Origin of the sequence: Streptomyces sp. Rer75, from assembly GCF_013414305.1 — a bacterium.
In the GTDB taxonomy this organism is placed as follows: Bacteria; Actinomycetota; Actinomycetes; order Streptomycetales; family Streptomycetaceae; genus Streptomyces; species Streptomyces himastatinicus.
The window spans coordinates 5,458,650-5,572,173 of the sequence record NZ_CP058693.1; the positions used below are offsets into that span (position 1 = coordinate 5,458,650).

Below are 113,524 nucleotides of genomic sequence, written 5' to 3' on the forward strand. Positions count from 1 at the left end.
GTTCACCACCGCCGTCCTCGGCGAGATCCCGCGCGGCGACTCCACCCTTCGCCTCATCAACCGCGGCCACCCGGCGCCGCTGCTGCTGCCCGGCGACGGCGCGGTGCGGCGCCTGGAGCCGGAGACGGTCGCGCTGCCGCTGGGGATGGGCGAACTGGGCGCGTGGCCCGACCGGGTGACGGAGCTGCGGTTCCCCGAGGACGCGACGCTGCTGCTGTTCACGGACGGGGTGACCGAGGCCCGCGACCGGCACGGCACGTTCTACGCCCCCGAGGAGCGGCTGCGCGGCCGCCGCTTCACCGGACCGGGCGGGCTGCTCGACGCGCTGGTGGAGGACGTCGCGCTGCACGCGGGCGGGGAGACCGCGGACGACATGGCGCTGCTCGCGGTCCGGCGCCCGCCCGGAACGAACGGAACCACACCCCCCGCTCCGGACACGGACCGTAGCCAACCGTGACGCGTACGCATAACGATTGACACACGATCAGCCCGCAGGAGGTTTTTACCATCCCTTTTCAAGCGGGGTGAAACGCCCCCATCTGTCCTTCCTTGGTTACTAAGTTCATGCCAAAGCTGCGCGGATTCTTCAGAAGAGCTTGGAATCATGTCGCGCTCTCTATTAACGTTCGATAACGCAGCGCGGTCGACACAGCCGTCGCAGAGGCGGCACCGTGCGCCGTCGCCGAATCCCGTACGTGCAGCGCCAGCACCACCATCAGCACCACGCACCACCACGCATCACGGCAGCAGCAGCCGCCGCGGCACCAGCGCAGCACGAGGGAACCGGGGAACCACCACCTTGGGGTGAATCGGGTCGAACCTGACCCGTAGGAGACCTTCCTGCTCCGAACCCGTCAGCTAACCCGGTAGGCGAGAGGGAAGGAAAGGAGTGCGCCCCGGTGGCGTCCAACAGGTCCGTACTGGACGAAGCTCCGTACCGCTCGTCGGGTACGGGACCCGGCACCGCGACCGCGTACGGAGTCGGCTTCGACGCCGGAGCCGGCGCCCGCCCCACGGTCGGCCTCGGCGCCGAACCGGATGAGCCGCCCGTAGGCAAGGAAGCCGTCTGGGACGAGTGGAACCCCACCGAGGAGTCCATCGCTCCGCTCCGCGGCCGGCACCGCGTCGGCAAGCAGCGCGGCGGGACCATGGCCCGCAGCAGCGCCGTCCTCGGCGTCGGCGTCATCGCGGCGGTCGGCGCGGGCGGCATGGCGAGCGCCAAGGACCGGCCGACCGTACCGATCTCCATGCCGGACCTCGCCCACGTCGCCGACGAGGTCAAGGCCCAGCTGCCCGCCGCCAAGGACCTGCCCGGAATCGGCTCCCTGATGGCCGACGGCCAGGACTCCGCCCAGCCCACCGCCGCCACCCTCACCACCGGCGGCACCGAGGCGGGCGAGGCGCTGCGCACCCGCATCCTGCGGCAGGCCGAGAGCCAGCAGACCGCGGCGGATGACGACAGACGCGAGAGCGAGGCGCGCGCCGCCGCCAAGGCCGCCGCCGACGACGCCGCCAAGGCCGCCGCCAAGGCCCGCGACCTGGCGGAGCAGAAGAAGGCCGAGGCCGCCGCCAAGAAGAAGGCCGCCGAGGCGGCCAAGGCGAAGGCGGAGGCCGAGAAGGAGGCCGCCGCCAAGGCCGCCGCCGACCGCCCCGCCAAGGCGTCGACCTCCACGGGGTTCACCCTCCCCGTCGCCTCGTACACCCTGACCGCGGGCTTCGGCCAGGCGGGCGACATCTGGTCCGCCGACCACACCGGCCAGGACTTCGCCGCCCCGACCGGCACCCCGGTCAAGGCGGTGGGCAGCGGCACCATCACCCAGGCGGGCTGGGCCGGATCGTACGGCTACCGCATCGTGCTCAAGCTCGATGACGGCACCGAGATCTGGTACTGCCACCTGTCGTCCATGGTCGTCACCTCGGGCAAGGTGTCCTCGGGCGAGACCATCGGCCGCGTCGGCGCCACCGGCAACGTCACCGGCCCCCACCTCCACCTGGAGGTGCGGCCGGGCGGCGGCTCCCCGATCGCCCCGCTGTCCTGGCTGCGCGACCACGGGCTGAACCCGTGACCCCCTGATCCGGCCGTCGTCGCTGCGACGGCCCCTCGTTCCGGCGGCTCTGGCGCTCTCTCCCCCCTTGACGCCAGGGCCGCCGGTTCTCTGTCCGCGGCCTCCGACGGAATACCCCCCTCGGTCGTCAGCGTTGTCATATCGCATGACTGAGACGCGCAATGACACCCGTAAGAACATCGGCAGCCTGTCCGTCTTCCCGCTCTCCCTGGGCGGCAATGTCTTCGGCTGGACGGCCGACGAGGCCGAATCCTTCGAGGTGCTCGACGCCTATGTGGCGGCGGGCGGCAACTTCATCGACACCGCCGACGTCTACTCCGCCTGGGCACCCGGCAACGAGGGCGGCGAGTCCGAGACCATCCTCGGCAAGTGGTTCGCCTCCCGCGGCAACCGCGACGACATCGTCCTCGCCACCAAGGTCGGCGCCGGCTCGCCGGAACCCCGCGGACTGTCCGCCTCCGCCATCAAGTCCGGCCTCGACGAGTCCCTCCAGCGCCTCGGCACGGACTACATCGACCTCTACTACACCCACTTCGACGACACCTCGGTGCCGGTCGAGGAGATCGTCTCCACCCTTGACGAGCTGGTGCAGGCGGGCAAGATCCGCGAGATCGCCGCCTCCAACATCTCCGCCAAGCGCCTCGACGCCTCCCTCACCTTCTCCGCCCAGGAGAACCTGGCCCGCTACGTCGCCCTCCAGCCCCACTACAACCTGGTCTCGCGCGACACCTTCGAGGGCGAACTGGCCGACGTCGCCGCCCGCCACGGCCTGGCGACGCTCCCGTACTACGCGCTCGCGTCCGGCTTCCTCACCGGCAAGTACCGCCCCGGCACCACGGTCGACAGCGCCCGCTCCACGGGCGCCGCCCAGCACCTGGAGACCGAGCGCGGCCAGAAGGTCCTCGCCGCCCTCGACGACGTGGCCGCCAACCACAACGCCGACCACGCCACCGTCGCCCTGGCCTGGCTCACCGCCCAGCCCACCGTGGTCGGCCCGGTAGCCAGCGCCCGCACCCCCGCCCAGCTCCCCGCCCTGCTCGCCTCGGTCGACCTCCAGCTCACCCAGCCGGAACTGAACCTCCTGACCTCGGCCTCGGCCTGACCCCGGGCCACGGCGCCGGGACGGCAATCCGCCGTCCCGGCCCCCTTACGCCCCTACACCCCCACGCCGATCCGCCAACACCCACGAAGCGGCGGCAACCGCACCGGCGACCCCGAAGACGGACGGCCACGCCCCCACCTTCTTCGCCAGCGGATGCGACCCGGCGAACGCGGCCACGTACAACCCGCTGAGCGCAGCCGCCGTCCCGTTCCCGGCCTTGTCCCGCCACCCCTTGGCGGCCACGGCCCCGGCCGCCGCCAGCGCAACCCCACCGAGCGGCCGCCGCTTGGTCCACCGGGCCACCCCGTACCCCCCGACCAACCCACCCGCAGCCACCAGCCCCGCCGGCACACCAGCCATGCCGCTACCTCCCACTCCTAGGGTCACCTTGCCCCGACCCTACGCAGCGAGCCCCCACCCCCGGGCCCGAACCGGCTACGGGTGACCAGCCCCTCAGCCCAGCTCATCCGCCCGCAGGGCCGCTACGAAGTCCCCCCACGCGCCCTGCGAGAACCCGAGCACGGGCCCATCCGGACGCTTCGAGTCGCGGACGGCGGTCTCGCGGTCCGGCAGCTTCGCCGTCTCCACGCACTCCAGCCCCTGACCACCGCTGTAGGTGGACTTCACCCACTGCGTCGCCGCAAGGTGGCTTGCCGCTCGTATTCGGTTCGTGGCCATCACACTTCCTTGCGTACGGTGTCGATCAACTTGGCGGAGGCATCCGGGGACAAGGCCCGACTGCTGAGGTAAGCGAACGCCTTTCGATACTGCTCCACCTCAGCCAGTTTCTCCAGGTAGAGGGAGACCGTGACGTTCTCCAAGTAGACAACGTCAAGCGACGGATCCGTACCAACGAGGATGAGGAATGAGCCCATCGCTGACGCGAGAGGGCCGATGCCAGAGGGGACGACTCGTAGATCGATGTGGGGAAGCGCTGCACGGTCAAGCAGGTGGGCAAGTTGCTCCCGGTGAGCCTCCGCGCTTCCGATCTTTCGACGGATGACCGATTCGTCAAGCACGACGGACAACTGCATCGGGTTGTCGCGGGTGAGGATTGCTTGCCGCTTCATCCGCACCTCGATGGCCTGCTGCAAACGCTCCTCCGGCGGTGGTTGAGGATCGCTCCGGTGGAGTTCCTCGGCGTAGCGCCGGGTCTGCAACAGCCCTGGGATGAAGGCGAGGGCAAAATGATCCTCGCGGACTGACTCGTCCTCCAGGGTGAGGAGAAGGTTCATGCGGCTGGGGATGGCCTCGGTGTATGACTGCCACCAGCCTTGCACTTTGGCGTTCTTGGCAAGATCAACGAGGGCGGCACGTTCTTCATCGCTGGCCCCGTACTCCTTGCAGAGGGCGTCGACCAGCGGCCACTTGACCGACCCGTCCTTGGTTTCGTAGCGGCTGACGGTCGCTTTGGAGAGCCCCACCCGATCACCGGCCTCCTGCAGGGACAGGCCCTTCTCCTCGCGCAACCTGCGCAGGCTGGCGCCCAACTGTCGGCGTCGCGTCGTCGGTCCAGCAGACATAGCAGTCGGCTCCTCCACCTGGGTTCTTGCGATCACTTGCCGGGTGCGAAGACAAGTAGATCGCGACCAAAGGTAGTTGACCGGCTACCCTCGCGAGGTTCATTCCAGCGTGAGAGTTACAAAACGAGAGTCTCGGTGCCATACTCTCGGCAGTGAGGCTACGCAGCGCAGTCGTACGGACACGGCTAGGCGCAGCGCTGTCGTGGCGCGCAAGGGAGTGTGGTCATGCACACGTACTCATTCACCGAACCTCAACCACGCCGATGCGTTCTCCCCTTCGCGGCCGAGGCCTCTCAAGTGGCCGGCCTGCGCCGAGCCGTGAGAGCGGAGCTCGTCACCTGGGGTATGTCGGCCCTCGCCGACGAAGCGCAGCTGATCGTCACGGAGCTGGCATCGAACGTGATCAAACACGTTGGCCAGGACTCCGTAGCCACCCTCGTCCTCGACGCCGGCCCGGATCAGCTCCGCATGGAGTTGCACGATAAGAGTGGCAAGGAGCCTCAGCACCTCCACCCCGCAAGCGACGAGGAATCCGGCAGGGGCCTGCAAATCCTTGGAGCCCTGTCGGCCACCTGGGGCACTGTCCTGACGACGGTCGGCAAAGCCGTCTGGTGCGAACTGCCACTCCCCCTCGACAAAACCCGCCGCCGCATCCAGCGCGCGACGACCGTGATGGAGACCTACAACCTCGCGGTCGCCACCCCGGCCGCGAGGCTCACCCGCCGCCCGGTTCTTGAAGAGTCGGCGACCAGCCTCATCTTGGACCTGCTGCATTGGCTGACGGCGCAGGGCCTCGACCCCGACGACATCCTTGACCGCGCCCAGACCCACTTCGAAGCAGAGGCCGCGTGACGTTCACCGTGCCGGCGGGTCAGCGCGCGGCAGCACGGAGCATCGCGCCGGCGTCGTCAGCCATACCGTACTCATGGAGTTCCAGAGCGGCCCGGATCACCTGTTTTTCGGGTCGGTCGCGCCCGTAGATCTGAATGAGGGTGTCGGCAAGCTGGTCCTGGTGCTCCTGTCGGAGCACGACGAGGGAAGCAGCGCTCTCAAGGGGGGTGAGCACCTCTGAGGATTCCCTCAGCATGGCGACAGCGGCCTCGGAACTCTCCTCTCCGTCGAACCTTGCCGCCATGGCGACGATCTGCGTCGCGGCGGCCACGTCGTATGCCCTCTGCTGCCGGTCCCCTTGCTGAGGGGGGACCGGCAGCGGTGCCGTTTCCTTGCGAGCGTCGGCCAACTCCGCTTCCAAGCCGGCCCTTGACTCAAGGAGACGCCGGTTAGCGCGCATCAACAGGCGGTGTCTGCTCCGCAGGCGGCGGATCCTGTGGCGCAGGTCCGGGCAGACCTGGCAAGGTCTCTGTTCGGCTGCGACATGCACCTCAAGGACGTCGTCCAACGAGAGGCCTACTGCATCTTTCCCAGCCCGTTCAACGGCGGTTTGATGCAGCGCGATGACGAACCCACGCTGCGGAACGCGTTGCCCACTTCGGTAGCGAGAGAGCTCGCTGACGTGCTTCTTGTATTCGCGCGGCGCAAGCGCCCCGGCTACTTCCTTCAGGGTCGCGCCCAGATGTTGATACAAGTCGTCCAACATCCGGGCTAGCGCCCGTCTTCCCGGCGGGACCTCTTCGCTGATCTTTGGTCCAGCCTGCCTTGCTCGCATCCGGAACCCATTCTTCCGTATGTGGGATCTGCTCTTCCTGCTGCTGCCGGTCGTGCCAATCAATTCTGCAACAGCGAGATTTGACGCGTTCGCGCGCAACACGAGTGGTCACTGGACCTTCGACTGTTCCCGGTGCTCAATGGAGTGGCCGCCGAAGGTTCGGGGGCGGAGAGTCATGGCTGGCGGCGGGTGTCACGGCATGACGTTTCCTAGGCGTGCCTATACGGGGAAGTGGAGACTTACATGGCAATGCTGCCGTCTTGGCAGGACAAAATGTTCGAGGGCCGGAAGCTCGGGGGCAAGGTCCGTGCGGCTCTGTGGCTTGAGGCCGAGGTGGGGGAAGGCAACATCTTCACTAAGGCGCAACTGCGTCAGGCGTTTCCCGATGACGCGCAGATCGACCGGCGGGTGCGCGACCTCCGCGATCACGGTTGGCGCATCGACACCAGCCGTGACGACCTTAGGCTGAACCAGGAAGAGCAGAGGTACGTCAGTAAGGGTGCCGAGGTCTGGATCCCGGGGCAGGCGAAGACCGCCAAGCACAAGAACAGCCTCACGGACGCACAGCGCCGCAAGGTCTGGCAGGACGACAACTTCTTGTGCCGCACCTGTGGCGTCGGCGTAGGCGAGCCCTACGACGACGGCGGCATCGAACTGTCGAAGCTGAATATCGCCCGCCGCGAGGTACTGATGCCGGACGGAAGTGTTGAGTTCCAGTTCGTCACCGAGTGCAAGCGGTGTCGTACCCGGGCTGGTGAGCGGCAGGCGGACTTCGGCGAAGTGCTCACCACGATCAAGGCACTGACCCCGCTGGAGCGGAAGGTCCTCGCGGGCTGGATCGACGCTGACCGTCGGACGCTCAGTCCGCTTGAGAAGCTGTGGGGGGTCTACCGGACGCTGCCGGCCGATTCGCGTGCGGCCGTCAAGCAGGCCGTGACCGACGAGGACAAGTGAGAGGGGGAGGAGGGAAGCCATGACTCTTGGGTTCACCCCGCCGGGTGCGGCGGAGTTCAGCGAGCTGATCAAGAAGAGGCTGGAGGAGGTCAAGAGCGCAGGAGGTACTCGGGAGACAGCTACCGTCGAGTGGAATGAACAGCTGCTTCACGTTGAGGTGATTGACCTCCCTGTCGCTGGGCTGTACTTCAATCCGAACACTCACCGGATCCGCGCACAGCGAAGCCATGACCCTGCACTCGAGAAAGTTCTCGAGAACGATCCGTACGGTGCTGAGGGGCAGGGATATCTTAAATTTCTGCTACAGGCAGAACCGACAGACCCTAATCGCCGGGACCCCGCCTTCGACAAGCTCAAGGATGACCTTAAACAGTTCGGTCAAAATGATCCTGGCCTGGTCACTCATGACGGGGTTCTGGTGAACGGCAACACCCGGGCTGCCGCGCTCCGGGAGATCGGCGCGCAGTCAATGCGAGTCGGCGTCCTGCCTTCCTCGTTTACCCAGGAAGACATCAATGCGGTCGAGCTGTCCTTGCAGCTGCGCGACGATCACCGTCGCGACTACTCATACATCAACCGTCTTCTCGCCATGGAGGAGCAGGCATCTCTGGGGCGTAGTCCGGAGGCCATCGCCAAGGTGTTCCGGATCAGGCCCCACAGGTACCACCAGGAGCGTTGGATCCTCAGCACCATCCGAGACATGATCGAACGCAGCCGGAGTGGTGGCGGTGTGGCGCTGCGTCTCGTGGACTTTGAGGACGACCAGGAGAAGCTGAAGGAGCTTCACCGGGCCTATGAGAAGCTTGACGCTGTCGACCATGACCAGGCGGAAGCGTTCAAAGAGATCCGGATGGCCGGCATCACCCTTGGCTTCGCTAAGACGGCCGTGCGCCACATCGATGAGGAGTTTCAAAGCAGGTACCTGGAACGCGCACTGCCGACGACTCTGAATGCTGCGACCGGAGAAGAAGAATCGGTGACTATTCCGGGGCTTGGGGTTTCGGTTCCGGGCGCGTCGTCCGTCGTTTCGGCAGCTCGGGCACTCAATGATCAGATTCTGCGGGCCAAGGCAGCAGCCATCAGCGTCGGCTCAGCTGTTCCGGACAGTCAAAAGCAGGATGCACAAGCCCTGTTCGACGATGCCCACAAGGCGTTCGAAGCAGCAATCGATGCCGCTGAACGGGATGCGCGTGTGCGCAAACGCAAGCAGATGGCCCCAGCGCGACTGGCTGAGGCTTGCGCTGATATCGACCAGTGCGTCGTGGACCTCGTACAGGCTCGTGCCTCGCGTTCCCTGGACGAGGAGGCCTTCGATGAGGCTGTGCTGAAGCTTCGGGACAGCCTCCGCAAGCTGGCCCAGCAGGCGGGACGCGGTATCCCGAACCCCGGCGACGGCGTCTCCTGGCTCATTGATGCCGCGGCCGCGGAGGGCTCCTGATGGCTGAGGCCGCAACCGAGACCTCACTGCACCTGGGGTTTGATGAGACCCGGACCAAGGTGGTCCTGAGGACCACAGAGCAGTACCGAGAGGATCTCGTCCAGCTGGCTGCCCGTTTTCGTACGGGCGGCCAGCTCGGCCCGCTGACCGCGTCAGTTGAGCTGGACGATCTTCTGGGCAAGCTGAACGCAATAAGCGCTTGGCCACATCCGGTTGGGGTGTCCTGGGCTCCAGAGCTGCAGGCACTGGTCGTCGGAGTCCTTCAGGACGCAGAAGCGGTCAAGAAGCGTCTCAATACTCCGGACCACACGGGGGAGGTCGTCCCCGAGGACGCCTCCAGCCTCCTCGGGGAGGAGTGGGACGCTGAGCTGAGCGAGTTCCAGCATCGGGACATCGCCAAGCTGCTCTCCCTCCAGCATGGGGCGAACTTCAGTGTCCCCGGTGCCGGCAAGACCCGCGTGGCCCTCGCCGTGTACGCGGCGCAGAAAGCACAGGGCAAGGTCAGCAGAGTCCTGGTCGTCTGCCCGAAGTCGGCTTACGAGTCCTGGCAGTACGAGACTGCTGTCTGCTTCCGCCATCCGCTCCGCACGCATGTCTTCGACCGCTCTCTCGATCAGTGGGCGGAGGTGTTGATCGTCAACTACGAGCGGCTGGACCGCTCGCTCTCGACTCTCGCGGGCTGGCTGAAGTCGGCCCCTGGGATGATCATCCTCGATGAAGCTCACCGGATGAAGCTCGGCTCACGAGGCACGTACGGCGCCGCCTGCATGGCGCTGGGCCCCCTCGCCCAGCGGCGGCTGATTCTTTCCGGCACCCCCGCCCCCAACGGCTCAAAGGACCTGGAGAGTCTGCTCGGTTTCGTCTGGCCGGGGCATGGCCAGCGCTCCGTATCCCGTGCCGTGGCCGGCGGAGACCTGGCGCACGCGAGCACGGTGCTCCGTCCGCTGTTCACGCGTACTACCAAGCACGAGCTCGGGTTGCCGCCGATGGAGCTGCGGCTGAGGTACGTGGACATGCCTGACTTGCACAGCGAGATCTACAGCTCGCTCGTAGGGGGCGTGGGTATAGGGGACGCCCGGGAGGATCTCAGCTCGCTCGGGAAGACCGCGCTGAGGCTGCTGATGGCGGCGACGAGCCCGGCTCTACTTCTTGAGGGTGCCAGCCGCTATGAGCCTCTGGCGTATCAGTTGCCGCCTCTGGAGGTTCCTGAGGGGAACTCTCTGTACACGCTCATGCAGAACCTCCCTGACTACGAGCTATCTCCCAAGTACAAGGAAGCTGTCGCGATCGTCGCTGAGAACGCCGAGCGCGGGCGTAAGACCCTGGTATGGACGACATTCGTCCGAAGCCTCACCACCTTGTCGCAGCTGCTTGAGGGGTACAGCCCCGCGGTTGTCTACGGTGGGACTCCTGACCGTGACGAGCAACTCCGCCGCTTCCGCGAGGACCCGGGATGCATGGTGCTGATCTCCAACCCGGCGACCTTGGGTGAGGGCATCAGTCTTCACCATGTGTGCCACGATGCCGTGTACGTGGACCGTGACTTCGTAGCGGGACGCTTCCTGCAGAGCCTCGACCGCATTCACCGCCTTGGCCTCGCTCCCGATACGGACACCAGGGTGACGGTGCTCGCCGCGCGGAACACGATCGATGAGGTGGTGGAGTCACGGTTGAATCAGAAGCTGGAGTTCATGGGGAAGATCCTTGACGATCCGTCCGTGCAGCAGCTGTCTGACCTGCAAGAGGAACCGTCCGTTGCAGCGGGTCTCGCGCCGAGCGACATGGAGGAACTGCTCCGGCATATCGGCAGGGGCTAGTCTGTTCCCCGTCGGTGGGCTCGCTCGGAGAACTGCCTGACCTGGAAGTTGACCTCGCTGAGAGACGCCTGCTCCGGTAGCGTCTACGCTGTCTCCTGCGTAACTTGGCAATTTTTATGTGTCATACCAGGAGGAACGGTTCATGGGCGCCAGCCCCTCACGCTGCCCGCAAGGCTCCTCGTCGCTTACCTCAGTCGAAATCTGTGCGGGAGCGGGTGGCCAGGCTGTCGGGCTGCACAAGGCTGGCTTCGAGCACCGGGCTCTCGTCGAGTGGGATGCGCACGCCGTTGAAACCCTCAGGGCCAATGTGAAGGACTGGCCAGGATGGGGGAAGAAGAGGCTGGCGAACCTTGACCCCCTGGATGTCAAGGATTTCCTTAAGTCTGAGCAATATAAAAACCTTGGGCTTGAGGGAAAGCGTCTCGACCTCCTGGCCGGTGGCGTTCCGTGCCCTCCCTTTTCTCTAGCCGGAAATCGACTGGGTGAGGATGATGAACGTGACCTTTTTCCGGCAATGCTTGAAATTGTCAAGGACCTTCGGCCGAAAGCAGTGATGATTGAGAATGTGCGGGGAATTTTGGAGCCGCCGCATGTTTTCATCGACTACCGTAGGAGAATTCTGGCCGAGCTGGGCGAAATGGGATACATCGTTCCCGAGGTTGACCCGGATTGGCCGGTAGAGCAGCAGGGAAAGGTCATGAGTCGCGTCTGGCGGCTGCTTGAGGCTCGCGACTTCGGAGTTCCCCAGCTGCGCCCACGGGCCATTCTGGTGGCTATTCATAAAGATGTCCCCGGTGCTGGCTCGTTTGTCTGGCCGAAGAGGCTCGAGGGCGATGCTGTCTCAGTTGCGAAAATACTTCACGACAGCATGCTCCAGCGCTGTGAAGCCTTTTGGGATAAGAACGAGCAGGGGAAGCGCGCGCGTGGTAAACAGCGCACGGGCCAGCAAGTTTTCGAGAGTTGGCTGGAACTCGCTGAGAAGGCCGAGGCGAACTCCACCGACGGCATCGCACCGACGCTTGTAGGCGGATCCCGGAAGCACGGTGGTGCGGATCTGGGGCCGACACGGGCCAAGCGGGCATGGGCGGCCATGGGCGTGGACGCCACGGGGGTCGCGAACGACCCTGTGGACTGTGATCCGGAGCGTGATCTGTTCCGTCCGGCGGGGCCGATGCTGACCGTGCAGCAAGCCGCCATGCTCCAAGGGTTTCCTGAGGACTGGAAGTTCCAGGGGCGCAAGACAGCGCGGTACAGGCAGGTGGGGAACGCTTTCCCGCCGCCCGTAGCGGAGGCTGTGGGGCGCGCAATCGCTGCCGTGCTGCAGCCAGAGCGGCGCGAAAAGCTGCTCAAGCGCTATGAGATGGAGAGCGAAGGGGGTTCCGAGGCGCGCGACAGGGGTGCCTACCAGGTGGCGGCATTCCCTGCTTCAGCCCTCACCGTTACCGCCCGCCGCGCGGCGGGCGATGACCATAGCAGCGATCTTGTCGGCGCACGCGCCTGATGGCTCGTGTTCCCAGAACCGTAGGACAAGCCATCCCGCCTCAGTGAGGTTCTTGTCAGTGTCGCGATCACGTGCCACGTTGCGCGTGACCTTGTCTGACCAATAGCCAGGATTGGTTTTCGGGGACACATAGTGCACGGGGCAGCCGTGCCAGTAGCAACCGTCGATGAAGACAGCTACTTTCGCCGGACGGAAGACGATGTCGGCCGTTCGGCGCAGGTCGGCTATCGGGCGTGTGGCCACCCGATACCTGAACCCTTGCGCATGCAGCAGCTGGCGGATCACACGCTCCGGCTTGGTATCCCGCGCCTTGATCGCCTGCATGTTCCGGCGTCGAGCCGCAGAGGAAGCCCACGAACCCGGCGGCGGAACCCATTGCTCGGAGTCCGACATATGGCCAGCTTCCCAGAAGCCTCATCGCTGACGCGAGCGTGGGTTACAAGTGGACCTGCGGACCTGCGGGGCCGTACGGGCCGGGGGCGGGCTGCGGTGCAGCAGAGGGCTGGGTCGCGTATGACGGTCGGAAGGCGTATGTCGGGTGCGGGGTCCGCTGGGCGTTGGGGGGCTGGGATCCGTACCCGGGGGAGCCGTAGCCGTACCCCGGGCCGGGGGAGTCGTAGCCGTACCCCGGGCCGGGGGAGTCGTAGCCGTATCCCGGGCCGGGGGCGCCGTAGCCGTAGCCCCCGTACGGCGGGGTCGGCCAGTACGGCGGGGGTATCGGGCCCTGGGGTGGGCCCGGGTAGGGGAGGGGGAGGGAGAGGGCCGCGTGGGCCAGGGCCGGTTGGGCGGTTTCGCGGCGTTCCCACAGGCGGTCGAGGAGTTCCCGCTCGCGGGTGGCGAAGTCCGGGCCCGCCGTGCCCCGGTACGCGCGGCGGCGGAGGAAGGCGAGGGAGGTCGCGGAGGCGATGTACTCGCCGACCGTGCGGGCCGCCGCCGCGCCCTGGCTGCGGCGGGCGAGGTCGCGGGCGATGCCGCGGGCGCGCATCGAGGACAGCGCGATCGGCTCGGGCGGGGTGAGCCACCCGGCCGCCTGGTAGGTGGTGAGCTGCTCGCGCACGGTGCGCAGCTCGTTGTTGCGGGACCAGATGGTGAGCCAGGTCAGCAGCCCGAAGACGGGGACCATGAACGCGGCGTAGACGATGATGAAGCCGTAGCCGCCGAGGGTGGACGAGCCGTTCCAGAGGCCGTGCAGGACCATCGCGGCCAGCAGCGCCGCGACCGGCAGCAGGATGCGGCGGACGCGCTGGTGCCGGGCGGCCGCGGCGGCCAGGCCGAAGCCGACGCCGGTCATGGCGGTGAACAGGGGGTGCGCGAAGGGGGACATCACCCCGCGGATGAAGAACGTCGCGGCGGTGGTGGACCGGATGCCCGAGTAGCCGAACTCCTGGTCGCTGACGAAGGCCGAGCCGAGGTAGAGGATGTTCTCGGTGAAGGCGAAGCCGGTGGCGGTGATTCCGGCGACGACGACGCCGTCCACGATCCCGTTGAAGTCGCGTCGTCGGAACACGAAGAGGAGGAGGACCGCGGCCGCCTTGGCGCTCTCCTCCACGAACGGCGCGATGAGGGTGGCCCCCCAGGTGTCGGCGTCGGCGCTTCCGCCCGGGGACGAGGAGTCCGCGATGGTCGTCATGAGCCATTCGGTCGCGAAGCCGTTCGCGATGAGCGCGACGAGCGTCGCGGCACACGCGCCCCAGGCGAAGGCGAAGATCAGGTTCCGCCAGGGTTTCGGGTCGACGCGGTCCAGCCAGCGGAAGACCGAGATGATCAGCGGTACGGGCAGCACGGCGAGGCCGAGCCCCACCAGGAAGCCCTTGGTGCCGGTCTGCTCGCGTACGAGGGCCAGGATGACCAGGCCGGAGAGCGACAGCAGTCCGATGAGCGCGGTGGCGCGCAGGGCCTTGTTGTCCCAGAGGCGGCTGAGACGGCTCGTTCTGCCCCACGGCCCCGGGTGCCCGGGGTGCCCGGGGTGCCCCGGGTGTGCTGGATGCCCCGGGTGTCCCGGGTGCGGCGCGTGTGCCCAGCCTCCCGGAACGGCCACGCCGTCGAACCACGGCTGCTGGTCGTACGGCGTGACCGGCGGATCTGGCGGCTGGTGGGGGGACGGGGACTGATGCACTCGACCGACCCTAACGAACGCGGGAGTGGCGGACTGCGGGATTATCCCCATCCGCGCAGGGGCGCTATGCGTCGTTGCGGCGGAAGATCAGGTCGTGGACGATATGCCCCTTGTCCAGCCCCTGGGACTCGAACTTGGTGAGCGGGCGGAAGTCCGGGCGCGGGCTGTAGCCGCCGTCGGGCTCGGTGTTGTCGAACGACGCGCTGGCGGTCAGGACCTCCAGCATCTGCTCCGCGTACGGCTCCCAGTCGGTCGCGCAGTGCAGCAGCGCGCCGGGGCGCAGCCGGGTGGCGGCCAGCTCGACGAACTCGGGCTGGAGCAGTCGGCGCTTGTGGTGCCGCTTCTTGGGCCAGGGGTCCGGGAAGTAGACGCGCAGCCCGGCGAGGGCGGCGGGCGTCAGCATCTCGCGCAGCAGGATGATCGCGTCGCCGTTGGCCACCCGGACGTTGGACAGTCCGTCGCGCTCCGCGAGCGCGAGCAGATTGCCCTGGCCGGGGGTGTGGACGTCGACGGCGAGGATGCCGGTGCCGGGGTCGGCGGCGGCCATCTGCGCGGTGGCCTCGCCCATGCCGAAGCCGATCTCCAGGACGACGGGGAGGTCCGGGTCGCCGAAGAGTTCGCCGAGGTCGAGGCGGTGCAGCCCGTCGATGTCCAGCCCCCACTGCGGCCACAGGCGGCGCAGCGCCTCGCCCTGGCCGACGGTCACCCGGCCACGGCGGGGACGGAAGGAACGGATGCGGCGCTCATGGTGCGACCCGGCCGGATCGGCGGCGGGCCCGCCGGGGAACCGCGGCTCACCGCGGTCGCGGGCGGGGGCGGTGCGGTCGCGCTCCGCTGGGGCATCGGGGGCGGTGGAGTTCTCGGACACAGTGCTTCCGATTCTACGGGCGGGCGCGCGGCCACCGCCGGGCCCACCGATGCCCCACCGGCGGGCCTGCGCCAGGGCCCACGGCGCGAGCGGGGCCGGGCGCCCCGTTGGGAGGGCCGCTCGGGGGCCTGCGGACGGGGCGCCGGGTCGGCGCCGTGCCCGGCGGGCACCCCGCCGCGGGGTGTGGGGGCGGGCGCGCCCCGCTATCGGGTGGCGGTGGGCGTGGGACCGCTCACAGCGCTTCCAGCACTCGCCGGGCCACCTCGCGGCCGATGGGGAGGGAGGCGGTGGCGGCGGGGGAGGGGGCGTTGAGGACGTGGACGACGCGGGGCGACTGCGAGATCAGGAAGTCGTCCACGAGCGTGCCGTCCGGCAGCACCGCCTGGGCGCGCACCCCGGCCGGGGCGGCTATCAGGTCGTCGGGCGTCACGTCCGGCAGCAGTCGGCGGACGGCGTCGGTGAAGGCGCGCTTGGAGAGGGAGCGGCGCAGCTCGCCCGCCCCGTACCGCCAGTGGCGGCGGGCTATCCGCCAGGCGCCGGGGTACGCCAGCGTCCCGGCCAGCTCGCGCGGGCGGATGGTGCGCCAGGCGTATCCCTCGCGGGCGAGGGCGGGCACCGCGTTGGGCCCGATGTGGACGCCGCCGTCGATGCCGCGGGTCAGATGGACGCCGAGGAACGGGAACGCGGGGTCGGGCACCGGGTAGACCAGGCCGTTGACCAGCGACGTACGCGACGGCGTCAGCTCGAAGTACTCACCGCGGAAGGGCACGATCCGCATGCCCGGGTCGTCGCCCGCCAGCCGCGCCACGCGGTCGCACTGGAGCCCCGCGCAGTTGACCAGGGCCCGCGCCCGCAGCACCGTGCCGTCCGCCGTGCGGACCGCGACCGCCGTGGGGCGCCGGCCGATGCGGGTCACCCCCGCCCCGTACCGCACGGACGCCCCCGCGTCCCGCGCCAGCCGGGCCAGCTGCGCCGCCACCGCCCCGAAGTCGCACACGCCCGTCGTCCCGACGTGGATCGCGGCGAGCCCGCGCACCCACGGCTCGTACTCCGCTATCTGGGCGGGGCCCAGCTCGCGCACCGGGATCCCGTTCTCCCGGCCGCGCTGGACCAGGGCGTGCAGCCGCGGCAGCTCGGAGCGCTCCGTGGCGACGATGAGCTTGCCCGTGACCTCATGGGGGATGCCGTACTCCGCGCAGAACTTCACCATCTCCGCCGCGCCGCGCACCGCGAACCGCGCCTTCAGCGAGCCCGGCCGGTAGTAGATCCCGCTGTGGATCACTCCGCTGTTCCGCCCGGTCTGGTGGCGGGCCGGGCCCGCCTCCTTCTCCAGCACGGTCACGCGGGTGCCGGGCGCGGCGCGCGTGATCGCATACGCCGTCGACATGCCGACGATCCCGCCCCCGATCACCAGCACGTCGCAGTCCACCGCCGCCACGCCATGCACCTCCCCACGCGCCACCACAACCGTCCGGTCGCCCGACCGTCGATCCCTATCATGACCTGCGCCACTGACAGCGGCCCGAAACCCATGCGGCGCCTGGGATCCGGACGGGTACGTGAAGATCACGCGGGCTTTGCCCGAAGCTCACGCCAGGGTCACCGATACCGGGCCGTCACCGATACCGGGCCGTCACCGCAGGGAGCCCCTCACGCCGGCGCCACCAGCAGCGGCCGGGCCCGCTCCCGCAGCTCGGCCACCCGCGGCTCGTCCCGGTACGCCTCGAGGCGGTGCATCAGATCACGTACGTACTCCGTGGTACGCGCGGACGAGATGCGGTTGGCGACCTCCACGGCCCGGGCGCCCGCCGCGCACGCCGCGTCCAGGTTGCCGGACTCCAGTTCGGCCACGGCGGAGACGACGAGCCGCAGCCCGTGGGACCGTACGAATTCCTCCGTCGGCCGGGCCAGCGCCTGCTCGGTGAAGCGCCGCACCTGGCGCGGCAGCCGCAGGTCGCGGTAGCACTCGGCGGCGTCGGCCGCGAACCGCTCGTGGCTGTAGAAGTCGAGCCAGGACGGGTCGGGGTCGCCCGCCCGGGACCGCTCCAGCCAGCCCTCGGCGGACTTCAGCGCCGCCCCGCAGGCCGGGCCGTCCCCGGACTTGGCCTGGGCGCGCGCCTCGACCAGCCGGAAGAAGCTCATGGTGCGGGCGGTGGCCAGACCGCGGTTGCGCTCCAGGGCGGCCTGGGCGAGGTCCACACCCTCGTCGGCGAAGCCGCGGTAGGTGGCCTGGAGGCTCATCGACGCCAGCACGTAGCCGCCGAGCGGGACGTCGGCGGCGGCGCGGGCGAGGCGCAGAGCCTGGATGTAGTAGCGCTGTGCGGCCTCCTGCTGGCCGGTGTCGAAGGCCATCCAGCCGGCGAGCCGGGTCAGTTCGGCGGTGGCGCCGAAGAGGGAGCGGCCGACCTCGTCGCTGTACGAGCCGAGCAGCAGCGGTGCCGCGTCGACCCGGAGGCATTCGGGGACCATGGAGGAACGCCAGTCGCCGCCGCCGTACTTGGAGTCCCAGCGGCGCGCGTCCTCGGCGGCCTCGCGCAGCTTGGTGACGTCGCTGTGGCCGACGCGCTGCGGTAAGGCGTCGGCACCGCTGCCGCCCGTACCGCTCGCGCCCGCACCGGCGGCCGCGTCCTCGGCGTCCTCCGGCCCGCGCGCGACCGAGGTGTCGGCCGGGGATATGAGCCAGCGGGAGGCGGGCGTGGCGTACGCGCTGACCGCGAAGGATCCGGCGAGGCTCTGCCAGATACCCACCCCGCCGCGCCGACCCGCGAGATCAAGCCGGTACAACTCGGTCGCGGAGCGCACGGCCTGGCCGATGTCGCGCGGGAACGCGAGCCCGACCTCGGGGGCGGGATCGGCGTCGGCGAGGCCGATCTCATGGAGTGGGACGGGGCGGCCGAGTTTGCTCCCGATAGCGGCAGCAATCAGATGGGGCGCAGCGCCTTGGGGCACCATGCCCTTGGACACCCAACGCGCTACGGACGTCTTGTCGTAGCGAAGGGTCAGGCCACGCTGGGCGCCGAGGTCGTTGACTCTGCGCGCGAGCCCGGCATTGCTGATCCCAGCGAGGGCGAGAACGGTGCCGAGCTTCTCGTTCGGCCCGCGTGGCTCCCTGGACATGCGCACCCCTCGACAGCACCGACGGCCGCCCCGGCATAGGCGCGGGGCATTCGTAAACCCAGCGTAGTTCGCCGCATCCCGACCGTTAAGAGGTGGTGTCCCGGATGGCGAGATTCTTGTACGAACGGGCGTGCGGGGCGTGACGCGTGCTCCCGGTGTGTGTGGCTGTGCGCCCGTGTGTGCGCTCTGTCTCGGTCCCGGCGAGAACGTTTCGATGGGACCTGCGTGGGTCGGCCCGCTGTACTGGATCCAGTGGGCTGGGGGACGCCGCCGCCTCATTCCCCGCGGGTGGCGGAACGGTCCGGGAGGCGGAAGCCGCCTCCCGGACTGTCGTGTTGGGAGGACGTGGAGGCGAGCGGCGGCGAACGGCGCGTGGCGGTCCGGGGGATGGCGGGGCATCCGCAAGACCGCCGAGCGCGCCACGGCGAAATTGGCCGGATATCGCCCGTCAGGACCGGGCTCCCGCGGCGGGCCGGGGAGGGGGAGGCCCGGCGCGGGAAGCCCCTTTCCCCGTAGCCGCGTTGACGTCTCTTCGTATACGGGGTGGTGGCTTCTCGTATGCGCGGTCATGGCTTCTCGTCGACGCGTCGGCGCGGTCTCGCATGCGCGTCGGCGTCTTCTCGTACACGCGTCGGCGTCCTTGCGCTGTTGTGCGCCCCAGTCGTGGCAGCATGGGCCACGGCGGAACGGTGCGTCGTGACCGGTGACGGTTCCCTCCTGGGCTTCCTATGAACGCCTGCCTGCGGGGGCCGCACGGTGTGATCAACTCCTGGGATTCCCGCGGTCATCTGCGGTCAAGGGACATCCAAGAGATCCACGTAGTTGTCCGGTTCGATGTCGAAACCGTCAACATGCTGTGCATGATGGCACCTACTTCTTGGATGCCCTGGATGCCCACAGCCTGTGGAGGCGGCGATGCGGTGGTTGGTGGGGTGGAGCAGTACCGCATCCGGCCCGGTCCCCCCGGAAGGCCGTGCGATCCAGCCGGTCGGTGCCCAACTCCTGTGGTCCGACCCCGATCCGCTGTGGGCGGTCGGCGACTGGCGGCCCGACGAGGTGCGCGTCGTCCAGGCCGACCCCTTCACCCGGCTCGCCGTCTTCGGCTGCTGCGGCGCCACCGACGAGGAGCTGCGGGTCGGCCTGTTCGCCGCCCGCGGCGGCGCCCTGCGCCACCTCACCGCCTGGCCCGGCAGCTACACCGCCGTCGCCCAGGTCGGCCGCCGCATCACCATCGCCGGTGACCTGGCCGGCGCCCGGCCCGTCTTCCACACCGACTGGTCCGGCGGCACCGCGTACGCCACCGCCGCGCTCCCGCTCGCCGACCTCATCGAGGCGCAGCTCGACGTCAGCCACCTCGGCGCGCTGCTCGCCTGCCCCGACTCCCCGGAGGCCGTCGGCGACGGCACGCCCTACATGGGCGTCAGACGGGTGCCGCCCGGACACGCGCTCGTCCTGCGCGACGGCGCCCGCGACATCACCGGCTACGAGCCCACCGCCTCGCTCGCCGTCGCCGCGCCCCCGCTCGAGCAGGACACCGCCGTGGAAGGCGTACGGGACGCCCTGCTGGAAGCCGTACGCGCCCGCCTCACCGCACCCCGCCACGCCCCCGCCACCGACGGCCTCGACCCCGGCCCCGTCCCCGGCATGGGCCCCGCCGAACGCCGCGCCGCCCGCGGCGCCCCGGCCCCCGGCATCGGCGCCGACCTGTCCGGAGGCAGCGCCTCCGCCACGCTCGCGCTGCTCGCCGCGGGTCTCCCCGGCATGCCCGGCACCCTCCTCGGACACGGCACCGAAGCCGGGGAACGCCTGCTCGCCGTCACCTTCAACGACCTCGCCACCACCGGCGGCGCCCGCAGCCGCGAAGCCGAACTGGAACGCGCGGGCGCCATCGCCGCCAACCCCCGGCTGCACCACGTGGTCGTCGCCGGGGGCGAGGAGGCCCTCCCGTACGCCGCCCTCGACATCGGCGCCCTCACCGACGAACCCGGCCCCTCCCTCGTCATCGCCGAACGCCACCGGCGCCGCCTCGCCGCGGGCAGCGCCGACCACTTCGTCGGCCACGGCGCCCGCCAGGTGCTCGACGCACACCCGGCCCGCCTCGCCGACCTGCTGCTCGACCGCCGCAGACGCCATCTGCTGCGCCCCGCCACCGCCCTCGCCAAGGCCGACGGGCCCAACGCCCACTCCTTCTTCGTCCCCTTCACCGTCTACCGCGCCGCCCGCCGACTGGCCCGCACCTCCTACCGGGACGGCGTGCAGGAAGCCGCCGCGCGCCTCCTGGAGCGCCGCTTCACCGACGACGGCGCGGGCGTTGCCGCCGGAGCCGTCTCCGCCTCCCTCGCCTCGCTGGCCTGGTGCCGCCCCGGCCCCGCCGCCCGCTGGCTCACGGGCGAAGCCCTCGCCGAGGTGTCCGTCCGCCTCGAAGAGGCGGCGCTGCGCCCCGTCCTCCTGCGCCGCCCCGGCGAACGCCGCGCCGACGCCGCCCTCGCCCGCTACGCCGCCGACCACCGCGTCTTCGAACAGGCCGCGGAGGTGCGCAGCCAGCGCCTGCACGCCCCCTTCCTCGACAACCAGGTCGTACGGGCCTGCCGCGCGCTCCCCGAAGCCCTGCGCGTCCAGCCCGGCGCGCGCGCCTCCGTCCTGCGGACCGTCCTCGCCGGAGCGGGCATCCGCGACCTCCCCACCGGCTGGGGCGCCACCTCCCACGCCGCGCACGCCGCCTCCGTACGGGCGGGCCTGCGCACCTGGCTCGGCGACCTCGTCACCCTCTTCGACGCCCCGCTGCTGGCCGACGCCGGACTCATCGAGGCCCGCGTCGTCCGCAAGGCGCTGCGCGCGGCGTCCGAGGGCGAACGGCTGCCCCTGGACGGCCTGGCCGAACTGGTCTCCACCGAAGTGTGGCTCCGCCGCCTCCTCGCCCGCCGCGGCACCTGCTGGACCGGCACGGCAGCCCCCCGCCAGCGCGCGGTGGCGGGCGGAGTGGTGCCCCGGCCCACGCTGTGACGGCCCACGCTGTGGCGGCCCGTGCTGTGGCGGCTCGTGCTGTGGCGGCTCGTGCTGTGACGGCCCGTGCCGTGATGGCCCGCGGGGCGGTGCCGGGACGCCGCGATCGGCTCCCTACGAGGCGGGGGTGCGCCGCGGCGGCGCGCCGCGCGGTCGTGCGGGTGTGCGACCCGCTCGCGGTGGAGCGTCCCCTTACCACGGCAAACCTAGGAGAATGGCCGCCGTGCGGTATCTCATCCTCGGCACCACCGAAGCGCGCGACGAACACGGCAACCCGCTGTCCCTCGGCGGCCCCCGGATCCGTGCGCTGCTCGCCGTGCTCGCCCTGCGTGCCGCACGTCCCGGGCCCATACCCGTCGACGTCCTCATCGACGAGGTGTGGGCCACCGACCCGCCGCACGACGCGCCCGCCGCGCTCCAGGCGCTGGTGGGCCGGTTGCGGCGGGCGATCGGACGGGAGGCCGTGGTCTCCTCGCCCGGCGGCTACCGGCTCGCGACCGCCGCGCCCCGGGACGACGTCGACCTGCTGCACTTCGAGCGGCTGGCCGACGACGGCATGCGCGCCCTCGACGCCGGTGACCCGCACACGGCCGCCACCACGCTCCGGCGGGCGCTCGCGCTGTGGCGCGGACCGGCGCTCGCCGATCTGCCGGAGCGGGACGCGGCCGCCGCCCGCGCCGAGGCGCTGCGGCTGGCGGCGCTGCACCGCCGGATCGACGCCGACCTCGCCTGCGACCGCCCGGCGGACGTCGTTCCGGAGCTGCGCGAGCTGGTCGCGGACCATCCGCTCGACGAAACGTTCCATGCGCAGCTGATCCGCGCGCTGCGGGCCGCCGGGCATTCGGCCGACGCCCTCGCCGCGTACGAGGAGGTCCGCGAACTCCTCGCCGACCGGCTCGGCACCGACCCGGGGGCGGAGCTGCGGGAGCTGCACCGGCAACTGCTGCTGGGCGGGCCGGTGCCGCCGACCGGCCCCACGCCACCGCCACCGCCGCGGCCGGGATCACCGGCCGCCGACCGCGCCCCGGACCGTGTTTCGGACCGCGACCGGGACCGTGACCGGGACCGCGATCGGGACCGCGACGCGGGTCGTAGCCCGGACGACCGTGCTGCGGATCGCGGTGCCTCGGACCGGGCCCCCGACCGGGCCCCCGACCGGGAGCCGCGCCCCGTCCCGCCCCCGGTGCCGCCCGGCAACCTCCGGGCCCGCCTCACCAGCTTCGTCGGCCGCCAGAGCGAGATCGGCGCCCTCCGCAGGGACCTCGACCGTGCCCGGCTGGTCACGCTCACCGGACCGGGCGGTTCCGGGAAGACCCGGCTGTCCGAGGAGACCGCCGCGACCGCGACGGCCGCCTATCCGGACGGCGTCTGGGTCGTCGAACTCGCCTCGCTGGACGACTCCTCCGCCGTACCCGGCGCCGTCCTGAGCGCCGTCGGCCGCCGCGAGACGACGCTGCTCGCCTCCGGGCTCGAAGGCCGGACCGGCGGGGCGGACCCCGTCGAACCGGCCACCCGCCTGGTCGAGTACTGCACCGACCGCCGTCTGCTGCTCCTGCTCGACAACTGCGAGCACGTCATCGACACCGTGGCCCGGCTCACCGAGACGCTGCTGGCGCGCTGCCCGGGCGTGACCGTGCTGGCCACCAGCCGGGAGCCGCTGGGCGTGCCCGGCGAGACCGTACGGCCCGTCGAACCGCTGCCGCCCGCCCCCGCCCACCAGCTGTTCGCCGAGCGCGCCGCGACCGTACGGCCCGGCTTCGACCCGGCCGGGGACCCGGACACGGCGGCGGCGGTCGCGGAGATCTGCCGCCGCCTCGACGGACTGCCATTGGCGATCGAGCTGGCCGCGGCCCGGCTGCGGCTGCTGACCCCGCGGCAGATCGCCGACCGTCTCGACGACCGGTTCCACCTGCTGACCAACGGCAGCAGGACCGCCCTGCCGCGCCAGCAGACCCTGCGGGCGGTGGTCGACTGGTCCTGGGACCTGCTGGACGAGCGGGAACGCACCGTGCTGCGCCGGGCGTCGGTCTTCGCGGGCGGATGGGGCCTGGCCGCGGCGGAGGCGGTCTGTGCGGACGCGCCGGGGCGTGAGGACATACGCGCCGGGGCATACGCCCCTGCGCACGCTCCCGCGCACTCCGGCGCCCCCATCGCGCCCCCGGAGGTGCTCGACCTGCTCGGGGCGCTGGCGGACAAGTCCCTGCTGGCCGTGGACCACCCGCCGGGTGCCCGGACCGCGGTGGAGTCGGCCGAGGGGGCGGACGAGACGGCGGGCGGTTCGGCGGGCGGGCCGATGGGCGGGCCGATGGGGGAGGCCCGCTACCGCATGCTGGAGACGATCCACGAGTACGTCAGCGAGCGCGCCGCCGAGGACGCCGCCGCCCGGGCCGACCACGCCGCCGCCTCGGCCCGGCACATCGCCCACTTCCGGGACTTCGCGCGCGCCGCCGAGCCGCGGCTGCGCTCCGCCGAACAGCTGCCCTGGCTGCGCCGCGTCGAGACCGACCTCGACAACATCCGGGCCGCCCTGCACCGCTCCCTGACCGCCCGCGACGAGGACACCGCGTTCGCGATCATCCTCGCGATGGGCTGGTTCTGGTGGCTGCGCAACTACCGCGACGAGGGCGCCGCCTGGGCCGACCGGGCCCTGTCCCTCGGCCGCGGCCCGCACGGCGCACAGGACGGCGAAGGGCACGACGGCCCGGCGGGGGACGTCCCGCCACCCGCCCCGGACGGCATCGACGGCGACGACCCCGTCGCCACCCGCTACTGGCACGCCATGGACCTGAGGCTGCTGCGGTTCTTCATGCTCGCCGACACCGGTCACAGCCCGGACGTGAAGGACCCCGGGACACGGCTGATCGCCCAGCGCATCCGGGACGCCTACGACAGCCATCCGGGCCCGCGCAGCGCCCGCTTCCCCGGTCTGCTGTGGCCGTTCGCCGGGTACATCCTCGACGGTCACACCGCGGTGCTCCCCCTGATGGGCGAGGCGGTGGTCAACTGCCGCGAGTACGGCGACGACTGGTCACACGGCGTCGCGCTGATGTTCCGTATGCACCTCTCCATCGACACGTCGAGCGGCATGGAGCGCGCCGAAGCGGACTACGCCAAGCTGCGCGAGCTGAGCACCCGCGTCGGCGACCGCTGGATGCTCGCCCAGGTGGAGAGCGCCGGGGGCGAGATGGCCACGCTGCGCGGGCGGCTCACCGAGGCGCGGGCCGCCTTCGAGGAGGCGCAGCGGCTGGCCCGGGAGATCGGCGCGCACACCGAGGTGCCGTTCCTCATCACCCGGCTGGCCGACCTCGCCCTCAACTCCGGTGACATCGAGGGCGCGGTGAAGCTGCTGGACCAGTCCGAGCAGGAGGCCGAGCGCTGGGGCGTCTTGGACGTCCAGGCCTTCAACGGTTCGTTGCGCAGCCACATCGAGCTGCTGCGCGGCGATCCGGCGGCGGCGCGGGCGTGCTGCGAGGACGCCCGGCGGCGGGCGGCGAAAGCGACCCCGCCCCCGCTGTTCTCGGTCGTGCTCCAGGGGCTGGAGGGCCGGATCAGCGCCGAGGAGGGCGATCCGTGGGGCGGACTGCGCATGCTGCGCGACACCCTGCGCAAGGGCGTCGAGGTGGGCTGTACGGAGGCGCTGCTCGCCCAGCAGGCGGAGTCGGCCGCGCACATCCTGGTGCGGCACGGACACGAACGGCTCGCCGTCCGGCTGCTGGGTGCGGCCGGCGGCTGGCGCGGGCGGCTGCCGCGCACCCCGCTGGCGCTCGCGGAGACCCGGGAGACCGAGGCGCGGGCGGCCGCGGTGCTGGGCCCCGCCGCGGCCGGGAAACTGCGCGACCAGGCCACGGCCCTGACCGCCGAGGCGGCCATAGCCCTGTTCGACGAGGTCCTGGCCCCATGCGACGCCGACGCCGAGGCCGCACGCTGACCCGAGCGCCCAGGACCTTCCGGAACGGCGGCGCATACGTTCACCCGCACGGGGAAAACGCGCACCACGAACCCGAAACGCAGGAGCGAACCCCGGACCGCGTCCCTCAAGAGCCGGCCGTCCGCCGGGCAGCACGCACCCGGCGAACGGATCGATCAGGAACCGATCAGAAGATCGACCAGAAGGTGGCTCCCCCCGGTCACCCCACCGGCCGCGACCGCAGCCCGTCCAGCAGGATGTCCAGCAGCCGGGCCGACGCCGCGGCCTGCTGCGCCGCGTCCGGCAGCGACGGCGCGGCCGTGGCGATCACCAGCAGCACATCGGCGACCGTCACGTCCGGGCGCAGCTCGCCCGCCGCCCGCGCCCGCTCCACCAGTTGCCCGACGACCTGGAGCAGCGCTGCCGCCCCCGCGTCGTCCGGCTCGTCCTGCGGCACGCCCGGCTCTTCGACCAGCCGCAGCTCCGGCTGCGCGGTACCGGCCGACGGCAGCGCACCACCGGACGGCAGCGCACCGCCCGACGGCACCACACCGGCCGGCTGCGCCGGGCCCGCTAACGCCACCTGCCGCTGCTGCGGAACCCGGATCTCCGGCTCCGTGTCGACCCCGACCCGCAGCACCTGCGGGGGCAGCAGCCGGCCCGCGCCGGACGCCACCGAGGTGCGCAGGAACCGGGCCAGCGCGGACCACGGCTCGTTCTCCTGCCCGAGCGCCGCCCGGGCCTGATCGGTCAGCCTCGCCGTCTCCTCCTCCGCTATGCGGCGGACGAGGACGTCCTTGCTGGGGAACCGCCGGTAGACGGTGCCCACCCCGACCCGCGCCCGCCGCGCGACGTCCTCCATCGGAGCCCCGTACCCCAGCTCACCGAAGACCTCGCGCGCCGCCCGCAGGACGTGTTCCAGATTGCGCTGCGCGTCCACGCGCAGCGGAGTGCTCCGGCCGCCGTTCCCGTCCGACGATGCGACGGCTGCGGACCATGCCGAACCCTGAAGGTGCATAAGTGATCCCCCGGTAATGACGTCTCCCCCCGGAGACTCCCCGCCCTGTCAGTCGAGGCAGTCACGACCCCGACGAAGTACGAACATAGTTGAGCCCAGGTCAAGAATGAAGAGGGTAGGTCGGGACAGACCGTCCCCCAACCGGACCACCAGGCCACCTCACCCCGCCTCCCAGGCCGTCCCGCCCCCCGTGACCATGGCCTGACCTGCGCATATTCCCCACTCGGCGCCATGGTCCGGCCTCGGGGCACCTTCGGACCTCCGGTCACACAATTCGTCGGGGCTGTGGACAAACCGCGGTCGCGGATGCCTCATGGGAGGGTGAAGGAACCAGCGCGCATTCTCGTTGTCGGCGGCGGCTACGTCGGGATGTACACCGCGCTGCGCCTCCAGCGGAAGCTCAAGCGGGAGCTGAGGCACGGCGCCGTACAGGTCATCGTGGTCGACCCCGAGCCGTATATGACCTACCAGCCGTTCCTGCCGGAGGCCGCGGCCGGGTCGATCTCGCCCCGCCACGTCGTGGTGCCGCTGCGTCGCGTCCTCGGCGACTGCCAGGTCATCATCGGCGAGGCGACCGCGATCCACCACGGCAAACGCACCGCGACCATCAGAACCCTCGCCACCGAGGAGGAGGGCACCGGCTCGATCGAGGTCCACTACGACGAGCTGGTGCTGGCGCCCGGATCCGTCTCCCGCACCCTCCCGGTCCCCGGCCTCGCCGAGACCGGCATCGGCTTCAAGACCGTCGAAGAGGCCATCGGGCTGCGCAACCACGTCCTCGAACAGCTCGACATCGCGTCCTCCACCCGCGACCCCGACGTCCGCGACGCCGCGCTGACCTTCGTGTTCGTCGGCGGCGGATACGCGGGCGTCGAGGCTCTCGGCGAACTGGAGGACATGGCCCGGTACGCGGTTCGCTACTACCACAACATCGCGCCCGAGGACCTGAAGTGGATCCTCGTCGAGGCCACCAACCGGATCCTCCCGGAGGTCGGCGAGGAGATGGGCACGTACGCGGTCCGCGAGCTGCGCAGCCGCAACATCGACGTACGGCTGGAAACCCGCCTCGACTCCTGCCAGGACCGGATCGCCGTACTGAGTGACGGCTCGCGCTTCCCCACCCGCACCCTCGTGTGGACCGCGGGCGTCAAACCGTCGCCCATCCTCGCCGCCACCGACCTCCCGCTGAATGACCGCGGCCGCCTCACCTGCACCGCGGCGCTCCAGGTGGACGGGGTGGAGCACGCCTGGGCCGCCGGGGACGCCGCGTCCGTGCCGGACCGTACGGCGGCCGAGCCCGGCGCCGTATGCGCCCCCAACGCCCAGCACGCCGTCCGCCAGGCCAAGGTCCTCGCCGAGAACCTGCTCGCCTCGCTCGACGGCCGCCCCCTCACGGACTACGAGCACAAATACGTCGGCTCCGTGGCCTCCCTCGGCCTCCACCGGGGCGTCGCGCACCTCTACGGCCGCAAGGCGAAGGGCTACCCGGCCTGGTTCATGCACCGCGTCTACCACCTCAGCCGGGTGCCGACCTTCAACCGCAAGGCGCGGGTGCTGGCCGAATGGATCCTGTCCGGGCTGTTCAAACGCGAGATCGTCTCGCTCGGATCGCTGGAGAACCCGCGCGCGGAGTTCAAGCTCGCCGCGGACACCGGACGCCATCCCGAAGCCAGTTGACCCCGCCGGGGCGGAGCCGGGAACTCCCCTCCCACGATCGGCGTCTCACGGATGTCAGTCCGGTCGGCCACACTGGACGTGTGACCATGGGTGGGCTCGTATCTGCAAAGAGTGACAATCGCGAGGATTCGGAAGTTTGCTGCATTCCCCCGGGGGCCGTCCCCCGCACCCGCATCCCTCTCCCCGATCCCGCGCCGGCGCGCTGCTCAGCCACCACCCCACGAGGTAATCCGCAGTGAACTTCACGCGCTGGAGCGCCCGGCTCCCCCGTACGCAGCGACGCACCGCCGCGCGGTCCGACCGTGCCGCGCGGCGTCCGCAGCCCGCAGCGGCCGGCGGCTCCGTCCCGGCCGCCCGCGGTGAGCGCACCGACCCCTCCGCCGCCGGCGAGCCGCCGCAGCCGGGAGCGCCCGACGCCGCCCCCGACATCCCGCCGCCCGCCGCCGTCCCGACCCTCGACGGGCTGTCCGTCCACGACGTCCTCGGCCAGGTCCCGGCCCTGGTCGCGGTGGTGTACGGCCCCGAGCACCGCATCGCCTACGTCAACGAGGCCTACGCCGACCTGTTCGGCCACCGCACCCGCGGCGTCCCCGCCGGTCAGGCCCTGCCCGAGCTGCGTGAGCTGGGCCTGCTGCCGCTCATGGACCAGGTCCTGCGCAGCGGCACGCCCCGTACGGTCAAGGCGCGGCGCGTCCCCGCGGCACCCGAGCCCGGGTCCGGGCCCGCGGCGGGCACCGACGCCGAGCCCGAGGCGGCCGCCACGGCCACCGGCCGGTCCCGGCACGGGTATTACACCTTCACCTGCTCGCCCATCGAGATGGCCGCCCCGGCCCCCGATCCGGCCCGCGCGCCCGACCCCGTGCCCGCGCCCGCCCACGACGGGGCCGTCCCCGAGCCGGCGGTCCCCGACGCGCCCGCCCTCGTCGCGGCCGCGGCCGCGCAGACCATCGCGACCGGCACCGAGGACGCCGCCGAACCGGTGCGCGGCGTCCTCGTCTTCGGCGCCGACGTCACCGACCAGGTCGAGTCCGCCGAGCGGCTGCGCGCCAGCGAGCGGCTCCAGCGCGAGGCCGCCGTCACTCTCCAGCGCAGCCTCCTCCCCCAGGAGCTCGAACAACCCGACGACCTGCGCGTCGCCGCCACCTACCAGCCCGGCGGCAAGGACGCGGCGGTCGGCGGCGACTGGTACGACGTCATCACCCTCGGCGGCGGCCGCACCGCCCTCGTCATCGGCGACGTCATGGGGCGCGGCGTCCGCGCCGCCGCCGTGATGGGCCAGCTGCGCACCGCCGTCCGCGCGTACGCCCGCCTCGACCTGCCGCCGCACGAGGTGCTCCAGCTCCTCGACGGACTGGCCGCCGAGATCGACGCCAACCAGATCGCCACCTGCGTCTACGCCGTCCACGACCCCAACGAGAGCCGCCTCGTCTACGCCTCCGCGGGCCATCTGCCGATCCTGGTCCGCGACCCGGACGGCACCGTGCGCCGCGCCGCCGAACCCACTGGCCCACCGCTGGGCACCGGAGGCTGGCTGCACACCTCCGGCTCCGTCCCGCTCGGCCCCGGCGCCAGCGCCGTCCTGTACACCGACGGCCTGGTGGAGCGGCGCGACAAGGACATCTACGACGGCGTCGCCGCCCTCGAACGGGTCTTCGCGGGCGCGACCGGCACGCCCCAGGTGATGTGCGACCGCCTCATCCGGGCGCTCGGCATCACCGCGGCGCACGACGACGACGTCGCTGTGCTGGTCCTCCAGCACCCCGCCCGCACCGGCCATGACGCCGAGCTGTTCCACAACGCCGCCCTCGAACTCCTCGGCGGCGTGGAAGCGGCCCCGCGCGCCCGGGCTTTCGCCTCCGGCGTCCTCGCCAGCTGGCGCTTCCCCATGGAGCTGCGCGACCTGGGCGTGCTCGCGGCCAGCGAGCTGGTCGCCAACTCCCTCCAGCACGGCACGCCCCCGATGCGGCTGCGGCTGCGCCGCACCGACCGGCGGCTGATCATCGAGGTGACCGACGGCGACGACCATCTGCCGCGCCGCCGCCGGGCCGAACCGGTCGACGAGGCCGGCCGCGGCATCTCGATCGTCGCGACCATCGCTTCCTCCTGGGGCTCACGCCGCACGCCCGGCGGCGGAAAGGCGGTGTGGTGCGAATTCGCCCTCCCCGCCGGAGACCCGTAAGACCTCCGGCGGAAAGGGCGGACCGGAGCCCGGAGCCCGGAGCCCGGCGGCCGGTCAGGCCGCCGTGGTCACCGCGGCGGACGACTCCGAACGCAGCGCGGGCACCGAGGGACCGGCGGCCCCGCGCAGCGGATTGTCCTGCCGCGCCGACAGCCGCCTGCCCAACCTCAGCGCGAGCACCGATATGCCCAGCGAGCAGACGATCAGGCCCGCGATGTACGCCCCGTAGAGACCGGCACCCGCCATCAGCCCGCCGACCGCCGGGCCGACCGCCAGCGCCAACTGCTTCACCAGGGAGAACGCCGCGTTGTACTGCCCCAGCAGGGACGACGGCGCCAGATCGGCCACCAGCGGTGCGACGGTCGGCGACAGCATCGCCTCACCGAGACCGAACAGCGCGTACGCCGAGACGATCGCGGCCGTGCCCATGACCTCGCTGCCCGGCACCAGACCGGCGGCCCCGGCCACCGCCCACGCGACCGTCCACACCAGCCCGACCAGCGCGATCACCCGGCTGCGCCGCCGCCGCTCGACCAGCTTGAGCACCACGAACTGCGCCAGCACGATCGCCGCCGTATTCGCCGCAAGGGCCACGCCCAGCATCGCGGGCGACACATGGGCGACGTCCACGGCGAACGCCGACAGCCCGGACTCGAACTGCCCGTAGCAGGCGAAGAACAGCACGAACCCCAGCACACACAGCTGCACCATGGCCCGGTGCTCCAGCAGGGCACGCCAGCCGCCCGACCCGCCTTCGGACGCCTCGGTCGGCACCGCACCGTCGAGCACCGGCCCCTTCGGCAGCCGTACGGTCGCCACCGCGGCACCCAGCACCAGGAACATCACCGCGTCGATCGCGAACAGCCGCACGAAGCCCGCCGGGGACGAGGTGTCCACCAGCAGCCCGCCGAGCAGCCCGCCGACGCCGAGCCCCAGATTGCTGAGGAAGAACTGCATCGCGAAGGCACGCGACCGGGTCGCGGGCGTCGAGCACCACACGATCAGCGTGGCCAGCGCGGGCTGGATCACCGCCATGCCCGCGCCGAGCACCCCCGCCGCGGCGAGGACCAGCGGCTCGCTCGCCGCCAGCCCGAGCCCCAGCGAACCCACGGCGGAGGCGATCGCACCCGCGACGGCAACAGACAGCGGCCCCCGCCGGTCGATCACCCGACCGGTGAAGGGCAGCACGACAAGCGCGGCCACCGCGAACATCGCGAGCACCAGGCCCGCCGTATGCGCACCGAGATCCCTCACCTGCGCCACATAGACGAACAGGAACGGGACCGTGAAGCCGTTGCCGAACGCGCTCAGCGCGTTGCCCAGTTGGATCCGGCGCAGCGCTGCGCCCATCGCGGTGGTCACACTCACCTACCTAGGTCGAGAAGGTCGTACGGAGTCGGACGAAGCCCGCATACTCGAAGCCTCAAGACTTCGAAGCTAAACTTCGACGCTTAAGAGTACACGGCGAAGAAGTTCAGTGCGAACGAGTTCCGTGTCATACTCCGCACATGGCTGACACCCCCGACCCGGACGACCTGCTGACCCTCGAGGAGCAGATCGCGGCCTACCAGCGCGAATTCCAGGACCTGGACCCGCAGGTGGAGCAGGTCGTGAACGCCCTGAGCCGACTCACCCGGCGGATGAACGTCGCCTACAGCAGGCAGTCCTCGACCCTCGGCATCAGCAGCGTCGAGTTCGAGGTCCTGAAGGCCCTCGTCCTGTCCGGCTCCCCGTACCAGCTGGGCCCCGGCGAACTGGCCAAGCGGCTCGGCCTCACCCCGGCCGCCATGACCCACCGCATCGACCGCCTGGTGAACGAGGGGCTCGTCACCCGGGAGCGTGATGAGAACAATCGCGTCCGCGTCATCGTCGAGCTGACGACCGGCGGCCGCGAGAAGTGGCTGGAGGCGATGCGCCGGGCCTCCGTCTTCGAGGAAGACCTGCTCCAGGACCTGTCCTCCGAGGAGCGCGGCGCCCTCGGCGAGATGCTCGCCCGCGTCCTGCGCCGGGTGGAGGAGGCCCAACCGGACGCCGACGGACGGCTGAACGACCTCGGTTGAGGCATTCGGCCGACACGGGTTGACACCGATCAGACCGATCCGTAATGTTCCCCCAGCTGCCACAGAGCCGTAACGGTTCATCGGTACGCACTCGAGCCGCACCGGCGGCAAACCACTCTGCACGACCCCCAATCGGGAACGACTTCGGCATGCCGAAATCCGGACCGAAAAGCTCGATTATGAGCATCCGGGGGAATCCGCTAAAGTGGTGGACACGCCGGAAGGCGCGAAACACCCCGCTCCAACAAGGGGCCGGAAACGGAATTCGGACCGGAAACGGAACGGAAAACGGATCTGGTAAGGTTGGAAACACGAAAGGCCGAAAGGCCGGAGGGAAGAGCCCGGAGAAACCGGTGATACGGTTTCAAAGGAAGCGTCCGTTCCTTGAGAACTCAACAGCGTGCCAAAAGTCAACGCCAGATATGTTGATACCCCGTCCGCATCATCGATGTGGTCGAGGTTCCTTTGAAGAAAAAACACAGCGAGGACGCTGTGAACCATCGGATTATTCCTCCGGTGGTTCCGCTCTCGTGGTGTTCACCAGGATTACCTGGAAGCATTCACGGAGAGTTTGATCCTGGCTCAGGACGAACGCTGGCGGCGTGCTTAACACATGCAAGTCGAACGATGAACCCGCTTCGGTGGGGGATTAGTGGCGAACGGGTGAGTAACACGTGGGCAATCTGCCCTGCACTCTGGGACAAGCCCTGGAAACGGGGTCTAATACCGGATACGACACACGACCGCATGGTCTGTGTGTGGAAAGCTCCGGCGGTGCAGGATGAGCCCGCGGCCTATCAGCTTGTTGGTGGGGTGATGGCCTACCAAGGCGACGACGGGTAGCCGGCCTGAGAGGGCGACCGGCCACACTGGGACTGAGACACGGCCCAGACTCCTACGGGAGGCAGCAGTGGGAATATTGCACAATGGGCGCAAGCCTGATGCAGCGACGCCGCGTGAGGATGACGGCCTTCGGGTTGTAAACCTCTTTCAGCAGGGAAGAAGCGAAAGTGACGGTACCTGCAGAAGAAGCGCTACTAACTACGTGCCAGCAGCCGCGGTAATACGTAGGGCGCAAGCGTTGTCCGGAATTATTGGGCGTAAAGAGCTCGTAGGCGGCTTGTCGCGTCGGATGTGAAAGCCCGGGGCTTAACCCCGGGTCTGCATTCGATACGGGCAGGCTAGAGTTCGGTAGGGGAGATCGGAATTCCTGGTGTAGCGGTGAAATGCGCAGATATCAGGAGGAACACCGGTGGCGAAGGCGGATCTCTGGGCCGATACTGACGCTGAGGAGCGAAAGCGTGGGGAGCGAACAGGATTAGATACCCTGGTAGTCCACGCCGTAAACGTTGGGAACTAGGTGTGGGCGACATTCCACGTTGTCCGTGCCGCAGCTAACGCATTAAGTTCCCCGCCTGGGGAGTACGGCCGCAAGGCTAAAACTCAAAGGAATTGACGGGGGCCCGCACAAGCGGCGGAGCATGTGGCTTAATTCGACGCAACGCGAAGAACCTTACCAAGGCTTGACATACACCGGAAACGTCTGGAGACAGGCGCCCCCTTGTGGTCGGTGTACAGGTGGTGCATGGCTGTCGTCAGCTCGTGTCGTGAGATGTTGGGTTAAGTCCCGCAACGAGCGCAACCCTTGTTCTGTGTTGCCAGCATGCCCTTCGGGGTGATGGGGACTCACAGGAGACTGCCGGGGTCAACTCGGAGGAAGGTGGGGACGACGTCAAGTCATCATGCCCCTTATGTCTTGGGCTGCACACGTGCTACAATGGCCGGTACAATGAGCTGCGAAGCCGTGAGGTGGAGCGAATCTCAAAAGCCGGTCTCAGTTCGGATTGGGGTCTGCAACTCGACCCCATGAAGTCGGAGTCGCTAGTAATCGCAGATCAGCATTGCTGCGGTGAATACGTTCCCGGGCCTTGTACACACCGCCCGTCACGTCACGAAAGTCGGTAACACCCGAAGCCGGTGGCCCAACCCCTTGTGGGAGGGAATCGTCGAAGGTGGGACTGGCGATTGGGACGAAGTCGTAACAAGGTAGCCGTACCGGAAGGTGCGGCTGGATCACCTCCTTTCTAAGGAGCACATAGCCGACTGCGAGCGAATGACTTGCACGGTTGCTCATGGGTGGAACGTTGACTATTCGGTGGATCGGCTGAGCTGCCGTCTTCAGTACTGCCCCTTCGGGGCGTGGAACGGGACCGTGGTGAGGAAGATCTGCCGGGCACGCTGTTGGGTGTCTGAGGGAATGACCCCTCGGAGGCCGGAGTCCATGAAGTCTGTGGGCGACTGGTCGTTGTTTGAGAACTGCACAGTGGACGCGAGCATCTGTGGCCAAGTTTTTAAGGGCGCACGGTGGATGCCTTGGCACCAGGAACCGATGAAGGACGTGGGAGGCCGCGATAGGCCCCGGGGAGCTGTCAACCGAGCTTTGATCCGGGGGTGTCCGAATGGGGAAACCCGGCAGTCGTCATGGGCTGTCACCCGCTGCTGAACACATAGGCAGTGTGGAGGGAACGCGGGGAAGTGAAACATCTCAGTACCCGCAGGAAGAGAAAACAACCGTGATTCCGGGAGTAGTGGCGAGCGAAACTGGATGAGGCTAAACCGTATGTGTGATACCCGGCAGGGGTTGCGCATGCGGGGTTGTGGGAGTGTGCTGGATCGGTCTGCTTACCGGTCGGAGAGTCAGAAACCGTATGGATAGGCGAAGGGCATGCGAAAGGCCCGGCGTAGAGGTAAGACCCCGTAGCTGAAATCTGTACGGCTCTCTTGCGTATTTCCCAAGTAGCACGGGGCCCGAGAAATCCCGTGTGAATCTGGCGGGACCACCCGCTAAGCCTAAATATTCCCTGGTGACCGATAGCGGATAGTACCGTGAGGGAATGGTGAAAAGTACCGCGGGAGCGGAGTGAAATAGTACCTGAAACCGTGTGCCTACAAGCCGTGGGAGCGTCGCGCAGAGACTTGTCTCTGCGTCGTGACTGCGTGCCTTTTGAAGAATGAGCCTGCGAGTTTGCGGTGTGTTGCGAGGTTAACCCGTGTGGGGAAGCCGTAGCGAAAGCGAGTCCGAATAGGGCGGTTTAGTAGCGCGCTCAAGACCCGAAGCGGAGTGATCTAGCCATGGGCAGGTTGAAGCGGAGGTAAGACTTCGTGGAGGACCGAACCCACCAGGGTTGAAAACCTGGGGGATGACCTGTGGTTAGGGGTGAAAGGCCAATCAAACTCCGTGATAGCTGGTTCTCCCCGAAATGCATTTAGGTGCAGCGTCGTGTGTTTCTTACTGGAGGTAGAGCACTGGATAGGCGATGGGCCCTACCGGGTTACTGACCTTAGCCAAACTCCGAATGCCGGTAAGTGAGAGCGCGGCAGTGAGACTGTGGGGGATAAGCTCCATGGTCGAGAGGGAAACAGCCCAGAGCATCGACTAAGGCCCCTAAGCGTATGCTAAGTGGGAAAGGATGTGGAGTCGCAGAGACAACCAGGAGGTTGGCTTAGAAGCAGCCATCCTTGAAAGAGTGCGTAATAGCTCACTGGTCAAGTGATTCCGCGCCGACAATGTAGCGGGGCTCAAGCGTACCGCCGAAGTCGTGTCACTACAGCAATACCTCTAACGAGGGCTGTGGTGGGTAGGGGAGCGTCGTGTGCCGGGTGAAGCAGCGCCGGAAGGTAGTTGTGGACGGTTCACGAGTGAGAATGCAGGCATGAGTAGCGATACACACGTGGGAAACGTGTGCGCCGATTGACTAAGGGTTCCTGGGTCAAGCTGATCTGCCCAGGGTAAGTCGGGACCTAAGGCGAGGCCGACAGGCGTAGTCGATGGACAACCGGTTGATATTCCGGTACCCGCTTTGAAGCGCCCAATATCGAATCCTCTGATGCTAAGGCCGTGAAGCCGCCCTGATCTCTTCGGAGTTGAGGGGAGTGGTGGAGCCGCTGATCCAAGGTGGTAGTAGGTAAGTGATGGGGTGACGCAGGAAGGTAGTCCAGCCCGGGCGGTGGTTGTCCCGGGGTAAGGGTGTAGCCGAGGAGTATGGTTGTGGTGAAGTGGATGATCCGCTTCCTCTAGCGAGTTTCATGGCGGCCCGTACCCTAAACCGACTCAGGTGGTCAGGTAGAGAATACCGAGGCGTTCGGGTGAACTATGGTTAAGGAACTCGGCAAAATGCCCCCGTAACTTCGGGAGAAGGGGGGCCATTGCTGGTGATCACTCTTGCAGTGTGAGCTGGTGGTGGCCGCAGAGACCAGCGAGAAGCGACTGTTTACTAAAAACACAGGTCCGTGCGAAGCCGTAAGGCGATGTATACGGACTGACGCCTGCCCGGTGCTGGAACGTTAAGGGGACCGGTTAGCTCCATTTCGGTGGGGCGAAGCTGAGAACTTAAGCGCCAGTAAACGGCGGTGGTAACTATAACCATCCTAAGGTAGCGAAATTCCTTGTCGGGTAAGTTCCGACCTGCACGAATGGCGTAACGACTTCTCGACTGTCTCAACCATAGGCCCGGTGAAATTGCATTACGAGTAAAGATGCTCGTTTCGCGCAGCAGGACGGAAAGACCCCGGGACCTTTACTACAGCTTGATATTGGTGTTCGGTTCGGCTTGTGTAGGATAGGTGGGAGACTGTGAAATCATGACGCCAGTCATGGTGGAGTCATTGTTGAAATACCACTCTGGTCGTGCTGGATGTCTAACCTGGGTCCGTGATCCGGATCAGGGACAGTGTCTGGTGGGTAGTTTAACTGGGGCGGTTGCCTCCTAAAGGGTAACGGAGGCGCCCAAAGGTTCCCTCAGCCTGGTTGGCAATCAGGTGTTGAGTGTAAGTGCACAAGGGAGCTTGACTGTGAGACCGACGGGTCGAGCAGGGACGAAAGTCGGGACTAGTGATCCGGCGGTGGCTTGTGGAAGCGCCGTCGCTCAACGGATAAAAGGTACCCCGGGGATAACAGGCTGATCTTCCCCAAGAGTCCATATCGACGGGATGGTTTGGCACCTCGATGTCGGCTCGTCGCATCCTGGGGCTGGAGTCGGTCCCAAGGGTTGGGCTGTTCGCCCATTAAAGCGGTACGCGAGCTGGGTTTAGAACGTCGTGAGACAGTTCGGTCCCTATCCGCTGTGCGCGTAGGAGTCTTGAGAAGGGCTGTCCCTAGTACGAGAGGACCGGGACGGACGAACCTCTGGTGTGCCAGTTGTCCTGCCAAGGGCATGGCTGGTTGGCTACGTTCGGGAGGGATAACCGCTGAAAGCATCTAAGCGGGAAGCCTGCTTCGAGATGAGGGCTCCCACCCACTTGATGGGGTAAGGCTCCCAGTAGACGACTGGGTTGATAGGCCAGATATGGAAGCCGGGTGACCGGTGGAGTTGACTGGTACTAATAGGCCGAGGGCTTGTCCTCAGTTGCTCGCGTCCACTGTGTTGGTTCTGAAATAACGAACTGTGTCGATATCCGGTTTGTTTGTTTCATAGTGTTTCGGTGGTCACAGCGTTAGGGAAACGCCCGGTTACATTCCGAACCCGGAAGCTAAGCCTTTCAGCGCCGATGGTACTGCAGGGGGGACCCTGTGGGAGAGTAGGACGCCGCCGAACAAATTTTAGAAAAGGCCCTGTTGGGAGCTTGAAGCTCCCAACAGGGCCTTTTTGCTGTTCTCCCTCAGCTCACTCAGCTCAGCGCTGTCTGGTGTCTGCTGTACCGGGGGCGTCCTACGTGGCCTTACCCGACCAGCGTGCGGTGCGGCCACCGGGCTCGTGCCTGCTCCTGCGAACGCATCAGCGCCAGCGTGGGCAGTCCCTGTGCGGCGCCCTGGGCCAGCAGGTCCGGCAGCGCCGGGAGCGGCGCCACGGCGGCCACGTCATCCAGCACCAGGGTGAGTGGTGGGTCGAGCCGACCGGAGGATGACCGTTCGGCCATGCGCCGGCCGTGCTCGACCACGTGCGAGGCGAGTGCGGTCAACAAGGGCATCGCACCCGGATGCGACCGGGGATCCTCGATGGATTCCCCCATCAGATAGAGCGTTCCCCCTTCACCGATGAATGACTCCAGGGCGAGCGCATCGGCCCGCGCCGGATTGCACGCGTCCCTGATGTGGATCGAGGAGAGTGCGCCCAGCACACGCGCCGTCAGTTCCTGTGCCATATCGCGGCGTTCGGGATGCGCGGTGAGGGTGGCTTCCAGCTCGCCCGCCGAGCCGCCCGCCGCCTTGGGGTGCGTACGGAGGATCCGTACCGGCTCATGCGCCGAACTGCCCTGTGCCCAGCGGTGTACGTGGCGGAAGGGTCGGCCGTCCACCGCGGCGGCGTGCAGCCAGCAGCGCAGCATCGTCTCCGCGGCCTCCGCCAGGGGCTGGTCCATCGCGTGTGCGGGGCGTACGGGGGCCAGCAGGGCGGCGGCGCGGGCGGCCGCGACCTCGCGGGAGCCGCACCCGTCCGCCGGGTTCCAGCGCAGCCGGGCGGGGGTGTCGAGGAGGTGGGACGGGTCGAAGACATGGGTCGGCCCGAACTTGGCGCGGGCGTCCTTGGTCGCGGCCCACAGATCGGGATCGCTGGTGAGGGCGAGAACGGGGCCGACCGCCTCCAGGATGGCCTGGGCGGCGGCTTCGCCGCGCTCGGCGCCGAAGAGGACGCGGGACCTTGCCGGTTCCCCACCGGGGCGGAACAGTCCGGCGGCGAGGTCGGCGTCTGGGGCGGACAGCGGCTGTGGCGCCGCTACGGGGCCCTGGGGGCTGTCCTCCGGGCCGTACGGGGCCAGGGAGTACGCCTCGGCCTCGGTGCGTTCCGGTCGCTCTGTGCGCTCCGTGGCGACGGGGCCGGTTGCCGTCTCGTACGCGGCGACTGGAGGGGCGATGGCCTCGAGCGGGTCTGCGGAGCGGTGCGTGCCGGTGCCGTGAGGCGTGACCGCGTCGGGGGCGCCGGGCGTGCTGTGTGCGACGGCGCGGCCTGGTGCGGTGGGCTCCGGCCGGGCGGCCGGGCCGTGTTCGTCGGCTGGTGGTCTGGTGGGGCCCGTACCCGTCCCATGGAGGGGCGGGGGGTCCTCGGCGGCCGCCGAGGGGCCTGCGGTGCCCCGCTCGGTGCCCTCGGGGGCGTACGCGGGGCCAGGGACCCGCTCCGTACCCGTGCCGTCCGCAGCGCTCTGCGCGGCCTCCGCCCGCGCGGCGCGGCGCTTGGCGCGGACCAGCCGGTAGCGGGTCACCGTGCCGACCGCGAAGACCGCGAGCACGATCAGCACCATCAGCTCGCTGATGAGGATGCCCCAGAACAGCCCGTACCCGGAGAGCTGGGCCTTCGGTGTGTCGGGCCACGCCGCCGCCAGGTCGTGCGGCTCCTCCACCAGGTGACGCAGTGCCAGGGGCGTGTGCAGGAAGGTCAGGCCGTCCGGCCAGGCGCCGTGCGCGAAGAGCGCGGACAGGCCGGTCGCCGACCAGATGAGCCCGATCAGCCCCAGCAGGAAGGCGAAGAGGCCGACCAGCAGCCCGTCCGGAACGCCGCCGTCCGGGGGCCGCTGTCTTCCGTGACCGTGCTCCGCGGGTCCGCCGCGGTACTGCCCGGCCGCCATGTCAGGCCACCGTGGAGCCGTACGACGGACCGCCGTAGGGGTCCGCCTCCGCCGCGGCCTCGACCGCCGCCGCCGCTCGCTCCTCGGCCTCCGCCTCGGCGGCGAGCTGGACGGCCATCGCGTCCTCGGTCATCGCCCGGTCGGTGTAGACGAGGGGGCGCTCGGCCTCGGTGATCAGGTGTTTGACGACCTGTACGTTGCCGTTGACGTCCCAGACCGCGATACCGGGGGAGAGCGTCGGAATGATCTCCACCGCCCAGCGGGGCAGGCCCAGCACCCGCCCGGTGGCCCGGGCCTCGTCCGCCTTCTGGGCGTAGATCGTCCGGGTCGAGGCCATCTTGAGGATCGCCGCGGCCTCGCGTGCCGCCGCGCCGTCGACCACGTCGGACAGATGGTGGACGACGGCGACGAAGGACAGGCCGAGCCGTCGGCCGAACTTCAGCAGCCGCTGGAAGAGCTGGGCGACGAAGGGCGAGTTGATGATGTGCCAGGCCTCTTCGACCAGGAAGATGCGCTTCTTGCGGTCGGGCCGGATCCAGGTGTGCTCCAGCCAGACGCCCACGATGGCCATGAGGATGGGCATCGCGATCGAGTTGCGGTCGATGTGGGACAGGTCGAAGACGATGAGCGGCGCGTCGAGATCGATTCCGGCCGTGGTCGGACCGTCGAACATGCCGCGCAGGTCACCGTCGACCAGCCGGTCCAGCACCAGGGCGACGTCCAGGCCCCAGGCCCGTACGTCGTCCAGGTCGACGTTCATCGCCTCCGCCGACTCCGGCTCGGGGTGGCGCAGCTGCTCGACGATGTCGGTCAGCACCGGTTGGCGGTCGGTGATGGTCTCGTTGACGTAGGCGTGCGCGACCTTGAGGGCGAAGCCGGAGCGCTCGTCGAGCCCGTGCCCCATCGCGACCTCGATGATCGTGCGGAGCAGGGCCAGCTGACCTGTCGTCGTGATCGACGGGTCCAGGGGGTTGAGCCGGATGCCGCCGTCGAGGGCCGCCATCGGGTCGAGCCGGATGGGGGTTATCCCCAGCTCCTGGGCGATCAGGTTCCACTCGCCGACCCCGTCCTCGCCCTGTGCGTCCAGCACCACCACCTGGCGGTCGCGGAACCGGAGCTGACGCAGGACGTACGTCTTCTCCAGGGCCGACTTGCCGTTGCCGGACTCCCCGAGCACCAGCCAGTGCGGGGCGGGCAGCTGCTGGCCGTACAGCTGGAACGGGTCGTAGATGTAGCCCTTCCCGGAGTACACCTCGCGCCCGATGATGACGCCCGAGTCGCCGAGGCCCGGAGCCGCGGTCGGGAGGTAGACGGCCTGCGCCTGCCCCGTGGACGTACGGACCGGCAGCCGAGTCGTCTCCACCTTCCCGAACAGAAAGCTGGTGAACGCGTCGGTGACGGCGGTCATCGGATCGGCCACGGCGGAGCCCCTATCGTCCCAGTCCCAGTCGTCAGTCGTCTTCTCACGGCTATCGATCAGATGCGGTCGGCTAACGGCGGATACCGGTCGCGAACGGCAACGTGTTCACAAACGCCCGGTGGTGCTCACGGTCGCACCACTCCAGCTTGAGATAGCTCTTCCCCGCCGAGGCCCGGATGGTCCGCTTGTCGCGGGCCAGGCCCTCCGGCGAGCGGGAGGAGACGGTGATGTAGCCGACCAGGTTGACGCCCGCGGCGCCGCTGGCCAGGTCCTCGCCGCGCTGGTCGAGCCGGCCGTGCGCGGCGATGTCGCGCGGGTCCACCGTACGGTTCATCTTCGCGGAGCGGCTGGCCTCGGCCTCGTCGTTGACCTTTTCGGTCAGCATCCGCTCGATCGCGATCTCCGTGGGCTCCAGATCCATGCAGACGGCGACCGTACGGATGACATCGGGGGTGTGGACGAGCAGCGGGGCGAGGAAGTTCACCCCGACCGGCGTCATGGGCCACTCCTTCACCCATGCGGTGGCGTGGCACCACGGCTCGCGGGTGCTGGACTCACGGGTCTTCGCCTGGAGGTACGTGGGCTCCATCGCGTCCAGCTCGGCGGGCCAGGCGTTGCGCTTGGTCATCGCCTGGATGTGGTCGATGGGGTGGTCCGGGTCGTACATGGAGTGGATGAGCGAGGCCAGCCGGCCCTGCCCGAGGGGCTGGCGCACCCGGATGTCGGCCTCGGCGAGCCGCGCGCAGATGTCGGTCAGCTCGCGCGCCATGATCACGGCCAGGCCCGCGTCCTTGTCGATCCTGCCGCCACCGCCGCTGCGACGGGTGGCGCGCGCGATGGCCTGCGCCTCGGCGGCCAGGTCGCGGGTGTAGTGCATGCAGGCGACGAGGTACGCGCGGTGCTGCTCGGAGGAGGTGGACACCATCGACTGAAGCTGGTCGTACGAGTCCTTGAGCCACACCGGGGCGCCGTTGTCGCCGCGCCGCTCGACGTCCTTGGCGTGCGCGTCCGGGTCGGCGGGGAGGGTGCGGGCCAGCATCTGGAGGCGCGTCACGAAGCCGTCGCCGTTGGCCACGTGCTTGAGCAGCGTGCCGAACCGGTCGACCAGCGCCTCCTGGTCCTCGCTGTCCCGCAGGCCCACGCCCGGGCCCTCGATCTCGATCGCGGCGGTGACGGTGCGGCGGTCGGCGTGCAGCAGGACGGCGATCTCGTCCGGGCCGAACGGCGCGGCCAGCCAGTTGATCCGGCCGATGCCGGGGGGCGGGCCGACCTCCACCTCGCGGCCGTCGAGCCGGGTACCGGCCTCGGCGGCGCCGGAGCGGTAGCCGGTGGTGCCCTTGCGGACGCTGCGCCGGTACGAGCGGTTGATCTCGAACCAGCGGTAGAACGTCCGCCCGTTGTACGGCACGTACACGGCGGCCAGCGCGAGGGTCGGGAAGCCGACCAGGGCGACGATGCGCAGCGTCAGCATCGGCACCAGCAGCCCGCACATCATCCCGATGAACGCGCCCGCGATGATCAGCGCGATCTCACCGGTCTCGCGGTTCTTGCCGACGATCGCGTTGGGGCGGGCGCGCCCGATCAGATACGTGCGGCGCGGTGCGATGGCGTGGGACTGGGCATCGACCGTCACCGCCGGTCACCTCCCGGGTTGTTGCCTGAGCTGTTGTTCTGCGAGCGGGGGGCGGGGGCGGACCCGCCCCCGGAGTTGCCGGTGCGGCCGGCGCCGGAGGCACCCCCGCCTCCACCGGTACGGGAGCTGTGCGCGGCGACGCCGCCGGACACGGGGTTGGCGGGCTTGGTCTGGGCCGGGCGACCCCCGCCGCCGTCGCCCCCGCCGCGGGCGCTGTGGGTGTTGATGCCCTGCTTCACCAGGGCCGCGGGCGAGCTGATGACCGCGGCGGCCTGACGGGACGCGGGGTCGGCGCTGGCACTGCGGGCCTTGACGATCTCGTCGCCGAAGCCGGGCACGAAGCGGTAGATCATCGCGCTGGCGAAGATGGCCAGGATGATGATGGAGAGGCCGGAGACGACGGCCGAGAAGGCGTCAGGCTCGTTACCGGAGGTGGAGAGCGCGCCGGCCAGCGCGAGGACTATGACGATGACCGGCTTGACGAGAATCACCGCGATCATGATCCCGGCCCAGCGGCGGACGTGCCCCCACATGTTCTTGTCGACGAGCCCCGCGTAGACGGCCGTGCCGAGCAGGGCGCCGACGTAGAGCAGGGCCGCGCGGATGACCAGCTCCAGGCAGAGCACACCGGCCGCGAGGATCGTCACGAGCGACACGACGATGAGCATGATGGGGCCGCCGCCGATGTCCTCGTCCCGCTTCAGGGCCTGGGCGAAGGAGCCGAAGAAGGCGTCGTTGTCGGCGCCGGTGCCGGAGGCGATGGCGTCCGTGACGGCGTCGGTGGCGGTGACGACCGTATAGAGGATGAGCGGGGTGAAGGCGGAGGCCAGGACCGTCAGCCACAGGAAGCCGATGGCCTCGGAGAGGGCCTCACCGAGCGGGACGCCGCGGATGGCTCGCTTGGCGACGGCGAGGAGCCAGAGGATGAGGGTGAGGACGGTCGAGGCGGCGAAGACGACGGCGTACTGGCGGAGGAAGGCCTCGTTCGTGAAGTCGACGTTCGCCGTCTCCTTGACGAGCTTCGAGAGCTTGCCGACGAGCCAGGCGGCGGCGTCGGCGCAGCCGCGGGCCAGGGAGGCGGCGGGGTCGAGGGGGTTTGACGGGTCGGAGCCGGGCGACCCACCGCCGCCGTTGTCCTCGCACAGGTCCTTCCACTGCCCGTCGACACCGGAGCAGCCATCGTCGCTGCCTGACGGACTCGGCGTCGGGGAGGGCGCTGCGGCAGCGCGAGACGCCAGCAGGATGCAGGCGGCCTGGACGGACGCGAGCATGGCTCCGATGGAGAGGGCACGATGGCGATTAGCGGGCATACGTGAACCCTCCGAACCCTTGTACGGCATTGGCCATGTCCTCAGCTGAGGAGGCGGCTTGATCGCGGCCGACAGGTGTGGGGCCGGCCTTCTGGGCGTACTGAGTCACCTTCCAGTCACCCTCGACCCACTTCAGCTCGAACGTGTCCGTGTACCAGCTTTCGGTGACCGGGGTCTTGGACCCTTCTCCGGCGAGGCCGAAGAGAAGCGAGTGCCAGACGGCGATCCGGGCAGTGCCGTCGCCGAACTTCGACACCTTGGTGCCCACCGGGTTCGTACGGGAGACGAAGGTCATCCCGTCCGGGGGGTTGCCGTTTGAATCGAGACCGGCGTTGGTGAGGATCTTGTTACCCGAGAGCGCCTTGTCCAGTTCCTTCAGCCGCGTGGCCGCGACGCCCGGTGCGTAAATCGCGTTCACGATGGCGTGACGACGGGCGGTTTTGTACATACCTTCCGACCCCAGCGCCACCGCATAGTTCGCCGCCGCGCTCTGCGCCCCCTGCTGGGACTTCGGGAAGCCCGATGCGATGCCCGTCGTGCCGTTCTTGCCGGTGACCGGGCGGGTGCCGGTGGGGGCGGTGGGCTGGGCGTCGGCGTTGGTGCCGCCGGAGTCGGCGTCGGACGAGCCGCCGTCGCTCTGGCCGCCGCGGTTGACGAAGGCGATGGCGGCGAGGAGCAGGACGACGACCCCGATGACCGTGATCAGGTTGCGGCTCGGCTTGACGGCCCGGCCGGGGCCGCGGCGGGGCGGGCCGTACGGGTCCTCGTCGCCTTCGGGCAGGCGGGTGCGCGTCAGGTGGCCGCCGGAGGCCGTGCCGCGGGTGCGGCCGTCGTCGTGGCCGTCGTAGTCGTAGTCACCGCCGTAGCCGCCGTCGCCGCCGAGACTCATCGCGTGCTCGCCCCTTCAACCGTGCCAACCCTGCCGCAGTCCGTGGTCGGTGTTCCGCCACGCTGGTACGACGGTAGCGGCGTGGACCGACGTGTGGGCGTGGTGGTGTGAGTGGACATCAGACTGACACGACCTCGGCGACGGGGGCGGCGGGTGCGGGCATCAGGAAGCAGCCTCGGGTACGGAGGGTGGGGCCGGTAGGGGGGATCGGGGGCGGAGGCTCGGGGGCGGGGCGTGCGCCGCGCGCGCGGGGGTCGGCTCCGGTGTGCGGGGGCGCAGGCCGGGGCGGGGGCGGGGGCGTGGCTAGATGGCCATGCCGTACACGATCGTGAAGAGCGTGCCCAGCGAGCCGATGATGAACACGCCGGTCAGCCCTGCGACGATCAGTCCCTTGCCCTGCTCCGCGCTGAAGGTGTCGCGCAGTGCGGTCGCGCCGATGCGCTGCTTGGCCGCGCCCCAGATCGCGATGCCGAAGCACAGCAGCAGCGCGACGGCCATGACGACCTCGATCATGACGCGGGCCTCGCTGCCCAGGCTTCCGAAGGGGCCCCAGTCTGGGGCGATTCCGCCGATGATGGTGTTGATGTCGCCCTTTTCGGCCGCTAGGAACATAATGAACTCACCGCCCCTTATGGGTAGTTGTGTGCCCCGGCCGAGCCGGCGTGGGGTCAGTCTCTATCTTCGCTGACGATTCCGCTTCCGCATGTCGACTAGGCGGCATTTCTTGGCGGATCTCGTACGTGTTGTGGACCACGGTGACCTGGCAGGAGGACGAGCCATGTCCATCACGGTCCATCAGGTGCCTTATGGTCACTCTGTGTATCACGCGGGTGGGCGCCGGGCAACGATCGGTAGCGGAGCCCTCTATTCCTCCGCGACATCCTCCGCGACCTCCTCCGCGAAGTCGTCGAACTCCCCTGCCTTGACCCCCTTGAGGAACGCGTCCCACTTGGCCTGGGTGGTGACGACGACGGTCTCCGGGTCGTTGCTCTCGCGCATGTAGATCCGGCCGTCGGGGCCCGCGGCCACCTCCAGGTAGGCGCCCGCCTCCTCGTCCTCGTCGGTCGAGGCCCGCTGCCAGTCCAGCTGCGTCATCCGTGTTCCTTGGGGTTCATGGGGTGTGAGGTGCTCGAACGGGCCGGACTTTACGCGTTCCGCGGGGTGCGCGGAGGGGGTGCAGGGGGCGCACGGCACCGGTCGGCCGTAGGGTTTCGGCTGGCGAGCGGCTGATTTTCGCCGTGCGTACGGAAACGCGTTCGTACCGCGGGCTGATGGGGGAGGATGGCCGGGTGCGTAAGGTCTGGCTGGGTGTCAGTGTCGGTATCGGAGTCTCTCTTTCCTTCGTCGTCCTGCTCGTTCTCGGCACCTATATGGTCGCCGGGAACCTCGCGGGCGGTGGCGGAGGCACCAGTGTCGGGCTGGCGAAGGGCTCGGTCCCGGCCACGTACGCACCGCTGATCCAGCGGTACGGGAACTCCTGCCCCGCCCTCAACCCGGCCCTGCTCGCCGCGCAGCTCTACCAGGAGAGCGGGTGGAACGCGAAGGCGCAGAGCCCGGCCAACGCCAAGGGGCTGGCGCAGTTCATCCCCGCCACCTGGGCGTCGCACGGGGTGGACGGCGACAAGGACGGCAAGCGGGACATCTGGAATCCGAACGACGCGATTCCGTCCGCGGCCGCCTACGACTGCTCGCTCGCGAAGTATGTGAAGGACGTGCCGGGCAATCTGACGCACAACATGCTGGCGTCCTACAACGCCGGCGCGTACGCCGTGATCAAGTACAACGGCGTGCCGCCGTACCGCGAGACCCAGAACTACGTGAAGACCATCACCAACCTGGCCAAGAGCTTCGAGGCGCCCACGCAGCGCGTGCAGCCGTCGCGGCAGTCGGCCGCGGCGATCTACTTCGCGCAGAAGCAGCTCGGCAAGCCGTATCTGTGGGGCGGTAACGGCACCCCGGAGCAGGGCGGGCGGTTCGACTGCTCGGGGCTGACGAAGGCGGCGTACAAGACGGTGGGGATCGAGCTGCCGCGCGTCGCCAACGACCAGTGGAACGCCGGACCGCATCCCAAGCGCAATGAGCTGCTCCCCGGCGATCTGGTCTTCTTCGCCTACGACCTCGATGACCCGAGATCCATTCACCACGTGGGGATCTACGTGGGCGGCGGGAAGATGATCAACGCGCCCTACACTGGTGCGGTGATCCGCTTCGACCCCATCGACTCCCCGGACTACATCGGGGCGACGCGGGTGACCAAGGATGGCGCAAAAGCGCTGCCCCAGCCCAGCGCCGCGTGAGGATTCCCTCTGAGCTGCGACGATGGGTCACCCTTCGATAACGTCCCGGTGATCGTTGGGTAGCGAACGGAACGCCTGGCGCAATGAGGGCGTTTCCTGGAAGTGGATCGGCGGCACACCCTTCGGCATCGCTCGCCGGGGTCGTCGGTCGCGGGGAATCACGGGGGTCGGCAGCTGTACGTAGCGACAGGTGAGAGATAAGGGGCCGCGGCACATGGCTGGACTCGCACTGGACGGGTCGAACCCCGATGTCAGCCTTCTCTACGACATCAACGGGCTCGCCAAGGATGCCCCGCACTGGTTCGACCGCGTGATGGAGTTCGTCGGCGAGTACGGGATCGTCATCGGGCTCGCCCTGGTGGGCCTCGGCGCCTGGTGGAGCGTGCGCAAGCGGGGGCAGGACGCGCCGTCCGCCGTCGCCGGGCTGATGTGGGCGCCGCTGGCCGCCGGGATCGCGCTGATCGCCAACATCCCGATCCGCGGTTTCGTCCAGCGTCCGCGGCCGTTCCGGGACCATCAGCTCGAGGTCCTGGTGGCGGGCAAGAACGACTTCTCCTTCGTCAGCGATCACGCGACGCTGACCATGGGGCTCGCCGTCGGGGTCTTCATGGCCCACCGGCGGTACGGGCTGGCGGCGATCGGGCTCGCACTGCTCGAGGGCTTCTGCCGCGTCTACATGGGCGTGCACTATCCGACGGATGTGATCGGCGGGTTCGCGCTGGGGACCGCGGTCGCGCTGCTGCTGGCGCCGCTGGCGATGATGCTGCTGACGCCGCTCACCACCACGATCGCGGGATCGCGGGCCGGCTGGCTGATACGGGCCGGGCGCCCCGGCCCGGCCGCCGCGGCGGGCGAGGGGGTCCCGGAGTTCCCCGAGACCCGGTCGCCGGGCACGGAGCGCGGCAGCAAGGATCTCGCGGCCTGACACACCCGTACGACCGACGGGCGGCCCGGCAGCATCACGCCGGGCCGCCCGTCGTCTGTACAGATACGGACAGAGGAGAGAGGACAGGCCCGCGGGCTCCACAGCGCCTGCGGGAAGCTCAGAGAGCCTGCCGGAACCTCACAGCGCCTGCGGGAAGTCGAAGAGCCGCTTCGGGTCGTAACGCTTCTTCAGCCGCGCCAGCCGGTCCGCGCCGGATCCGTAGTACGCCGAGCGCCAGTTCGTGAGCGTGGCGTCGGTGTAGTTCTGGTACGCCGCCCCGGAGGCGTAGCGCCGCATCGCCGAGTGCGCCGCGTCCAGCCAGGCGTTCTGCGGGGCGCCCGCGCCGCCCGCCGCCCAGGACGCGGTGTACTGCGCGAGGAACCGCGAGCGGCGGTGGACGAAGGCGGTGGCCTGCGGGTCGACGCGGTTCACGGCGCCGCCGAGCGCGGTGAGCGCGATGCTGACCGCGCCGCCGCCGCTGGTGCGCCGCCCGAAGCGCTCGACCTGGTCGAGCATCGCGCGTATCCCCGCCTGGCTCAGCGAGCGGTTGAAGAAGTCGGACCGCGCCGCGTACGTCTCCCGCTTCAGCACCCCGTCGGTGCTGCGGCCGGGCTTGTCGCCGGGTAGATGGCAGCGACTGGTCGAGGAGTCGCCGCATCCCGCGTACATGCGCATCGCGTCGACGTACCCCCGGCGGCGCAGGGTCACCCGGGAGGCGGGGCCGGGGCCGCCGGGGCCGTCGGCGAGCCGGTCCACCGCGTTCTGGAGGTCGCCGTAGGTGCCGAGGGAGAAGCAGCTGATGGAGACGGTCGGGGTGTGGCCGGGGGCGGCCGACAGGTGCAGGGCCGACCAGATCTCGTCGGGCTGGTCGGGGCCCCACTTCTGCCAGGCGCTGAGCACCTTGGCCGCCTTCGACCAGGGCCAGGACATATAGGCGGTGACGCCGTCGCCGGGCTTGCGGGTGCGGAAGCGGAGCTCGGTGACGACGCCGAAGTTGCCGCCGCCGGCGCCGCGCAGCGCCCAGAAGAGGTCGGGTTCGCGGTCCTTGGAGACCTGGAGGGTCTTGCCCGCGGCGGTGATGAGGGTCGCGCCGGTGAGGTGGTCGGAGGTGAGCCCGTACGCCCGGGAGACCACGCCGTGGCCGCCGCCGAGGGTGAGCCCGGAGATGCCGACGCTCGGGCAGGAGCCGCCGGGGACGGTGACGCCGTGGGCGCCGAGCTGGGTGTAGACGTCGATGAGCTTGGCGCCGCCGCCGATGCGGGCCTCGCCCGTGGTGGTGCGGATGGAGCCGAGCGCGGAGACGTCGATGACCAGGCGGCCGTCACCGCTGGAATAACCGGCGTAGCTGTGGCCGCCGTTGCGGATGGAGACGGGGGTGCCGTGGCGTCGGGCGAAGTCCAGACATGCGGTGATGTCGGACGTATTGCCTATATAGGCGACACCGGCGGGCCGCAGATGGTCGAAGCGGGTGTTGTACAGGCGCCTGGCGGCGGTGTAGTCGGCGTCGCCGGGGCGCACCAGGTCGCCGTGCAGCGCCTTGCCGAGCGCGGTCCAGTCCGCGGCCTTCGCCTTGCCGTCGCTCGCCGCGAGCCGGGTGCCCGAGGCGGCGCGGAGGGACGTCGCGCGGCCGGCGGCGTGTCCCGTGGTGGTGCTGCTGCACGCCGCGGCCCAGGTGGCCGTGGATGCCAGTCCCGCGCTCGCTGCCAGCAGTGTCCGCCGGTTCATGGCGGTGTCCCCTCCCTGTCGACCTTTCCCACTGGTCGACCGGGCCACTGCCGTTACTGCGTATGCCGCCCGGTCGCCTGGTCAGAGGAAATGCCGGGCGACGGGGTTCCGTTTGTGGCAGAAGAATGACGATCCGTCGTGTGGGCGCTCGCGTCGTCGCGGGCCAGGGACCGGGCGCGGCGGGCCGGACCGGCCCAGCCGCAGGTGCATCTGGCGAGGCAGAAGGCCCCCTTCTCCACGGTGGAGGTGCGGGGTTGGTCGGGGCCCATGTCACCTGAGTCGAGCACATGACCACGCTACCGGGCCGTGACGGGTGGCCGGAACGGGTCGTTAAACGAACAAGTATCAAGGCGTGGACGAGCGTGGCCAGGGGGTCGACGGTCGATGGTGGTTCAGCGACGCGGTGGTGGAAGGAGACGGGCGAAGGCGGTCGCCGGATGCGTGGCGGGTGGTCTGCTGGCCGGGCTGCTGGCGACCGTCAGCGGCTGCTCGTCCCAGACGGTGGCGGACGAGCGCCCGGGCGGTGCCCCCGGGGCGGCGGCCGCGGTCGCCGTGCTTCAGCAGGCCGCGGATGTGCTGGTGAGTTCCGGGAGTTCACGGGTGCGGACGACCCTGGAGACGGCGACCGGCGGCACCCGGGTGTCGATCGAGGGCAGCGGGGCGTACGACTTCGAGCAGCGGCGGGGGCGGCTGCGGCTGGTGCTGCCGCGGGACGCGACGGGCGCGGCCGAGCACGGGCCGATCACCGAACTGCTGGCGTCCGGTGCGCTCTTCATGCGCAACCGCGGCGCGGGCATCCCCAGCGACAAATGGGTACGGGTGGACACGGCGGGCATTCCGGACGGCAATCTGGTCACCGGCGGGGCGACCGATCCGCTGACCGCCGCCGAACTGCTGCGCGGGGTGCGGCGGGCGAGCCTGGTCGGGGAGGAGGGCCTGGACGGCGCCCTGGTGCGGCACTACCGCGGCACCACGGACATCGGCCGGGCGGCCAAGGTGGCCTCGCACGGCGTACGGGGGCCGCTGCGCGCCGCGGCGAAGGGGTTCACCGACCCGCTGGTGCCGTTCGACGCGTATCTTGACGGGCTGGGGCGGCTGCGTGAGGTACGCCACCGCTTCACCGTGACCAGCCGCGCGAGCGGTACGCGGCCCGCCGAGAGCGCGGACGGGCGGCGCGCGGTGGGGGTGGCCTCGACGACGGAGCTGTACGACTTCGGGGTGGAGACCGCCGTCGAGCTCCCCAAGCCCGCGGATATCTACACAGGAAAGGTCGGATCGCCTCAGAAGTAGTCGGAGGGGCCCGCTCTGTCCTTCGAAATGGCCCATCCGTGCCATGCGCGGAGTGTGTACCGATCCCTACGCTGGGAAGCCGCTGCTCGAAAGTGCTCGAAGGTGCTCGCAGGAGGAGGTGAAACACGTGGTTGCGCGTCGCGGCTCACCGGGCCCGGACCCCGTGGCCCTCGTCGAGATCGATCTCTACGGTGAATTGATGATCGCTGCTGCGAGCGCGGACGAGGACAGGCTCAGTCCGGACCGCATCGACGAGGTGCTCCGGGTGGAGGCCGACCGCTCGGCGGATCGCTCACCCGAGCGATCGGATTCAGCCAACCGCTCGACGGGGCGGACGACCGAAAATGCGGAGCGGCCGGAAACCGACGGTCCGGACGTCGGGTAGCCAGCCGGGCGGGCGGGCCCCTCGGGTCCCGCGGATTCCCTCCGGCTCCTCGGGCCCTCAGGTCCGCAGCAGCCGGGCGATGGCCGCCGTCGCCTCGGCGACCTTGGCGTCCACCTCGTCCTCTCCCTCGTCCCCCTCCTTGGCGGCGCTCTCCACGGCCGCGCTGGCGACGCAGTGCCGCAGATGCTCTTCGAGCAGCTGGAGGGCGAAGGACTGGAGGGCCTTGGTGCTGGCGGAGACCTGGGTGAGTATGTCGATGCAGTAGACATCCTCTTCGACCATCCGCTGAAGGCCCCTGATCTGGCCCTCGATCCGGCGCAGCCGCTTCAGGTGCTGGTCCTTCTGGTGGGCGTACCCGTGGCCGCCGTGGGTAGGGGAAGCCTGGCCGGACGCCTGGCCCCGCTCATCGCCGCCGGTGGGCGCGGTGGTGTCGGCTGCCGTGGTGGTCATGGCGTCCTCCCGTTGTTCACTATCGGTGCACATATACCCCCAGTGGGTATATGGTAACGGCTTTTTCGGCCGAACCGGGCCCCTGTGAAGAGCACACCGCCCGATGGGCGACACTGGGGACGCCGGTTACCGTGGCCGGAAGATGCGCCTAGCATCGTCGAGTCCCCATCCGCCGCATCCCGAGGATCCCCAGTGCGCTTTCGTCTGACCCCCAGGGAGACGAGCTTCTACGACATGTTCGCCGCCTCCGCGGACAACATCGTGACCGGCTCCAAGCTCCTCATGGAACTGCTCGGGGCGGACTCCGCCGCTCGTGCCGAGATCTCCGAGCGGATGAGGGCCGCGGAGCACGCTGGAGACGACGCCACGCACGCGATCTTCCATCAGCTGAACTCCTCGTTCATCACGCCGTTCGACCGCGAGGACATCTACTCCCTCGCCTCGTCCCTCGACGACATCATGGACTTCATGGAGGAGGCCGTCGACCTGGTCGTCCTCTACCAGGTCGAGGAGCTGCCCAAGGGCGTCGAGCAGCAGATCGAGGTGCTGGCGCGGGCGGCCGAGCTGACCGCCGAGGCCATGCCGAACCTGCGCACCATGACGAACCTCACGGAGTACTGGATCGAGGTCAACCGGCTGGAGAACCAGGCGGACCAGATCCACCGCAAGCTGCTGGCCCACCTCTTCAACGGCAAGTACGACGCGATAGAGGTGCTCAAGCTCAAGCAGATCGTGGATGTGCTGGAAGAGGCGGCCGACGCCTTCGAGCACGTGGCCAACACGGTCGAGACGATCGCCGTCAAGGAGTCCTGAGCCCCGGCATGGACACCTTCGCGCTCGTCGTGACCATCGCGGTCGCGCTCTTCTTCACCTACACCAACGGCTTCCACGACTCGGCGAACGCCATCGCCACCTCGGTCTCCACCCGGGCCCTGACCCCGCGGGCGGCGCTCGCGATGGCCGCGGTGATGAACCTCGCCGGTGCCTTCCTGGGCAGCGGGGTCGCCAAGACCGTCAGCGAGGGCCTGATCGCCACCCCGACCGGCAAACAGGGCATGATCATCCTGTTTTCCGCGCTGGTCGGGGCCATCGCCTGGAACATGATCACCTGGTACTACGGACTGCCGTCCTCGTCCTCGCACGCCCTGTTCGGCGGCCTGGTGGGTGCGGCGCTCGCCGGTGCCAGCACCGTTCACTGGAGCGGTGTGGTGGAGAAGATCGTCCTCCCGATGGTCCTCTCGCCCCTCATCGGCCTGGTGCTGGGCTACTTCGTGATGGTCGGCATCTTCTGGATGTTCCGGAAGTCCAACCCGCACAAGGCGAAGCGCGGCTTCCGGATAGCGCAGACCGTGTCGGCCGCCGCCATGGCGCTCGGCCACGGTCTCCAGGACGCACAGAAGACCATGGGTGTGGTGGTGATGGCCCTGGTCATCGGCGGTGTCGAGGAGCAGGGAGACGCGATCCCGGTGTGGGTGAAGATCGCCTGCGCCGCGATGCTCTCGCTCGGCACGTACGCGGGTGGCTGGCGCATCATGCGCACCCTGGGCCGCCGGATCATCGAGCTGGACCCGCCGCAGGGCTTCGCCGCCGAGACGACCGCGGCCTCGGTCATGTACACCGCGTCGTTCATGTTCCAGGCGCCGATCTCGACGACGCACGTGATCACCTCGGCGATCATGGGTGTGGGCGCGACCAAGCGCGTGAACGCGGTGCGCTGGGGGGTCGCGAAGAACATCATCCTCGGGTGGTTCATCACCATGCCCGCGGCGGCCGGAGTCGCCGCCCTCAGCTACTGGATCGTGAACCTGGCCTTCGGCTGATCCGTCGCGGTGACGCAGTGGGCCCGCCCCCGGGAGCCGGGGGCGGGCCCTTTTCGTCGTGCGGTGGCACCGCCATGCAGCACCGCAGGACGCTGTTCCTCGCCTCCTGGGGCGAGGGGCCTGATCAGCCGAAGCGGCCGGAGATGTAGTCCTCGGTCGCCTGGACGGACGGGTTGGAGAAGATCCGCTCGGTCTCGTCGATCTCGATGAGCTTGCCGGGCTGGCCGACGCCGGCCAGGTTGAAGAAGGCCGTGCGGTCCGAGACGCGCGCCGCCTGCTGCATGTTGTGCGTCACGATGACGATCGTGAAACGCTCCTTCAGCTCACCGATCAGGTCCTCGATGGCGAGGGTCGAGATCGGGTCCAGCGCCGAGCAGGGCTCGTCCATCAGCAGCACGTCGGGCGCGACCGCGATGGCGCGGGCGATGCACAGCCGCTGCTGCTGACCGCCGGAGAGCCCGGCGCCCGGCTTGTTCAGCCGGTCCTTGACCTCGTTCCACAGGTTGGCGCCCTTGAGGGACTTCTCGACGATGTCCGACAGCTCGCTCTTCTTGTACGAGCCGTTCAGCTTCAGCCCGGCCGCCACGTTCTCGAAGATCGACATCGTCGGGAACGGGTTGGGGCGCTGGAAGACCATGCCGACCGTGCGCCGCACGGAGACGGGGTCGACGCCGGAGGCGTACAGGTTCTCGTCGTCGAGCATCACCTTGCCCTCGACCCGGCCGCCGGGGGTGACCTCGTGCATCCGGTTGAGGGTGCGCAGGAAGGTCGACTTGCCGCAGCCGGACGGGCCGATGAAGGCGGTCACCGACCGGGGTTCGACGGTCATCGAGATGTCCTCGATGGCCTTGTGGCTGCCGTAGTAGGCCGTCAGCCCGCTGATGTCGATGCGCTTGGCCATGTGAATCACTTCTCTTCTTCTCGGCCTCAGCGGCCGGTCTTCGGGGCCTTCCAACGGGCGATGCCGCGGGCCACCAGGTTCAGGATCATGACGAAGGCGATGAGCACGAGCGCCGCGGCCCAGGCGCGGTCGAACGAGGCCTCGTTGCCGAGCTGCCACTGCTCGTAGATGTAGTACGGCAGCGACGACTGGGCGCCTTCGAAGGGGTTGCCGTTGATCGCCTGGGAGCCGAAGACCAGCAGCACGATGGGGGCGGACTCACCGGCGATACGGGCGACCGCGAGCATCACACCCGTGGTGATCCCGCCGATCGAGGTGGGCAGCACCACCTTGAGGATGGTGCGCCACTTGGGCACACCCAGCGCGAGCGAGGCCTCGCGCAGCTCGTCCGGGACGAGCTTGAGCATCTCCTCGGTGGAGCGGACCACGACCGGCATCATCAGGATGGCCAGCGCCATGGCGCCGGCGAAGCCGGAGTAGCCGAAGCCCAGGATGATGATCCAGAAGCTGAGGATGAACAGACCGGCCACGATCGAGGGGATGCCGGTCATGACGTCGACGAAGAAGGTCACGGCCTTCGCGAGCCGCCCGCGCCCGTACTCCACCAGGTAGATGGCGGTCAGCAGGCCGATGGGGGCCGCGATGAGGGTGGCGATGCCGACCTGCTCCAGGGTGCCGAGGATCGCGTGGTACGCGCCGCCGCCGGGCAGGATCGTCTGGACGCCGTCCATGGAGTGGCTGAGGAAGTAGCCGTTGAGCACGGTCTTGCCGCGGTTGATCGTCTCCCAGATCAGCGAGAGCAGCGGGACGACCGCGATCAGGAAGCAGATCCACACCAGGCTGGTGGCCAGCTGGTTCTTGGCCTGCCGACCGCCCTCGACCGCGGCCGTGACGCCGTAGGAGAGGACGACGAAGAGCAGTGCGGCGATGAGGCCCATCTGGAAGGGGTTGCCCATGCCTGCGGCGGTGCCGATGCCGACGCCCGCGGCGATCGAGACCGCGGCCAGCCCCAGCGGGGCCCAGCGGGGCAGCCGCGCCTGCTGGAGGGTGGACGCGCGCGGCGTGGTGGTGTCGATGGTCGTGTCGCTCATGCGGCGGTCCCCGAGTACTCCTTGCGGCGGGCGATGATCATTCGCGCGGCGCCGTTCACCAGCAGGGTGATGACGAACAGGACCAGACCGGAGGCGATGAGCGCGTCGCGCCCGTTGTCGTTGGCCTCCTTGAAGTGGCTGGCGATGTTCTGCGCGAAGGTGCCGCCGCCCGGGTCCAGCAGGCTGACGTTGATCAGGTAGCTGGGGGAGAGCACGGTGGCGACCGCCATGGTCTCGCCGAGTGCGCGGCCCAGGCCCAGCATCGAGGCGCTGATGATGCCGGAGCGGCCGAAGGGGAGGACCGACATGCGGACGACTTCCCAGCGGGTCGCGCCGAGCGCCAGCGCGGCCTCCTCGTGCATCTTCGGGACCTGCCGGAACACCTCGCGGCTCACGCTGGTGACGATCGGCAGGATCATGATCGCCAGCAGGATGCCGACGGTGAACAGCGACCGCGCGGCGCCGCCCTGGTAGGTGAAGATGCCGGTCCAGCCCAGGTACTTGTCCATCCACGTGTACAGCGGGGTCAGGTGCGGCACCAGGAAGAGCGCGCCCCACAGGCCGTAGACGATGCTGGGGACCGCGGCGAGCAGGTCGATCACGTACGCGACCGGCGTGGCCAGCCGCCGCGGGGCGTAGTGCGAGATGAAGAGCGCGATGCCGACGGCGATCGGGACCGCGACGACCATCGCGATGATCGAGCTGACGACCGTGCCGTACGCGAGGACCGCGATGCCGAAGCGCATCGGGGTGGAGCCGGTGCTCCACTCGAAGGCGGTGAGGAAGTTGGCCTCGTCCTTGGAGATCGCGATGGCGGCGCGGTACGCGAGGAAGCCCGCGATGGCCGCCATGATCACCAGGAGGGCGATCCCGGAGCCCCGGGAGAGGCCGAGGAAGATCTTGTCACCGGCGCGGCCGGTGGAGCGGGTCGAGACCTGGGGCGGCGACCCGGCGGATGTGGAGGTGGGTTCTATATCCGTTTTCATGGGTTCTCCGGTCTGCGGAGCCGGATGGGGGTGAGGCTCCTGGTGCGGCGGTGCACCGGACGGTGCGGCCTGCTCTGCTCCGGCGGGTGGCCGGGGCGGAACAGGCCGCACACTTCAGGTCAGGAGAGGCTGGAAATGCTTTCCCGGACCTTGGTGGCGATCGCGTCGGGCAGCGGGGCGTAGCCCAGCTCCTTCAGCGCGGACTGACCGTCCTTGCTCGCGGCGTAGTTGAGGAAGGACTTGGCGGCCTTGAGGGTGCCGGCCTTGTTGCCCTTGTCGCAGGCGATCTCGTAGGTGACCAGCGTGATCGGGTAGGCGCCCGCGGCCTTGGTGTCGTACGCCAGGTCGAGGGCCTGGTCCTTGCCGGTGCCCTTGGTCTTGGCCTCGGCGATGGCCTTGGAGGCGTTGTCGACGGTGGCCTTGACGGGCTGCGAGGCGCCGGTGTCCAGGTCGACGGTCTTGATGCTGTTGGCGGTCGCGTACGACAGCTCGAAGTACGAGATCGCGCCGGAGACCTGCTTGACCTGCGAGGAGACACCGGAGGAGCCGTCGGCGGACTGGCCGCCCTTGCCCTCCCACGCCTTGCCCGGCTCGTGCGGCCATGCCTTCGGGGCGGAGGCCTTGAGGTACTTGGTGAAGTTGTCGGTGGTGCCGGACTCGTCCGAGCGGTGGAACGCCTGGATCTTGAGGCTCGGGAGCTTCACGCCCGGGTTGAGCTTCTTGATCGCGGGGTCGTCCCAGGACTTGATGTCCGAGTTGAAGATCTTGGCGAGGGTCTCGGCGTCGAGCGTCAGCTTGTCCACGCCGGGGACGTTGAAGCCGACCGCGATCGGGCCGCCGACCATCGGCAGGTTGATCCCCTGGCCGCCCTTGCAGATCTTCTTCGAGGACGCGACCTCCTCGGGCTTGAGCGCCGAGTCGGAGCCCGCGAAGGCGGTCTTGCCCTGGAGCCACTCCTGGATGCCCGCGCCCGAGCCGGTGGCCTTGTAGTTGAGCTTGACGTCCTTACAGGCCGCGCCGTAGTTCTTCGTCCACAGGTCCATGGCGTTCTTCTGCGCGGACGAGCCGGAGGCCAGCAGCTGCCCCTTGCCATCGCACTTGATGTTGCCGGTGGGAGCGGCGCCACCACCGCCGGTGTTGTTGTCCGAACCGCAGGCGGTGAGGACGAAGGCGCCGGACAGGGCGAGGGCACCGGCAGCGATGGCGCGAAGCCGGTTGTTGCGCTGAAGCTTCACTTTCGGGGATTCCTTCCAGAAGCCGCCGGTGGGGACGGCGCGCGACGTAGTGATGCGCAGGGACGGATGTGCGCTGGACGCGAGTCCGGATACGGGGCCCGGGTCTGCACCTCAGTAGGGCTGAAATTAGGCAGATCAGGTGAAGCGGCCGAAGGGGAAGAGTTAACGAGCGGTGAACCTCGGCCGTCAGTGTGGTGGCCGGGTAACGGCGAGGTCACGGCCCCGGCCTCCCGCCTGCTTCCGTCCACGTCCGTCTACTTCAGTCCTCTGATGACCCCGGATCGCGTCGAGTGCGCGACCGACCGGCGCGTGGCTCTGTCGGATTGCGGTACGGCATGTCACCATCCGTCCCTACTCGGATGAGAGGAGGCCGGCGGGTGAGGCGGGACGGGAGAGGGAGGGGTACGGGCGCCGCCACGGCGGCCGCGCTCGTCTGTGCGCTGGGAACGTCGGCCTTACCCGCCGGTCCGGCGTACGCGGCGCCCGGCGAACCGGAACCGGCGTCGGACGGCGCCCGTGGTGCCGGGTCCGGCGGCGGAGGGCTGGAGAAGGTCCGCTCGGACGTGGACCGCTTCTACCGGCAAGCGGAATCAGCCACCGACGCATACAACCTCGCGCGGGAGAAACAAACGCGCCAGGAGAAGTCGATCTTGAAGATCGCGCGGGCCGTGGTGAAGGCGCAGAAGGAGATGACCGGGCTGCGGGAGCGCGCCGGGGCGCTGGCCCGGGCCCAGTACCGCGGCGGCGGGATGCCGCCCGAGGCGCGGCTGCTGCTGGGCGACGACCCCAGCGGCTTCCTCGATGGCTTCACCCTCGCGCGCAAGGGCGAGAAGGCGGCCCACGGGCTGATGAACCGGCTGGAGCACACCCGGGCGGCGCTCGACCGTTACGCCGAGTCCGCCTCCCGGGAGTGGGAGCGGCTCGACCGGAGCCGGGCGAAGAAGGCGGCGGCGAAGAAGGAGATCACCGAAAAGCTCGCCCGGGCCCGGCGGCTGGAGTCGAGGCTGGAGGCCAAGGAGCGGGACCGGCTGCGGCAGCTCCAGGAGGAGCGGGACCGGGCATCCCAGGCGAAATGGCTCAAGACCGGCATACTGCGGGAGGTTGGCGGACGCTCGAGCGGCATGGGGCGGCGCGCCATCGACTTCGCCACGGCCCAGATCGGCAAGTCCTATGTATGGGGTGCCGTGGGTCCGGACGGCTACGACTGCTCGGGGCTGACCCAGCGGGCCTGGGCCTCGGCGGGCCGGAGTATCCCGCGGACCTCGCAGGAGCAGTGGCGGCTGCTGCCGAAGGTGGACACCGCGCGAATGCGCCCCGGTGACCTGGTCATCTACTTCAAGGACGCCAGCCACGTGGGGATGTACGTGGGCGACGGCGCGATCGTCCACGCCCCGCGGCCGGGCCGCCGGGTCACCCTGGCGGGGGCGGGGTCGATGCCGATCCTGGGTGTGGTGCGCCCGGACTCCTCCTGATTCGGGCTGATTTCGCGCTACGGGCGTGATTCGGCTGCTATGTCCGCCTCGCCCCGGTGTGGTTGGGGCGCGAACGGAGTCATCCGTGTGCGGTTCCACAAAACGGCGACGAGTTGGCGTGACCTTTGTCATTCTGACCCATGCCCGAATTCCCCCAAGTCGCCCGGGGCATGGGGCATATGACAAAAGTGGCCTCCGGGAGGTCATTCCACGGGGCCCGGACCGAGCGCTAAAGTCGCCTGGCAGTATTCGGCTTCCACGCCCTGAAACCGACTGGTCGGTGTGTGAGCCGGTTCGTGCGGTCCGCCGGTCGGCGGCGGGCGCCGCGCCCTCGGGGGGAGGGAAGGAATCGAGCGATGTCCGTACCCGTGCCGAGGCAGCGGGAGGCCCTGGCCGCCGAGGCCCGGCCGGCCGCCCTGCCCGACAGCGGGCTCACCCTGCTGGTGATCGAGGACGACCCAGCCGGCGCCTTCAACGTCCCCGAGATGCTGGACACCGAAGGCAACCGGGTTCGTATCCGTACGGCCCGCAACCTCACCGAGGCCTCCCGGCTGCTCACCGACGGTGTGCAGTGCATCCTGCTCGACCTGGCCCTGCCCGGCCCCGAGCACGAGGCGGAGGACGCGCTCGACACGCTGCGCTCCGTACTGAAGCTCGCCCCCACGCAGGCCGTCCTGGTCCTCACCGCCGAGGACGACGCCGAGCGCGCCGCCGAGGCGGTCCGGGTCGGGGCGCAGGACTTCCTCTTCCGCGACGAGCTGGACGGCCGCATCCTCAGCCGCGCCATCCGGTACGCGGTGGAGCGAAAACGCTCCGACCTCGCCCAGCGCCAGCTCACCGAGTCCCGGCTGCGCGCCCAGGAGAACGCCCGGCTGGAGCGCGGACTGCTGCCCACCCCGCTGCTCCAGGGCTCCGGGCTGCGCTTCGCCGCCCGCTACCGGCCCGGCCGCAGCCGGGCGCTGCTCGGCGGCGACTTCTACGACACCGTCCGCACCCCGGACGGCACGGTGCACGCCATGATCGGCGACGTCTGCGGCCACGGCCCCGACGAAGCCGCCCTCGGCGTGGAGCTGCGGATCGCCTGGCGCGCCCTGACCTTCGCCGGGCTCTGCGGCGACCAGCTGCTCGGCACCCTCCAGCAGGTGCTGGAGAACGAGCGCCCGGACGACGAGATCTTCGCGACGCTGTGCACCGTCGACATAGCCCCGGACGGCCGACGGGCCGGGGTCTGCCTCGCCGGGCACCCCTCCCCGCTGGCCGTACGGCCCGGAGTGGCGCCCCGGCTGCTGCCCACGGACGAGAACGGCCCCGCGCTCGGCCTGCTGCCGAACGCCCGCTGGCCGCGCCGACAGGTCGAGCTGGGCGGCGCCTGGAGCCTGATGATGTACACCGACGGGCTGATAGAGGGCCGCGTCGGGGCCGGGGTGCAGCGGCTCGGCCAGGAGGGGATGGTCGAGATCGTCGCCCGTCAGATGGCGACCGGGCTGCGCGGCGAGGAGCTGCTGGACGCCACGGTCACCGAGGTGCGGGCGCTGAACGGCGGCGAGCTGACCGACGACCTGGCGGTGCTCCTGCTGGACCGCGGCTGAGCCGCCGCCGCCCCGCGTTGTGCCTGCTGAGCGGGCTACCGGGTCGTGCCTGCTGAGCGGGCTACCGGCCGCCGTTGAAGGGCCCGTACGGACCGTCGGAGCTGGAGCCGCGCCCCCGCGGCCAGCCGCGGCCGCCGCCGGAGATCTGCCGCAGCGCCGGGCGCACGTCGACGATGTACACGATCGTCGCGATCAGCCCGATGATCGGCAGGAAGCTCATGATGCCCATGAAGAAGTTCACCGCGGCCGCGAGCCCCAGGATGATCATCCAGAACGGCTTGGTCTGCTTGTTCGCGGCCCGGTAGGCGTCCTCGCGGCGGATCACCGAGTCGACGAAGGCGAACAGGCTGAAGAGGAGCAGGCCCCAGGAGACCCAGTACAGCAACTCGCCGAAACCTTGCACCAGCACGCTGTCCACCGCCCAGAAGAGACGCTCAGAGGAAAAGAGGGATGAGCATTACGGGCCACCGTACCCGCTGACGGGGCCGGGCACGCCAGCTGCGTACCCGGCCCTCTTGTGCGCACCCGACAAAGAGCCCTGTCGGAGAGGCGTCAGTGGGACGGCTTGGAGTCCGTCTTCTTGGCCGTGGCGGGCTTGCGGGCCGGGGCCTTCTTGGCCGGGGCGGCAGGCTTCGCCGAGGTCTTCGGGGCCTCCTTGGCGGCGGCGGGCTTGGCGGCGTCGGACTTGGTGGAGTCCACCGCGACCGGCTGCGACGGCGCCTCGGACGCGCCCTTCTCCTCGTGGGGCTCGATCGCGGAGGCGATGTCGACGACCTCGTCGGCCGCCTCGCCGCGCCAGGTCTTCACGACCTCCTGGCCGTGCTCGGCGACCTCGTCGTACCGCTCCCGCGCCTTGACGGCCAGCTCGGCGGCGCGGCCGACGCCCTGGAGGGCGAGGTCCTGCGCCGAGTCGCGGAGCCGCTTGAGGTCGGTGTCCAGGGAGCCCAGCACCTCGTTGAGCTTGCCCTGGGCGTCCTTCGCCTGCTGGGTGACCCGGTCCTGCACGGCCTTCGGGTCGGTGTTGCGCACCTGGTTGAAGCGCTCCGGGGCCTCCGCGACGATCTTCTCGACCAGCGTCGGCACCTCCTTGAGCTTCTGGGCGGCGAGGTCGGCCGTGCCCGCCACGAAGTAGAGCGGGGTCGGGTCGGTGAGGGTCTTGCGTACGTCGTCGGTGATGGCCATGGTTCCTGGTCCTCCCGGATCAGTTCGAGGGTGTGGCGACGTCGGCGTCGGCGGGGGTGTCGTCCGAGGCGGTCCCGTGTCCGTTCTCCTTGCGGAAGGACTCGTAGATCTGGAGCAGCACCTGCTTCTGCCGCTCGTTGATCGTGGGATCGGCGAGTATCACGCTGCGCACCTCGGTTTCCTCCCGATCGCGCTCATCGAGGATCCCTGCCTGTACGTACAGGGTCTCGGCGGATATCCGCAGCGCCTTCGCGAGCTGCTGGAGGATCTCGGCGCTCGGCTTGCGCAGTCCGCGCTCGATCTGGCTGAGGTACGGGTTGGACACCCCGGCGGCGTCGGCCAGCTGCCGCAGCGAGAGCTGGGCACTGCGCCGCTGCTCCCGCAGGAAGTCGCCGAGGTTGCCGACGTTCAGTGATGCCATGCCTTCGATGCTGCACCAGGAGTGCTAACTATTGCAAGCAAGGTGCTTGCAACAGTGGCGCGTGCCACGCGATGCCGGGTGAGCCTGAGCACGATAGGTGTCGCATTTGCGCGACAACTGTCGTAGGGAGCACGGAACTACGCCAGATCGATCAGGCCGCGAGCACGGAAGCCTCGGGCCCCGCGTCACCTCGCGGGTGCGACCGGTGCACACACGCCGCGCGGCGCCCGATGCCGGGCCCCCGGTCAGTCGGCTTCCGTCAGGGCCGCGTGCGCGGCGGCGAGAATCTCCTCGGAGAGCGGGGAGCCTTGCGTGGCCCGGGACAGGACCAGGGCACCGACCAGGGTGCACAGCCGGGCGATGCCGCCCTCGCCGCCCCCGACGGCCTCGGCGGGGGCGAGGAACGCGGCGAAGTCGGCCACGCCCTCCGCGTAGGTACGGCGCGCCTCGCGGCCTTCGGGTCCGCGCGCGACATCGATGGCGAGAGCCGCGACCGGGCAGCCGTCCGCCGCGTTGTCACGGTGTTCGACGGAGAGGTAGGCGTCGATCAGGGCCCGCTGAGCGGCATCCCGCTGCCCGTCGTGCCGCTCGAGCCCGGCCGCATTGCGCCGTGCGATCTCATCGAAGGCGTGGGCGGTGACCTCATCGACGAGCGCTTCCTTGGAGGCGAACTGCTTGTAGAAGGCACCGTGGGTGAGGCCGGCCGCCTTCATGAGATCGGCGACGCTGACGTGGGTGCCCTGCTCCCGGAACAGCCGCGACGCGGTGTCCACCACCCGCCTGCGATTTTCCTGCGCCTGCGCCTGCGATACGCGGCCCATGGCCACCTCCCATTTGGATGTCGGCTGGCATCTATCGTAGTCCGGTGTTTAGATTGTTGTCGCAATCTAATTGGCGCGGGTGTCCCGACGGCGCCCGAAATGATCTGGAGCGAGCATGGAACTCAAGAACGCGGTCGCGGTGGTCACCGGCGCCAACCGGGGCCTCGGGCGGCACCTGGCCGCCCAGCTCGTGGAGCATGGCGCCAAGGTCTACGCGGCGGCCCGCCGTCCCGAGACGGTCGACCTGCCGGGCGTCCGCCCACTGCGCCTCGACGTGACGGACCAGGAGTCGATACGGGAGGCCGCCCGCATCGCGTCGGACGCGACGCTACTGATCAACAACGCGGGCATCTCCACCGGCGCGACGCTGGTCGGCGGCGACCTGGACGAGGTACGTCGCGAGATGGAGACCAACTTCTTCGGCCCGCTCGCCGCGACCCGCTCCTTCGCCCCCGTCATCGAGGGCAACGGCGGCGGCGCCGTCCTCAACGTCCTGTCCGCCCTGTCCTGGTTCCACCCGGCAGGACTCGGCTCCTACGCCGCCTCCAAGGCCGCCGCCTGGGCGCTGAGCGACGCGAGTCGCGAGGAACTGGCGCCCCGCGGGATCACCGTCTCGGCGCTGCACGTCGGCTACATGGACACCGACATGGCCGCCGGCGTGCCCGCCGACCAGAAGGTCGCCGCCGCCGACGTCGCGGCCCAGGCCCTGCGCGGCATCGAGACCGGCCTGCCCGAGATCCTCGCCGACGAGACCAGCCGGTACGTCAAGCAGAGCCTGTCCGCGGCGCCCCAGCCGAACGCGGGCTGACGCTCACCCCCTCCACCACGGCACGACGGCCTTCCAGGCCCCCTTGCGCAAGGACTTCTCATGCGTTACACGACCTTCGGACACAGGACCGGACTGCGCGTGTCCGAGTACGCGCTCGGCACCGCGAACTTCGGCACCGGCTGGGGCGCAGGCGCCGAGCCCGACGAGGCCCGCCGCATCTTCGACCGGTTCGCCGAGGCCGGCGGCACCTTCCTCGACAGCGCCGACGGCTACCAGTTCGGCGAGTCGGAGGAACTGACCGGCAAGCTCGTCTCCGCCGACCGCGAGCACTTCGTCCTGGCCACCAAGTTCGCCCTCGGCGCCGCCCCGCAGCCGGACATCTCCAAGACCGGCAACAGCCGCAAGAACCTGGTCGCCTCCGTCGAGGCCAGCCTGAAGCGCCTGGGCACCGACTACATCGACCTGCTGTGGGTGCACTTCCCCGACCAGCTCACTCCGATGGAGGAGCTCCTGCGCGGTCTCGACGACCTGGTCAGCGCGGGCAAGATCCACCACGCCGCGCTGTCCAACTTCCCCGCCTGGCGCGTCTCGCGCGCGGTAACCCTCGCCGACCTGCGCAACCAGTCCCCCATCATCGGCATCCAGCACGAGTACAGCCTCGTCGAGCGCACCGCCGACCGGGAGCTGCTGCCGATGGCCGAGAGCCTCGGACTCGGCGCCGCGCTGTGGTCCCCGCTCGGCGGCGGACTGCTCACCGGCAAGTACCGCACGTCCGCAGAAGGGCGCCTCAGCGACCTGGGCATGGTCATCCACACCGAGAGCACCGACCAGAAGACCGCCGTCGTCGACACCGTCCTGGCCATCGCCCAGGAGACCGGTGCGACGCCCGCCCAGGTGGCGGTGGCCTGGGTCCGCGAGCGCGCCGCCCGCTCCACGGCCACGCTGGTCCCGATCATCGGCCCGCGCAACCTCTCCCAGCTCGACAGCTACCTCGCAGCCCTCGACGTCCAGCTGACCGACGAGCAGTACGCGCGCCTCGACAAGGTCAGCGCCGTGCCGCTCGGCGTACCGCACGAGGGCATCGCGGGCTCGCTGGGACACCTCCAGGGCGGCGACGCGAGCAGCGTCATCACCCCGGTCGTGCCGGTGGCCTGAGCCCGGAAACACGGCCGACGCAGAGCTCTCCGCGCAGGCACTGGCCACTGCCGTGCCGACGCGGAGCGCGCGGACTAGAAGAACACCACAAACCGTCTCCTACCGAGACAAACCCCTCACGGACAGAACACCCCTCCCGCTTGGACGGGAGACCACACGAACGGAGATGACGATGAAGGCCTTCATGGTCGAGAAGTACGGTGATGCGGCCGGGATGCGCGCCGCCGAGATACCTGACCCTCAGGTGGGCGCCGACGACGTCCTGGTCAAGATCCACGCGGCGGGCGTCAACCCGCTGGACATGAAGATCCGCAACGGTGACCTCAAGGCGATCCTGCCCTACCGTCTCCCGCTCGTCCTGGGCAACGACCTCGCCGGGACCGTCGTCCGGGTCGGATCGTCCGTCGACCGCTTCGCCGTGGGCGACGAGGTCTACGCGCGGCCTGACAAGGACCGCATCGGCACCTTCGCCGAACTCCTCGCCGTCCACCAGGACGACCTCGCCCCCAAGCCCGCCACGCTCACCATGACCGAGGCCGCCTCCCTCCCCCTGGTCGCGCTGACCGCCTGGCAGGCCCTGGTCGAGCGGGCCCACGTACAGCCGGGCCAGAAGGTCTTCATCCACGCGGGCGCCGGCGGCCTCGGCTCCATCGCCGTCCAGCTGGCCAAGGCACTGGGCGCGTACGTGGCCACCACCGCGAGCACCGCCAAGGTCGACCTGGTCAAGGAACTCGGCGCAGACGAAGTCATCGACTACCGCACACAGGACTTCACCGAAATCCTCCACGGCTACGACGTCGTCCTGGACTCCCTCGGCGGCGAGGACCTCGCCAAGTCCCTGCGCGTCCTCAAGCCCGGCGGCCAGGCCATCTCCGTCGTGGGCCCGCCCGACCCGGCCACCGCCCGCGAGCTCGGCTCGAACCCGGTCCTGCGCCTGGCCGTCACCGCCCTCAGCGCCAAGACCCGGCGCCAGGCCAAGCGCCTCGGCGTCACCTACGCCTTCCTGTTCATGAAGGCCAGCGGCGCCCAACTCCGCGAACTCACCCCCCTCATCGACGCCGGGAAGATCCGCCCCATCGTCGACCGGGTCTTCCCCTTCGACGAGACCCTCCAGGCCATGGAGTACGCCGAGAAGGGCCGCCCGAAAGCCGGCAAGGTCGTCGTCTCCATGACGTGAGCACAGGGCACCGGCCCTGCCGGACGCCGAGAACGCCGCCCGCCACAACGAGAAGATCCCGCCCCACGCTCCTCTCTCCCACACCAGGACCCGATCACGAACGCACCGTCCAGCTTCCCCACGCCCGCCCCGTCGTCGTGCAAGAACGCGCCGACCCGCGCCGTGTCCGTGCACGGCGTGGACTTCGCCTACCGGCAGCACGGTCCGGACGACGGCGTACCGCTGATCCTGCTCAACCACCTGTCCGCGGTCCTGGACAACTGGGACCCCCGCGTCGTCGACGGACTCGCCGCCCGACGCCGCGTGATCACCTACGACAACCGCGGCGTCGGCGCCTCCGGCGGCTCCACGCCCGACACCATCGAGGCGATGGCCCGCGACACGGTGCTGTTCATCCGGGCTGTCGGGTACGACCGTGTCGACCTGCTCGGCCTGTCGATGGGCGGCTTCGTCGCCCAGGTCGTCGCGGCACAGGAACCGGACCTCGTACGGAAGATGATCCTCGCGGGCACGGGCCCCGCCGGAGGCCCCGGCATCGACAAGGTCACCTCCCTCACCATCAAGGACATCCTCAAGGCCGTCGCGACCCGCAGGGACCCCGAGCAGTTCCTCTTCTTCACCGCCACCGAAAGCGGCCGACGGGCCGCCCACGCCTTCCTGGACCGGCTGAAAGAGCGCACGGACGACCGCGACAAAGCCATCTCGCTCTCATCATTCCGCGCCCAGTTGAAGGCCATCCACCGCTGGGGCGTTGCCGCGAGGACGTGGCTGCCTCCCGCCGCCGGCGCCTGTGGGCGTCCAGGCTCTCGGTGGCCTCCCGGGCCCGCTCCCGCCAGGGCGGCTCCGTATCCGGTGCGCCAACAGCGGCCAAGCGCGTTGGCTCGTCCGGCTTGGTCGGCTGTTTCGGCCGGTCCGCGGCAGCCGCCCTGGCCTGGGTGATCTCCCGCGCGTGCTGCGTCCGCTGGGACTTGGTCAGCTGGGACGGCCACTTCTCGACCGGATCCACGGCCCCCAGCATCTCCAGGAGGATGGGGACAAGGTCGGCGTCGGAGCGCGGCTTGAGACCTGCTTCCCGTACCCGGGTGAGGAGTTCCTCGACCCGGGCATCCCCGAACGCCGGGATCTCGCCCTTTGGGGGCAGGCCCGTCCAGCGCAGTTCGTGCCACTCATGGGTATCGGGATCCTGGAAGTACACCACCCGCCGGTCGCGGGGTTCGCGGTGGATGACCCACTGCTTCTTGTAGCGGCCGCCGCGTGCGGAGTTTCTCTCGGGCGTGTGCAGCAGCTCGGCGTCGTACCAGAGTCCCTTGACCTTGACGCCCCGCCGGTAGATCCGCTTCACATGATGTTCGGGCAGGAAGCGGTAGTACGTCTCCGGGGACGGGATGTCCAGGTCGAAGCCCTCCTGGGCGAAGGAGGCGGCGAACAGGGTGTTGGGGCTGTGGTCACCGCCCGGATCCCAGCAGGGGGCGAACTCGCCGAGTATCCGGTTCTGCCACACCTTCACGACCCAGGTCGCGATGAAGTGTTCCATCTGGGCCATGGTGAGCACCGCGTCGCCCTCCGGGTCGGCGCCACGGTCGGCGACGTCAACTCCCGTGTAGCCGGGCAGCTTCTCGAACACCAGCGAGCGGATACCACCGAAGACGCGCTCCACCGCGGCCTTGTCCTGCGGACGCAGCACCCGCGCCGGCAGGATCCGGCAGCCCATCGCCTCCTGGACATCCACCAAGTGGTGATTGCGGTAGACCGAGCCGTGGTCGGAAGTGACGGTCTCGGGGGTGAAGAACGGCAGGCCGGCCACCTCGTACCCGGCGAACTCCGAGACCATGGCCGCCGGCAGCCCCGGATAAGGCCACTCCATGTCCTCGCCCCACTCCTCCCGCATCGGCAGCGGCAGCATGACGTCGCGCAGCACCATCGCGACGTCCACCGAGGAGTCCGAGACGAGTGTGAGCCGGAACGCGCAGATGGAGTGGGTGTAGACGTCCAGTGCCAAGGTGAGGTGGACGGTGACCGGGTCACCGAAGACGTTCTCGCGGACCATCACCGGCAGGATCGTCGTGTCCAGCGCGACGACCTGGCCAGGGCGGGTCACGAGCACATGCCCGTTCTTGGTGGGCAGTTCGGCCGAGCGCTCGTACTTCGGCCGGGTACCGCCCGGCCCGAACCACTCCTTCCACACCCGCAGCAGCGTGTGATAGCTGGGGACCTCGATCTTCTCGCTCTCGTCCCTGGCCTCGTCTTCGTCTCGGTCTTCGCTCTCGAAGGTCTCCCGCACATAGCGCCGGATCATGATCTCGCGGGTCCGCGCGCTCACCCGGGACCGGTGTCGCTGCGTCTCCGCCCGGACCGCGAAGATCGCCTCGCGAACCTCCTCGCTGATGCTCGGGTGTCCCCCGCTCGCCCGCAGCCACCGGTGATCGGCGCAGCCCACGATCCCGTACTTCCTGCGGCGCTTCTCCCACCGCTCCAGCGTGCGCACCCCGACGGTCGCGACGCCCAGGAGCAGCTTGGCCTCCTCGGGCCGCAGCACCGCCAGCTCAGCGACCTTCGCCGCCCTCCGCTCACCCAGCGTCGTACGGTCCGGGTCGTACTCGGGGCGCGGCTCCCCCGGCTCGGGACGGAACGGGTCACCACTGCGGAAACCGCAGTTGACCTCCATCAGATGCGCGAAGCGCTGTTCCATCAAGGGCCGCTTCTCCGGCTTCACATCACTCCACGAAGCCGGCTGCCGCCCTCGGTTGGCGCCTTCCGCCGCCGTACGCGGCGACGGCCGACACTGCGGATGATTGACCAGGAAACGGAAGCTCACCCGCTGGCGCTCGCCGTCCCCGCGGACGAGCTGGACCCGCCCCAGATGCGGCTCCTGCCTCTCGACCAGCCACTCCACCTCGTCGAGCACCACGCCCGCGCCAGGCGAGAGATCCAGCGCCACCGCCCCCATCACGAGACGCCTCCTGCACGCACCACCCGCGACCTGTCCGTCAACGGCTGAGCAAGGTCGATCCCGAGCCTGCGGTGCCACAGCAGGTGCAACAACTGCGCCCGCGCCACCGGCCAGTACGTCTGTTCGGCCGCCAACTCCCCGAACGTCACGCCTGCTTCGGCCTGGGCAAGCAGATCGGGCTGCACCCCGAGCACGTCTCGCGTCGGACGACGCTTCCCGTAGAACGCACTGAGCGTGGACCGCACATGTGGGCGCCACTCGGCCGCGACCGCGTAGTGCCATCCGCAGACAAGCGCCACTTCCTCGGCGGCCGCGAACGACTCCAGGTTCTCGGGCTCGATCAAGTCCCGGGGCCGCACGTCGATCAGCCAGATCCCCGCCCGCGTGACCGCGAAGAAGTCCGGCGTGTGGTTGCGCCACTTCTCCGCTGTCCGGAACCGGATGCGCAGCGGCTGCGACAGAACCTCGACCAGGCCACCGGCGAAGTCCAGGGCTACCAGCAGCTGATCCTCTTCGAGACTCTCGAACCCGTGCAGCCGCCCCGTGGACACCAGCGACTCCAGACCGGGCCGGTGCCGCTGCTCCCGCCGCCAGGTGAACCCCCACATCGGCCCGCGGCTCGCCACCGGCACCTGCTCCAGGTGGCGGACCGGGCCCGTGATCTCGTCCCCGGCGTACTTCCACGTCGCCGTCCACCGATCCGGCCACCCAGCGGACAGGTCCATGCCTCCCCGTCCCGCCTCCAGCCCGACCGGGACCAGCAGGTCCGTCCACGTACAGCGATGGGACCACAAGGAGTCCCGGGTATCGCTCATGTTCCCAGGGAAGCCGCACGCCTCCCCTGGGAGGGGCGATCTTCGAAGTTGACGACAACTTGCCTGCAAAGAGCGCGGATCACGTCAGGAACGATGCGAATTCGGCGACAGATGTCGCGCTCAGAGCTTCACGAAAGGGCAGGTCGGGACGGAAGGATGACGACACCTATCGTGCTCAGTCTCAGCCGGGCCGCCGCGTGGCACCCGCCGGGGTCAGCTCCGGGTGCTCCGGGCCAGGTCGGACAGGTTCAGCGTCGCACTCGCGGGCGGGGCCTGCACGGTGACCGGCTTGTTGATGTCCAGGAAGGTCATCGTCACATCGAGCCGGCCCTTGTCGGCGTCGCCGCGCATGCGGAACCGCTTCGTGTGGCTGTCCGGGTCGATCCACATGTCCATGTTCAGGCGGTCGATGCCCGCCTCCTCGTACGTCTTGAGGGTCTTGTCGCGGCGCTCGCGGGTCGTGGACTTCTCGTCCTCGAGGCTCGCGCGCATCTGGTCGAGGGTGACCGTGCCGCGGTAGTGGGTGGTCCGGACGCCGTCGATGGTCTCGGCGCCGACCCGCCGCAGATTGTCGGCGTCGGAGAGGAAGGCGGACTCGTCGGCCGGATTGGTCTTCGCCCGGCCCGTGAGCGAGCCCGCACCCCGGGAACCGGACCCGCGCTTCTCCATCTCCGAGGCGTCCAGCGCGAGCCAGCGCTTGCCGCCGAGCTCGGGGAGGTCGCTGCCGCCGCTGCCGATCCCGGCGGCCACCGCACCGCCGCCGAGGTACATCACGCCGCCGGTGAGCCGGTACTCCACCGTCCCCGTCTCGCCCTCGCCGAGCGTGCGCATCTTCATCCGGGCCACGGGCGGGTTGAAGGCCATCGCGCCCTCGCCCTCGACTCGCCCCTCGTCGAGGGTCCGGCCGGTCATCCGGTAGCGGAGCGAGGTCAGCTTCTCCGTCTTCTTCGCCGCCGCCCGCACGGCCGCCGCCGGTGCCATGCGCGGCTCCTTCGCCGCCCGGTGCGCGCGCTTGCCGCCGCCGGACTCCGGCGAGCCGCACGCCGCCGCCCCGGCGCACAGCAGCGCGGCGGCGAGCACCGCTGCCCCCGCTCTGCCGCGCCTGCTGTCCGGTCCGGTGCGTACAACGATGCCCATATACCCCACCCCTTGCGGAACTTGTGTTCGTTCCTGATCGATGTCGGGACATTAGCGCACGCGCACGAAACGGGGCGCGGCATTTGCTGCCGCCCCGTTGTCACCGTCCCGTTGTCGTGCCCCCGTGGTCGAATGAGGGGGACGACGCGACGGCGGGAGGCGGCGGATGTCCCAGGGGAGCGGTGTGGAGGGGGTGCGGCTGGAGCCGTGGGCGGACACCCCGGCCTACCTCGAACTGCTGCGGCGCAACAACAGCCCGGAGATGATGACGCACCTGGGCGGGCCGGAGACCGAGGAGCAGGTGCTGGCGCGGCATCGGCGCTATGCGGAGCTGCCCGGGCGGGGCGGGGGCCGGATGTACCGGATCGTGCTGGTGCGGGAGGCCGAGGTGGCGGGCGCGATCGGCTTCTGGGAGCGCGAGTGGCGCGGGGAGACGGTCTACGAGACGGGCTGGGGCGTACTGCCGTCGTATCAGGGCCGGGGGATCGCGGCCGCGGCCGCGCGGGAGGTCGCGCGCGCCGCGGCCGCGGAGGGCGTCCACCGCCATCTGCACGCCTATCCGTCCATCGGCCACCCCGCGTCGAACGGGGTCTGCCGCAAGGCCGGGTTCACGCTGCTCGGCGAGTGCGACGTCGAGTACCCGCCCGGCTCCTTCATGCGCTGCAACGACTGGCGGCTGGAGCTGCGTAGTGCACCGCAAGACCGGAGTGCCCCGGCATGACGTCGGGCCGCAGCACCAGGTTCTCGTCGTAGTCCCCGCCGTTCTGGCGGCGGAAGGGGATCGGGTCGGCGGTCGGCAGCGTGGCGAGCCGCTCCCGCAGTGCGTCGGCGTAGCCCTCGTACTGCTCGGCGGAGAGCCGGTCCGCGCCGTAGACGACGTGCGGCGGCAGGACGGACATGCCGCTGTACCAGAGCGTCCCGTGCTGGAGCGGGAACAGCAGATGCTCGATGTCGCCGTTGACGCCGCGCGGTCCGGCCGCGGCCCGCGGGGTACCGGCGGTGAGCAGGACCATGGCGCGCTTTCCGGCCAGCTTGCCGTCCCCGTAGCGCAGGGTGCGGCCGTCGGGGCCGGTGACGCCGAAGGCGAAGCCCTTCACGAAGACGCGGTCGAACCAGCCCTTGAGGATGGCGGGCATCCCGTACCACCACAGCGGGAACTGCACGACCAGCGCATCGGCCCAGTCGATCTTCTCCTGCTCGGCGCGGATGTCCTCGCTCAGCGTCCCGGCGTCGTAGGCGTCGTGCGAGGAGGCGCCGACGATCAGGCGTTCCTCGGCGTCGTGCCGGAAGTCGGCGCCGTCCACGACCGGGTTCCAGCGCATGGCGTAGAGGTCGGACACCCGGCACTCATGGCCCAGCTCCCGCAGGGCGCGCAGGCCCTCGTCGCGCAGGGAGCCGCTCAGTGAGCGCGGTTCGGGGTGGGCGAATATCCACAGCACGTTCATACCGGCCAGCGTCGCAACGCGGCGGGCGGGCGACGAGTGGCCGGATGGCCAGGATGTGTGAGGATCTGGCCAGGGCCGTCAGCCTGTGAGGTGCGGATCCGGCCGGTGGGGACAGCGCCTGGGAGGCGCTGTCCTGGTGCGGCGGGATCCTGGCGGTCGCGGTCGCCCTGTCCGGGGCGCTCTTCCGCCGCCGTACGGCGTGAGGCTTGACGGCCCGAGGGCTCAGGCGCCGTACGGGCGGGCCGCGCGTGCCGTGCGGAGGGCGTCGGCCCACCAGACGAGCTGGTCGAGCATGGCCGTGGCGGCGGTGTCCGGGCCCTGGGGGTCGGTCAGCCGGCCGTCCGGGCCGAAGGCGTCCCAGGCGCCGTGGAAGCTGACCGTGTCGCGCACGGTGACCGCGTGCACCTCGGCGAAGACGGGCCGCAGATGCTCGACGGCGCGCAGGCCGCCCGAGATGCCGCCGTAGCTGACGAAGCCGACCGGCTTGGCCTGCCACTGGCTGTAGTGCCAGTCGATCGCGTTCTTCAGCGGGGCGGGATAGCTGTGGTTGTACTCGGGGGTGACGACGGCGAACGCGTCCGCCGCGTCCAGGCGCGGGGTCACGGCCTCCAGCGCCTTGGCGTCCTCGGGACCGGGCTGGTGGGTGAGGGACGGCGGGAGCGGGGTGTCGGCCAGGTCGACGACGTCCACGCTCAGGTCGTCGCGCAGCGCGGCGCGGCCGGTGAACCAGTCGGCGACCTTGGGTCCGAAGCGGCCCTCGCGGGTGCTGCCGACGATGACGGCGAGACGGATGGGGATGCGGGTGGAAACTGCGGTTGCGGTAGTCATGAGAAGAGGCTCGGACTTAAACCAAGGTTGAAGTCAAGCTACCCTCGGCAGCATGACGCACCTCACCTGGAAGACCCATGAGCTGACGGTCGGCGAGCTGTCCCAGCGAAGCGGGGTCCCCGCCTCCGCGCTGCGGTTCTACGAGCGCGAGGGGCTCATCCACAGCCGCCGCACCTCCGGCAACCAGCGCCGCTACACCCGCGACACGCTCCGCCGGGTGGCCTTCGTGCGCTCCTCGCAGCGGGTCGGCATCCCGCTGTCGCGGATCCGGGACGTGCTGTCGCTCTTCCCCGAGGACCACGTCCTGACCAAGGAGGACTGGGCCCGGATCTCGGAGTGCTGGCGCTCGGACCTCACCGATCGCATCGAGCAGCTGGAGAACCTCCGCGACCATCTGACCGACTGCATCGGCTGCGGCTGTCTGTCGATCGACAAGTGCGCGCTGGCCAACCCGTACGACAAGCTGGGCGAGCAGGGCGCGGGCGCCCGCCGACTGCTCAAGTCCTGCTGCTGAGCGCGGTCCTGCTCCCGAAGGGCCTCAGAACATGTCCGGGCACCACGGCCGCCGCGGGGTGCGCAGCAGCGTGTCGGCCAGGGCCGCGGCGCCGGGGCGTTCCTCCTCCGCCCGGCCCAGGGCGGTGAGCCGGACCAGCGACTCGTCGCCCAGCCACACGGTGCCCAACGCGCCGATGTCCATGGTCAGATCGGCCGGGCGGGTGGTGGGGGCGCAAGCGGCGCCGTCCGGGCTCGCGTCCAGCAGATAGCGGCCGCCCGCCAGCCCGGCCCGGTCGCGCAGGTCGAGGACGAGCGAGCCGGACGCCGGGTACGTACGGGCCTCCAGCAGCGCGGGGACGTCCAGCGGGCGCAGCCACAGGTAGTCGGCGTGCACGGTGGGCCGGGCCGCCCGCGGGTCGCCGAGGAGCAGCGGGAGCAGGTCGTCCGGGGCGCGGCGGCCGGTGGCGATGTGCTGGACCCAGTCGATGGAGCACAGGAAGTGCCACAGGGCGCGCTCGGCGGCCGGGGTGACGCCGATCAGGTCGAGGACCGTGGCGGTCTCCTGCGGCCGCTTGTTGCCCTCCCAGCGGTCGTCGACGGTGAAGGTGAGCAGTCCGTCGACCGTGCCGTCGGGGGAGCGGTACAGGACGTGGAACGGTTCGTTGGTCCAGCCGTCGCCCGGGAAGCGCAGCAGACCGGTGTTCAGCCGCCACCAGCGCTCGGTGCGGTCGATGACGCCGTGCGCCTGAGCGCGCAGCCGCTCGTGCAGGGCGGGGCCCAGCTCCCGTACCTCGTCGGCGTCGGCGTAGTCGACCCGGCCGCCGCAGCTGGGTCCGGCGTAGCGCGGGTCGAGACCGGCGCGGGCGACGTCCACCGTCCACTGGGTGACCCAGGTGGCCGGGCCGAAGCCGTACCGACCGTAGATCGGGTACTCGGCGGCGAGCAGTGAGGCCAGCGCGTCGCCCCGCTCCTTGGCCGCCCGCAGGTCGTGCTCCATCATCCGGCTGAGCAGGCCCCGGCGGCGGTGGGTGGGCGACACGGTGACATTGGTGATCGCGTCGGCCGGTACATCGGCCCCGCCGACCGCCGTCAGCCGCTGGTCGTGGCTGCGGAAGGTGGCGACGCAGCGGTCCCTGTCGAAGGCCCCCTGGGTGCGGTCCAGGTCGATGCCCGCCCCCCGCACCTCCAGCTCCTCCTTGGAGACATCCGGTGGCTGGAGAAATCCGGTGTGCATCGCGCGGAGCCAGTTGGGGAGGTCGGACGCGTCGAGGGAGGTGCGGATGTGGGCGGCCATGCGGTCACGCTAAGCGGCCGCCGCCACAGGCCGCACGCGAATTTTTATCCCCAGCCTGTGGATGCCCGGCGGGCCGACTACGAGAGCAGATCGTCGACCTGGGCCTCACCTTCGCGGTAGCGGCGCGCGATCTCCGCACTGCACTGGTCGGCGGTGCGCTGGAGCCCCTGCCGCCGCCGGGACACCTGCTGCTCGTACCCCTCCAGGCGGTCCATCGCGCCGTGCAGCTCCTCGTCCGTGCGCGCCGGGAGGTCCGACAGGCCGATCTCGGCCAGCATCTCCTCGGCCAGCCGCTCGTACTCCGCGCTGTGCGGGGTGCCGAGCGTCACATGGCGGGCGGAGGTGCGGTGCCGGGACGGGACGTCCGCCAGGATCTTGGGCAGCAGCTCGACCAGCTCCGCGGGCTCCGCCGACGGCCCGTCCGCCGCCGCCGGCACCGCCGGGTCGCGGCGGCGGGTCAGCTCGGCACGGAGGATGTCGATCCGGCCGTGCAGCAGTCTGCGCACATAGCTCAGGTCCGCCTCCTCGCGCTGCGCGGAGCGGCGCAGCGCCCGCAGCTCCGCCAGCCGCAGACCGCCCAGGGTCCCTGCCCCCGCCGCCCCCGCCGGCGGCACGGCCGCCGGCGGCACGGCCTCGGCGTCGGCCAGCCGGCCGCCGCGCTGGCTCGGCGGCCGCGCCGGCAGCGGGCTCTCGGTGGCCATGGGCCGCTCGGTGCCCGGTGTGATCATCCTTGTCCGTCCCCTCCAGCGATGCGTCATTCCCGCAGTTCCTGCCCACCTGCACCGCCTGCACGCATCGTGCCACTCCGAATGGCCCGTGTGCAGCGACCGTCCACCCGATCGGCCCCGATGGGCGCAGGGCATGATGGTCCGTATGCGTGCTGTGGTACAGAGAGTGGACGGGGCGAGCGTCGTCGTCGACGGCGAGACGACCGGGGAGATCGTCGGGCAGGGGCTGTGCGTCCTGGTCGGGGTGACGCACGACGACACCCCGGAGAAGGCGGCCCAGCTGGCCCGCAAGCTGTGGTCCGTACGCATCCTGCCGGGCGAGAAGTCCTGCTCGGACCTGGACGCTCCGCTGCTGGTCATCAGCCAGTTCACGCTGTACGGGGACGCCCGCAAGGGCCGTCGGCCCACCTGGAACGCGGCGGCGCCCGGCGATGTCGCCGAACCGCTGGTGGACGAGGTGGTGGCGCGGCTGCGGGAGCTGGGCGCCCAGGTGGAGACGGGCCGGTTCGGAGCGGCCATGAAGGTCTCGCTCACGAACGACGGCCCGTTCACGGTGATCGTCGAGGTGTAGGAGCCAGGCGGACACGCCCTACGGCTCGACGACCGTCTCCTGCGAGGCCGCCGTGGAGTCCGCGATCAGCTCCGCGTCCACCGGCACGTTCCGCTTCACCAGCGCGAGCGCGATCGGCCCCAGCTCGTGGTGGCGGGCCGAGGAGGTGACGAAGCCCAGCTGACGGCCCTCCTCGCCGTCCGCCGCGAGCCGTATGGGCGCGCCGTGGCCCGGCAGCTTCACCTCGCTGCCGTCGAGGTGCAGAAAGACCAGGCGGCGCGGCGGCTTGCCCAGGTTGTGCACCCGGGCGACCGTCTCCTGGCCGCGGTAGCAGCCCTTCTGGAGATGGACGGCGGTGCCGATCCAGCCCAGCTCGTGCGGGATGGTCCGGTGGTCGGTCTCCAGGCCGATCCGCGGCCGGTGCGCCTCGACGCGCAGCGCCTCGTACGCCAGGACGCCGATCGGCGGGCCGCTCGCCGCCGCGAAGGACTCCAGCCCGGCGCGCGGCAGGAACAGGTCGCGGCCGTGCGCGGTCTCGCGGGCGACGGTGCCCTCGGGGGTCTCGGCGATGCTGCCCGCCGGGAGGTGGACGACCGCGTACTCCTCGGTGCGGTCCGCGATCTCGACCCGGTAGAAGAACTTCATGCTCTCCAGGTACGCGATCAGATCGCCCTGGCTGCCGGGCTCCACATGGGCCCAGGTGGTCTCGCCGTCGTCGACGAGGTAGAGCGCGTGCTCGATGTGGCCGTGCGCGGAGAGGATCAGCGCCTCGGTGGCCTCACCGGCGGGAAGCTCGCTGACGTGCTGGGTGAGCAGCAGATGCAGCCAGCTCAGCCGGTCGGCACCGGTGACCGTGACGACTCCGCGGTGCGAGAGGTCCACGAAGCCGGTGCCGTCGGCGAGCGCGCGCTGCTCGCGGAACAGGTCGCCGTAGTGGGCGGCGACGCCTTCGTCGGGGCCCTCGCCGGGGACGGCGCCGGGCAGCGACAGCAAAGGGCTCTTCATGCGTTTCACCCTACGACGTGGACGTGCGGCTCTTGTCCGTGTCCTGCGTGCGGTGCGCTGCGGAACACGAGGCGCAGCGGCCGAAGATGGCGAAATGCTTCATGTCGGTGTCGAAGCCGAAGGACGCCCGCAGCTGCCGGGTGAAGGACTCCGCGACCGAGACGTCGGCCTCGATGACCTCCGTGCAGTCCCGGCACACCAGATGGATGTGGTGGTGCCGGTCGGCCAGGTGGTACGTGGGGGCGCCGTGCCCGAGATGGGCATGGCTGACGAGGCCCAGTTCCTCCAGCAGCTCCAGCGTGCGGTAGACGGTGGAGATGTTCACACCGCTCGCGGTACGGCGCACCTCGGTGAGGATGTCGTCCGGAGTGGCGTGCTCCAGGCTGTCGACGGCTTCGAGCACGAGCTGGCGTTGCGGGGTGAGTCGGTAGCCGCGCTCCCGCAGATCGGTCTTCCAGTCGGTGGTCGCCACGGTGCCAGTGTAGGCGGCACCGCACCGGGGCGCGGTCGCGCTCGGCCGGAGCGGCTCGGGGGCCCGGCTGGGGCCGGACCGGCTCGGGGGCCGGAGCGGCTCAGCGGAAGAAGGCGATCCCGTCGTCCGGCAGGTCCTTGAGGTCCTTGGCCCACTCGCGGGGGTCGACGACCTTCTTCAGGTGCGCGGACATGTACGGGCGCAGCTCGACCTCGGGGGTGGCCTTCTCGCCGACCCACATCAGGTCGCTGTTGACGTAGCCGTACAGCCGCTTGCCGCCCGAGTACGGGCCCGAGGCGGAGGTGCGCGCCACGGCGTCGGTCGCCAGGTCGATCTGCGGCTTGCCGTCCGCCAGCTCGCCGTACCAGACCTCGACGACGCCCTGGTCGCGGATCATCACGACCTCGACCTTGCGGTCCTTGTCGATCCGCCAGTATCCGGACTCGCTTTCCAGCGGGCGGACCTTCTTGCCCTCGGAGTCCAGCACCCAGGTGTGCGAGATGTACTCGATGAAGTCGCGGCCGTCGTGGGTGAAGGTCGCTTCCTGCCCGAAGTTGCACTTCTCGGCGCCGGGGAAGTCCGAAACGCCGGCGCCTTCCCAGTTGCCGAGCAGGAAGGCCAGCGGCACCAGGTCCGGGTGGAGGTCGGAGGGAATCTCGATCATGGGTTCAGACGATCCGTCGCTAGGCGGGCGGGGGCGTAAGGGGGCGGGAGCGCTCAGCGCTGGCCCTGGTAGAGCTTCTTCCAGGTCAGCCCGACGAAACCGAGGCTGGCCACGATGACCAGGATCAACAGGGTGGTGAAGACTGCCTCAAGCACGAGCTGCTCCTCGTAACGGATGACGGACCGGGACCGAGTCTAGTCGCCGGACCGGCAAGCCTAGGCTGTGGGGCATGGCGAACAAGCTCGTGATCAAGGTGACGGCGGGCGCGGACGCGCCCGAGCGGTGCTCGCAGGCGTTCACGGTGGCGGCGGTGGCCGTGGCGAGCGGGGTCGAGGTCTCGCTGTGGCTGACCGGCGAGTCGACGTGGTTCGCGCTGCCGGGCCGGGCGGCGGACTTCTCGCTGCCGCACGCGGCACCGCTGCCGGAGCTGATCAGCGGCATTCTGGCGGGCGGGACGATCACGGTGTGCAGCCAGTGCGCGGCGCGGCGGGAGATCGACGAGGCGGATCTGATCGAGGGCGCGCGGATCGCGGGGGCGCAGGTCTTCGTGAGCGAGATCATGCCGGACGGCGTGCAGGCGCTGGTCTACTGACCCCCGGGGCCCGGTCTCCGCGTCCCGGCCTCCGCGTCTCGATGCCGTTGGGTCTCAGTGCCGGTGGTAGTGGTCGTCCAGCTCCCGCCACCACCGGTCCGACTCCTCGTCCCCCGACTCGTCCCACCAGCGGTCCTGCGGACCCCGGCGGTTGGCGACGATGGCCGCCAGCGGCGGGATGACCATCGCGACGATGCACATCGCGACGGCGGCGGGGACGGACCACAGACGCACAAAGGCCCAGGCCGAGATGAAGAGCGTCAGACACGCGCCCATCAGGAAGAAGTATGCGTGGCGGCGTCGCGCGTACATAAAGCCAGGATACGTCCGGGGCCATCGCGCCGACAGGTGGAAGGGCCGCCGACAGGCGGAAGGGCCGCATCCCGCCGAGGCGTCCAACCCCGGGATGCGGCCCTCCTGCGTACCACGCGTGGTGTGGCGTCAGACGGCGATGGCGACCTCCGCCAGCCCGCCCTTCTGTGCGACGACCGTGCGGTCGGCGGTGCCGCCCGGGACCAGGGCGCGCAGCGTCCAGGTGCCCTCGGCGGCGTAGAAGCGGAACTGTCCGGTCGCGGAGGTGGGAACCTCGGCGGTGAACTCGCCCGTGCTGTCCAGGAGGCGCACGTAGCCGGTGACGGGCTCGCCGTCGCGGGTCACCTGGCCCTGGATCGTGGTCTCACCGGGCTTGATGGTCGAGGCGTCGGGGCCGCCTGTCTGCGCTCCACACATGTGTTCTGTCCTTAACTGTCGGGGAGGAGAGGGGTTCAGCTGCCGGAGCCGAGCTCGATCGGCACGCCCACCAGCGAGCCGTACTCGGTCCAGGAACCGTCGTAGTTCTTGACGTTGGTCTGGCCGAGCAGCTCGTGCAGCACGAACCAGGTGTGCGCCGAGCGCTCACCGATGCGGCAGTAGGCGATGGTGTCCTTCGACAGGTCGACGCCCTCGCCCTCGTACAGCTCCTTGAGCTGCTCGTCGGACTTGAAGGTGCCGTCGTCGTTGGCCGACTTCGACCACGGGATGTTGCGGGCGCTCGGCACGTGGCCCGCGCGCTGCGACTGCTCCTGCGGGAGGTGCGCCGGGGCGAGCAGCTTGCCGGAGAACTCGTCGGGCGAGCGGACGTCGACGAGGTTCAGGCTGCCGATGGCCGCCACGATGTCGTCGCGGAAGGCGCGGATCGAGCTGTCCTGCTCCTTGGCCTTGTAGTCGGTCTTCTCGCGGGTCGGGACCTCGGAGACCAGCTCGCGCGAGTCCAGCTCCCACTTCTTGCGGCCGCCGTCGAGCAGCTTCACGTCCTGGTGCCCGTAGAGCTTGAAGTACCAGTAGGCGTACGCGGCGAACCAGTTGTTGTTGCCGCCGTAGAGGACGACGGTGTCGTCGTTGGCGATGCCCTTCTCGGACAGCAGCTTCTCGAAGCCCGCCTGGTCCACGAAGTCGCGGCGCACCGGGTCCTGGAGGTCCTGCTTCCAGTCGATGCGGACGGCGTTCTTGATGTGGTTCGTGTCGTAGGCGGACGTGTCCTCGTCGACCTCCACGATGACCGTCTTGGGGTCATCGATGCGGGCCTGTACCCAGTCGGCGTCCACCAGGACGTCACTGCGGCTCATGTATCTCTCCTCCGGGGCAGTTGCGGCGGTACGGGCGCTCGACGCGCGGTGCTGACGCGGAGCCTGGTCGCGAGCGTACGAGCGGAGTGCGGGACGGCCCGGCAGACGGGCCGGAGGGGGCGGGGCCGAAGCTGCGGCGGCCGCGCGCGTCCCTCGTTCAGACGGCGCGACAGAGCATGGCGGCGACGCGGCACAGGTCGACTGCCCGCCGCTTCGTGAGATCCGCCTGTCGCTTCATGGGTCCGATCGTAAGGACGGACGGGCGGGCATGTCACCGGTGTGTCGCATGGTGAGACGCTTATGTCCGCGATGTGAACGCGGAGGGGTGTGGACGACCACGGACCACGGCCGCCGGGGTGTCCGGCGGCCGTCGGTGTCTGTCATCGCGGACATGATCGTCTCGTCACGTGGACACCATGCGGTCCCGGGACGGTCCCGAGACGGTCCCGAGGCGGTCCGTGGCGGACGGGTCAGCCCGTCAACGCGACGTTATTACCCGCGACCGAGACGTCTATGCCGTCCTTGTCGGTCTTCACGGTCTCCAGCCGCATGCCCTGCGGCATGCCGTCGATCTTCCGCTCCATGTCGGTGCGCTCGCGCACCTTGTCCTCCCACTGCGGGATGGACCCGCCGGGGATGCGCTCGGCGTGCAGCCGGATCGTGTCGCCGTTCACGATGGTCACGCTGGAGCGGGCGCTGAGGCTGAAGCCCAGCAGATTCCCGGTGATCTTGACCTGGTTGGTCCCCGCCGGGTCGTAGCCCACCGTGACCCCGGGGCCCGCGGCCCGCGAGAGGTCCGCGTAGGAGATGTGGGCGGAGCCGCTGGCCCGGTCCGCGGTGGCCGACGAGAAGTTCCCCCCGATGCGGACGTCGTGCAGCCGGGCGTTCAGCTCCGAGACGCGGACGGTGGTGCCGCCGCCCGCGTCCGTCGTCAGCCCGTCCACACCGACGTCGACCTCGTCCAGCTCCTTGCCCGCGACCTGGGTCAGGAACGGGAAGCCCTTGATGGAGACGCTGGGGGTGGTCGTCAGCCCCTGCGAACTCTTGATCTTGTCGGCGGCCTTGGACTCCGCCATGGACACCGCCACCCGGTCGGCGCCGACGAAGAGGCCGCCGAGTATCACGGCGATGATCAGTGTGATGCGTAGTGCGCGCATGTACGTAGATCCCCCAGGCTCTCGCTCAGGCCCTTGCCTGACGCAGCGAGCCTAACCGGAGTAAGTACCCGGGGGCCTGGCACCACAGATTCCTGGCGTATCGGACCCCCGGCGCATCAGACCAGCGCGCGGCCCAGCACGTAGACGGCGGGGGCGGCGGCCGCCAGGGGCAGGGCCACCCCGGCCGTCATGTGGACGAAGCGGGACGGGTAGTCGTACGCCGCGACCCGCAGCCCCACCAGCGCACACGCCCCGGCCGCGAGCCCCAGCACGGCGGCCGTGCCGGTCCCGGTGCCGGTGAGGTGCCCGGCCCCGACGCCCGCCCCGGCCGCCGCCAGCAGCCCGAGGACGACGGCGGCGGGCGCCGGCAGCGGCAGCGCGCGCGCCAGCGTGCCCACGGCGACCGCGGCCGCGCCCACCACCACGGCGTCCGAGGACTCGGCGACCGCGGCCAGATGCCCGGCCGCGATCACGGTGACCGCGGTCGAGGCGACGGCGGCGGTCAGCCCGTACAGCCGCTCGTCCGCCGAGGCGTGGCTGCGCAGCTGGAGGACGATCACCAGCAGCACCCAGACGCCGAGCGTGCCGATGAGCACCGTCGGCGCGTGGGCGCGGCCGGTGGCGAGCAGCCCGGCGTCGGCCGCCAGACCGCCCAGGAAGGCCAGCGCGATGCCCTGCCGGGCGGGCCACATGCCGTTCAGCCGGAACCAGCCCGCCGCGGTGACCGCCTGGAGCAGCGCCACGACCACGGCGACCGCGGGCTCGCCGAGCGGCGCGGTGGCCGCGAGCAGCGCGGCCAGCGCGGCCGTGAGGGCGGCGGGCTGGAGCCCGGGGTCGACGATCTGGGGGCGGCCCTCGGCGCGGGCCTTCTCGGCGGCGGTCATCGGCCGGTCGGGCTCCGGCTGCGCGGGCTGCGGCGCGGCGGGCCCTGGGCGGGCCGGTTCGGGCGCGGCGGGCCGCCCCGGATGCGGCCCGGGGTGGGCCTGCCGCTGCGCCTGTTGCGCCTGCGCGGCCTGCTGTGCGTGCTGTGCCTGCGCGGCCTGCTGTGCCTGCATGGCCTGCTGGTACTGGTGCTGCTGCTGTTGCTGCTGCGCGTAGTGCTGCTGCTGGTCCCAGCCCGCCGCGTACTGCTGCTGGTGCGCGGCGGCGTAGGGATCGCCCTGCGGCTGCTGGTACGGCTGCTGGTACTGCTGTTGCTGCTGTGGGTACGCCTGCTGCTGCGGATAGCCGTACCCGGACGACTGCCCCTGGGCGTACGCGCCGTAGGGGTCGGCGGGCGGCTGTTGCTGCTGCTGTCCCTCGTACGGCGGCGGGTACGACCCGTACGGCCCCTGCGGCTCGTACGGCGCGTGCGGATCGTGTGGCTGATGCGGCTGGTTGGTCATGACGTCGTAGGTCACCCTCCTGCGAACGGCGGAAGCACCTCGACCGTGCCGCCCTCGGCCAGTTGGACCGTCTTGTGATCACGGGTGCCGACGGGCGCGCCGTCGACCAGGAACGAACAGCGCAGCAGGACCCGGGCGAACTCCGGTCGCAGGGCGTGCCGCTCGCGGGCCGCGTCGAGCGCGTCGGCCAGCGTCACCGCCGCGTACGGCTCCTCGGAGGTGCCGGCCGCCGCCCGGGCCGCGGCCCAGTACCGGATGGTTCCGGCGGGCGTGTTCTTCAGCGCCATTGCGTGTCCCTTTCCCGTCTTCTGCCGTCCTCCATGATGACGGGTGCGGAAGGGCCCCGGGGACGCAGCACGCGCCCGGGAAATTCGGGGCCGTTCCCCGGCCTGCTCGCTTAGGGTTTGTCTGTGCTGGTCCGACTCATACGGGCGTATCTGCGGCCCTACACCCGAACGATCAACGTGATCGTGCTATTGCAGCTCGTACAGACAGTGGCCACCCTCTATCTGCCCACCCTCAACGCCGACATCATCGACGACGGAGTCGTCAAGGGCGACACCGGCTACATCCTCGTCGTCGGCGCATTGATGATCGCCGTCACCCTGGTGCAGATCGTGTGCGCCATCGGCGCCGTCTACTTCGGCGCCCGCACCGCCATGGCGCTCGGCCGGGACATCCGCGCCGACGTCTTCGACCGGGTGCAGTCCTTCTCCGCCCGCGAGATGGGCCGGTTCGGGGCGCCCTCGCTGATCACCCGCACCACCAACGACGTCCAGCAGGTACAGATGCTGTGCCTGATGTCCTTCACGCTGATGGTGTCGGCGCCCATCATGTGCGTCGGCGGCATCGCCATGGCGCTCAATCAGGACGTGCCGCTGTCCGGGCTGCTGCTGCTCATCGTGCCGGTGCTGGGCATCACCGTCACCCTCATCGTCCGCAGGATGCGCCCGCTGTTCCGGGACGTCCAGGAGCGCATCGACACCGTCAACCGGGTGCTGCGCGAGCAGATCACCGGCATCCGGGTGATCCGGGCCTTCGTCCGCGACGGCCATGAGCGGAAGCGGTTCACCGCCGCGAACACCGCGCTGATGGACGTGTCGCTGCGGGCCGGGCGGCTGATGTCGCTGATGTTCCCCACCGTGATGCTGGTGGTGAACCTGTCCAGCGTCGCCGTGGTGTGGGCGGGCGGGCACCGCATCGACAGCGGCGGGATGCAGATCGGCGCGCTGACCGCATTCATCAGCTATCTCATGCAGATCCTGACGTCGGTGATGATGGCCACCTTCATGTTCATGATGGTGCCGCGCGCCGAGGTGTGCGCCGAGCGCGTCCAGGAGGTGCTGGACACCGCGACCAGCGTCGTTCCGCCGCTGCGGCCGGTCGCGCCCCGGGCGTCCGCCGACGGCGGCCGCGGGCTGCTGGAGCTGCGGGGCGTGGAGTTCCGCTACCCGGGCGCCGAGGAGCCCGTGCTGCGCGACGTCTCGCTGACCGCCCACCCCGGCCGGACCACCGCCGTCATCGGCTCCACCGGCAGCGGCAAGTCCACCCTCCTCGGGCTGGTGCCCCGGCTGTTCGACGCGACCGACGGCAGCGTCCACCTCGACGGCGTGGACGTGCGCGACCTCGACCCCGCGGTGATGACCCGGTCCATCGGCCTCGTACCGCAGAAGCCGTACCTCTTCTCCGGCACCGTCGCCTCCAACTTGCGGTACGGAAACCCGGACGCGAGCGACGAGGAGCTGTGGAAGGCCCTGGAGACCGCGCAGGCGCGGGACTTCGTCGAGGCCATGGAGGGCGGGCTGGAGGCGCCCATCGCCCAGGGCGGCTCCAATGTCTCCGGCGGGCAGCGGCAGCGGCTGGCGATCGCCCGCGCCCTGGTGCTGAGGCCGTCCGTCTACCTCTTCGACGACTCATTCTCGGCGCTCGACTACGCCACCGACGCCCGGCTGCGGGCGGCGCTGGCGGACGAGACCGGGAACGCGACCGTCGTCATCGTCGCCCAGCGGGTGTCCACCATCCGCGGCGCCGACCGGATCGTGGTCCTCGACGAGGGGCGCGTCGTCGGCAGCGGCACCCACGACGAGCTGATGGCCGACAACCAGACCTACCGGGAGATCGTGCTGTCCCAGCTCACCGAGCAGGAGGCCGCATGAGCCAGTCATCCACGAGTTCTCCGGCACCCCGCAGGGGCCCCGCGCCCGCCGCCGGGCCCGGCCGCTTCATGGGCGGCCAGCCCGTCGAGCGGTCCATGGACTTCCGCGGCTCCGGCCGCCGTCTGCTGGGCGCCCTGCGCCCCGAGCGCGGCATCGCCTTCGCCGTGCTCGCCCTGTGCACGGTCAGCATCACGCTGACGGTGCTGGGCCCCAAGGTGCTCGGCCACGCCACCGACCTGATCTTCGCGGGCATCGTGGGACGGCAGCTCCCGGAGGGCGCCACCAAGGCCGAGGCCGTCCAGCACCTGCGCGACAGCGGCCAGGGCACCGTGGCCGACATGGTCGCCTCGATGAACGTGACGCCCGGCCAGGGCATCGACTTCGGGGCCGTCGGCACCGTCCTGCTGTGGGCGCTGGGCCTGTACGTCGTGGCCTCGCTCCTCAACCTGATCCAGGCGCGGGTGGCCACGAACGTCGTCCAGCGCGCGGTCTTCCGGCTGCGCGAGGACGTCGAACAGAAGCTGGCGCGGCTGCCGCTGTCGTACTTCGACAAGCAGCCGCGCGGCGAGGTGCTGTCGCGCGCCACCAACGACATCGACAACATCCAGCAGACGCTCCAGCAGACCCTCAGCCAGATCATGGCCTCGCTGCTGACCCTCGTCGGCGTGCTGGCCATGATGTTCTGGATCTCGCCGCTGCTGGCGCTGGTGGCGCTGGTCACCGTCCCGGTGTCGGTGCTGGTCGCGACGCGCGTCGGCAAGCGGGCCCAGCCCCAGTTCGTCCAGCAGTGGAAGACCACGGGGCGGCTCAACGCCCACATCGAGGAGATGTACACCGGCCACGCCCTGGTGAAGGTCTTCGGACGGGAGCGGGAGTCCGCCGAGGTCTTCCGCGCGCAGAACGAGAAGCTGTACGAGGCGGGCTTCCGCGCCCAGTTCATCTCCGGGCTCATCCAGCCCGCCATGACGTTCATCGGGAACCTCAACTACGTGCTGGTCGCCGTGGTCGGCGGGCTGCGGGTGGCGAGCGGGGCGCTGTCGATCGGCGACGTCCAGGCGTTCGTCCAGTACTCCCGGCAGTTCAGCCAGCCGCTCACCCAGGTGGCGTCCATGGCCAACATGGTCCAGTCGGGCGTCGCCTCCGCCGAGCGGGTCTTCGAGCTGCTGGACGCGGAGGAGCAGACCCCGGACCCGGAGGGCCCGGTGGGGCCGCGGACCGTGCTCGGCCAGGTCGAGTTCGAGGACGTCTCCTTCCGCTACCAGTCCGACACGCCCCTCATCGAGGGGCTCTCGCTGTCGGTGAGCCCCGGCCAGACCGTGGCCATCGTCGGCCCGACCGGCGCCGGGAAGACCACCCTGGTCAATCTGCTGATGCGGTTCTACGAGGTCAGCGGGGGCCGCATCACGCTCGACGGCGTCGACGCCGCCACCATGCCGCGCGAGGAGCTGCGCTCCCACATCGGCATGGTGCTCCAGGACACCTGGCTGTTCGGCGGCACGATCGCGGAGAACATCGCGTACGGCTCGGAGGGCGCCTCCCACGAGGCGATCGTGGAGGCGGCGAAGGCCACCCACGTGGACCGCTTCGTGCGCACCCTGCCGGACGGCTACGACACGGTGATCGACGAGGAGGGCACAGGCGTCTCCGTCGGCGAGAAGCAGCTGATCACCATCGCCCGCGCATTCCTCTCCGGCCCGTCCATCCTGGTGCTGGACGAGGCGACCAGCTCCGTCGACACCCGCACCGAGGTCCTCATCCAGCACGCGATGGCCTCGCTGCGCACCGGCCGCACCAGCTTCGTGATCGCCCACCGGCTGTCCACGATCCGCGACGCGGACGTGATCCTGGTGATGGAGTCGGGCCGCATCGTGGAGCAGGGCAGCCACGACTCCCTGGTGGCGGCCGGGGGTGCGTACGCCCGGCTGTACGCGGCCCAGTTCGCGGAGCCGGTGGCCGAGCCGGAGTAGCGCTCCCGGGCAGGGGCACTCCCGGGCCGGGTCAGGTGCGGGCCAGGGCAGCGCGGACCGGGGCAGGCGCGGACCGGGTCAGGTGCGGGCCAGGGCCCAGCCCGCGACCCGGTCCAGCAGCTCCGCCGGGGCCGCCGTCTCCGCGTGGCCGAAGCCCGGCTCGATCCACAGCTCCGTGGACGCCCGGTCCGCCGCCGCCATCAGCATCCGCGGATGATCCAGCGGGAAGTACGGGTCCCGGTCGCCGTGCACGATCAGCAGCGGCGTCGGTGCGATCAGGGGGACCGCCGCCACCGGGGGCAGCGGTTCGGGGTTCCAGCCGCGGGCGTCGATGCGGGTCCGCAGCCCGTAGCGGGAGACCAGCCGACCGGTCGGCCGGGTGATCGCCCAGTGGACGCGGCGCATCGGGGCCGTCCCCCGGTAGTACCAGCGTGCGGGGGCGCTCACCGCGACGACCGCGTCCGCTCCCGAGGTGTGCGCCCCCGTGCGCCCCTCGCGCTCCTCATCGGACCCTGGCTTGTTCCGCGCGGAGAGCGCCGCATGGCGGAGCACCACCGAGCCGCCCATCGAGAAGCCGACGGTGATCACCCGCCGGTGGCCCAGGGTCCGGGCCCAGTGCACCGCGGCCGCCAGGTCGAGGACCTCCCGGTCCCCGACGGTGGACCGCCCGCCGGACCGGCCATGGCCCCGGAACGAGAAAGTGATCACGGCCGTACGCTGCGTGAAGGCCGACGCCACCCGGCGCAGCGCGGGCCGCTCCAAGGCGCCGGTGAAACCGTGCGCGACGACGATCACAGGGGCCTCCGCGGATAGCCCGCCGCCTGCCCGGGAAGGCTCGTAACGGGTCTCGATGGGGACCCCGTCCTCGGTGAGCAGCGTGGCTCTCCGGGCGCCCGCGGCAGCCGGGGGCAGGGAACGTCGAGCAGATTCAGCCTCTCCACCGGGTGTCATGTGGGTTATTCTGCTGTGAAGGATCCGGGCAATGTCGCCCCCGGGTCCTTTTGTGCTTTCAGGGGCACCGTGCGCGTTTGAGCGCTGACACGCGCGTATGCCCCCGGGGGTGCGAGCAGACCGTACGAAGCAGCAGGGGGTGCCTTGTCGATCAGGCCGGATCAGCGAGCGGCGTCTAGTGCGGTACATCGCAACCCGCGTGAGGAGAGCGCAGCGGCGCTGCGCGCGACGAGCGCGGGGCCGCGAGGTGCCGTGCCAGGCGTCGGGAGCCCGGCATGATCGGCAAGGCACCCCCTGGCCGCAGACTCCCCCGGGCGGATCAGCCTGGGAGGTGCCCCCCCTCTCGCAAGGGACCGAGGAGGAAACCGAGGCAATGGGCGAGCGAAGCGTGCACAACATCACGATCACGGCCGGGGCGGGTGGTGGACGATGAGTTCCCTCCTGCTGCTGACCAACGCACTCCAGCCCTCGACGGAGGTGCTCCCCGCCCTCGGCCTGCTGCTGCACAGCGTGCGGGTCGCCCCGGCGGAGGGCCCGGCCCTGGTGGACACCCCCGGTGCCGACGTCATCCTGATCGACGGCCGCCGCGATCTGCCGCAGGTGCGCAGCCTGTGTCAGCTGCTGCGGTCGACCGGTCCCGGCTGTCCGCTGGTGCTGGTGGTGACCGAGGGCGGGCTCGCCGCCGTCACCGCCGACTGGGGCATCGACGACGTGCTGCTGGACACCGCGGGCCCGGCCGAGGTCGAGGCCCGGCTGCGGCTGGCCATGGGCCGCCAGCAGATCACCACCGACGACAGCCCGATGGAGATCCGCAACGGCGATCTGTCGGTGGACGAGGCCACCTACAGCGCGAAGCTCAAGGGGCGGGTGCTCGACCTCACCTTCAAGGAGTTCGAGCTGCTGAAGTACCTCGCCCAGCACCCGGGGCGGGTCTTCACCCGGGCGCAGCTGCTCCAGGAGGTCTGGGGCTACGACTACTTCGGTGGCACCCGCACCGTCGACGTCCATGTGCGGCGGCTGCGGGCCAAGCTGGGCCCGGAGCACGAGTCACTGATCGGGACCGTCCGCAACGTGGGCTACCGCTTCGTCACCCCGGAGAAGGTCGAGCGGGCCGAGCGGGCCGCCGAGGAGGCCCGGGCCCGGAATGCGTCCCGGGACACCGGCTCCGGACCGTCGGGTTCCGGCCCGTCGGGTTCCACTGGCGGCGGTGCGCGGTCCGCCGCGGAAGCGGCGCCTGCACGACCGGTCAAGACCTAGCTGGACCCGCGTAGACTTCGCGCGTGGCCAAGGTGACGCGTGATGATGTGGCAAGGCTGGCGGGAACCTCGACGGCTGTCGTCAGTTACGTCATCAATAACGGACCCCGGCCGGTCGCCCCGGCCACGCGCGAGCGGGTTCTCGCCGCGATCAAGGAGCTGGGCTACCGGCCCGACCGGGTGGCCCAGGCGATGGCGAGCCGGCGCACCGACCTCATAGGGCTGATCGTGCCGGACGCCCGCCAGCCGTTCTTCGCCGAGATGGCGCACGCGGTCGAACAGGCCGCCGCCGAGCGCGGCAAGATGGTGCTGGTCGGCAACTCCGACTACCTGGACGAGCGCGAGGTGCACTATCTGCGCGCCTTCCTGGGGATGCGGGTGTCCGGGCTGATCCTCATCAGCCAGGGCCCCAGCGAGAACGCGGCCGCCGAGATCGAGGCCTGGGACGCCCGGGTGGTGCTGCTGCACGAGCGGCCCGAGGCGATCGACGACGTGGCCGTGGTGCTGGACGACGTCGGCGGCGCCCAGCTCGCGGTGCGCCATCTGCTGGAGCACGGCCACTCCTATGTGGCCTGCCTCGGCGGCACCGAGATAACCCCGACCGTCGGCGACCCGGTGACCGACCACGTCGAGGGGTGGCGCCGGGCGATGCAGGAGGCCGGGCGGTCCACGGAGGGGCGGCTGTTCCAGGCCCCGTACAACCGGTACGACGCCTACCAGGTCGCCCTCGGCCTGCTGGCCGGTCCCGACCGGCCCCCGGCGATCTTCTGCGCCACCGACGACCAGGCCTTCGGGGTGCTGCGGGCGGCGCGCGAGCTGCGCATCGACGTCCCCGGAGAGCTGGCGGTCGCGGGCTTCGACGACGTCAAGGAGGCGGGTCTGACCGATCCGCCGCTGACCACGGTCGGCTCCGACCGGCCCGCGATGGCGCGCGCCGCGGTCGACCTGGTGCTGGACGACACCCCGCGGCTCGCGGTCTCGCGCCGGGAGCGGGTGCGGCAGTTCCCGTCCGCGCTGGTGGTGCGGCGCTCCTGCGGCTGCTCGTAACTCCTGGCGTTTATGTCGGGCATACCGACTTCTGCCCTGCTTCTCAGCGGGTCCTCAGGTGGCTCTCATACTCGCGCCGCAGAGTCTTGGACATGACGACGAGCCAGCGCCGTAGCGGCGACCACGAGTCCTATCCCTACGCGTACGGCGGCGCGGCGGCCTATCCGCCGCCGCCCACCCATGAGCCGCAGACGCCGGTGACCACCCCCTCCGGGGTCACCGTGTGGCCGGGCGGCGGATCCGGCGGCACCGGCGGCACCGGCGGTGCGGACACCACGGCGATACCGCACCCCGGCGGTGGCCGCCGCAAGCGGCGGCTCTCCCGGCCGGCCGGGCTGATCGCCGCCGTGGCGGTGGTCTCGGCGCTGGTGGGCGGCGGTACGGCGACCTTCGTCAGCCAGGCCGCGGACAACGGGGACACGGCCGTGTCGACCCCGGTCGTGGGCGTCAACTCCAGCAGCAGTGGCGTGTCCGCCGTGGCGGCGGCCGTGAGCCCCAGCATCGTGGAGATCAGCGCGACGTCCGCCGGGGGCGAGTCCACCGGCTCCGGCGTGATCGTCACCAGCGGCGGCGAGATCATCACCAACAACCACGTCATCTCCGGCGCCGAATCGATCAAGGTGACGTTCAGCGACGGCAGCACGAAGAGCGCGTCGGTCGTCGGCACCGACAGCGGCAAGGACCTGGCCCTGGTCAAGGTGCGCGGCGCGAGCGGCCTCAAGGCCGCGTCCCTGGGCGACTCCAGCCAGGTCGAGGTCGGCGACCAGGTCGTGGCCATCGGCTCGCCCGAGGGGCTGACCGGCACCGTGACCAGCGGCATCGTCTCCGCGCTGAACCGCGACGTCACCGTCTCCACGGACGAGGACCAGGGGCAGCAGGACGGCGGCGGCCAGTGGCCGTTCGAGTTCGGCGGCGGCCGGTACAACGGCGACGTCGGCCAGTCGACCACCACGTACAAGGCCATCCAGACCGACGCCTCGCTCAACCCCGGCAACTCCGGCGGCGCGCTGATCAACATGCGGGGCCAGGTCATCGGGATCAACTCCGCGATGTACGCCCCGGCCTCCGGCCAGAGCAGCAGCGCGGGCAGCATCGGCCTCGGCTTCTCGATCCCGGTCGACACCGTCAAGTCCGACCTCTCCGCCCTGCGCGACGGCGGCACCGGCGGCAACGGCAACAGCTGAGCCGCCACTAGGCCACCCGGCAGTGACCGGCGTGCGAGGCTGACAGCACAGCGCCCGCCCCGCCCACCGTTAAGGAAACCGATCCATGAGCCCCGTCGACCACGGTGATCAGCCCGCCCGCATCCTGATCGTCGACGACGAGCCGGCCGTCCGCGAGGCGCTCCAGCGCAGCCTCGCCTTCGAGGGCTACGCGACCGAGACCGCCGTCGACGGACTGGACGCCCTGGAGAAGGCCGGCACCTATGACCCGGAGCTGATCGTGCTCGACGTGCTGATGCCCCGCATGGACGGGCTCACCGCCGCCCGGCGGCTGCGCGCCACCGGGGTGACCGTGCCCGTCCTGATGCTCACCGCGCGCGACACGGTCGGCGACCGCGTCACCGGCCTCGACGCGGGCGCGGACGACTACCTCGTCAAGCCCTTCGAGCTGGACGAGCTGCTGGCCCGCATCCGCGCCCTGCTGCGCCGCAGCTCGTACGCGGCCGCGGCGGGCGCGCCGGTCGCCGACGACGACACGATGTCCTTCGGCGACCTGCGGATGGACCTGACGACCCGCGAGGTCACCCGGGGCGGGCGGCGCGTCGAGCTGACCCGCACCGAGTTCACCCTGCTGGAGATGTTCCTCGCGCATCCGCGCCAGGTCCTCACCCGCGAGCAGATCCTGAAGGCCGTCTGGGGCTTCGACTTCGAGCCGTCGTCCAACTCGCTGGACGTGTACGTGATGTATCTGCGCCGCAAGACGGAGGCGGCCGGTGAGCCGCGGCTCGTCCACACGGTGCGCGGCGTGGGGTACGTCCTGCGGCCGGCGGAGGGCGAGCCGTCGTGAGGCTCCGCGGACTTCCGCTGCGCTCGCGGCTGGCCCTGCTGACCGCGGTGGCGGTGGCGGTGGCGGTCGCGGTGTCGGCGTTCGCGTGCTGGCTGATCGTGCGCGAGCAGCTCACCGCACAGCTCGACTCGTCGCTGCGCACCGTCAAGGTCGACGAGCGCAATGTGGTGAGCATCCTGGACGCGTGCCAGAACCCCGACGGCGACGACGGCCACACCCCGCGCGCCCTCGGCTCGTACTCCGTGCAGATCGTGCTGCCCGACGGCAACCGCTGCCCCCAGCCCGGGGCGACGGAGCTGCCGGTGAGCGCCGACGACGTGGCGGTCGCCACCGGGCAGCGGCCGACCGCGCTGCACGACGCGACCGCCGAGGACGGCCGCGACATGCGGGTCTTCACGTACCGGCCGTCCGGCGGTCCCGACAGCCCGCTGCCGCGCGGCATCGCCGTCTCCATGGCCCGCCCGCTCAGCGAGGTCCAGGACCCGCTGAACACGCTCGCGCTCGTCCTCGCCCTCGTCGCCGGGATCGGCGTCGTCGGCGCCGGGGCGGCCGGGCTGTGGATCGCCCGGACCGGGCTGAAGCCGGTGGACCGGCTGACCCACGCCGTCGAGCACGTGGCCCGCACCGAGGACCTGGCCGTCCGCATCCCCACCGAGGGCGACGACGAGATCGCCCGGCTGTCCCGGTCGTTCAACGCCATGACCGCCGCCCTCGCCTCCTCCCGCGACCGTCAGCAGCAGCTGATCGCCGACGCGGGGCACGAGCTGCGCACCCCGCTCACCTCGCTCCGGACCAACGTCGAACTGCTCGCCCGCAGCGACGAGACCGGCCGCGCCCTGCCTCCGGAAGACCGCAAGGCGCTCATGAGCAGCGTCAAGGCGCAGATGACCGAACTGGCGGCGCTCATCGGCGACCTCCAGGAGCTGTCCCGGCCGGACGCGCTGCCCGGCAGCGGGCCGCTCCAGGTGGTCGCGCTGCACGAGATCGCGGGCGCCGCCCTGGAGCGGGCCCGGCTGCGGGGCACCGGGCTCACCATCGACGCCTCGATCGAGCCCTGGTACGTACGCGGCGAGGCGGCCGCCCTGGAACGGGCGCTGGTCAACCTGCTCGACAACGCCGTGAAGTTCAGCCCTTCGGGTGGTGTCGTCGATGTCGCGCTCAGAAGGGGCGAGTTGACGGTGCGGGACCGCGGACCCGGCATTCCCGACGATGAACTCCCGCACGTCTTCGAGCGGTTCTGGCGTTCGCCGTCCGCCCGCAGCATGCCCGGCTCCGGGCTCGGGCTGTCCATCGTGGCCCGTACCGTCCAACAGTCCGGCGGCCAGGTGGGGCTGCGGCCCGCACCGGGCGGCGGCACCGTCGCCTGGATCCGCCTCCCCGGCGCCCCCACCGCCCCGCCCGGACTCGACCCCTGACCCTCCGCCGGCCTTCTCAGCCCCCGTACACGCCGGACTCAGCGGACCCACAGCCTCGGGCACCAGGTTGGGGCCCATGCACGAGACTTCCCGGATCCTGGTCGTGGACGACGAGCCTTCGGTACGCGAAGCCATCGGCAGAGCCCTGCGGTTCGAGGGCTACGAGGTCGACACGGCCGGGGACGGCGTGGCGGCGCTGCGCCGCATCGAGGAGGAGCCGCCCGACCTGGTGCTGCTCGAGGTGATGCTGCCCGGTCTGGACGGGCTGGCCGTGGCCCGCCGGCTCCGGGCCTCCGGCCGCACCGTGCCGATCATGATGGTCACCGGGCGGGACTCCGTGGGCGACCGCATCGTCGGCCTCGACAACGGCGCCGACGACTACCTGACCAAGCCCTACGCGTCGGAGGAACTGCTCGCCCGCGTCCGCGCGCTGCTGCGCCGCGGCCGGACCGTCCCCGCCGCGCCGCCCGTCTGCCCGCCCTCCCCCTGGCAGGCCCCGGCGCGCCCGGAGCCGGGCGCGCGGCTGGCCTTCGCGGACGTGACCCTGGACACCCTCACCCGCCAGGTCACCCGCTCCGGCCGCCCCCTCGACCTCACCAAGACCGAATTCGCCCTGCTGAAGCTGTTCTTATCCCGCCCGCGCCAGGTCCTCAGCCGCGCCGCGATCCTCCGCGACGTCTGGGGCTTCGACTTCGAGCCGTCGTCCAACACGCTGGACGTGTACGTGATGTACCTGCGCCGCAAGACGGAGGCCGGGGGCGAGCCGCGCGTGGTGCACACGGTGCGGGGCGTCGGCTATGTGCTGCGGACGGTGCCGGGGGATTAGGGTCGGCCGTTCGTACGTGACGTCTGCGGAGGGCGCTTCGGCTGTGGAAACGGGGGCCGGTGAGCGGGAGGTGGACCTCGCTGCCGAGCGGTACGGCGTCGGGGTCCGGGCCACGGTGATCTCCCTGTGCGGGGTGTTCGGGATCTTCACGGTCCCGACCGGGCGGTTACCGGTGACGGTGCTGCTGGTCGTCGTCACCACCGCCGCCTGCGCGGTGCGGTGGTGGGGGCTGCGGCGGCTCCCGGCCGGGGTACGGATGGGGCTCGACGCGACGGCCGTGGCGGTACCGGGGCTCGGACAGCCCCTCATGGGGCCGCAGGGCGTGAACATCTGGGTGATGGTCATCCTGGGGATCGCCGTCATCACCTTCCAGTACGAGTGGGCGACCCGGCCCGCCATCGGCCTCGGCCTGGCCGCGCTGACCCTCGCCACGTACGGCGTGGGATACGGCCTGGCCGCCCCCGCCCTGGGGCCGTCGCCCTTCTGGGTGGCGGCCCGGCAGACGGCCGAGTGCGCGCTCGCCCGCGTCTCGTATCTGATCGTCCGCGCCAAGGCCAGGGCCGCCGACCGGGCGACCGAGCGCGAGGCGGCGGGACGCCGGGAGGCGTCGGTCGCCGCCGCCCGCCGCGCCGCCGGACGCGCCTACCTCGCCACGCTGCACGACACGGCGAGCGCCACGCTGCTGATGGTGTCCCTCGGGGGCGCCCGCGACTGGTCCTGGCTCCCGCGCCGGGCCCACCGCGACCTGGAGGCGCTGTCCGCCGTGCCCGGCCACGAGGCGGGCCGCGTCGACCTCGCGGAACTGCTGGGCGAGGTGGCCAAGGGCGCCGCGGAACCGGACGCGGTGCGGGCGGTCCGGGTGTCGGCCCGGATCGACGGCCCCCTGATGATGCCCGCGGGCGCGGCGCTGGCCATCCTGCACGGCGTCGGCGCGGCCCTGGACAACGTGGTGCGGCACGCGGAGGTGGACGAGGCCGACCTGCGGGCGGGCCGGGACGCCTCGGGCACGGTCACCGTCGAACTCACCGACCGCGGCCGCGGCTTCCTCCCCGCGGCGGTCTCGGTGCAGCGCCGGGGGATATCCGGCTCGGTGGTGGGCCGGATGGAGGCGATCGGCGGCCGCGGCGAGGTCGACTCCCGCCCCGGCGAGGGAACCCGCGTCCGCTGGGAATGGCCCACCACCCCGACGGAAGCCACCCCGCCCGGGGAAGCCCCGGCGGCTGCCGCCCCGCCCGAGCGCGTCACCCCCGAGCCCGGCCCGGACGGGCGCACCGCGTTTCGGCAGATTCATGGGCGGTTGGTGCGGGGGGTGCGGTGGGCGTTGCTGCTCGTCGCGTTGACCGTGCAGGTCGGGCTGTGCCTGCCGCAGTTCCTCGCTCACCTGGGCAGCTATCACCCGCCCTCGGCGCCGGTCGTCGCGTACGGGGTGCTGGGCGCGGTCGCGGTGTTCACCGCCGGGCTGCTGGCCTCGGGGCGGGACGTCTCGGGGTGGCCGCGGTGGTGCGGGGTCGGGCTGGTGCTGGGGGCTTCGGCGCTGTGTGCCGTCACGGTCGGGGCCGACCAGCGGTTGCGCGAGGGGGACTGGGCGTTCGGGCTGGTCGGCTGGCACGGGCTGTATCTGCTGTTCGGGCTGTCGGTGACCGCGATCGGGGTGTTCCTGGGGGCGCAGATCGTGCTGACCGCGATCCCGGTGGCCCTCACCGGCATGCCGGACGTGGCCCGGCTGGCGACGATGGGGATGTTCGCGCTGTCGGTCTGCGGCTTCCAGTTCACGGTGGGCGTCCTGGCCCGGCTGCTGCGCCGGTCGGCGGAGACGGCGGGTTCGGCGGCGGCCCGGGAGGAGGAGTTGCGGACGCGCGAGGCGATCGAGGAGCGGATGCACCTCGACCACGAGAAGCGCTACGCGACGCTGCTGCGCACCACCGTGCCGCTGCTGGCGGGGCTGGCGCACGGTTCGCTGGATCCGCGGGACGGGCAGGTCAGGCACCGGTGCGCGCTGGAGGCGGCCCGGATGCGGCGGCTGTTCGCGGAGGCGGACGAGGTGCCGGACCGGCTGGTGCACGAGCTGCGCGCCTGCATCGACGTGGCCGAGCGGGCGGGCGTGACGGTGGGTCTGGCGGTGCGCGGCGCGCGCCGGGACGTGCCGCAGGACATCCGCAGGAAGCTGGCGGACCCGGTGGCGGCGGTGCTGGCGGCCGGTCCGGCCGAGGCGCGGGTGACGGTGGTGCGTACCGGATCGCGGGTACGGGTGAGCGTCGTGGGCGACGGGACGGCGGAGCCGGACGGCGTGGCCGTGAAGGAGACGTCGCCGGTGGCGGTGTCGCGTACGGCGGATGGAGAGAAGGTGTGGGTGGAGGCGGTGTGGGAACCGGCTCCGGCCGCCGGGTAGTGCAGTCTCCTGGGGACAGGGGGAGCCGAGGGAACATGGGGTGACGATGCCGACCGAGACCGTCAGCGTGGCGCTGATAGACGATCACCCGGCGATCCGCGCGGGCGTCGAGGCGTGGTACGCGTCCTCGGACCAGCCGATCAAGGTGATCGCGGCGGGGGAGACCGCCGCCACCGCGTGGACACCGCCGGGCGACGGCGCCGACGTCGTCGTGTTCGACCTTCAGCTGAGCGACGCCGGGCCCGCCTTCGGCGAGTTGCGGCGGCTCGTGGACGCCGGGCGCCAGGTGGTCGTGTACACGATGCGCGACGAGGAGCAGACGGCGCTGACCTGCCTGGATCTGGGCGCCGCGACGTATCTGACGAAGACCGAGGGCAGCCGCCACCTGGTGGCCGCGACCCTCGCCGCCGCCCGGCAGCATCCGTACACCCCGCCCGCGCTGGCGGGCGCGCTGGGGACGAACGCGCGCAGCGACAGACCCAGGCTGTCCCAGCGCGAGGAGGATGTGCTGATCGAGTGGTTCCAGTCGGAGTCCAAGGAACTGGTGGCGCAGCGGCTGAACATCAAGGTGCGCACGGTCAACACCTATCTGGACCGGGTGCGGATCAAGTACGCGAACGCGGGGCGCCCGGCGCGGACGAAAGCAGGTCTGGTGGCGCGGGCCATCCAGGACGGGCTGGTGGCCGTCGAGGATCTGTGAGGCGCGGATCCGTGAGGCCCGGGGACCCGCGGTCGTCGCCGCGCCAGTGGCCCACCAGGTTCGCGTACGTCGCGCAGTCCCGCACCAGCGACGCATGGGTGCCGCCGTGCAGGCCCGCCGTGTCGAGCACGAGGACGCGGTCGGCCCGCAGCGCCGAGCTGATGCGGTGGGCGATGACGATGAGGGTGCCCTCCCGGCTGCGGAAGGCGCGTTCGACCCGCTCCTCCGCGACCGGGTCGAGATGGCAGGTGGCCTCGTCGAGGATGACGACGCGGGCCGGGGAGAGATAGACCCGGGCCAGGGTGATGAGCTGCCGCTGCCCGGCGGAGAGGGCGGTCGGGCGCAGGGGTGTGCCGTCGTAGCCGCCGTGCTCGCGCACCAGACCGGTGAGGCCGAGCACGCTCACCGCGTGGTCCAGCCTGCGCTGTTCGACGCCGGGGTGGAGGTAGGTCAGGTTCTCCCGGAGCGTTCCCGCGAAGACGTACGCCTCCTGGGGGACGAGCGCGATGGCCGAGCGCAGCCAGTCGGTGCGCAGGGTGGGCAGGGAGGCACCGCCGAGCCGGACCGTGCCGCGCTCCGGGCGCTCCAGCCCCGCGAGGACGCCCACCAGCGTGGACTTGCCGATGCCGCTGGCCCCGACGAGGGTGAGGTGCTGTCCGTACGGGACGGTCACGGTGGCCCGGTCGAGGACGGGCGCGGAGTGCGGCCCGTAGCGGAACGTCACCTCCTCCAGGGCGAGGTCGTAGCGGTCCGTGGTGTGCGGGCCGCCCGGGTCGGGCGGGGCGGGGGCGGTGTGGCGGGCGAGCCGCCCCAGCACGGTGGCCAGTTCGAGGCCCATGTTGCCGACGGAGTGGACCAGGGCGCGCAGCGCCGGTTCGAGGCTGGTGACCAGGTAGGTGGCCGCGCCCAGCAGCTCACCCGGGGTCAGCGCGTCGCCCGCCACCAGCCGGGGCCCCAGCAGGAGCAGCAGCACCAGCGGGGTGCGGGCGGCGAGGCCGATGAGGCCGGTGCGGACGCCGCCGACGGTGGCGACGGCCTCGGCGGCGCGCGCGTTCGCCCGCAGCCGGTCCTCCAGGTCGGCGGTAGCCCGGCCCACGGCGCCGCAGGCCAGTACGTCGCGCAGGGCCCCGATGACGCGGCCGGACTCCTCGGCGACGGTCTCCTCGCTGTCGAGGGAGGCGTCGTAGCGGCGCCGCCAGGTGCGGGAGAGCCGCAGCAGCGCCAGGCCCGTCACACACAGCACCGGGAGGAGCAGCAGCCCGACGGCGGGGGCGAGCGCGGTCAGCCCGGCGACGGCGGCGAGGAAGGTGAACCCGGAGGTGCAGGCGGTCATCAGCAGGTTGGAGAGCAGCTGCCGGGCGCGCTCGGTCTGGTCCGTGATCCGGGACACGGCACTGGTGCGCGGCGGCTGACCGTCGGCCACCGCGCCGTGCAGACCGCCGCGCACGGTGACGGTCACCAGGTGGTCGCGCATCGCCTCCACGACGGTGGCCATGCGGGGCACCGCCTGCCGGGTGCCGTACGCGCCCGCCACCATGACCAGCCCGTAGACGGCGAGCGTGACGAGGCCAGTGCGGGCGTCGTCGGCGAGGAACCCGCGGTCGAGGGCGGTCGCGACGAGCCGCCCGGACAGCAGCGCGGGCGCGGTGCCGAGCAGCGACCATCCGATGAGCAGGGCCAGGTCGCGGCGGTGCGCGGCGAGGACCGGGCGCAGCGGATGACGCCCGGTGCGGGAGGGCTTGCGGTGGGCTCCGGTGGGGGGCATGCCGCTCACCACCCCAGCCGCAGTTGCATGGTGGGGTGTTCGGCGCCCGGGAGCCGCAGCCGGAGGGTCTCGTCGGGGGCCGGGCCGGGGTCCGCCGGGGCGGGGCGCGGGTCGGGCAGCTGGAAGACGGCGCGGTACTCCGGGTCCTTCAGCAGCGCCTTGTGGGGCGCGAGCGCGCGCAGCGTGCCCCGGTCGAGCCAGGCGACCAGATCGGCCCCGGCGGCGGTCGACATGCGGTGGGCGACGATCAGCCGGGTCGTCCCGAACAGCACCCGGTCGAGCGCGGCGGTGATCTCGGACTCGGTCGCGGTGTCGACGCTGGAGGTGGCGTCGTCGAGCACCACGAGCCGGGCCTGCCGGGCGGCGACCCGGGCCAGGCCGAGGCGCTGGAGTTCGCCGCCGGAGAGCCGGAGCCGGTGCAGCGGGGTGGCCAGCCCGTCGGGCAGCCGGGTGACGAAGGCGTCGGCGGAGCCCGCCCGCAGGGCGGACGCGACCCGGTGCGGGGGCGGCGGGTGGTCGGCGTAGGCGAGGGCGTCGCCGAGGGTGTCGCCGAGCAGCGTGGGGCGTTCGAAGGCGTAGCCGACGGCGCGGCGCAGCTCGTCGGGGCGGATGTCGCGCAGCGGCACCCCGTCGAGGAGGACGTCACCGGAGTCGGGCGCGAGCAGTCCGCCCGCGATCTCGGTGAGCGTGGACTTGCCCGCGCCGGACGCGCCGATGACGGCGACGCTGTGCCCGGCGGGCACGTCGAGGTCGACCCCGTTCAGCAGCGGGGTCCCGGACCGCGCCACGCGGACGCCGCGCAGCGTGAGCCGCCCGGGCCCGTCGGGCAGCGGGCGGGTGCCCGCGGACGGCGCGGGCACGTCGAGGAGTTCGCCGATCCGGGCGGCCGAGCCGCGGCACCGGGCGAGCTGGGCGAGCATCGCGGTCTGCTTGAGCAGCCCGAGCGCGTAGCCGAGATACGCCTGGGAGGCGAGGAGCTCGCCCGGGGTGATCCGGCCGTGCAGCACCCCCAGCCCGGCGACGGCGAGGACGCCGATCTGGACCAGCGGCGTCACCAGTCCGGCCTGCCAGGTCGCCTTCCGCTGGGTCTGCCAGAAGTCGAGCCCGGCGGCGCGCAGCCGGGGCAGCGGCGCCAGCACCCGCGCGGCCTCCTGCTCCGCCGTCCCGGCCGCCCGGATCGTCCGGGCGCCGCGCAGCGCGTCCACGAACCGCTCCGCCAGCTCCCCGTGGATCTCCTGGTACGTGTGGGTGGCGGAGCCGACCCTGCTCATCAGCCAGCGGCCGAGCCACCACATCAGCGGCGCCCCGAGGAGGAAGAACAGCCCGAGCCGGACGTCGATGAGGAACAGCCCGACCAGCCCGCCGAGCGAGGTGAGGAGCGACGCGGCGAGCCCGACGAGGTACTGGGCGGCGGGCGCGGTCCCGGCGCTCGACCCCAGCAGCCGGCTGAGGACGTCGCCCGGGCCGAACGCGTCCTGCCCGGCCCGGCCGAGGGCCAGCACCTGGTGCAGCACCCGGCGGCGCAGCGCCAGGGTGGCCCGGGCCGCCGAGCGCTTCTCCAGGATTTCGCGGGCGGCTTCGGTGGCGGTGGTGAGGGCGAGGAGCGCGAAGACCGCGATGACGGGGACGACGGCCCGGCCCTGCGGCTCCTTCCCGATCGCCGCGTCCAGCGCGCCCGCCAGGGCGGCCGGGAGCAGCAGCCGGGTGGCCGGGTCCAGCACCGCCACGGCGAGCAGGCCCGGTCCGTGCGCGCCGCTCGCGCGCAGCGCGTCGCGCACGATGCGGTCGCTGGATGGCATGACGAACTCCCTTGGCGCCCTGGACGGGTCGGACGACGGTCAGGCCGCCGGCGGCGGCGTGCCGACGGGCGGCGGGCCGACGGGCCCGGCCGGGCCGATGGGCGGCGGGCCGACGCGGCGGCGGACCTCGGGGAACACCTCGGTGGTGAGGCGTTCGAGGTTCCGCAGCGAGCCGTGCCGCTCGCCGGACACCTCCACCTGGCACAGCACCCGCCGCGCCCCGCACGTCGTGATGGCGTGGACGAGCCGTTCGACGCAGGTGTCGACGGTCCCCACCGGGTGCTCCGCGAGCATCTTCCGCGCCATCCGGTCGACCGTCTCCTCGTCCTCCCCGGGCGTGGCCTGCCGCGGCCCGTCCCCGTCGCCGATGATGATCTGCGAGTCCTGGTTGGCCCGGAGCGAGCGCTTGGCCCGGTCCCGCATGAGGGCGTGGGCCTGCTCCTCGGTGTCGGTGACCTGGGCGTAGACGGCGAACGCGTGGTCACCGGCCGCCGGGTCCCGGTGGCCGTGTTCATCGGCGAGGGCGGTGTGACGGGCGATCATGTCGGCCTTCGCGGCCGCGTCCTTGTCGAAGTACAGCAGCATCGGGATGCCGCGCTCGGCGGCGAGGGCGACCGAGTCGGGGGAGCTTGCCGCGACGTACACCGGCGGGCCCTCGGGGGTGCGCGGGGTGGGCGAGACCGTCACGGGCCGGAAGCGGTGCAGCGCGGAGTCGGCCGACACCTTCCCGGTCCACGCCCGAAGCGTGAGGTCGAGCGCCTCGCCGAGGCCGTCCTTCCAGTGCGCCGGGCCGCCGCCGATCACCTCGTACTCGACGACCGGCAGCCCGCGCCCCACGCCGAGGACGAACCGCCCCTGCCCCACGTGGTCCATGAACGCGGCCTGTTCGGCGATGTGCACCGGGGAGTGCAGCGGGAGCAGGGCGACGGCCGTGCCGACCCGCACCCGGCTGGTGGTGCCGAGCAGGAACGAGGCGAACGACATCGCCGAGGGCGCCACCACCGACGGCAGGAAGTGGTGCTCGGTCACCCACACGTCGTCAAGACCGAGTTCCTCCGTCTTACGGGCCACGGCCACCGAGCGCGCGAGCACATCGGCGTCGCTCTGCCCCTCGTGGCGGTTGGCCGATATCAGCGTGCCGAAGCGGACCGGTTCGCGGACCGGGTCAGCGGCGGTCATGGGCGCGCACCTCCATCATCGTGCGGTAGAGCGTCACGTCCTCGCGCTCGCCGACGGCCTGCCCGTCGGCCTCCACCCAGGCGTGCGCCCGGAACGGCTGGGTCCGGACCCCGGTGCACCAGTCGGGCCACACCCCCCACATCCGGCACAGCAGCGCCGTGGCGACGGAGCGCTGAAGACACTGCTGGGCGGCGCACCGCCTGCTGACGGCGACCACGGCGGCGCGGGCGGCACCGGCGGTGGCCGCGTCCGCGGGACGGGCCCCGCGCCGCACCGACTCCAGCACCCGGCGCAGCCGCCGCGGGCGCAGCCGTACGAGCAGCCGGGCGGCGCCGACGGCGAACCGCGCCGCCGCGCGGTGGTGCCACGGGACCCGGGTCCGGCTCTCCAGCGTGACCGGCATGCTCATGCGGTCACCAGCTTCGACCGGCGCAGCGAGGCGAGCAGCTTCTCGACGTCCTCCGCGGCCCGCTCGGACCCCTCGGGGGTGCGGGCGCGGAGGGTGTCCACCACCTCGGGGACCTCGTTGCCCTCCAGGAGCAGCCGCAGCACCAGCGACGCCGTGCGGTTGAGCTGCCAGTAGCGCCCCTGCTCCTCGTCCAGCAGGACCAGGCCGTCCTCGGTCTCGGACGCGGTGACATGAGGGGCGAGCGCGATGGTCATCGGGAACCTCCAACGGGCTGCGGGCGCGGGGCGGCGGGCTTGCCGAGGGCGGCGGGCTTGCCGAGCTCGGCCACCGAGCGCAGCCAGGACTCGGTGCCCAGGGTGTTGAGCAGGGGCAGCATCGTCATCGACTTCGGGTGCGGGGCCAGGAGCGCTTCGCGCAGCCGCGCCGGGTCGATGAGCCCGAGCCGGGCCAGGTGCGAGTCCTCGCAGAGTGCGAGCAGCTCGGCCCGGTGGCGGCGCAGCCCCGCGTACACGTCGGCGCTGAACTCGCCCTTGGTCGGCCGGTCCAGGATGGCGTCGGGCACCACCCCGCGCATCGCCGTGGCCAGCGCGTTCTTGTACGTGTTCGGGGCGGCGCGGTCGGCGAAGCGGATCGACAGCGCCGCCTCCAGCACCCGGTCGTCGGCGTACGGGCTGTGCCAGGGCACCCCGTACCGGGCGCAGAGGCGGCTCGCCCGGCGCAGCGCGTTCCCGCCGCGCCGGGCGGCCTGGAGCGCCATGTGCTGGGCGCGCAGCGGATGCAGCGGCGCGGCGTCGGCGCAGCCGCGCAGCCGCCGGGCCGTCTCGGCGACCGCGTCGCCCGTCGCCCAGGGCGGCATCCGCACCTCGAAACCCCAGCTGACGGACGGTTCGGAGGGCGGCGGCGGAGGTGTGTCCAGGCGCCGCGCCTGGGCCGCGATCCAGGACCCGTACGACTGGTTGTCGGCCAGCGCGCGCAGCATCGGCGCCAGCTTCCAGCGGCGGTGCGCGCGGCCGACGCGGATGATGTGGGCGGCGCGCAGCGGATGGGAGCGCACCAGCGTGTGGTCGTAGGCGGGCGCCGCGTAGAACAGCTCGTCCCCGTTGTGGCCGCTCAAGTGCCCCCGGGAGCCGCCCGCGGCGAGGTGACGCGCCTGGTCGGCGAGGCGGGTGCGGGTCCTGATCCAGGGGAACGGGCCCTCCAGGTCGGGGTCCGGTTCGAGCAGCCCGGCGAAGTTGAGGGGCATCTCTTCCCGGGGGATGATCCGGTGCTCCGCGTCCCCCATGGCCCGCGCCGCCCGCGCCGCCCAGACCTCGTCGTCGTTGGCGGCGTCGGCGGCCTCGAAGCGGTAGGTCAGCAGGTCGGGGGTGAGCGATGCGGCGAGGAAGCACACACTGGTGGAGTCCATGCCGCCCGAGAGGTCGGCGCTGAGACGTCCCCCGTCGCCCCAGGACGCCGACATACGGGCCCTCACCGCGTCGCGCAGCGCCTCGCGGATCGCCTCCGCGCCCTCGGCCAGCGGTACCTCGGGTTCCGGCACGGTCCACCAGCGCGCGGTGCCGCTGCCGCCGTCGGGCGCGAGCGTCAGGTAATGGTCGGCGGGCAGGCGCTCCACGCCCTCCCACAGACTGCCCTCCTCCAGCGGCCCGGGCGGCGCCGCGTGCAACAGCCGGTCCGCGAGCCGCTGTTCCGCCACCCCGGCACCGGTCAGGGCGGCGAGGGTGTCGGGCCGGTCGGCCGCGACGGTGACGCCCTCCACGGCGGCCGTGTAGATCTGGCACGAGGCCCCGGCGCTGCCCTGCGCCCTGACGACGCCGTCGACGGCCGCGACCAGGTGGAAGTTGCCCGCGGTCGTACGGGCCAGCCGGTCGAAGTCGGCCGGGCGGCGGGCGTCCGCGAGCGCCGCGGTGAGCATGGCGGGCGTCGCCCCGCTCGGGCCGAGCAGGGCGACGCGCCGGGCGCCGGCGGTGGCCTGGACGATCTCGTCCGCGCGCCACCGGCCGACCACCCACGGGCGCCCGGACGCATGCGGAAGAACGCTGAGCGGGGGCCGTCCGGCGGCGGCCTCCTCCTCGGCCGCCGCGGCCGTGATCCGGTCCGCGATACGGCTCCCCGCGGGGGAATCCGGAAGAATCACGAATTCCATGTCGTCCTTCGTCCTCGGCTTTCGCTGATGGGGGCTGGTGGGAGGGGACCGGGCCGGTCCGGCGCATTGCGTTCACGCCGTACCGGCCCGGCCGCACATTCCGGAAAGGTTCAGCCGGAAGGGTTCAGCAGAACATCGCGCATTCCTGCACGGCGTCCCAGCCGTGGCCCTCGCCGCCGAGCGTGACCTCGGCGAAGTCACCGATCTCCTCGATGACGGCGGGCTCGTAGACGGCCGTCTCCTGGTGCATGGTGTTCATTTCCTTCTCGCTTTCCTCGCTATGTGGAAAAGGGATTCAGCGTGGGCCGGTCAGCAGAAGATCCAGCAGAGGCCCTCCCAGTCGGCGCCACCGCCGCCACCGCCGAGGGTGACCTCGGTGAAGTCCCCGGCGTCGACAATGGCCGGTGCCTCGTACGTGATCGTCTCGTCGTTCATGAGAACAAGCCCTCTCTCATTTGCCGTCGTATGCAGAATCGACCCGGGAAGCGGAGGCCACCGCTTTCCCGGCTCATCCCTTACGCTGCCAGCCGGCGGTGGTACGTCAGTGGTATGGCCGTGGTACGGGGCCCGTTCCGGCGGGCCGCCGCCAATTCCCTGGCGAAAAGACAGGTCAGCGCGGGAAGGCGATAGCGGAATCGGTCCAGCGGATCCACGAGATGGAGCGCGGCGAGGCTTTCGAGGTCCCGGTACGCCTGCTGCCATTCCCCGCCCGTGTACGAGGCGGCCTCATCGACCGTCATATCCGGCATCGGATGGGTACCGAGCAGCTCGAACAGCGCCCGCGCCCCCGGTTCCAGGTGCAGCACGGAGCTGCGCCACGCCTCGCGCAGACCGGGGTCCTGGCCGTCGCCGGAGTCCAGCAGATCCAGCCGGAGGCGGTCGTCGCGCAGCAGGGCGGCGAGTTCGGCGGCCGGGGTGCCCGGACATCGCTGCGCGTACTCGGCCAGCAGCCGGACCGCGAGCGGCATCCCGCCGGTGAGCCGGGCGAGTTCGGCCGTAACGGCCCGGTCCGGGTCCGCCACGGCGTCCCCCAGCAGCTCGGCCACGGCCGCGTCGTCCAGCGGGCCGAGGCCGACCCGCCGCGCACCCCAGCGCACCACCAGACCGCGCAGCCGCCGCCTGCTGGTGACCACCACCAGACAGCTCTGCGCGGGCAGCAGTTCGGTGACCTGCTCGGCGTCGCGCGCGTTGTCCAACAGCACCAGCAGCCGCTTTCCGGCGGTACGGCTGCGGAAGAGCGCCGCCCGGTCGGCGGTGTCGTCCGGGATACCGGCGTCGGGCACACCGATGCCGCGCAGCAGCGAGGCCAGCGCGTCGTACGGCTCCACGGCGGGCCGCGCCTCGTAACCGCGCAGATCCAGGTAGAGCTGGCCGTCCGGGAAGTGGGCCGCGGCGCGGTGCGCCCAGTGCACGGCCAGCGCGCTCTTCCCCATCCCCGCGGCCCCCTCGATGACCACGGGCGGGACGGTGTCGGCCCCGGCGCGGAGGAGGGCGTCGAGCGTGGCGAGGGCGGACGCGCGCCCCGTGAAGCCGGGGACGTCCAGCGGGACCTGACGAGGCACCGCCGCACTGCCGCCGTCCTCCGCGGCACCGGCCGTCGTCTCCGTGGGGCGCTCCGGCTCGTCGTCGGTCAGCAGCCGCCGGTACAGCCGCTGGAGCCCGGCCCCCGGGCTGACGCCCAGTTCGTCGGCGAGCAGCACCCGGGCCCGCTCGTACTCCGCGAGCGCCTCCGGCCTGCGGCCCGCCCCGTCCAGCGCCCGCACCAGCTGCTCCCGGAAGCGCTCCTGCAAGGGGTGCTCCGCGATCAGCCGCCGTGCCTCGGTGATGACCCGCTCGTACTGCCCGGCGTGCGTCTCCAGCTCCATCAGCCGCTGTGTCGTCTGGACGCGTTCCTCCTCGACGGCGGCCGTCAGGTCGCCGCGCAGGGCGTCCGACTCGACGTCGCACAGCGCCTCGCCGCGCCACAGCCCGAGGGCCCGCCGGAGCAGTTCCGGCTCCCGCCCGGTGCCCCGGGCGCCCGCGGCCTCGGCCCGCAGCCGCCGGAAGAGGTGCAGGTCGACGGCATCGGCGTCGAGGTCGAGCTGGTAGCCGTTCGGCATCGACCGCACCGCGTACGCCTCATTGGCGTCCGTGTCCCCGAGGGTGCGGCGCAGCCGCCGCACGGTGCCGCGCAGGGTGGTGCGCGCGGACGGCGGCGGGTCCCCGTCCCACAGCGTGTCGATGAGGACGTCGGTGGAGACCGGACGCCCGCAGCGCACCGCGAGAGCGGCCAGCAACGTGCGCTGCTTGCCCGTCGGCACGAGCGGCCGTCCGTCGTCCGCCACCACCTCGAACGCGCCGAGCAGGTTGATCCGTATGGTGCTCATGAACGTGCTTCCCCCTGTGTTCCGAGCTGGGTTGACCAGCCCTGTTGACCGTAGGGAAGCGCGGTGGGAAGCACAGACGGCCGAACGACCGACAATCTCTCAGGACGGGCCGAGCTGGACCGTGGGGTGGGATCCGGTGTCCGTCAGGGAGCCGTTCTGGGAGCCGTGGAGGCGGGCGTAGGCGCCGCCCAGGGCGAGCAGTTCGTGGTGGGTGCCGGTCTCCACCAGGCGGCCGTGGTCGAGGACCAGGATGCGGTCGGCGTCCGGGGCCAGGTTGAGGTCGTGGGTGATCATGATCGTCGTACGGCCCGCCATCAGCCGCCGCAGCGGCCGGACCACGCGCCGTGCGGCCAGGGCGTCGAGTCCGGTGGTGGGTTCGTCGAGGACCAGGACGGGGGCGTTGCGCAGCATCGCCCGGGCGATGGCGATCCGCTGGAGCTGGCCGCCGGAGAGCTGGGCCGTGTGCGGGTCGATGCGGGTGTCGTACCCCTGGGGCAGGGCGCGGATGAACTCGTCGGCGGCCGCGTCCCGCGCCGCCCGGACGACGTCGTGGTCGCTCGCGCCCGGCCGCCCGCACGCGATGTTCTCGCGGATCGTGTCGTGCAGGATCAGCGTCTCCTGCGGCAGCAGGGTCACGTGGTCGCGCAGGAAGGTGAGCGGTACGGCGTGCAGCGGCACCCCGTCCAGCCGTACGTAGCCCTCGCCCGGGTCGTAGAAGCGCAGCAGCAGCTTGGAGACGGTCGACTTGCCCGCCCCGCTCGCCCCCGTGATCAGGACGAACTCACCCGGGCGGGCGGCCAGCGACACCCCGGCCAGGGTCGGCCGTTCGGCGCCCGGGTAGCGGAAGCCGACCCGGTCGAACTCGACCGTGCCGTGCACCCGCCACGGCTGGACGGCCGCTCCCGGCGCGGGATCGCGCACGGCGGGTTCGGCGTCGAGGACCTCCAGCAGCCGTTCGGCGCCCGCGGTCGCGGCGGTGAGGGTCAGGCCCAGCTGCCCGAGGTTGCGGATCGGCGGGTAGAGGTAGCCGAGGAAGGCGGCGAAGGCGAGCAGCTGGCCGATCGTCATCCGGCCCTGGGAGATCTCCCAGGCGCCGAGCCCGATGACGGCGAGTACGCACAGCGTCTCGATGACCTCCACCAGCTGCTCGTACAGCTCGCTCATGCGCGCCCCGGACACCGAGGCCCGCATCCACGCCCCGGCCTCCCGCCGCAGCCGGTCCTCCTCGGCGCCCTTGCGGTTGTACGCCTGGGTGAGCACGACGTTCGCGAGGGACTCCTCGACCACCGAGGTGATCGCGCCGTCGGCGACCCGCTCCTCCCGGGCGACCGACTTGATGCGGCCGGAGAAGCGCCGCGCGGCCAGCCAGAACAGCGGCGCCAGGACGAAGGTGGCCAGCGCCAGGTCCCAGCGCAGCGTGAACGCGGCGACCGAGAAGAAGACGGTGCTGAAGATCGCCGACACGGTGCCCACCACGCCGGACACCACCATCTGCTCGATGGCGTCGATGTCCCCGGTGAGACGCTCCAGCAGATCGCCCTGGCGGTGGCGGGAGAAGAAGTGCGGCGGCAGGTCCTGGACGTGCCCGAAGACCCGGGCCCGCAGCCGCATCACGAAGCGCTCGGCGGTCCAGACGGCGAGCGAGTTGCCTGCGTAGCCGACGCCCGCGCCCAGGACGGCGACCGCGAGCCACTGCGCCGCGGGGCTCCAGAACGCGCTGAGCGACCCCTGCCGCAGGGCGTTGTCGGTGAGGTCGGAGAAGAGCAGGATCGCGGCGGTCTCGGCGAGCGCCGCGGCGATGACGCAGACGCAGATCAGCACGATCCAGCGGCGATCGCCCTTGGTCAGCGGCCAGAACCGGCGGAACGCCAGCCGCGCCGGGAGCTGCGGAGCGGTCGGCTCCGCCTCCTCGCCGCCCTCCGTGATGACGGGGGCGTACGCGTACTCCTCGGGCAGCGGCTGCACCGCCCGCTGGTGGCGGCCGTACGGGCGGGGCCGCCCGGGGCGCCGGTGCCGACCGCGGCCGGTCGCGGGATCGGCCACGACCAGGCGCAGCTGCATGGTGGCCTGGTCGTCGTACGAGGGCGAGGACGACGGCGAGGACGACGGCGAGGATGAGGGCGGTGGCGGTGGTGAGGTCACGTGGGGTCTCCCGGGTCCGGAAACGGCCGAGGCGGGCCCGTGGCGCGATTGCCGCGGGCCCGCCTTTCAGGGGGCGGGTCAGCCGCCGATGGGGCGACGCGGCTGGCGCTGCTGCGGGGCCTTCGGGGCCGGCTTGGGGTGCTTCTTCTTCGCCGGGGCGGGCTTGCGGGCGGGCTTGACCGGGGCGATCTTCTTGAAGCTCATGATGTTTTCCTCTCGCTATGACGGCGATTCTTTTTCTTTTGTCTGGGCCGTTCGGCTTCGACACGGAAAACATTAGGAGGGCTATCCGTGAGTGAGTTCGGACTCGGCTGTGTGTTTGCCCAGAGCCGTCTGACGGATTTCTCAGGCGATCGCGGGAACCGCCGCGGACCCGTCTGCGTCCTGCGTGGGCGCGCCTGTTCAGGCATGACGAAGGGGCCGGTGGCGCCATGCCACCGGCCCCTTCGACGGGTCACCGCGCTATTTGAGAATCCTCATCTTTGCAGCGTGCGGCGCTTTATGGCCGCTTTATGGCCGCTTTCCGAAGCCCATTCGGGTGCCGGTGAGGTCGGCCACGATCCCGTCCGGCTCCACACCGATGTTCTGGATCTTGATGTCTTTGGCCTTCTCCGGCAGCTGGAAGGAGAGCGACAGCTTCTCCGACAGCTCCGGCAGCTTGTACTTGGTCAGCGCGGCGGCCACCGTCGGGTCGATGCCGAGCTTCTTGACCAGCTCGGGGTGCTCGTTCGTCACGTCGACGAGGTTGACCTTCGTCAGCGCGGGCACGAACGTCGGCGACCCGGTGATCTTGTCCAGCTGCCCGTCGTCCTGACGCGCCCGCCCGGCCGGTTCGGGAGCGATCCCCAGTCGCTCCGCCACCGACGGCACCTCCAGCAGCGCCCGCGCCTTCGCGGTGTCCTTGCTGATCTGCTGGGCCGCCTTGGGGTGCAGCCGCAGCCCGGCGTTCTTGCCCGGCCGGTAGGTGGCGATCCCGGGTATCTCCAGCCGCATGCCCGTCACCTCGGTGGAGATCCCCCGGTCTCCCTGGCGCTGTATGTGGGCCATCGCGTGCAGCGACACGTTCTGCCCGGCCACCGGCAGCTTGCCGTCCGCGCGCACCGAGTTGGGGCCGAACGCCCGGAACCGCACCTGGGAGGCGCCCAGTTCCCGGTCGAGGTCCTCGAAGGCCAGCAGCACGTCGCCCTTCATGCAGTCCACCACGGCGCCCTTGATGGAGGTGGGCAGATCGGCGTTCAGCCGGATGTCCTGGGCCTGGACGTTCACCTCGGCGAGCGAGACGCGGTCGGCCGCCACGTCGGGCACCGCCACGTCGACCTGCTTCAGCTTCTTGTCCACCACCTGGGTGAGGAACGGGAAGCCGTGGATGGTCACGTTGGGGGCGGTGGCCAGCTTGAGCTTCTTCTGTAGCGCGGCCTCCGCCTTGCGCTCCACGTACATCACGGCGCACCGGTCGGCCAGCACCGCCAGCGCCGCGAGCACCAGCACCCCGATGACCGCCTTCGCGGTGAGCGGCACCGCTTTGAAGCGCCCGCGGCCGCGCCGCCGGCCGCGCCGGGAGCGGCCGTGGTCGGGCGGCGACCACGGCTCGCCGTCCTCCCCGTTCACGCCGTCCTTGCCGCCGGCGGCCCCGAGGTCGGAGGTGTCGTCGTCGTCCGGCTTCAGCCCGAGGCCGAGCGGGTCGTCCGGGTCGTACGGATCGGCCAGCTCGGCGAGTTCCTCGTACGGGTTGCTGTACGGGGCGCTCGGCGCGTCGCGGTCCGCGTCGTGCGACGCGTCGTGCTGCGCGGCGGCGCCGTCCGCGTGGCGGTGCGCGGCGTCGTCCGCGTCGTGCTGCGCGGCGCCGCGCGAGTCGTCGGGGTGCGAGCCGCGGTGCGAATTGTGGGGACGAGGTGAAGATATGCGTGTGGGGGATCGCATCATCCAATACCACCACGCCACACTGCTCCACCCGCAAGTCCTAGCGGCGATACGTGGCGAACGGCACGCTCACGCAACGGAATCCGCCGTGCCGTCCGCCCCCGTCCCCGCCCCCGTTCACCGCCCGCCGCGCGAAACCGCCCGTGCCTCGGTGACGGTGACGCACCGCCCGTTCATCTCCTGTCCATCCAGCTGGGCCATGGCCTTCTCGGCGTCCATGTCCGCCATCTCCACGAACCCGAACCCCCGTGAGCGCCCGGTGTCCCGGTCGGTGATGACGGTCGCGTCCATCACCGCCCCGAACTGCGCGAACAGCTTCTCCAGGTCGTCCTTCGTGGTCTGGTAGCTCAGATTGCCCACGTGCAGCCGCTTCGACATGACCCGCTCTCCCTGCCTGCTCCGGGACGCCGTCAAGGTGGCGCCAATCGGGTCAATCGTCGCAGCGAGGGAGGAAGCGGGCCATTGCGATTGGGCTGAACGGTGACCCGGCCGGGCTCAGTGCAGGGTCTGGAGCTGGTCGGCGGCGAACGGGACGAGCGCCTCCGTGTCCCCGCTGAGCACCTTCCGGACCCACTCCGGGTCGGCGATCAGGGCGCGGCCGATCGCGATGAGGTCGAACTCGTCCCGCTCCAGACGGTCCAGCAGCTTCTCGATGTTGGCCGCCACCCCGACCCGGGTCCCGCTCCGGAACGCCGAGGGATCGAACTCCTTGTCCAGGCCGACAGAGCCGACGCTGATGGTGGCCTTGCCGGTGAGCTTCTTCGTCCAGCCCGCCAGGTTCAGATCCGAGCCCTCGAACTCCGGCAGCCAGTACCGGCGGGTGGAGGAGTGGAAGGCGTCCACCCCGGCCTCCGCGAGCGGGGTGAGGATCGCCTCCAGCTCTTGCGGGGTCGTGGCGAGCTTCGCGTCGTAGTTGGTCGACTTCCACTGCGAGGTGCGGAAGACGATCGGGAAGTCTGCGGAGACGGCCTTGCGGCACGCGGCCACGATCTCGGCGGCGAAGCGGGTACGGGCGACCGGGTCGCCGCCGTAGCCATCGGTGCGCTGGTTGGTGCGCTCCCACAGGAACGCGTCGATCAGATAGCCATGGGCGCCGTGCAGTTCGATCCCGTCGAAGCCGGTCCGCTCAGCGGCCGCCGCGGCGTCGGCGAAGGCGGCGATCACCGCGTCCAGGTCGTCCTGGGTCATGGCCCGGCCCGCGGGGTTGCCGTCAAGGCCGATGCCCGACGGGCCGACCGTCGGGGCGTCGGGGACCGGTCCCGAGCCCTCGGCGCGCGTCACCCCGACGTGCCAGAGCTGCGGCATGATCCGGCCGCCGGCCTGGTGCACCTCCGCCACCACGTTCTTCCAGCCCGCCAGGGCGTCCTCCCCGTGGAAGCGCGGCACCCGGTCGCTGTCCCCCGCCGAGTCGTGGCCGACGTACGTCCCCTCGGTGATGACCAGCCCGACCC

98 protein-coding genes, 2 rRNA genes, 1 riboswitch and 1 other annotated feature (2 of these 102 only partly in view) are annotated in these 113,524 nt (G+C 70.8%); of the genes, 41 read left to right on the plus strand and 59 right to left on the minus strand.

Translation table 11 applies throughout. The features are described from left to right. The 3 genes from HYQ63_RS23355 to HYQ63_RS23365 form a co-directional block, all read left to right on the plus strand. On the plus strand, positions 1-457 hold the 3' end of the coding sequence (locus tag HYQ63_RS23355) for a PP2C family protein-serine/threonine phosphatase (protein ID WP_257232032.1). It extends 794 nt beyond the left edge of the window; 457 of the gene's 1,251 nt are visible here — the last part of the coding sequence; its start codon lies off the left edge, out of view; its stop codon occupies positions 455-457. Positions 458-744: 287 nt separating this feature from the next. Further along, a riboswitch (cyclic di-AMP (ydaO/yuaA leader) is annotated at positions 745-888 on the plus strand. Between the two features lie 11 nt (positions 889-899). Then, positions 900-2,066, plus strand: coding sequence for a M23 family metallopeptidase (locus tag HYQ63_RS23360; protein WP_179935716.1), 1,167 nt, complete (start codon positions 900-902; stop codon positions 2,064-2,066). A gap of 145 nt (positions 2,067-2,211) precedes the next feature. After that, positions 2,212-3,168, plus strand: a complete 957-nt coding sequence (locus HYQ63_RS23365; protein WP_179935717.1) for an aldo/keto reductase — start codon at positions 2,212-2,214, stop codon at positions 3,166-3,168. 45 nt (positions 3,169-3,213) lie between these two features. Here HYQ63_RS23365 and HYQ63_RS23370 read toward each other — a convergent pair whose 3' ends face one another. From HYQ63_RS23370 to HYQ63_RS23380, 3 genes are all read right to left on the minus strand, one after another. After that, positions 3,214-3,528, minus strand: a complete 315-nt coding sequence (locus HYQ63_RS23370) for a hypothetical protein (protein WP_179935718.1) — start codon at positions 3,526-3,528, stop codon at positions 3,214-3,216. A 93-nt stretch (positions 3,529-3,621) separates the two neighbouring features. Beyond that, positions 3,622-3,846, minus strand: a complete 225-nt coding sequence (locus HYQ63_RS23375) for a DUF397 domain-containing protein (protein WP_179935719.1) — start codon at positions 3,844-3,846, stop codon at positions 3,622-3,624. Next, positions 3,846-4,691, minus strand: a complete 846-nt coding sequence (locus HYQ63_RS23380; protein WP_179935720.1) for a helix-turn-helix transcriptional regulator — start codon at positions 4,689-4,691, stop codon at positions 3,846-3,848. The genes HYQ63_RS23375 and HYQ63_RS23380 overlap by 1 nt, the downstream gene beginning before the upstream one ends. Before the next feature lie 225 nt (positions 4,692-4,916). Between HYQ63_RS23380 and HYQ63_RS23385 the strand changes: the two genes are divergently transcribed. Further along, positions 4,917-5,543: an ATP-binding protein gene (locus HYQ63_RS23385; RefSeq protein WP_179935721.1), complete on the plus strand. Its 627-nt coding sequence runs from the start codon at positions 4,917-4,919 to the stop codon at positions 5,541-5,543. Positions 5,544-5,562: 19 nt separating this feature from the next. On the opposite strand, the gene HYQ63_RS23390 is transcribed toward HYQ63_RS23385, so the two are convergent. Next, a complete protein-coding gene (locus HYQ63_RS23390) occupies positions 5,563-6,288 on the minus strand; it encodes a hypothetical protein (protein WP_179935722.1) in 726 nt (241 codons plus the stop codon). A gap of 312 nt (positions 6,289-6,600) precedes the next feature. Here HYQ63_RS23390 and HYQ63_RS23395 point away from each other — a divergent pair, with 312 nt between their 5' ends. The 4 genes from HYQ63_RS23395 to HYQ63_RS23410 all read left to right on the plus strand — a co-directional run bounded on the left by HYQ63_RS23395 (position 6,601) and on the right by HYQ63_RS23410 (position 12,067). Then, positions 6,601-7,311 (plus strand): hypothetical protein, encoded by a 711-nt coding sequence (locus tag HYQ63_RS23395; protein WP_306664835.1) that lies wholly within the window; start codon positions 6,601-6,603, stop codon positions 7,309-7,311. 19 nt (positions 7,312-7,330) lie between these two features. Next, on the plus strand, positions 7,331-8,749 hold the full coding sequence (locus tag HYQ63_RS23400; protein WP_179935723.1) for a hypothetical protein: 1,419 nt from the start codon (positions 7,331-7,333) through the stop codon (positions 8,747-8,749). Then, complete coding sequence (locus tag HYQ63_RS23405; protein ID WP_179935724.1) at positions 8,749-10,566, plus strand: DEAD/DEAH box helicase; 1,818 nt, start codon at positions 8,749-8,751, stop codon at positions 10,564-10,566. The genes HYQ63_RS23400 and HYQ63_RS23405 overlap by 1 nt, the downstream gene beginning before the upstream one ends. Positions 10,567-10,708: 142 nt before the next feature. Then, positions 10,709-12,067, plus strand: a complete 1,359-nt coding sequence (locus HYQ63_RS23410) for a DNA cytosine methyltransferase (protein ID WP_179935725.1) — start codon at positions 10,709-10,711, stop codon at positions 12,065-12,067. Here the strand turns inward: HYQ63_RS23410 and HYQ63_RS23415 are convergent. From HYQ63_RS23415 to HYQ63_RS23435, 5 genes are all read right to left on the minus strand, one after another. After that, positions 11,993-12,460, minus strand: coding sequence for a very short patch repair endonuclease (locus tag HYQ63_RS23415; RefSeq protein ID WP_179935726.1), 468 nt, complete (start codon positions 12,458-12,460; stop codon positions 11,993-11,995). The genes HYQ63_RS23410 and HYQ63_RS23415 overlap by 75 nt on opposite strands. Positions 12,461-12,503: 43 nt before the next feature. Further along, positions 12,504-14,183, minus strand: a complete 1,680-nt coding sequence (locus tag HYQ63_RS23420; RefSeq protein WP_257232033.1) for a PrsW family intramembrane metalloprotease — start codon at positions 14,181-14,183, stop codon at positions 12,504-12,506. A 64-nt stretch (positions 14,184-14,247) separates the two neighbouring features. Further along, on the minus strand, positions 14,248-15,051 hold the full coding sequence (gene trmB / locus HYQ63_RS23425) for a tRNA (guanosine(46)-N7)-methyltransferase TrmB (protein WP_179935727.1): 804 nt from the start codon (positions 15,049-15,051) through the stop codon (positions 14,248-14,250). A 232-nt stretch (positions 15,052-15,283) separates the two neighbouring features. Continuing rightward, positions 15,284-16,489 (minus strand): L-2-hydroxyglutarate oxidase, encoded by a 1,206-nt coding sequence (gene lhgO / locus HYQ63_RS23430; RefSeq protein WP_179935728.1) that lies wholly within the window; start codon positions 16,487-16,489, stop codon positions 15,284-15,286. Between the two features lie 212 nt (positions 16,490-16,701). After that, positions 16,702-18,168, minus strand: a complete 1,467-nt coding sequence (locus HYQ63_RS23435) for an MFS transporter (RefSeq protein WP_179935729.1) — start codon at positions 18,166-18,168, stop codon at positions 16,702-16,704. Positions 18,169-19,083: 915 nt separating this feature from the next. On the opposite strand from HYQ63_RS23435, the gene HYQ63_RS23440 reads away from it, so the two are divergent. Together HYQ63_RS23440 and HYQ63_RS23445 are read left to right on the plus strand one after the other, a co-directional pair. After that, positions 19,084-21,171, plus strand: coding sequence for an asparagine synthase-related protein (locus HYQ63_RS23440; protein ID WP_179935730.1), 2,088 nt, complete (start codon positions 19,084-19,086; stop codon positions 21,169-21,171). 223 nt (positions 21,172-21,394) lie between these two features. Continuing rightward, positions 21,395-25,099 (plus strand): BTAD domain-containing putative transcriptional regulator, encoded by a 3,705-nt coding sequence (locus tag HYQ63_RS23445; RefSeq protein ID WP_257232034.1) that lies wholly within the window; start codon positions 21,395-21,397, stop codon positions 25,097-25,099. A 199-nt stretch (positions 25,100-25,298) separates the two neighbouring features. Here the strand turns inward: HYQ63_RS23445 and HYQ63_RS23450 are convergent, their stop codons facing one another. Further along, positions 25,299-26,096 (minus strand): TetR/AcrR family transcriptional regulator, encoded by a 798-nt coding sequence (locus HYQ63_RS23450; RefSeq protein WP_179935731.1) that lies wholly within the window; start codon positions 26,094-26,096, stop codon positions 25,299-25,301. A gap of 306 nt (positions 26,097-26,402) precedes the next feature. On the opposite strand from HYQ63_RS23450, the gene HYQ63_RS23455 reads away from it, so the two are divergent. Both HYQ63_RS23455 and HYQ63_RS23460 read left to right on the plus strand, forming a co-directional pair. Then, a complete protein-coding gene (locus HYQ63_RS23455) occupies positions 26,403-27,773 on the plus strand; it encodes an NAD(P)/FAD-dependent oxidoreductase (protein ID WP_179935732.1) in 1,371 nt (456 codons plus the stop codon). Positions 27,774-28,008: 235 nt separating this feature from the next. Beyond that, the gene (locus tag HYQ63_RS23460; protein ID WP_179935733.1) at positions 28,009-29,952 is read left to right on the plus strand and encodes an ATP-binding SpoIIE family protein phosphatase; all 1,944 of its coding nucleotides are present in this window, start codon (positions 28,009-28,011) and stop codon (positions 29,950-29,952) included. Between the two features lie 54 nt (positions 29,953-30,006). On the opposite strand, the gene HYQ63_RS23465 is transcribed toward HYQ63_RS23460, so the two are convergent. Continuing rightward, entirely contained in the window at positions 30,007-31,314 is a 1,308-nt protein-coding gene (locus tag HYQ63_RS23465) for an MFS transporter (protein ID WP_179940416.1), read from the minus strand. 146 nt (positions 31,315-31,460) lie between these two features. Here HYQ63_RS23465 and HYQ63_RS23470 point away from each other — a divergent pair, with 146 nt between their 5' ends. The 3 genes from HYQ63_RS23470 to rrf all read left to right on the plus strand — a co-directional run bounded on the left by HYQ63_RS23470 (position 31,461) and on the right by rrf (position 37,606). After that, positions 31,461-32,012, plus strand: a complete 552-nt coding sequence (locus HYQ63_RS23470) for a MarR family winged helix-turn-helix transcriptional regulator (protein WP_179935734.1) — start codon at positions 31,461-31,463, stop codon at positions 32,010-32,012. 559 nt (positions 32,013-32,571) lie between these two features. Then, positions 32,572-34,096 (plus strand): 16S ribosomal RNA (locus HYQ63_RS23475). 257 nt (positions 34,097-34,353) lie between these two features. Continuing rightward, positions 34,354-37,415 (plus strand) — a sequence feature (mutual gap in cmsearch alignment for this rRNA model is longer than 100). Positions 37,416-37,489: 74 nt separating this feature from the next. Then, positions 37,490-37,606, plus strand: a 5S ribosomal RNA gene (gene rrf / locus HYQ63_RS23485). A 124-nt stretch (positions 37,607-37,730) separates the two neighbouring features. Here the strand turns inward: rrf and HYQ63_RS23490 are convergent. The 7 genes from HYQ63_RS23490 to HYQ63_RS23520 form a co-directional block, all read right to left on the minus strand. Then, entirely contained in the window at positions 37,731-39,569 is a 1,839-nt protein-coding gene (locus HYQ63_RS23490) for a hypothetical protein (protein WP_179935735.1), read from the minus strand. A gap of 1 nt (position 39,570) precedes the next feature. Then, positions 39,571-40,989: an ATP-binding protein gene (locus HYQ63_RS23495; protein WP_179935736.1), complete on the minus strand. Its 1,419-nt coding sequence runs from the start codon at positions 40,987-40,989 to the stop codon at positions 39,571-39,573. Positions 40,990-41,059: 70 nt separating this feature from the next. Beyond that, a complete protein-coding gene (locus HYQ63_RS23500; RefSeq protein ID WP_179935737.1) occupies positions 41,060-42,622 on the minus strand; it encodes an SCO6880 family protein in 1,563 nt (520 codons plus the stop codon). Beyond that, positions 42,619-43,932: a hypothetical protein gene (locus HYQ63_RS23505; RefSeq protein ID WP_179935738.1), complete on the minus strand. Its 1,314-nt coding sequence runs from the start codon at positions 43,930-43,932 to the stop codon at positions 42,619-42,621. The genes HYQ63_RS23500 and HYQ63_RS23505 overlap by 4 nt, the downstream gene beginning before the upstream one ends. After that, positions 43,922-44,821, minus strand: coding sequence for a hypothetical protein (locus tag HYQ63_RS23510; protein ID WP_179935739.1), 900 nt, complete (start codon positions 44,819-44,821; stop codon positions 43,922-43,924). Before HYQ63_RS23510 ends, HYQ63_RS23505 begins: the two co-directional genes overlap by 11 nt. A gap of 303 nt (positions 44,822-45,124) precedes the next feature. After that, positions 45,125-45,433 carry a hypothetical protein gene (locus tag HYQ63_RS23515; RefSeq protein WP_009716148.1) on the minus strand — a complete coding sequence of 103 codons (309 nt, stop codon included), beginning with the start codon at positions 45,431-45,433 and terminating at the stop codon, positions 45,125-45,127. Between the two features lie 252 nt (positions 45,434-45,685). Further along, complete coding sequence (locus HYQ63_RS23520; protein WP_123105589.1) at positions 45,686-45,916, minus strand: DUF397 domain-containing protein; 231 nt, start codon at positions 45,914-45,916, stop codon at positions 45,686-45,688. A gap of 176 nt (positions 45,917-46,092) precedes the next feature. Here HYQ63_RS23520 and HYQ63_RS23525 point away from each other — a divergent pair, with 176 nt between their 5' ends. Together HYQ63_RS23525 and HYQ63_RS23530 are read left to right on the plus strand one after the other, a co-directional pair. Continuing rightward, the gene (locus HYQ63_RS23525; RefSeq protein ID WP_179940418.1) at positions 46,093-47,118 is read left to right on the plus strand and encodes a bifunctional lytic transglycosylase/C40 family peptidase; all 1,026 of its coding nucleotides are present in this window, start codon (positions 46,093-46,095) and stop codon (positions 47,116-47,118) included. Between the two features lie 214 nt (positions 47,119-47,332). Then, entirely contained in the window at positions 47,333-48,043 is a 711-nt protein-coding gene (locus HYQ63_RS23530) for a phosphatase PAP2 family protein (RefSeq protein WP_179935740.1), read from the plus strand. A gap of 138 nt (positions 48,044-48,181) precedes the next feature. Here the strand turns inward: HYQ63_RS23530 and HYQ63_RS23535 are convergent, their stop codons facing one another. Then, complete coding sequence (locus HYQ63_RS23535) at positions 48,182-49,768, minus strand: FAD-binding oxidoreductase (protein ID WP_179935741.1); 1,587 nt, start codon at positions 49,766-49,768, stop codon at positions 48,182-48,184. A gap of 384 nt (positions 49,769-50,152) precedes the next feature. Between HYQ63_RS23535 and HYQ63_RS23540 the strand changes: the two genes are divergently transcribed. Then, the gene (locus HYQ63_RS23540; protein ID WP_179935742.1) at positions 50,153-51,058 is read left to right on the plus strand and encodes a hypothetical protein; all 906 of its coding nucleotides are present in this window, start codon (positions 50,153-50,155) and stop codon (positions 51,056-51,058) included. Positions 51,059-51,221: 163 nt separating this feature from the next. Then, a complete protein-coding gene (locus tag HYQ63_RS23545) occupies positions 51,222-51,443 on the plus strand; it encodes a hypothetical protein (protein WP_179931903.1) in 222 nt (73 codons plus the stop codon). Between the two features lie 57 nt (positions 51,444-51,500). On the opposite strand, the gene HYQ63_RS23550 is transcribed toward HYQ63_RS23545, so the two are convergent. Next, on the minus strand, positions 51,501-51,893 hold the full coding sequence (locus HYQ63_RS23550; RefSeq protein ID WP_009716141.1) for a metal-sensitive transcriptional regulator: 393 nt from the start codon (positions 51,891-51,893) through the stop codon (positions 51,501-51,503). A gap of 192 nt (positions 51,894-52,085) precedes the next feature. Between HYQ63_RS23550 and HYQ63_RS23555 the strand changes: the two genes are divergently transcribed. Beyond that, the gene (locus tag HYQ63_RS23555) at positions 52,086-52,706 is read left to right on the plus strand and encodes a DUF47 domain-containing protein (RefSeq protein ID WP_123107688.1); all 621 of its coding nucleotides are present in this window, start codon (positions 52,086-52,088) and stop codon (positions 52,704-52,706) included. Positions 52,707-52,714: 8 nt separating this feature from the next. Continuing rightward, positions 52,715-53,713: an inorganic phosphate transporter gene (locus HYQ63_RS23560; protein WP_179935743.1), complete on the plus strand. Its 999-nt coding sequence runs from the start codon at positions 52,715-52,717 to the stop codon at positions 53,711-53,713. Positions 53,714-53,837: 124 nt separating this feature from the next. Here the strand turns inward: HYQ63_RS23560 and pstB are convergent, their stop codons facing one another. The 4 genes from pstB to pstS form a co-directional block, all read right to left on the minus strand. Further along, positions 53,838-54,614, minus strand: a complete 777-nt coding sequence (gene pstB, locus HYQ63_RS23565; RefSeq protein WP_179935744.1) for a phosphate ABC transporter ATP-binding protein PstB — start codon at positions 54,612-54,614, stop codon at positions 53,838-53,840. Positions 54,615-54,640: 26 nt separating this feature from the next. Continuing rightward, entirely contained in the window at positions 54,641-55,705 is a 1,065-nt protein-coding gene (pstA, locus tag HYQ63_RS23570; protein WP_179935745.1) for a phosphate ABC transporter permease PstA, read from the minus strand. After that, entirely contained in the window at positions 55,702-56,691 is a 990-nt protein-coding gene (gene pstC, locus HYQ63_RS23575; RefSeq protein WP_179935746.1) for a phosphate ABC transporter permease subunit PstC, read from the minus strand. The genes pstA and pstC overlap by 4 nt, the downstream gene beginning before the upstream one ends. Before the next feature lie 119 nt (positions 56,692-56,810). Continuing rightward, on the minus strand, positions 56,811-57,926 hold the full coding sequence (pstS, locus tag HYQ63_RS23580; protein ID WP_179935747.1) for a phosphate ABC transporter substrate-binding protein PstS: 1,116 nt from the start codon (positions 57,924-57,926) through the stop codon (positions 56,811-56,813). Positions 57,927-58,285: 359 nt separating this feature from the next. On the opposite strand from pstS, the gene HYQ63_RS23585 reads away from it, so the two are divergent. Both HYQ63_RS23585 and HYQ63_RS23590 read left to right on the plus strand, forming a co-directional pair. Then, positions 58,286-59,398, plus strand: a complete 1,113-nt coding sequence (locus HYQ63_RS23585; RefSeq protein WP_179935748.1) for a C40 family peptidase — start codon at positions 58,286-58,288, stop codon at positions 59,396-59,398. A gap of 356 nt (positions 59,399-59,754) precedes the next feature. After that, positions 59,755-60,987 (plus strand): PP2C family protein-serine/threonine phosphatase, encoded by a 1,233-nt coding sequence (locus tag HYQ63_RS23590; RefSeq protein ID WP_179935749.1) that lies wholly within the window; start codon positions 59,755-59,757, stop codon positions 60,985-60,987. Positions 60,988-61,048: 61 nt separating this feature from the next. Here the strand turns inward: HYQ63_RS23590 and HYQ63_RS23595 are convergent, their stop codons facing one another. The 4 genes from HYQ63_RS23595 to HYQ63_RS23610 all read right to left on the minus strand — a co-directional run bounded on the left by HYQ63_RS23595 (position 61,049) and on the right by HYQ63_RS23610 (position 63,411). Then, positions 61,049-61,396: a DUF2516 family protein gene (locus HYQ63_RS23595; protein WP_123107694.1), complete on the minus strand. Its 348-nt coding sequence runs from the start codon at positions 61,394-61,396 to the stop codon at positions 61,049-61,051. Positions 61,397-61,539: 143 nt separating this feature from the next. Then, positions 61,540-62,169, minus strand: a complete 630-nt coding sequence (locus tag HYQ63_RS23600) for a hypothetical protein (protein ID WP_179935750.1) — start codon at positions 62,167-62,169, stop codon at positions 61,540-61,542. A gap of 19 nt (positions 62,170-62,188) precedes the next feature. Continuing rightward, complete coding sequence (locus tag HYQ63_RS23605; protein ID WP_123107679.1) at positions 62,189-62,590, minus strand: helix-turn-helix domain-containing protein; 402 nt, start codon at positions 62,588-62,590, stop codon at positions 62,189-62,191. A gap of 245 nt (positions 62,591-62,835) precedes the next feature. Next, the gene (locus HYQ63_RS23610) at positions 62,836-63,411 is read right to left on the minus strand and encodes a TetR/AcrR family transcriptional regulator (RefSeq protein WP_179935751.1); all 576 of its coding nucleotides are present in this window, start codon (positions 63,409-63,411) and stop codon (positions 62,836-62,838) included. A 115-nt stretch (positions 63,412-63,526) separates the two neighbouring features. On the opposite strand from HYQ63_RS23610, the gene HYQ63_RS23615 reads away from it, so the two are divergent. From HYQ63_RS23615 to HYQ63_RS23630, 4 genes are all read left to right on the plus strand, one after another. Then, a complete protein-coding gene (locus HYQ63_RS23615; protein WP_179935752.1) occupies positions 63,527-64,219 on the plus strand; it encodes an SDR family oxidoreductase in 693 nt (230 codons plus the stop codon). Positions 64,220-64,279: 60 nt separating this feature from the next. Continuing rightward, on the plus strand, positions 64,280-65,335 hold the full coding sequence (locus HYQ63_RS23620; RefSeq protein ID WP_138047867.1) for an aldo/keto reductase: 1,056 nt from the start codon (positions 64,280-64,282) through the stop codon (positions 65,333-65,335). Positions 65,336-65,507: 172 nt separating this feature from the next. After that, positions 65,508-66,512 carry an NADP-dependent oxidoreductase gene (locus tag HYQ63_RS23625; protein ID WP_179935753.1) on the plus strand — a complete coding sequence of 335 codons (1,005 nt, stop codon included), beginning with the start codon at positions 65,508-65,510 and terminating at the stop codon, positions 66,510-66,512. Between the two features lie 177 nt (positions 66,513-66,689). Next, on the plus strand, positions 66,690-67,451 hold the full coding sequence (locus HYQ63_RS23630) for an alpha/beta fold hydrolase (protein ID WP_257232643.1): 762 nt from the start codon (positions 66,690-66,692) through the stop codon (positions 67,449-67,451). Between the two features lie 2,007 nt (positions 67,452-69,458). Here HYQ63_RS23630 and HYQ63_RS23635 read toward each other — a convergent pair. Next, on the minus strand, positions 69,459-70,277 hold the full coding sequence (locus HYQ63_RS23635) for a TnsA-like heteromeric transposase endonuclease subunit (protein WP_179935754.1): 819 nt from the start codon (positions 70,275-70,277) through the stop codon (positions 69,459-69,461). Between the two features lie 213 nt (positions 70,278-70,490). After that, positions 70,491-71,414 (minus strand): DUF1396 domain-containing protein, encoded by a 924-nt coding sequence (locus tag HYQ63_RS23640; protein WP_179935755.1) that lies wholly within the window; start codon positions 71,412-71,414, stop codon positions 70,491-70,493. Positions 71,415-71,580: 166 nt separating this feature from the next. Between HYQ63_RS23640 and HYQ63_RS23645 the strand changes: the two genes are divergently transcribed. Continuing rightward, the gene (locus tag HYQ63_RS23645) at positions 71,581-72,135 is read left to right on the plus strand and encodes a GNAT family N-acetyltransferase (RefSeq protein ID WP_179935756.1); all 555 of its coding nucleotides are present in this window, start codon (positions 71,581-71,583) and stop codon (positions 72,133-72,135) included. Here HYQ63_RS23645 and HYQ63_RS23650 read toward each other — a convergent pair. Beyond that, the gene (locus tag HYQ63_RS23650) at positions 72,068-72,859 is read right to left on the minus strand and encodes an NAD(P)H-dependent oxidoreductase (RefSeq protein WP_179935757.1); all 792 of its coding nucleotides are present in this window, start codon (positions 72,857-72,859) and stop codon (positions 72,068-72,070) included. The two genes, HYQ63_RS23645 and HYQ63_RS23650, sit on opposite strands and share 68 nt — an antisense overlap. 222 nt (positions 72,860-73,081) lie before the next feature. After that, positions 73,082-73,687 (minus strand): NADPH-dependent FMN reductase, encoded by a 606-nt coding sequence (locus HYQ63_RS23655; RefSeq protein ID WP_179935758.1) that lies wholly within the window; start codon positions 73,685-73,687, stop codon positions 73,082-73,084. A gap of 52 nt (positions 73,688-73,739) precedes the next feature. Between HYQ63_RS23655 and soxR the strand changes: the two genes are divergently transcribed. Next, complete coding sequence (soxR, locus tag HYQ63_RS23660) at positions 73,740-74,201, plus strand: redox-sensitive transcriptional activator SoxR (protein ID WP_179935759.1); 462 nt, start codon at positions 73,740-73,742, stop codon at positions 74,199-74,201. 24 nt (positions 74,202-74,225) lie between these two features. On the opposite strand, the gene HYQ63_RS23665 is transcribed toward soxR, so the two are convergent. Both HYQ63_RS23665 and HYQ63_RS23670 read right to left on the minus strand, forming a co-directional pair. Continuing rightward, complete coding sequence (locus HYQ63_RS23665) at positions 74,226-75,476, minus strand: GNAT family N-acetyltransferase (RefSeq protein ID WP_179935760.1); 1,251 nt, start codon at positions 75,474-75,476, stop codon at positions 74,226-74,228. 77 nt (positions 75,477-75,553) lie between these two features. Further along, entirely contained in the window at positions 75,554-76,204 is a 651-nt protein-coding gene (locus HYQ63_RS23670; protein ID WP_257232039.1) for an ABC transporter substrate-binding protein, read from the minus strand. A 145-nt stretch (positions 76,205-76,349) separates the two neighbouring features. Between HYQ63_RS23670 and dtd the strand changes: the two genes are divergently transcribed. Beyond that, positions 76,350-76,775: a D-aminoacyl-tRNA deacylase gene (dtd, locus tag HYQ63_RS23675; protein ID WP_179935761.1), complete on the plus strand. Its 426-nt coding sequence runs from the start codon at positions 76,350-76,352 to the stop codon at positions 76,773-76,775. A gap of 18 nt (positions 76,776-76,793) precedes the next feature. Here the strand turns inward: dtd and HYQ63_RS23680 are convergent, their stop codons facing one another. The 3 genes from HYQ63_RS23680 to HYQ63_RS23690 all read right to left on the minus strand — a co-directional run bounded on the left by HYQ63_RS23680 (position 76,794) and on the right by HYQ63_RS23690 (position 78,895). Beyond that, positions 76,794-77,759 carry a folate-binding protein YgfZ gene (locus tag HYQ63_RS23680; RefSeq protein ID WP_179935762.1) on the minus strand — a complete coding sequence of 322 codons (966 nt, stop codon included), beginning with the start codon at positions 77,757-77,759 and terminating at the stop codon, positions 76,794-76,796. A gap of 10 nt (positions 77,760-77,769) precedes the next feature. Beyond that, positions 77,770-78,231, minus strand: coding sequence for a Fur family transcriptional regulator (locus tag HYQ63_RS23685; protein WP_179935763.1), 462 nt, complete (start codon positions 78,229-78,231; stop codon positions 77,770-77,772). Between the two features lie 100 nt (positions 78,232-78,331). Beyond that, positions 78,332-78,895, minus strand: a complete 564-nt coding sequence (locus tag HYQ63_RS23690; RefSeq protein ID WP_055557284.1) for an FABP family protein — start codon at positions 78,893-78,895, stop codon at positions 78,332-78,334. A gap of 229 nt (positions 78,896-79,124) precedes the next feature. Between HYQ63_RS23690 and HYQ63_RS23695 the strand changes: the two genes are divergently transcribed. Continuing rightward, positions 79,125-79,487: a DsrE family protein gene (locus tag HYQ63_RS23695; RefSeq protein WP_009716112.1), complete on the plus strand. Its 363-nt coding sequence runs from the start codon at positions 79,125-79,127 to the stop codon at positions 79,485-79,487. Positions 79,488-79,541: 54 nt separating this feature from the next. On the opposite strand, the gene HYQ63_RS23700 is transcribed toward HYQ63_RS23695, so the two are convergent. From HYQ63_RS23700 to HYQ63_RS23725, 7 genes are all read right to left on the minus strand, one after another. Beyond that, the gene (locus HYQ63_RS23700) at positions 79,542-79,799 is read right to left on the minus strand and encodes a DUF3099 domain-containing protein (protein ID WP_179935764.1); all 258 of its coding nucleotides are present in this window, start codon (positions 79,797-79,799) and stop codon (positions 79,542-79,544) included. A gap of 129 nt (positions 79,800-79,928) precedes the next feature. Continuing rightward, entirely contained in the window at positions 79,929-80,216 is a 288-nt protein-coding gene (locus HYQ63_RS23705) for a DUF1416 domain-containing protein (protein ID WP_009716110.1), read from the minus strand. 35 nt (positions 80,217-80,251) lie between these two features. Continuing rightward, a complete protein-coding gene (locus HYQ63_RS23710) occupies positions 80,252-81,091 on the minus strand; it encodes a sulfurtransferase (protein WP_179935765.1) in 840 nt (279 codons plus the stop codon). 157 nt (positions 81,092-81,248) lie between these two features. Next, a complete protein-coding gene (locus HYQ63_RS46080) occupies positions 81,249-81,329 on the minus strand; it encodes a putative leader peptide (RefSeq protein WP_350962106.1) in 81 nt (26 codons plus the stop codon). 232 nt (positions 81,330-81,561) lie between these two features. Continuing rightward, the gene (locus HYQ63_RS23715) at positions 81,562-82,248 is read right to left on the minus strand and encodes a DUF2993 domain-containing protein (protein ID WP_179935766.1); all 687 of its coding nucleotides are present in this window, start codon (positions 82,246-82,248) and stop codon (positions 81,562-81,564) included. Positions 82,249-82,364: 116 nt separating this feature from the next. Next, positions 82,365-83,633 (minus strand): hypothetical protein, encoded by a 1,269-nt coding sequence (locus HYQ63_RS23720; protein ID WP_179940423.1) that lies wholly within the window; start codon positions 83,631-83,633, stop codon positions 82,365-82,367. A gap of 11 nt (positions 83,634-83,644) precedes the next feature. Further along, the gene (locus tag HYQ63_RS23725; RefSeq protein ID WP_179935767.1) at positions 83,645-83,920 is read right to left on the minus strand and encodes a MoaD/ThiS family protein; all 276 of its coding nucleotides are present in this window, start codon (positions 83,918-83,920) and stop codon (positions 83,645-83,647) included. Positions 83,921-84,043: 123 nt separating this feature from the next. Here HYQ63_RS23725 and HYQ63_RS23730 point away from each other — a divergent pair, with 123 nt between their 5' ends. Together HYQ63_RS23730 and HYQ63_RS23735 are read left to right on the plus strand one after the other, a co-directional pair. Then, complete coding sequence (locus HYQ63_RS23730; protein WP_179935768.1) at positions 84,044-85,789, plus strand: ABC transporter ATP-binding protein; 1,746 nt, start codon at positions 84,044-84,046, stop codon at positions 85,787-85,789. Positions 85,790-85,857: 68 nt separating this feature from the next. Next, positions 85,858-87,756, plus strand: a complete 1,899-nt coding sequence (locus HYQ63_RS23735) for an ABC transporter ATP-binding protein (protein ID WP_179940425.1) — start codon at positions 85,858-85,860, stop codon at positions 87,754-87,756. Positions 87,757-87,834: 78 nt separating this feature from the next. Here the strand turns inward: HYQ63_RS23735 and HYQ63_RS23740 are convergent, their stop codons facing one another. Further along, a complete protein-coding gene (locus HYQ63_RS23740) occupies positions 87,835-88,707 on the minus strand; it encodes an alpha/beta hydrolase (protein ID WP_218929578.1) in 873 nt (290 codons plus the stop codon). A 429-nt stretch (positions 88,708-89,136) separates the two neighbouring features. Between HYQ63_RS23740 and HYQ63_RS23745 the strand changes: the two genes are divergently transcribed. The 8 genes from HYQ63_RS23745 to HYQ63_RS23780 all read left to right on the plus strand — a co-directional run bounded on the left by HYQ63_RS23745 (position 89,137) and on the right by HYQ63_RS23780 (position 98,350). After that, complete coding sequence (locus HYQ63_RS23745; protein ID WP_179935769.1) at positions 89,137-89,964, plus strand: response regulator transcription factor; 828 nt, start codon at positions 89,137-89,139, stop codon at positions 89,962-89,964. Positions 89,965-89,987: 23 nt separating this feature from the next. Then, the gene (locus HYQ63_RS23750; RefSeq protein ID WP_123100013.1) at positions 89,988-91,010 is read left to right on the plus strand and encodes a LacI family DNA-binding transcriptional regulator; all 1,023 of its coding nucleotides are present in this window, start codon (positions 89,988-89,990) and stop codon (positions 91,008-91,010) included. Between the two features lie 92 nt (positions 91,011-91,102). Beyond that, complete coding sequence (locus HYQ63_RS23755) at positions 91,103-92,194, plus strand: S1C family serine protease (protein WP_179935770.1); 1,092 nt, start codon at positions 91,103-91,105, stop codon at positions 92,192-92,194. 85 nt (positions 92,195-92,279) lie between these two features. Then, positions 92,280-93,020: a response regulator transcription factor gene (locus HYQ63_RS23760; protein WP_123100011.1), complete on the plus strand. Its 741-nt coding sequence runs from the start codon at positions 92,280-92,282 to the stop codon at positions 93,018-93,020. After that, positions 93,017-94,435, plus strand: coding sequence for a cell wall metabolism sensor histidine kinase WalK (locus HYQ63_RS23765; RefSeq protein ID WP_179935771.1), 1,419 nt, complete (start codon positions 93,017-93,019; stop codon positions 94,433-94,435). Before HYQ63_RS23760 ends, HYQ63_RS23765 begins: the two co-directional genes overlap by 4 nt. A 76-nt stretch (positions 94,436-94,511) precedes the next feature. Next, positions 94,512-95,261, plus strand: a complete 750-nt coding sequence (locus HYQ63_RS23770; RefSeq protein WP_179935772.1) for a response regulator transcription factor — start codon at positions 94,512-94,514, stop codon at positions 95,259-95,261. 16 nt (positions 95,262-95,277) lie between these two features. Beyond that, a complete protein-coding gene (locus tag HYQ63_RS23775) occupies positions 95,278-97,650 on the plus strand; it encodes a sensor histidine kinase (RefSeq protein ID WP_257232041.1) in 2,373 nt (790 codons plus the stop codon). A gap of 46 nt (positions 97,651-97,696) precedes the next feature. Further along, the gene (locus HYQ63_RS23780; RefSeq protein ID WP_179940431.1) at positions 97,697-98,350 is read left to right on the plus strand and encodes a response regulator transcription factor; all 654 of its coding nucleotides are present in this window, start codon (positions 97,697-97,699) and stop codon (positions 98,348-98,350) included. Here HYQ63_RS23780 and HYQ63_RS23785 read toward each other — a convergent pair. The 14 genes from HYQ63_RS23785 to HYQ63_RS23845 all read right to left on the minus strand — a co-directional run. Beyond that, the gene (locus HYQ63_RS23785; protein ID WP_179935773.1) at positions 98,256-100,115 is read right to left on the minus strand and encodes an ABC transporter ATP-binding protein; all 1,860 of its coding nucleotides are present in this window, start codon (positions 100,113-100,115) and stop codon (positions 98,256-98,258) included. The genes HYQ63_RS23780 and HYQ63_RS23785 overlap by 95 nt on opposite strands. A gap of 5 nt (positions 100,116-100,120) precedes the next feature. Further along, a complete protein-coding gene (locus HYQ63_RS23790) occupies positions 100,121-101,914 on the minus strand; it encodes an ABC transporter ATP-binding protein (protein ID WP_179935774.1) in 1,794 nt (597 codons plus the stop codon). A gap of 39 nt (positions 101,915-101,953) precedes the next feature. Then, entirely contained in the window at positions 101,954-103,093 is a 1,140-nt protein-coding gene (locus HYQ63_RS23795; protein WP_179935775.1) for an LLM class flavin-dependent oxidoreductase, read from the minus strand. Further along, entirely contained in the window at positions 103,080-103,502 is a 423-nt protein-coding gene (locus HYQ63_RS23800) for a lasso peptide biosynthesis B2 protein (RefSeq protein ID WP_179935776.1), read from the minus strand. Before HYQ63_RS23800 ends, HYQ63_RS23795 begins: the two co-directional genes overlap by 14 nt. Next, positions 103,499-103,756 (minus strand): lasso peptide biosynthesis PqqD family chaperone, encoded by a 258-nt coding sequence (locus HYQ63_RS23805; RefSeq protein ID WP_179935777.1) that lies wholly within the window; start codon positions 103,754-103,756, stop codon positions 103,499-103,501. The genes HYQ63_RS23800 and HYQ63_RS23805 overlap by 4 nt, the downstream gene beginning before the upstream one ends. Continuing rightward, a complete protein-coding gene (locus tag HYQ63_RS23810) occupies positions 103,753-105,645 on the minus strand; it encodes an asparagine synthase-related protein (RefSeq protein ID WP_179935778.1) in 1,893 nt (630 codons plus the stop codon). The genes HYQ63_RS23805 and HYQ63_RS23810 overlap by 4 nt, the downstream gene beginning before the upstream one ends. A gap of 124 nt (positions 105,646-105,769) precedes the next feature. After that, positions 105,770-105,895 carry a lasso RiPP family leader peptide-containing protein gene (locus tag HYQ63_RS23815; protein ID WP_179935779.1) on the minus strand — a complete coding sequence of 42 codons (126 nt, stop codon included), beginning with the start codon at positions 105,893-105,895 and terminating at the stop codon, positions 105,770-105,772. Between the two features lie 59 nt (positions 105,896-105,954). After that, positions 105,955-106,080 carry a lasso RiPP family leader peptide-containing protein gene (locus tag HYQ63_RS23820; RefSeq protein WP_179935780.1) on the minus strand — a complete coding sequence of 42 codons (126 nt, stop codon included), beginning with the start codon at positions 106,078-106,080 and terminating at the stop codon, positions 105,955-105,957. Positions 106,081-106,160: 80 nt separating this feature from the next. Next, positions 106,161-108,011: a BTAD domain-containing putative transcriptional regulator gene (locus tag HYQ63_RS23825; protein ID WP_179935781.1), complete on the minus strand. Its 1,851-nt coding sequence runs from the start codon at positions 108,009-108,011 to the stop codon at positions 106,161-106,163. A 99-nt stretch (positions 108,012-108,110) separates the two neighbouring features. After that, positions 108,111-110,072 (minus strand): ABC transporter ATP-binding protein, encoded by a 1,962-nt coding sequence (locus tag HYQ63_RS23830; protein ID WP_179940433.1) that lies wholly within the window; start codon positions 110,070-110,072, stop codon positions 108,111-108,113. A gap of 159 nt (positions 110,073-110,231) precedes the next feature. Beyond that, positions 110,232-110,357, minus strand: coding sequence for a hypothetical protein (locus HYQ63_RS44870; protein ID WP_257232042.1), 126 nt, complete (start codon positions 110,355-110,357; stop codon positions 110,232-110,234). A 306-nt stretch (positions 110,358-110,663) separates the two neighbouring features. Then, a complete protein-coding gene (locus HYQ63_RS23835) occupies positions 110,664-112,076 on the minus strand; it encodes a DUF2993 domain-containing protein (RefSeq protein ID WP_257232043.1) in 1,413 nt (470 codons plus the stop codon). Positions 112,077-112,190: 114 nt separating this feature from the next. Continuing rightward, positions 112,191-112,451, minus strand: a complete 261-nt coding sequence (locus tag HYQ63_RS23840; protein ID WP_179935782.1) for an RNA-binding protein — start codon at positions 112,449-112,451, stop codon at positions 112,191-112,193. A gap of 117 nt (positions 112,452-112,568) precedes the next feature. After that, positions 112,569-113,524 carry the 3' portion of an NADH:flavin oxidoreductase gene (locus HYQ63_RS23845; RefSeq protein WP_179935783.1) on the minus strand. Its footprint extends 178 nt past the window's final position, so 956 of the gene's 1,134 nt are visible here — the last part of the coding sequence; its start codon lies off the right edge, out of view — the gene reads right to left on this strand; the stop codon is at positions 112,569-112,571.

Coding starts and splice junctions, on each gene's coding strand:
- HYQ63_RS23365 (WP_179935717.1), top strand. CDS start 2,212: ATGACTGAGACGCGCAATGACACCCGTAAGAACATCGGCAGCCTGTCC.
- HYQ63_RS23370 (WP_179935718.1), bottom strand. CDS start 3,528: ATGGCTGGTGTGCCGGCGGGGCTGGTGGCTGCGGGTGGGTTGGTCGGG.
- HYQ63_RS23375 (WP_179935719.1), bottom strand. CDS start 3,846: ATGGCCACGAACCGAATACGAGCGGCAAGCCACCTTGCGGCGACGCAG.
- HYQ63_RS23380 (WP_179935720.1), bottom strand. CDS start 4,691: ATGTCTGCTGGACCGACGACGCGACGCCGACAGTTGGGCGCCAGCCTG.
- HYQ63_RS23385 (WP_179935721.1), top strand. CDS start 4,917: ATGCACACGTACTCATTCACCGAACCTCAACCACGCCGATGCGTTCTC.
- HYQ63_RS23390 (WP_179935722.1), bottom strand. CDS start 6,288: ATGTTGGACGACTTGTATCAACATCTGGGCGCGACCCTGAAGGAAGTA.
- HYQ63_RS23395 (WP_306664835.1), top strand. CDS start 6,601: ATGGCAATGCTGCCGTCTTGGCAGGACAAAATGTTCGAGGGCCGGAAG.
- HYQ63_RS23400 (WP_179935723.1), top strand. CDS start 7,331: ATGACTCTTGGGTTCACCCCGCCGGGTGCGGCGGAGTTCAGCGAGCTG.
- HYQ63_RS23405 (WP_179935724.1), top strand. CDS start 8,749: ATGGCTGAGGCCGCAACCGAGACCTCACTGCACCTGGGGTTTGATGAG.
- HYQ63_RS23410 (WP_179935725.1), top strand. CDS start 10,709: ATGGGCGCCAGCCCCTCACGCTGCCCGCAAGGCTCCTCGTCGCTTACC.
- HYQ63_RS23415 (WP_179935726.1), bottom strand. CDS start 12,460: ATGTCGGACTCCGAGCAATGGGTTCCGCCGCCGGGTTCGTGGGCTTCC.
- HYQ63_RS23435 (WP_179935729.1), bottom strand. CDS start 18,168: ATGTCCAGGGAGCCACGCGGGCCGAACGAGAAGCTCGGCACCGTTCTC.
- HYQ63_RS23440 (WP_179935730.1), top strand. CDS start 19,084: ATGCGGTGGTTGGTGGGGTGGAGCAGTACCGCATCCGGCCCGGTCCCC.
- HYQ63_RS23450 (WP_179935731.1), bottom strand. CDS start 26,096: ATGCACCTTCAGGGTTCGGCATGGTCCGCAGCCGTCGCATCGTCGGAC.
- HYQ63_RS23455 (WP_179935732.1), top strand. CDS start 26,403: ATGCCTCATGGGAGGGTGAAGGAACCAGCGCGCATTCTCGTTGTCGGC.
- HYQ63_RS23470 (WP_179935734.1), top strand. CDS start 31,461: ATGGCTGACACCCCCGACCCGGACGACCTGCTGACCCTCGAGGAGCAG.
- HYQ63_RS23490 (WP_179935735.1), bottom strand. CDS start 39,569: ATGGCGGCCGGGCAGTACCGCGGCGGACCCGCGGAGCACGGTCACGGA.
- HYQ63_RS23505 (WP_179935738.1), bottom strand. CDS start 43,932: ATGCCCGCTAATCGCCATCGTGCCCTCTCCATCGGAGCCATGCTCGCG.
- HYQ63_RS23510 (WP_179935739.1), bottom strand. CDS start 44,821: ATGAGTCTCGGCGGCGACGGCGGCTACGGCGGTGACTACGACTACGAC.
- HYQ63_RS23515 (WP_009716148.1), bottom strand. CDS start 45,433: ATGTTCCTAGCGGCCGAAAAGGGCGACATCAACACCATCATCGGCGGA.
- HYQ63_RS23520 (WP_123105589.1), bottom strand. CDS start 45,916: ATGACGCAGCTGGACTGGCAGCGGGCCTCGACCGACGAGGACGAGGAG.
- HYQ63_RS23525 (WP_179940418.1), top strand. CDS start 46,093: ATGGGGGAGGATGGCCGGGTGCGTAAGGTCTGGCTGGGTGTCAGTGTC.
- HYQ63_RS23530 (WP_179935740.1), top strand. CDS start 47,333: ATGGCTGGACTCGCACTGGACGGGTCGAACCCCGATGTCAGCCTTCTC.
- HYQ63_RS23535 (WP_179935741.1), bottom strand. CDS start 49,768: ATGAACCGGCGGACACTGCTGGCAGCGAGCGCGGGACTGGCATCCACG.
- HYQ63_RS23540 (WP_179935742.1), top strand. CDS start 50,153: ATGGTGGTTCAGCGACGCGGTGGTGGAAGGAGACGGGCGAAGGCGGTC.
- HYQ63_RS23550 (WP_009716141.1), bottom strand. CDS start 51,893: ATGACCACCACGGCAGCCGACACCACCGCGCCCACCGGCGGCGATGAG.
- HYQ63_RS23560 (WP_179935743.1), top strand. CDS start 52,715: ATGGACACCTTCGCGCTCGTCGTGACCATCGCGGTCGCGCTCTTCTTC.
- pstB (WP_179935744.1), bottom strand. CDS start 54,614: ATGGCCAAGCGCATCGACATCAGCGGGCTGACGGCCTACTACGGCAGC.
- pstA (WP_179935745.1), bottom strand. CDS start 55,705: ATGAGCGACACGACCATCGACACCACCACGCCGCGCGCGTCCACCCTC.
- pstC (WP_179935746.1), bottom strand. CDS start 56,691: ATGAAAACGGATATAGAACCCACCTCCACATCCGCCGGGTCGCCGCCC.
- HYQ63_RS23585 (WP_179935748.1), top strand. CDS start 58,286: ATGAGAGGAGGCCGGCGGGTGAGGCGGGACGGGAGAGGGAGGGGTACG.
- HYQ63_RS23590 (WP_179935749.1), top strand. CDS start 59,755: ATGTCCGTACCCGTGCCGAGGCAGCGGGAGGCCCTGGCCGCCGAGGCC.
- HYQ63_RS23600 (WP_179935750.1), bottom strand. CDS start 62,169: ATGGCCATCACCGACGACGTACGCAAGACCCTCACCGACCCGACCCCG.
- HYQ63_RS23605 (WP_123107679.1), bottom strand. CDS start 62,590: ATGGCATCACTGAACGTCGGCAACCTCGGCGACTTCCTGCGGGAGCAG.
- HYQ63_RS23610 (WP_179935751.1), bottom strand. CDS start 63,411: ATGGGCCGCGTATCGCAGGCGCAGGCGCAGGAAAATCGCAGGCGGGTG.
- HYQ63_RS23615 (WP_179935752.1), top strand. CDS start 63,527: ATGGAACTCAAGAACGCGGTCGCGGTGGTCACCGGCGCCAACCGGGGC.
- HYQ63_RS23620 (WP_138047867.1), top strand. CDS start 64,280: ATGCGTTACACGACCTTCGGACACAGGACCGGACTGCGCGTGTCCGAG.
- HYQ63_RS23625 (WP_179935753.1), top strand. CDS start 65,508: ATGAAGGCCTTCATGGTCGAGAAGTACGGTGATGCGGCCGGGATGCGC.
- HYQ63_RS23635 (WP_179935754.1), bottom strand. CDS start 70,277: ATGAGCGATACCCGGGACTCCTTGTGGTCCCATCGCTGTACGTGGACG.
- HYQ63_RS23640 (WP_179935755.1), bottom strand. CDS start 71,414: ATGGGCATCGTTGTACGCACCGGACCGGACAGCAGGCGCGGCAGAGCG.
- HYQ63_RS23645 (WP_179935756.1), top strand. CDS start 71,581: ATGTCCCAGGGGAGCGGTGTGGAGGGGGTGCGGCTGGAGCCGTGGGCG.
- HYQ63_RS23650 (WP_179935757.1), bottom strand. CDS start 72,859: ATGAACGTGCTGTGGATATTCGCCCACCCCGAACCGCGCTCACTGAGC.
- HYQ63_RS23655 (WP_179935758.1), bottom strand. CDS start 73,687: ATGACTACCGCAACCGCAGTTTCCACCCGCATCCCCATCCGTCTCGCC.
- soxR (WP_179935759.1), top strand. CDS start 73,740: ATGACGCACCTCACCTGGAAGACCCATGAGCTGACGGTCGGCGAGCTG.
- HYQ63_RS23665 (WP_179935760.1), bottom strand. CDS start 75,476: ATGGCCGCCCACATCCGCACCTCCCTCGACGCGTCCGACCTCCCCAAC.
- HYQ63_RS23670 (WP_257232039.1), bottom strand. CDS start 76,204: ATGATCACACCGGGCACCGAGCGGCCCATGGCCACCGAGAGCCCGCTG.
- dtd (WP_179935761.1), top strand. CDS start 76,350: ATGCGTGCTGTGGTACAGAGAGTGGACGGGGCGAGCGTCGTCGTCGAC.
- HYQ63_RS23680 (WP_179935762.1), bottom strand. CDS start 77,759: ATGAAGAGCCCTTTGCTGTCGCTGCCCGGCGCCGTCCCCGGCGAGGGC.
- HYQ63_RS23690 (WP_055557284.1), bottom strand. CDS start 78,895: ATGATCGAGATTCCCTCCGACCTCCACCCGGACCTGGTGCCGCTGGCC.
- HYQ63_RS23695 (WP_009716112.1), top strand. CDS start 79,125: ATGGCGAACAAGCTCGTGATCAAGGTGACGGCGGGCGCGGACGCGCCC.
- HYQ63_RS23700 (WP_179935764.1), bottom strand. CDS start 79,799: ATGTACGCGCGACGCCGCCACGCATACTTCTTCCTGATGGGCGCGTGT.
- HYQ63_RS23705 (WP_009716110.1), bottom strand. CDS start 80,216: ATGTGTGGAGCGCAGACAGGCGGCCCCGACGCCTCGACCATCAAGCCC.
- HYQ63_RS23710 (WP_179935765.1), bottom strand. CDS start 81,091: ATGAGCCGCAGTGACGTCCTGGTGGACGCCGACTGGGTACAGGCCCGC.
- HYQ63_RS46080 (WP_350962106.1), bottom strand. CDS start 81,329: ATGAAGCGACAGGCGGATCTCACGAAGCGGCGGGCAGTCGACCTGTGC.
- HYQ63_RS23715 (WP_179935766.1), bottom strand. CDS start 82,248: ATGCGCGCACTACGCATCACACTGATCATCGCCGTGATACTCGGCGGC.
- HYQ63_RS23720 (WP_179940423.1), bottom strand. CDS start 83,633: ATGACCAACCAGCCGCATCAGCCACACGATCCGCACGCGCCGTACGAG.
- HYQ63_RS23725 (WP_179935767.1), bottom strand. CDS start 83,920: ATGGCGCTGAAGAACACGCCCGCCGGAACCATCCGGTACTGGGCCGCG.
- HYQ63_RS23735 (WP_179940425.1), top strand. CDS start 85,858: ATGGGCGGCCAGCCCGTCGAGCGGTCCATGGACTTCCGCGGCTCCGGC.
- HYQ63_RS23740 (WP_218929578.1), bottom strand. CDS start 88,707: ATGACACCCGGTGGAGAGGCTGAATCTGCTCGACGTTCCCTGCCCCCG.
- HYQ63_RS23745 (WP_179935769.1), top strand. CDS start 89,137: ATGAGTTCCCTCCTGCTGCTGACCAACGCACTCCAGCCCTCGACGGAG.
- HYQ63_RS23755 (WP_179935770.1), top strand. CDS start 91,103: ATGACGACGAGCCAGCGCCGTAGCGGCGACCACGAGTCCTATCCCTAC.
- HYQ63_RS23760 (WP_123100011.1), top strand. CDS start 92,280: ATGAGCCCCGTCGACCACGGTGATCAGCCCGCCCGCATCCTGATCGTC.
- HYQ63_RS23770 (WP_179935772.1), top strand. CDS start 94,512: ATGCACGAGACTTCCCGGATCCTGGTCGTGGACGACGAGCCTTCGGTA.
- HYQ63_RS23780 (WP_179940431.1), top strand. CDS start 97,697: ATGCCGACCGAGACCGTCAGCGTGGCGCTGATAGACGATCACCCGGCG.
- HYQ63_RS23785 (WP_179935773.1), bottom strand. CDS start 100,115: ATGCCCCCCACCGGAGCCCACCGCAAGCCCTCCCGCACCGGGCGTCAT.
- HYQ63_RS23790 (WP_179935774.1), bottom strand. CDS start 101,914: ATGCCATCCAGCGACCGCATCGTGCGCGACGCGCTGCGCGCGAGCGGC.
- HYQ63_RS23795 (WP_179935775.1), bottom strand. CDS start 103,093: ATGACCGCCGCTGACCCGGTCCGCGAACCGGTCCGCTTCGGCACGCTG.
- HYQ63_RS23800 (WP_179935776.1), bottom strand. CDS start 103,502: ATGAGCATGCCGGTCACGCTGGAGAGCCGGACCCGGGTCCCGTGGCAC.
- HYQ63_RS23805 (WP_179935777.1), bottom strand. CDS start 103,756: ATGACCATCGCGCTCGCCCCTCATGTCACCGCGTCCGAGACCGAGGAC.
- HYQ63_RS23810 (WP_179935778.1), bottom strand. CDS start 105,645: ATGGAATTCGTGATTCTTCCGGATTCCCCCGCGGGGAGCCGTATCGCG.
- HYQ63_RS23815 (WP_179935779.1), bottom strand. CDS start 105,895: ATGCACCAGGAGACGGCCGTCTACGAGCCCGCCGTCATCGAGGAGATC.
- HYQ63_RS23820 (WP_179935780.1), bottom strand. CDS start 106,080: ATGAACGACGAGACGATCACGTACGAGGCACCGGCCATTGTCGACGCC.
- HYQ63_RS23825 (WP_179935781.1), bottom strand. CDS start 108,011: ATGAGCACCATACGGATCAACCTGCTCGGCGCGTTCGAGGTGGTGGCG.
- HYQ63_RS23830 (WP_179940433.1), bottom strand. CDS start 110,072: ATGCAGCTGCGCCTGGTCGTGGCCGATCCCGCGACCGGCCGCGGTCGG.
- HYQ63_RS44870 (WP_257232042.1), bottom strand. CDS start 110,357: ATGAGCTTCAAGAAGATCGCCCCGGTCAAGCCCGCCCGCAAGCCCGCC.
- HYQ63_RS23835 (WP_257232043.1), bottom strand. CDS start 112,076: ATGATGCGATCCCCCACACGCATATCTTCACCTCGTCCCCACAATTCG.
- HYQ63_RS23840 (WP_179935782.1), bottom strand. CDS start 112,451: ATGTCGAAGCGGCTGCACGTGGGCAATCTGAGCTACCAGACCACGAAG.